The sequence below is a fragment of the Streptomyces sp. NPDC059534 genome (assembly GCF_042743475.1).
Lineage (GTDB): Bacteria > Actinomycetota > Actinomycetes > Streptomycetales > Streptomycetaceae > Streptomyces.
The window spans coordinates 57,041-170,956 of record NZ_JBHWAQ010000006.1; the positions used below are offsets into that span (position 1 = coordinate 57,041).

Consider the following 113,916-nt stretch of genomic DNA (forward strand, 5'->3'; position numbering starts at 1 on the left):
TTGGAGAGGTCGATGTAGAGACCGCGGGCCCAGGTGTCCTCCATGCAGACCTCGTGGCCGTGGAAGAGCCGCGAGTTGTCGAGGAAGACGGCCCCGGTGGCGGCGGCGGCCTTGCGCATGCCGCGTTCGAAGGCCGGGACGGCGGTGTTGCGGCCCCACTTGGTGTCGGAGTCGTAGCCCATGCCGCCGCAGATCAGCTTGCCGGGGAAGTTCGGGTTGTCGTTGAAGTCGGGGCCGATGGGGCTGGGGTAGCCCATGACGACGAGCTTGTAGTCGCCGTCGGCGTATCCGGCGTCGCTCATGACGGTCCTGAGGTCGCGGACCGTCTGCTCGACCTTCGGGACGAGTCCGTCGACGCGGGCCTGCCAGCCGGGGGCGTACTTGGGCTCGCAGGTGCCCTGGCTGAGCACGTAGCGCTGGACGCAGTCGGTCATGACGGGGCCGAACTGCAGGTCGTCGTTGGCTCCGGCGACGAGCAGGACCATCTTGATCCGGGTGTTGCGCGCCTTGATGGCGAGGTTGTCGCTCTGGACCAGTTCGTCGGCGTACTGCTTGGAGCCGCCGATCCGGATGTTGCCGGTGTAGGCGCCGGAGCAGGCCACGTTGAAGGTGAGGTCCGCGGGGATGCCCGTGCGGTGGATGGCGGCGTCGGGCGAGCGGTGGCACCAGTTGGTGGGACCGTTGGTGGGGGACTCGTAGCTGCCGACGCCCTCGCCGGAGATCTCGCTGTCGCCGAGCGAGATCAGGCCGGTCTTGCGCTGGGCGAGCGGGCGCTCGGCCGGGTCGCCGTAGATCCTGGTGGCCTCGGCGGCGCGGATCGACTCGAGCTCGGGCGGGAGCGGCACGGAGGCCGTCACCGCCGTGGTGCCGGTGCCGGCCGCGCCGGCGGGGGCGGCCGCGGTCATCGTGCCGAGTGCGGCGGCCGCCGCGGCGACGGCGGCGATGGGCCAGCGGAGTCTGTGCCTGGTGCGCGTCATTGCGCCTCCTGGAAGTGGGGTTACCCACGGTTTTTACTGGCCGGTACGCGTGTTGGGAATACATCGAACAAGACAAGTGCTCATCTTTTATAGGAGGTTGAGGAAATGAACGAGGCAGACGGCTACCGGATCGAACACGACTCCATGGGCGAGGTGCGGGTCCCCGCCCACGCCAAGTGGCGCGCCCAGACCCAGCGGGCGGTGGAGAACTTCCCGATCTCGGGGCAGCGCCTGGAGCGCGCCCACATCGAGGCACTGGCCCGGATCAAGGCCGCCGCCGCCACGGTCAACGCCCGGCTCGGGGTGATCGACGAGGACCGCGCCGAGGCCATCGTCTCGGCCGCAGCGGAGGTCGCCGAGGGGCGCTGGGACGAGCACTTCCCCGTGGACGTCTTCCAGACCGGCTCGGGCACCTCGTCCAACATGAACACCAACGAGGTCATCGCCACCCTCGCCACCGAACGACTCCCCGAGGGCCGCGAGGTCCACCCCAACGACCACGTGAACGCCTCGCAGTCGTCCAACGACGTCTTCCCGTCCTCGATCCACATCGCGGCCACCGGCGCCGTCACCCACGACCTGATCCCGGCCCTCGATCATCTGGCCGCCGCCCTGGAGCGAAAATCGGCCGAATTCGCGATGGTGGTGAAATCCGGCCGTACGCACCTGATGGACGCCACGCCGGTCACCCTCGGCCAGGAGTTCGGCGGCTACGCGGCCCAGGTCAGGTACGGCGCCGACCGGCTGCGCGGCGCGCTCCCCCGGCTCGCCGAACTCCCCCTCGGCGGTACGGCGGTGGGCACCGGCATCAACACCCCGGCCGGCTTCTCGGCCGCCGTCATCGCCGAGGTCGCCCGCGCGACCGGACTGCCGCTGACCGAGGCCCGCGACCACTTCGAGGCGCAGGGCGCCCGGGACGGCCTGGTCGAGACGTCCGGGCAGCTGCGCACCCTCGCCGTCTCGCTCACCAAGATCGCCAACGATCTGCGCTGGATGGCCAGCGGCCCGCGCACCGGACTCGCCGAGATCAACCTCCCCGACCTCCAGCCCGGCTCGTCGATCATGCCGGGCAAGGTGAACCCGGTGATCCCGGAGGCCGTCCTGATGGTCGCCGCGCAGGTGACCGGAAACGACACCACGGTCGCGGTGGCCGGCGCCGCCGGGAACTTCGAGCTCAACGTGATGCTGCCGGTGATGGCCAAGAACCTCCTGGAGTCCGTACGGCTGCTCGCCAACGCCTCCCGGCTCCTGGCGGACCGCACGGTCGACGGCATCACCGCCAACGCCGAGCGGGCCCGCGAGTACGCCGAGTCCTCGCCGTCGGTGGTCACCCCGCTGAACAAGTACATCGGGTACGAGGAGGCCGCCAAGGTGGCGAAGCGGTCCCTCGCCGAGCGGAGGACCATCCGCGAGGTGGTCCTCGAGTCCGGGTACGTCGAGCGGGGCGACCTCACCGTCGAACAGCTGGACGAGGCCCTCGACGTGCTGCGCATGACCTACCCGTAGCCCGCGTCACGGCTGACTCATCCGTGACCTGTACCGCAGCGGCCGTGGGAGCGCGCCCCTAAGATCTGCGCATGACAGGATCGGACGGCTCTCAGCACTGGGCGCCGGGGGAGCACATCCTCTGGCGCTACCGCGGCAACGGCACCGGAGACGTGCACATCTGCCGGCCGGTGACGGTCGTCCAGGACACACCCGAGCTGCTCGCGGTCTGGATGGCGCCCGGCACCGAATGCGTCCGCCCCGTCCTCGCCGACGGCACCCCGGTCCACGAGGAGCCGCTCGCCACCCGCTACACGGCCCCGCGCACCACGGAACGCTCGCGCTGGTTCGGCAGCGGGGTGCTGAAGCTGGCGCGGCCCGACGAACCGTGGTCGGTGTGGCTGTTCTGGGAGCGCGGCTGGCGCTTCCGCAGTTGGTACGTGAACCTGGAGGAGCCGCGGGTCCGCTGGTCCGGCGGCGTCGACTCCGAGGACCACTTCCTCGACATCTCCGTCTACCCCGACCACAGCTGGCTGTGGCGCGACGAGGACGAGTTCGCGCAGGCCCAGCGGTCCGGCCTGATGGGCCCGCAGCAGGCGGTGCGGGTGCGGGCCGCCGGGCAGCGGGCGGTGGAGCGGATCCAGGAGTGGGGCGCACCGTTCGCGGACGGCTGGGAGAACTGGCGGCCCGATCCGGCGTGGAAGGTTCCGGAGCTGCCGGCCGACTGGGACCGCACTCCGGCGCACACGGCACCGTGAGACCCTTGATGCGCCCCCGGGGTTCAAACGTAGGATCGTCCTCCGCACGGCAGAAGCGGATCGGGCACTCCGCCGGACCGACCTCACGGCACGTCAACGACTCAGTACGGCGCAGGACCTGACCACCAGTCATCCACGAGGGGGAGAGCAGTGCCGGACGTCTGCCCGGGTGTTCCGACCCCTGCCGTTGCCGCACTTCGCGGAACGTCCACATCCGCTGCATACGAGGGGTTTATCCCCGCCGAAGGCGCGGCATCGGCGAGAAGAGCGAGTGCATCGCACCACCGGCCCGGACGGACGGAACCCCACGCGTGACGGAGCATCCCACCTCCCACGAAGGCCGGCAGCCCCTGGCTGCCCGGCCGCAGGAACGCGCGCGCCCTCGCCAGGAGGCGGCGGCCGGCCTGCCCTCCGACGTGCCCGCCCAGCCGGGCGGACCGGCGGGCCGGGCGGTCCCCGCACCCGGTACGGACACGCCGACGGCACCCGGCCCGGCGGCGCCCGCCGGCAGCGGCGCCCCCGCGGGCGCCGGCTCGCCGGCCTCGCCCCACTCCCCCGGTTCGCCGGGCGGCCCCGGCGGCCCCGGTGCCGTGGCCGTCGCCGTGGCGGCGCAGCCGTCCGGCGGAGCCAGGAGCGGGGACACCTCCGCCCGGCGCGAGGGCGACCGGCTGCGGTTCGTCGGCGCCGCGACCCGGCGCATCGCCCGCGGCATCGACCTGGACGAGATCGTGCTCGGCCTGTGCCGGGCCACCGTGCCGACCTTCTCCGACGAGATCCTGGTCTATCTCCGCGACCCGCTGCCGGTGGGCGACGAGCGGCCGGTGGCGCCGTTCGTGCTGCGGCTGCGCCGCACGGACCGGCTGCGGTTAAGCGATCTGGAGGGCGAGGAGCTGGTGCTCGTACCCGATCCGGATCCGACCCCCGCGGCCGAACTCTGCGAGGTGCGGTCCGGCGGTGCGCTCGCCGAGGTGCTGCGCGGGGTGCGGCCGGTCTTCGGCGACTCCGCCGCCGCGAAGACGGCGCTGGGCGAGCTGCTCGGCCCCGACCATCCGCTGCCGGGCGGGCTGCGGGCGGTCCTCGCGCCGCTGCGCGGGCGGCGCCGGGTGATCGGCGCGGCCGTGTTCCTGCGCCGGCCCGAGCGGGCCGGCTTCGAGCCGAACGACCTGCTCGTCGCGGCGCAGCTGGCCACGCACACCGCGCTCGGCATCGACAAGGCCGTGCTGTACGGCCGTGAGGCGTACATCGCGGACGAGCTCCAGCGGACGATGCTGCCGGACTCGCTCCCGCAGCCGACCGGCGTGAAGCTGGCCTCGCGCTATCTGCCGGCGGCCGAGACGGCCCGGGTGGGCGGCGACTGGTACGACGCGATCCCGCTGCCCGGCAGCAGGGTGGCCCTGGTCGTCGGCGACGTCATGGGCCACTCCATGACCTCGGCGGCGATCATGGGCCAGCTGCGCACCACCGCGCAGACGCTGGCCGGCCTCGACCTGCCGCCCCAGGAGGTCCTGCACCACCTGGACGAGCAGGCGCAGCGGCTCGGCCAGGACCGGATGGCTACCTGCATGTACGCGGTGTACGACCCGGTCTCGCACCGGATCACGGTGGCCAACGCGGGCCATCCGCCGCCGATACTGCTCCACCTCGGCGGGCGTGCCGAGGTGCTGCGGGTGCCGCCCGGCGCCCCGATCGGGGTCGGCGGGGTCGACTTCGAGGCGGTGGAGCTGGACGCCCCGGCGGGTGCGACGCTGCTGCTGTACACGGACGGGCTGGTCGAGTCCCGGCTGCGGGACGTGTGGACCGGGATCGAGCAGCTGCGGGAGCGCCTCGCGGCGACCGCGCAGCTGACCGGACCGGATCACTCGCCGCCCCTGGAGGCGCTCTGCGACGACGTCCTGGACATGCTGGGTCCGGGCGACCGGGACGACGACATCGCGCTGCTCGCGGCCCGTTTCGACGGGATCGCGCCGAGCGACGTGGCGTACTGGTTCCTGGAGCCGGAGGACGCGGCGCCGGGGCGGGCCCGGCGGCTCGCCCGGCGGGCGCTGGCCCGCTGGGACCTGGAGGAGCTGACGGACTCGGTCGAGCTGCTGATCAGCGAGGTCGTGACGAACGCCGTGCGGTACGCGGAGCGGCCGGTGACGCTGCGGCTGCTGCGGACGGACGTGCTGCGCTGCGAGGTCGGCGACGACTCGCCTCAGCTGCCCCGGCAGCGGCGGGCGCGGGACACGGACGAGGGCGGCCGCGGTCTGTTCCTGGTGAACCGGCTGGCCCGGCGGTGGGGCGCGACGCGGCTCTCGGGCGGCAAGGTGGTCTGGTTCGAACTGGCCACCCGCACCTGAGCGTTCCGCCCCCGGCCGGGGGCGGGCGGGGCCCGGCGGCCCCTCGTGCAGCGGTGAAGGCCGGACCCCCGAGGGGGTCCGGCCTTCGTCGTACCGCTGTCGCCTACTGGCCCGGGCGGTTGCCGTCGCTGCCCTGGCCGGGGTCGATGCCGATGTCCGGCGGCTCGATCGACGGCGGCGGGGACGGTTCGTCGGTCGTCGGCTCCTCCGTGGGCTCCGGCGGCGAGGTGACGGGGGGCCGTGTCGACTGCGGCGGCGTGGTGGCCGTCGAGGTCGGCGGGGCCGTCGGGTCCGGGGAGGCCGTGGTCGGCTCCTCGGTGGGCTCCTCGGTCGGGGCGTCCGTGGTCGCGGTGGGGTCCGGCAGGGTGCCGTCCGGGGCCGCGCCGTCGGTCTCCAGGTCGAAGGAGGCGTCGGAGCCGCCGTTGAGGGCGCGCTCGGTGTAGTCGCCCCAGATCTCGGCGGGCGTGCGGCCGCCGTTGGCGCGGCCCTGGTTGATGGTGTCGGTGAGGGTGACCTGGTTGCCCTTGGCGTCCTCGCCGAAGAGGCCGACGGCGGTGACGAGTTCGGGGGTGTAGCCCACGAACCAGGCGGAACGGTTGTTCTCGGAGGTGCCGGTCTTGCCGGCGGCCTCGTAGTCGCCGGCGGCGCGGAAGCCGGAGCCGTTGCGTACGACGCCCGTCATGGCCTGGGTGGCGGTGTCGGCGGCCTCGCGGGAGATGACCTGTTCGCCGATGGCCTTCACCGGGTCGACCGTGCGGTCCCGGTGGGAGGCGGTCTTCACCAGGGTCGGGGTGACCTTCTCGCCGTGGTTGTCGAGAGTGGCGTAGGCGCCGGCCATGTCCATCGTCGAGGCGCCCATGGTGCCGAGGGAGATGGCGGGGCTCTCGGGGAAGTCCTTGCCGTCCTTCAGGCCGAGGGCGAGGGCGGTCTTCTTTGCCTTGGCCGGGGAGACGTCGACGATCATCTGGGCGTAGACCGAGTTGATCGAGCTGTTGGTGGCCTTCTGGACGGTGACCGGGCCGTAGTCGTCGTCGTCCTCGTTCTCGGGTGCGAACGGGATGTCGCTGCCGACGACCGGGCGGCGGCTGTTGCCGTCGTAGACCGTGCCGAGGCCGATCTGGCGTCCGTCCTGGGTGACCGCGTGGTTGTCGACGGCGGAGGCGAGGACGATCGGCTTGAAGGTCGAGGCGGGCTGGTAGTCGCGGCGGGTGGCGTTGGACGTCCAGTGCTCGGTGGCGCCGATGCCGCCGTACATCGCGACGACCGCGCCGGTCTTCGGGTCGACGGAGGTCGCGCCGGCCTGGACGGTGGCCTGCTTCTTGTCGCCCTTGCGGTCGAGCTTGGCCTCCAGCTGCTTGTCGACCGCCTTGACGAGGTCCTTCTGCTTCTTCTCGTCGATGTTGAGGGTGATCGTCCAGCCGCCGGCCTTGATGTCCTCCTCGCTGACGCCCTGGCGCATCAGCTCCTGGTTGGCGGCCTCGACGATGTAGCCGGTCTGGCCTTCCATGCCGGGGGCGGGCTTGGGCTTCTGCGGTACGGGGAACTTCATCCCGGCGCGCTCGGCGGGCGAGAGCCAGCCCTCGCCGACCATGTTGTCGAGGACGTAGTTCCAGCGGTCCTCGACGAGTTTGCGGCCGGTGGTGCTCGCGGAGGTCCAGTCGTACTGGTTGGGCGCCTGGAGCAGCGAGGCGAGGTAGGCGCCCTGGGCGGTGGTGAGCTGGGTGGCGTCGACGCCGTAGTACGAGCGGGCGGCGGCCTGGATGCCGTAGGAGCTGCGGCCGTAGTAGCTGGTGTTCATGTACCCGGCGAGGATCTCGCTCTTGGTCGACTTCCGGTCGACCTTGATGGCGATGACCATTTCCTTGAGCTTGCGCGTCGCGGTCTGGTCCTGGCTCAGGTAGTAGTTCTTGACGTACTGCTGGGTGATGGTCGAACCACCCTGCTTGCCCTTGCCGGTGAGCGTGGACCAGGCGGCGCGGGTGGTGCCCTTGATGTCGACGCCGTTGTCCCGGTAGAAGGACTTGTTCTCGGCGGCGACGAACGCCTTCTGGACCTTCTCGGGGATCTTCTCCAGGCCGACGATCTCGCGGTTGATCTCGCCGGTGCGGGCGAGGATCTTGCCGTTGGAGTACTTGTAGATGTTGCTCTGCATCGTCGCCTCGGCGTTGGCCGAGGGCACCGGGACCAGGAGGTAGACGACGTACAGGGCGCCCATGGCGAGCAGGCAGCACACGAAGAAGGTGCCCAGGAGCTTCTTCCAGGAGAAGAAGCGGCGTATGCCGCGTTTCTTCGCCTTGCTCTTGTCGGGTCGGCCCATGGGTCCTGTCGCTCCGCTCGTCGTGTGTGTCGGCGCCTCGGCGCCATGTCGTCCACGCCGGATCAGCTCAGCAAGCTAACACCGACGAGGCGGACAAAGGACAACCGATCACGCCTTTTCATGACGTGACAATCAGCACCTGTCCCCAGGGGAACCGACGCTCCTGCGGGCCGGATGGTTGCGCTGCCCGTACACACCAAAAAGCGGAGGAACTACCTCCGGGAAGCTGCCCGTCGGCTATACATGCCGCGTATACACCCGGTGTACAGTGATCGCCATGTCCATCGGTCACACCCTTCTGGGGCTCCTGGAGTCCGGACCGCGCCACGGCTACGACCTCAAGCGCGCCTTCGACGAGAAGTTCGGCCACGACCGGCCGCTCCACTACGGCCAGGTCTACTCGACCATGTCCAGGCTGCTGAAGAACGGCCTCGTCGTCGTCGACGGCATCGAGGCGGGCGGCGGCCCCGAGCGGAAGCGGTACGCCATCACCGACGCCGGCGTCACCGACGTCGCCCAGTGGCTCGCCACCGCGGAGAAGCCGGAGCCCTACCTCCAGTCGACGCTCTACACCAAGGTCGTCCTCGCCCTGCTCACCGGCCGCGGCGCCGCCGAGATCCTCGACACCCAGCGCGCCGAGCACCTGCGCCTGATGCGTGAACTCACCCGCCGCAAGAAGGACGGCGACCTCGCCGACCAGCTCATCTGCGACCACGCGCTCTTCCACCTGGAAGCCGACCTGCGCTGGCTGGAACTGACCGCCGCCCGCCTCGACCGGCTCGCCGAGGAGATCCGACGATGACCTCCACCCCCCTGCTCCGGGCCACCGGCCTCGACAAGGCATACGGACCGACCCCCGCACTCGCGGGCGCCGACTTCTCCCTCCGGGCCGGCGAGGTCGTCGCCGTCATGGGCCCCTCCGGCTCCGGCAAGTCCACCCTCCTGCACTGCCTGGCCGGCATCGTGCGCCCCGACGCGGGCACCATCACCTACGACGGGCGGGAGCTCACCGCGCTCTCCGACACCGCGCGCAGCTCCCTGCGCCGTACCGACTTCGGCTTCGTCTTCCAGTTCGGCCAGCTCGTCCCCGAGCTGACCTGCGCCGAGAACGTCGCCCTCCCGCTCCGCCTCAACGGCGAGAAGCGCAAGGCCGCCGAGGCCAGGGCCGTCGAGTGGATGGCCCGCCTGGAGGTCGACGACACCGCGGGCAAGCGCCCCGGCGAGATATCGGGCGGCCAGGGCCAGCGCGTCGCCGTCGCCCGCGCGCTCGTCACCTCCCCGCGGGTGATCTTCGCCGACGAACCGACCGGCGCCCTCGACTCCCTCAACGGCGAGCGGGTCATGCGGCTGCTCACCGACGCCTCCCGGGACACCGGCGCCGCCGTCGTCCTCGTCACCCACGAGGCCCGGGTCGCCGCCTACTCCGACCGCGAGATCGTCGTACGGGACGGGTCGGTACGGGACGCGGAGTGGGCCGCATGACGCTCCGCACCTGGGCCCGCGACCTGGCCCTCGGCGCCCGGTTCGCGGTCACCGGCGGCCGCACCGGCCTGCTCCGCACCCTGCTGACCGCGACCGGCGTCGGCTTCGGCGTGGCCCTGCTGCTGCTCGCCTCCTCGCTGCCGAACATGCTCTTCCAGCGGGAGGTGCGGGAATCGGTCCGCGCCGTCGACGCCGGCCGGCAGATCGACTCCCCCCGGCCGGACAGCTTCCTCCACCTCACCCGGAACACCACCTACCGGGACGACGTCGTCACCGGCCTGCTGCTGCGTCCCGAGGGCGACAAGCCCCCGGCCCCTCCGGGCACGACCGGCTTCCCCGCGCTCGGCGAGATGCTGGTCTCCCCCGCGCTCGGCGAGCTGCTCGACTCCCCCGAAGGCGCCCTGCTGAAGGAACGGCTCCCCTACAAGGTGGGCGGGACGATCGGGCAGGACGGGCTCATCGGCCCCGCCGAGCTGCGGTACGTCGCCCACGTCGGCTTCCTCGACACCGACAACTTCGACGGGCGCGGCACGCGGTACGGCTGGTCCGTGCCCGAGGAACCGATGAACGCGTTCCTGATCCTCCTCGTCGTCGTCGCCTGCGTCGTCCTGCTCCTGCCCGTGCTCGTCTTCATCGCGACCGCCGTCCGCTTCGGCGGCGAACAGCGCGACCGGCGTCTCGCGGCCCTCCGGCTCGTCGGCGCCGACACCGCCATGACCCGGCGGATCGCGGCCGGCGAGTCCCTCGCGGGCGCCCTGGTCGGCCTGCTGATCGGCCTCGGACTCTTCGCGGTGGCCCGGCAGTTCGCCGGGACCTTCACCCTCTGGGACGTCAACGCCTACCCCTCCGACGTCGTGCCGATGCCCACGCTCGCCACGCTCGCCCTCGTCGCCGTCCCGGTCTGCTCGGTCGTGGTCACCCTCTTCGCCCTGCGCGGGGTGGCGATCGAGCCGCTCGGCGTCGTCCGGATCTCGACCCCCCGCCGCCGGCGTCTGTGGTGGCGGCTGCTGCTCCTCGCGGCCGGCGTGGCCCTGCTCGTCCCGCTCATGGGCGAGGTCCGGGTGAACGAGACCGGCATCGACACCGTGGGCGTCGCGACCGGCACCACCCTCGCCCTGATCGGCCTGACCACGCTGCTGCCGTGGCTCGTCGAAGCCGGGGTGAAGCGGCTGCACGCCGGGCCGGTGGCCTGGCAGCTCGCCGTCCGCCGGCTCCAGCTGAGCAGCGGCACGGCGGCCCGCGCGGTCAGCGGCATCGTCGTCGCGGCGACCGGGGCGATCGCGCTCCAGATGCTCTTCCAGGCGATGGAGCACGACTTCACCGGCCCCACGGGCGAGGACGTCTCCCGCGCCCAGCTCGCGATCGGTGCCCACACCGGGTCCGCCGGCGAGGCCCGCGACATGATCGCCCGCTTCGAACGGACCAAGGGCGTCTCCGACGTGATCGGCATCGTCGAATCGCGGGCGTGGCGGCCCGGCCCCCTGAAGGGCGGCGAGGAGTTCGCCCCGACGGTCTCGCTCAGGGTCGGCGACTGCGCCTCCCTGAAGGAGTTCGCCACACTGCCCTCCTGCGCGGACGGCGACGTGTTCGTCTTCCTCGCGCACGGCGCGCAGGGCAACCCGGACGACTCGTTCGTCACCCGGGCGGCCCGGCCCGGCGCCGTGGTCGCCCTGCGCGACCCGCATCCGCACCCGAGCGCGCCGAAGCGCACCGAGGGCGGCCCGCTGCCGCAGTGGCGCATCCCCGCCGACGCCCGGGTCGTCGACTCCCGCCCCGACCCGACGGGCATGTACCAGTACGGCGTCCTCGCCACCCCGTCGGCGATCGACGCCGCCCGGCTCGACGATCCCGACGCGCTGGCCATGGTCCGGCTCGACCCGGCCGTGCCCGACGCCGCCGAGTTCGCCCGGAACACGGCGGAGGCCGTCGATCCGACGTCCTGGGTCCGCACGCTCAAGGACACCCAGCGCGACGCCGCGTTCAGCAGCGTCCGCACCGGCATCCTGGTCGGCTCCACCCTGACGATGCTCCTGGTGGCGGCCTCGCTCCTGGTCGCGACCCTGGAACAGCTCAGGGACCGCAAGCGGCTGCTCTCCTCGCTGGTCGCCTTCGGCACCCGGCGCTCCACCCTGAGCTGGTCGGTGCTGTGGCAGACGGCGGTGCCGATCGCCGTCGGTCTGGTCCTCGCCGTGGCGGGCGGCCTCGGCCTCGGGGTCGTCCTGCTGAGGATGGGCGGCCAGCAGGTCCAGGACTGGTGGGTCTTCCTGCCGGTCGTCGGGATCGGCCTCGGCCTCATCGCGACCGTGACGCTGCTCAGCATGCCGGTGCTCTGGCGCCTGATGCGGGCGGACGGCCTGCGCACGGAGTAACCCTCCGGGCGGATGTACGAGGGCGGGCGGCGGTTCCCGATACCGGGGGGCCTCGGGAACCGCCGCCCCGAACCCGTACCCGGCGGTCTCAGGCCGCCGCCCCGAACCCGTACCCGGCGGTCTCAGGCCGCCGCCCCGTATCCGTACCCGCTGGTCTCCGGCGGTCTCAGGAACCGCCGCCCAACACCCGTACCGGCAGCCCCGCCATGTCCTCGCGGAGCGCGTCGGCCAGCTGCCCGAACTCGGCGTGCCGGGCCGCGCCCGTCCGCATGGCGAGGGCGATCCGCCGCGAGGGCGCCGGTTCGGCGAAGAGCCCGGTCCACAGGGCGGTGTTGCGGGCGGTCTCGACCGTGACGGCGGTGCGCGGCAGCAGGGTCACCCCGAGTCCGCCGGCCACCAGCTGGACCAGGGTGGCGAGACCGGCGGCGGTGGTGGTGACCTCGGCGCCGCCCGTGCGCCCGGCCTCGCGGCAGATGTCGAGGGCCTGATCGCGCAGGCAGTGCCCCTCGTCGAGGAGCAGCAGGCGCAGCTCCTTCAGGGCCTCGCGCGGGATGTCCTCCCGCCCTGCCAACGGGTGTCCCTCCGGGGTGACGAGCACGAAGTCCTCGTCGAAGAGGGGGAGTTCGGTGACGCCGGGCACGCCGAGGGGGACGGCGAGCAGCAGCAGGTCGAGCCGCCCGGCGGCGAGCCCCTCCAGGAGCGAGGAGGTCTGCTCCTCGTGGACCTGGAGGTCGAGGTCCGGGTAGCGCCGGTGGACGAGCCGCAGGACGGTCGGCAGCAGGTACGGCGCCACGGTCGGGATCACCCCGAGCCGCAGCACCCCGGTGAACGGGGCCTGGGCCGCCTCCGCCTCCTCCATCAGTTCGGCCACCGCGTCGAGGACGACCTTCGCGCGCACCGCGAGCCGCTCCCCGGCGGGCGAGAGCAGCACCTTTCTCGTCGTACGCTCAAGGAGCTGGACACCGAGTGCCTCTTCGAGAGCCGAAACCGCGCCCGAGAGCGCGGGCTGGCTCATGCCGATGGCCGCCGCCGCATCGCGGAAGTGCAGATGCTCGGCGACCGCCGCAAACGCCCTGAGCTGCGAAAGGCTCGGCTGCTTGCCGCGGTGCGGACTGTGTGGGGTGCTGTACGGGGACGCCACTGATAACCACCTTCGATCAACACGAACCACTCTAGCTATTTCACTGATCAATGCACTCCGTGCCATGCTGAAGGCCGTCCAACCCCCATGGAAGACCTCAAAAGGGATCCTTCCTCCTTGCAAGGAGAGCGCGTGCTCACTGTCGGTGACAAGTTCCCCACCTACGACCTGACCGCCTGCGTGTCGCTGGAGAGCGGCAAGGAGTTCGAGCAGATCGACCACAAGTCCTACGAGGGCAAGTGGCGCGTGGTGTTCTTCTGGCCGAAGGACTTCACGTTCGTCTGCCCCACCGAGATCGCGGCCTTCGGCAAGCTGAACGACGAGTTCGCGGACCGCGACGCCCAGATCCTCGGCGTCTCCGGCGACTCCGAGTTCGTGCACCACGCCTGGCGCAAGGACCACGCCGACCTGCGTGACCTGCCCTTCCCGATGCTGGCCGACTCCAAGCACGAGCTCATGAGCGACTGCGGCGTCCAGGGCGCCGACGGCTTCGCCCAGCGCGCGGTCTTCATCGTGGACCCGAACAACGAGATCCAGTTCGTCATGGTGACCGCCGGCTCCGTCGGCCGTAACCCCAAGGAGGTCCTGCGGGTCCTCGACGCCCTGCAGACCGACGAGCTGTGCCCGTGCAACTGGAACAAGGGCGAGAACACCCTCGACGCCGCCGCGCTCCTGTCGGGCGAGTGATCTGAGATGGCTCTCGACGAACTCAAGTCCGCCATACCGGACTTCGCCAAGGACCTGAAGCTGAACCTCGGTTCGGTCATCGGCAACAGCGACCTCCCGCAGCAGCAGCTGTGGGGCACCGTCCTCGCCTGCGCGATCGCCTCGCGCTCGCCGAAGGTGCTCAAGGAGCTGGAGCCCGAGGCCCAGGCCAACCTGAAGCCCGAGGCGTACCAGGCCGCCAAGTCCGCCGCCGCGATCATGGCGATGAACAACGTCTTCTACCGGACCCGGCACCTGCTGTCGGACCCCGAGTACGGGACGCTGCGCGCCGGTCTGCGGATGAACGTCATCGGCAACCCTGGCGTCGAGAAGGTCGACTTCGAGCTCTGGTCGCTGGCCGTCTCCGCGATCAACGGCTGCGGCCAGTGCCTGGACTCGCACGAGCAGGTCCTGCGCCAGGCCGGTGTCGACCGCGCCACCATCCAGGAGGCCGTGAAGATCGCCGCGGTGATCCAGGCGGTCGGCGTCACGCTGGACGCGGAAGCGGTCCTCGCCGAGTAGGGCGTCACACCGTACGAACGAAGGGCCCCGGGGTTTGCGCCCCGGGGCCCTTCGTTCGTACCGGTCACCCGGTCACTTCCTGAGCGCCTCCAGGAGGGCGATCGCGTCCTGGGTCATCGGCACGTCGATCCCGGAGAGGTCGACCGGATGCTTGGACTCGATCACCCGCCCCTTGTCGTCGTAGGCGTCCTGCCGGTAGATCTGGAGCTCGATCTCCGCCTGGCCGTCGAGGACCCGGAGGGTGCCGCCCTCTTCGCCCCGGTCGTCGAAGAATGCCTGCTCGCCGACGCCGCCGACCGCCTGGAGGAGGCCGAACTGCCGGGCCCACGACTCGAACTCGGGCCCCGGGTCGATCACCTTGTGCAGGGTGTACGAGACCTGGAGGCTCTGCCCCGTCTCGGCCGGCCCGAAGGTGGCCGAGCACGACGAGGTGCTCACCTCCGGCTCGTTCAGGAAGGGGCCGACGCCGTCCTGGCTGCGCTTGCCCAGGACGGCGGTCAGCGCCTTGAGCTTCGCCACCTCGCAGAGGCCCTCGGCCGGCTTGTACCCGCCCAGGTCCGGCCCCGGGTCCTTCCGCTGGTCGTACGCGTAGAGCCCGCCGCCCCACACCGCCGACGCCAGCACCGCGCCGCCGACCGCCCACAGCCAGGGCCGGCCGGGTCGGGGCGGACGGGGCGGCGGGGTCTCGGTGAGCACCTCGGGTTCGTCGAACTCGACCCCGCCCACGAACTCCGGCTCCGATATCACGCGCCCTCCCCCTTGCCGACGAGCGAGCCCGGCGCCGGCGTCGGGGCCACCTCGAAGGCGGTCGCCCCCCGCGGCTCCGGCGTGCTGCGCAGGGCCTGCTCGGTGCTGTACGCCCGCAGATAGCCGACCACCGTGTTGGCGACGGCGACCAGCGGGACGGCGACGACGGCGCCGCCGATGCCGGCCGTCAGGCCGCCGGCCGCGACCGCGAGGACGACGGCGAGCGGGTGGACCCGTACCGCGCGGCCGAGGATGAAGGGCTGGAGGACGTGGCCCTCGATCTGCTGGACGGCGAGGACGACCACGAGCACCATCAGGGCGGTGAAGGGCCCGTTGGTGACGAGGGCGACGACGACCGCGAGGGCGCCGGACACGACGGCGCCGACCAGCGGGATGAAGGCGAAGAGGAAGATGAAGACGGCGAGCGGCACCGCCATCGGCACTTCGAGGAACCAGAGCCCCAGGCCGATGAAGACGGCGTCGATGAGGGCGACGAGGACCGTGCCCCGCACATAGGCGGTGAGGGTGCGCCAGGCGCGCGGGCCGGCGCCGGCGACGCCCGGCCGGGCCTGGGCGGGGACGAGCTTGAGCGTCCACTCCCACACCTTCTTCCCGTCGTAGAGCAGGAAGAGCGTCGAGAACATGGCGAGCAGGATGCCGGTGATCGCCTCGACGACGACGGTGACGCCCTGGAGTCCGGCCGAGGTGATCTGTTCGGCGTTGGCCCCGACGGTGTCGCTGAGGTTCTTGGCGATGTCGTTGATCTGCTGTTCGGTCACGTGGAAGGGGCTGTTGAGGAGCCCTCGCTTGAGCTCCTCGATGCCGTCCCTGACGCGGTCGGACAGGTTGTCGATGTTGTCCATGACCTGCCAGACCACGAACCAGCCGACCAGGCCCATCACGACGAAGCCGGAGACGGCGGTGACGGCGGTGGCGAGCCCGCGGGGCAGGCCCTTGCGGCGCAGCATGGCCACGGTGGGCTGGAGCAGGGCGGTGACGAGGAGCGCGGCGACGAAGGCGAGGACGACCAGCTGGACGGAGCTGATCACCTTCATCAGCACCCAGACGGTGCCGGCGAAGACGAGCAGCCGCCAGCTCGCCTCGGCCGCGACGCGCATGCCCCAGGGGATCGCGGCGACGGGGTCGGGCCGGGCGGCGACGGCCGGCGCGTACGAGGGGGGTGCGGGCACGGAGCGGCCCGGCTCCGCGGCGGCGCTCCCGGCCGCGGTCTCCGGCAGGGGCGGGGCGGTGTCGGGGTCGGTGTCGGGGTCGGGCGTCACGGGACCGGCCGCGCCGTTCGGGACGTGGTCGGGGGTCTCCCCCGGGGCCTCGTAGGGCGGACCGAGCGGACCGAGCGGATCGTCTCGTTCGGCCTCGGCCCTGCGCTCGTCGAGGCGTTCACCCATCCGGCTCAGGCTCTCGCCCAGCCTGTTCAGCCACCCTGGCACTCGCGACATCTCTTCCCTCTTCCCCCCGCCGGCTCTTCCCCGTACACGCTTCCCCGCTCGCTCCCCCGCGAGCCCATGGGGCCTTTGAACCTACACGGAAGAAGCCCCTCACCGTAGGACGGTGAGGGGCTCCCCGAGGTTGAGCGCGCGGGTACTAGTACCAGCGGTTGGCCTGCCAGAACGACCAGGCGCCGCAGGGGCTGCCGTAGCGTCCGTCCATGTAGCTGAGGCCCCACTTGATCTGCGTGGCGGGGTTGGTCTGCCAGTCGGCGCCGGCCGACGACATCTTCGTGCCCGGCAGGGCCTGCACCAGGCCGTAGGCGCCCGAAGAGGCGTTGGTCGCCCGGTAGTTCCAGCTGGACTCGTGGTCCACGATGTTGCTGAAGCACTGGAACTGCGAGGCGGGGATCATCTGGCGGGCGATCGCCTTGACCTCGGCCACGGTGTACGAGCCCTGGGCGGAGAAGGTCGAGGCGTCGCGGACGGAGTCGCGGCTGGCACGCTCGGCGGCCTCCTTGCGCTCCTTCTCGGCCTTGGCGGCCTTGTCCGCCGCCTCCTTCTTGACCTCGGCGTCCTTGGCGGCGCGCAGACGAGCCGCTTCCTCCGCGGACTTCTTCGCGGCCGAGTCGGCAGCGGCGGCCTGGACATCGGCCTGTTCCGAGAGGGACGCGACCTGTACCTGGGCCTGGTCGCCCGCGGGAATGTCCGCGAGCAGCGTGGTGTCGGCCGCGGTGGCCTCGAAGTTGTCGTCCGAGGACTGAACGGCGTTACCCGACGCAACGCCCACGACGGCGCCGACGGTGGTGACCGCAGTGGCCGAAGCCACCGCGAATCCCCGGACCGAGATCCGGCTCACACGGTTTCCTTCCAGCACGTCCGCACAGGTGACCACGCGGGCGAAATCGTGCCCCTTGCGCTGGTCTCCGACATACGAGGTCACAGAAGACACGGGCCCGTGGTGCTGTGGGCGGCATACGGCGGGCGACTGTTGAGTTGTGCGGTGCTGTGCGCACCCCTGAGGGTGCACGTGTGCCGTATGCGGGGCCTGACGGAAGCAAGACTTTGCCGGACGGCGACACCGCAAGGCAATTCCGTGTTGCGTGTGAAAGCTCACACCTCGGCAGAGGCAAGAGTTTTCGGAGTTACGGGAGACAGCGCGCCGCCGCCCGGCTAGGCTCCTGCGCCTTGCCGGGCGGCGTCAACTGCCGTACGCGTACAGACGCGTACGAAACGGGTCAAATCTGACCGTCCTCCAGCATCTCCGTCACGAGCGCGGCGATCTGGGAGCGCTCGGAGCGGGTGAGGGTGACGTGGGCGAAGAGCGGATGCCCCTTCAGCTTCTCGACCACGGCGACGACTCCGTCGTACCGGCCGACCCGGAGGTTGTCCCGCTGGGCGACGTCATGGGTCAGCACGACCCGCGAATTCGCCCCGATACGGGACAGAACGGTCAACAGGACGTTCCGCTCCAGGGACTGGGCCTCGTCCACGATGACGAACGCGTCGTGGAGGGAGCGGCCCCGGATGTGGGTGAGCGGCAGGACCTCCAGCATCCCGCGCCCCAGGACCTCCTCGATGACCTCACGGCTCGCGACCGAGGACAGCGTGTCGAACACCGCCTGGGCCCACGGGCTCATCTTCTCGGACTCGCTGCCGGGCAGGTACCCCAGCTCCTGGCCGCCGACCGCGTACAGCGGACGGAAGACCATCACCTTCTGGTGCTGCCGGCGCTCCAGGACCGCCTCCAGGCCCGCGCAGAGGGCCAGGGCGGACTTGCCGGTGCCGGCCCGGCCGCCCATGGAGATGATGCCGACGTCCGGGTCGAGGAGCAGATCGAGCGCGATCCGCTGCTCGGCGCTGCGGCCGTGCAGGCCGAACGCCTCCCGGTCGCCCCTGACGAGCCGTACGTTCCCCTCGGCCGTCACGCGGCCGAGCGCCTTGCCGCGCTCCGACTGGAGCACCAGGCCGGTGTGGACCGGGAGCTCGGCGGCCTCCGGCACGTACAGCGTGTTCTGCTCGAAGAGCAGGTCCACCTGCTCGCCGGAGAGCGCGAGCTCGGACATCCCGGTCCAGCCGTTGGCGTCCGTGATGGCGAGCTCGGCGCGGTACTCCTCGGCCAGGAGGCCCACCGAGGACGCCTTGATGCGCAGCGGCAGGTCCTTGGAGACGACCGTGACGTCGTACCCCTCGGCCTGGAGGTTGCGCGCGACGGCGAGGATCCGTGAGTCGTTGTCCCCCAACCTGTAGCCGGCGGGCAGGACGCCGGGGTCGGAATGGTTGAGTTCGACACGCAGGGTGCCGCCCAGCTCCCCGACGGGAAGCGGGGCGTCGAGGCGTCCGTACCGGACCCGGAAGTCGTCGAGCAGGCGCAGGGCCTGCCGGGCGAAGTAGCCGAGTTCGGGATGGTGCCGCTTGGCCTCCAGCTCCGTCACCACGACGATGGGGAGCACGACCTCGTGCTCCTCGAAGCGCGAGACGGCGTTGGGGTCGGCCAGCAGGACGCTGGTGTCGAGAACATAGGTGCGCCGGTCGGAAAGGCGGCGCTTCGTGCTGGTCACCACGGAAGGACAGACCCCCTCGGAAGACCCCTGTGAGGTCGGGGTGCGACGGAACCGGTGTCGCTGCGGAATGGGACCGGGCTCAGGCCGCGATGCGCGGGCCGAACCACGGCCCTCCGCTTCTCCCGTACGTGTCCCGCACGGTCGTCCTGGTGCAAGGGGCCTCCCGGGTGGCGGTCTCCGTGCCGCTCACTTCACCAGGGATATGCCCTCGATCCGGTGCTGCCATGCCATGGCATATGACGACGTGTTCGTGAACACGAGATGATCGATTCCGACCGGTTTCCGACCGGTTTCCGTCAGGTCCCGTAGCGGCGGTGACGGGCCGCGTAGTCGCGCAGCGCCCGCAGGAAGTCGACCTTGCGGAAGGCCGGCCAGTGGACCTCGCAGAAGTAGTACTCGGAATGGGCGCTCTGCCACAGCATGAATCCGGACAGCCGCTGCTCACCGCTCGTACGGATCACCAGGTCCGGGTCGGGCTGGCCGCGCGTGTACAGGTGCTCCGAGATGTGCTCGACGTCCACGATCTCGGCGAGCTCCTCGAAGCTCGTCCCCCGGTCCGCGTGCTCCAGGAGCAGCGAGCGGACCGCGTCCGCGATCTCCTGCCGGCCGCCGTAGCCCACGGCCACGTTCACGAGTATCCCGGTGTTGGCGTGGGTGGCCTGCTCGGCCTCCTTCAGCACCGACTGAGTACGGGCGGGCAGCAGGTCCATCGTGCCGACGTGGTTCACCCGCCAGCGTCCGTCGGCGGCCAGCGCGCGCACGGCGTTCTCGATGATCCCCAGCAGCGGGACGAGCTGCGCCTCGGGCCGGTTCAGGTTGTCCGTGGAGAGCATCCAGAGCGTCACGACCTCGACGTCCGTCTCGGCACACCAGCCGAGCAGCTCCTGGATCTTGTCCGCGCCCGCCTTGTGTCCCTGCTCGGGGGTCCCGCCGGACGCCTTCGCCCAGCGCCGGTTCCCGTCGAGGATGACCCCGATGTGCTTGGGCACCTGGGCATGGTCGAGGCGGCCTTCCACCCGGCGTGCGTAGAGCCCGTACACCAGGTCGCGCAGGTTCACTGTTCTCTACCCCTCCATGCACCGGCGGTCCGCCAGGCAGCGACGGTCCGCAAGCCGCCACACTACTGCGCACGGACGACGGGCTCCCAGCCCGGGACTGTCACAAGTCCGTGATAAGCAGTTATACGTGACTGATTCCCCCCTCTACCGCGCCTCCACGGACCGCTACGACGCCATGGAGTACCGCCGCTCGGGCCACAGCGGCCTCAAGCTCCCGGCCGTCTCCCTCGGCCTCTGGCACAACTTCGGCGACGACAAGGCCCTCGACACCCAGCGCGCGATCCTGCGCCGCGCCTTCGACCTCGGCGTCACCCACTTCGACCTCGCGAACAACTACGGGCCGCCGCCCGGCTCCGCCGAGCTCAACTTCGGCAAGCTCTTCGCCCAGGACTTCGCGCCCTACCGCGACGAGCTGATCGTCTCCACCAAGGCCGGCTACGAGATGCACCCCGGCCCGTACGGCGAGTGGGGCTCCCGCAAGTACCTGATGTCCTCGCTCGACGCCTCCCTGAAGCGGATGGGCCTCGACTACGTCGACATCTTCTACTCGCACCGCTTCGACCCGCACACCCCGCTGGAGGAGACGATGGGGGCCCTGGCCTCCGCCGTCCAGCAGGGCAAGGCGCTCTACGTCGGCGTCTCCTCGTACAACAGCGAGCAGACCGCCGAGGCCGCGCGGATCCTGCGGGAGATGGGCGTCCGGCCGCTCATCCACCAGCCGTCGTACTCGATGATCAACCGCTGGACCGAGGAGGACGGCCTCCTCGACACGCTGGAGGCGGCCGGCATGGGCTGCATCTCCTTCGTGCCGCTCGCCCAGGGGCTGCTCACCAACAAGTACCTGAAGGGCATCCCCGAGGGCTCGCGAGCCACCCAGGGCAAGTCCCTCGACCCGAACCTGCTCTCCGACGAGGTACTGCGACGCCTGCAGGGCCTCGCCGCCATCGCGGAGCGGCGCGGGCAGTCCCTGGCGCAGCTGGCGCTGTCGTGGGTGCTGCGCGACGAGCGGATGACCTCGGCGCTGATCGGCGCGTCCAGCGTCGCCCAGCTGGAGGAGAACGTCGCCGCCCTCGCGGCCCCGCCGCTGACCGCCGAGGAGCTCAAGGAGATCGACTCGTTCGCGGTCGACACCGCGGGCACGAACATCTGGGCCGGCCGGGGCTGACACCCCCGAGGGGCCCGGGAAAGAAAAACGGGCCGGTCCGTGGGGGGGATACGGACCGGCCCGAGGGGGGGTTTCCACCATAACCCTTCGCTAGTCGTCTTGCGCGCCACGTGCGGCGAACGAACGCCGCCGGATTCGCCGGATCCCAAGCGGGACAAGGGCTGTGGCGGCCCGTGGCGGGTTTGCGCCCCGGCGCGGCGGCGGAGTTCCGTCCCTCCCAAGAGGGACCGGCCGGGACGGGCCCGGCGTTGACGCGGCCCGGCCGGCCGGAGCCCCGCCTTCCGCCGACCGGACGCCGGACCCGCGGAGCGGCGGGATGCCGCGGACGGCGGCGGGGTTCCGGGACGGCGGCTGGGCCCCGGGGACGGCGGCTGGGCCCCGGGGACGGCGGCGCGGGCGCTCAGGGCAGCGCGGTGAACGATCCGAGGAGCAGACCGAGGAGCGCGCCCGCCAGCATGAACGGCCCGAACGGGATCGTCGAGGACCGCCCGGCCCGCCGCAGCGCGATCAGACCGAGGCCGTACACCGAGCCGAGCAGGAAGCCCGCGAAGGCACCGCTGAAGAGCACCCCCCAGCCGTACCAGCCGAGCGCGGCGCCCAGCGGGACCGCCAACTTCACGTCACCGAGCCCGAAACCGCCCGGATTGATCCGGTTCAGCACCAGATAGGACCCGCCCAGCGTCACCGCGCCCAGCAGCGCGAGCCGCCAGGACCCGGCCTCGTACGGCAGAAGCTCGGCCCCGCCCAACAGCAGCGGGACCGCGACGGCGAGCGGCAGCGTGAGCACGTCCGGCAGCCGCCGCACCCGCGCGTCCACACAGCCGAGGAGGACCGCGAAGGGCGCCACCAGCAGCCACACCACCAGCTCGGGCCGGGGCTGCCCGTCCGTGGCCGCCGCCAGCGCGGCACACGCCACCGCCGTCAGCAGCGGGGCGACCGGCGGCCCGCCCGTCGTCGCGCACTCCCGCCGCCCCGGCCCCCCGAGCCATCCGCGCGCGGGCCCCACCAGCGGGTGCCCGGCCGGACACCGGTCCCGCCACGGCTCCTCGGGCTCCACGGCCAGCCGGTACGCCGCCCGAGGCACGAACAGCCCGGCGGCGGCCCCCCACAGCGCGGCGACGGCGATCATCGACGTGTACACGGACCCGACCCTAGGGGTCCGTACGGCTACCGTTCCTGCTCATGGGGAAATGGAAGGACGGAACGGGGACGCTCGCCGCCCCGGACGCGCAGGACGTGTCGCTGGAGATCGCGGCCTCCTACCGGGCACGGCGGCGCGGGCTCCTCGGCCGCGACGGGGTCGCCGGGGCGATGCTCATCGTGCGGACGAACAGCGTGCACACCTTCGGCATGCGGTTCCCGATCGACGTCGCCCACCTCGACCGCTCGTTCACGGTCCTCTCCGTCGTCACGATGCGCCCGGGCCGGCTCGGCATGCTCCGGCCGCGCGGCCGGCACGTCCTGGAGGCGGAGGCGGGCGCCATGGCCGGATGGGGGCTGCGGCCGGGTGCACGCGTGCGCGTGGACGTCACGGCGGACCCGAGCCCAGCAGCGTGAAGGCGCCGTACACGGCGGAGGCGAGCGCCAGCCCCGCCAGCACCGGCAGGGCGGTACGGGACCTCAGGCGCGCGAGCGCCACGGCCGGCGGCAGCAACAACCCGAACGCGGGCATCATCAGACGCGGCCGGGAACCGAAGTACGCGGCGCCCACGAGGGACACGAAGACGACCCCGATCGTGTACACCAGCAGCGGCAACGGCTGCCTCTGCCGTACGCACAGGGCCACCAGCCGGCCGAGCAGCCCGAGCGCCGCGCACAGCCCCAGCGCCGCGGGCCACGGCAGGCCCGCGATGAACCGGGCGAGGGCGACACCCCCGTCGATCGAGTTCCCCCAGGCCGCCTGCACCTCGAAGTAGGCGGTCGCGCTCCCCTCCCGCACCCCGACGTACACGATGTAGCCGAGCCAGCCCAGCGGGGCCACCAGCACCCCGACCGCCATCGCCGGCGGCAGCCTCCGCTCCCGTACGACCGTCACCACCACCGTGATCCCCAGCGCCGCGATCAGCGCGGCGGCCGTCGGCCGGGTCAGCCCGGCCGCCGCGCACAGCACCCCGGCCAGGACCCACCGCCCGCGCAGCACCGCGTACAGCGACCACGCCGCGAGCGCCGTGAACAACGTCTCCGTGTACGCCATCGACTGCACGAACGCCGTCGGATACACCCCCCACAGCACCGCGAGCAGCACCCCCGCCCGCTCCCCGGCGACATGGGCACCACACCGGTAGATCCCCCAGGCCGCCGCCACCCCCGCACTCCACGCGACGATCAGCCCCGCCGTCGCCGCATCGACCGACAGCACCGCCGCCAGCCCCCGCTCCAACGCCGGGAACAGCGGAAAGAACGCCAGATCGGAGTGGACGTCGCCGTTCGGCAACCTCACCTCGTACCCGTAGCCATGCTCGGCAATCCGGACATACCAGACAGAGTCCCAGCGACCGCTGAGCCGGTGCATCCCGTCCTTGCCCTGCACACCGGCCACGACCGCCAGCACGGCGAGACCGATCAGACGGGTGGCGACATAGCCGCCGAGCGCGGCGGCCAGCGGAGTACGGGCATGGGTGAGCGGCGAGGGGCCGACGGGCAGCGAGGGGCGGGAAGGGCGGGGAAGGACGGACCGGGACATGGAAACGATTATCCCGGGCACCCGGAACGGCCCCCGGGCACCTCAGGAGCGGCGGACCGACACGACGGGCCGACGCGGCGGAACCGGGTGACGGGGACGGGTGACGGACCGGGTCAGCCCAGTGGCCTTATCCGGCCGAATTTCGCGGCCATGACAGGGCCGAGCTGCTGCACGATCCCGTGCCCCGGCTCCTGCGGGGAGGGCAGGTCACCGAGGAAGGACGTGACGATGACCTCGTCGATGCCGACGACCCCACGGCAGATCTGCTCCTCGAGGAAGTCGAGCGTGCGGCGCCAGTCGGCCGCGGCCGGGGACTCGCCCAGGAACGAACGGACCGTGTCCTGCACGACGTCCCAGAAGAACACGTGCGGCTGCACACCGCCCTGATGGAACACATGGACCTCGTAGGCGTCCCGGAACTCGGGGATCCGCGTGACGAGATCACTGACCAACTGCACACTCGGAGCCGCACCCGGCGTCTCGCTCGGACTCGTCGTCATCTGTCCAGAATGCTCCCGCTCAGCGCATGCGTCCCGCCACTTTTGCGCTTTCCTGACGACGTCTTTCGACGGGTTTTCCACAGGGGGTGCGAAGTGTCCCTCTTCCGTGGATCGTTGCGCGTATGTACGAGTTGGCGATCCTCGCCAGAGGCGGGATCCTCCTGACGGCCCGGGCCGTCGCGACCGGCTGGCCCCCCGGCCGGCTGGCCGCCCGCCTGCGCCGCGACGGCTGGCAGCGCATCTGCCGGGGCGCCTGGGCCGCCCCCGGCAAAGAGGTCGACTGGCGCGTCCACGCCGCCGCCCTCCAGCACCTCCGCCCGGACCTCGTCTGCAGCCACGGAACCGCCGCACACCTCCACCGCATCGAACAGCTCGGCACCGACGGCCCCCCGGACCTCCTCCACTTCACGGCCCCGCCCCCGGCCAGGCCGACCCGCGACCACCGCCTGCGCCTCCACACCACCACCCACCTCACCGACCGCGACCACACGACCCGCCGAGGGCTCCGCACGACCACCCCCGCACGCACCGTCGCCGACCTCATACGGAGCTCCCGCACCCGCGAGGAAGCCGTCGTCACCGCCGACTCCGCACTCGCGTCACGCGCCGTCGACGGCGTCCGGCGCGGCGCCCTCCTCCGGTACGACGACCTCGCCGCCGAACTCACCACCCGCCGCCCCGGCTCGACCCGCGCCCGCGCCTGGCTCCCCTGGGCAGAACCCTCCTCCGGCTCCCCCGCCGAAACCGTCGCCCGGCTCCGCATACGAGACGCCGGCCTCATCCCCGAATCCCAGCCGACCCTCCACACCCCCGACGGACGCCCCCTCCGCCCCGACTTCCTCTTCCGCCCCGCCGGCCTCGCCGTCGAAATCGAGGGCTACGCCTTCCACGGCACCCGCCGCGCCCACGAACGCGACATCGCCCGCTTCAACGCCCTCCAGTCCTGCCCCGACATCCGCCGCGTCCTCCGCTTCACCGCCACGGAGGTCTTCCACCACCCGCACCGCATGACCACCACGATCCTCGCGGCGCTGGCCGCCCTGTCGCGCTAGGGCGCCGTGCCCGAACCCGAACCCGAACCCGAGCCCGTGGTCCGGGGGAAGGAGATCTCCACCCGCCGGTTCTTCTTCCGCCCCTCCTCCGACCCGTTGTCCGCGATCGGATAGTCCTCGCTGTACCCCCGGATATCGAACGTCGTCCCCGGGTCCAGACTCCGCGCCAACACCTGCTGCACCGCCACCGCCCGCTGCTTCGACAGCTTCAACCCGTGCTCGTACGTCCCCAGGTTGTCCGTGAACCCGAACACCCTGACCCGCCCCGACCCCATCCTGTTGATCTCCGCCGCGATCGCGAAGATCCGAGCGGTGGCGGCGGGCGACAACTTCGCACTGTTCTTCGGGAACAACACCTCCGCCTGCAGCGCGAACGTCACATCCACATTCGTGTCCTGCCGCCGCTGCTCCCCGCCCTCCTCCTCCACGATCTGCTTGATGTCCAGAACCTTCGCAGGCGCGAGCGTCGCACCGTCGGGCAGCATCAACCCCGGCGCGTTCGCGTCAATCACCGGCAACGGCCCCGCACTCCCCGCCGACCCCGGCGGATCATCCGCATACGCGGCCGGCACAACCACCGGCCACCACGCCACGGAAGCGAGCGCCAGCGCGGCGATACGGCGTTTCGTCGTCGTCATGGCGTCGCCTCAGGAGAGTTTGAGGGTGGCGGGTTCGAACGTGGGCAACTGGAAGGAGACTTCGGCGGTGGACGCGGGGGGTGCGGGGAATTGCATGAAGACGTCGACCGAATCGCCGCCAGATACGACACCAAGACCCGTTGTGGTCAGAGGCCGCCCATCCGTGTCCCGCAGAACGTAGTAACGCTTCTTGCCGATGGGGTCAACAAGCGTGGCGCCACCCAACGATGTGCCGTGCTTGACCACTTCCGTCTCGTCGCCACTTGTCTGGGGGGGCACAGCGTGGCTCGACTCTGAGGAGTTCCGCAGAAGTCCCTTGATCGTAAGAAACCCACCTGCGTCTCGTTCAACCGAGTTGATGGCAAGCTCAAGCCCCTTACGCCCCTTGAGAACCGCCACGACCTCCGCCGGTTCCTCAGAACTTGGCTGCGCGCTCCCCGGTTGAGTCTTCGCAGGCGCAGTGGTGGTCGTGCCGGGCTTATCCGCCCTCGGCTTCTCCTCGGCTCCACAACCGGTCACGAGGAGGGCCGCCGAAGCGAAGGCGACGACAGCCACCGCTCTCCGGCGATTCAATGAGTCCCGCACGTTCATCTACCGCTCTTCCTTAGAAGTCGTCGCCGGTCATTCGGACAACTGGACGGCGAAGAGGTCGACAGCGTCCGGGAGGCTCGGGTTCTCCGGATCGATGTCCCAAGATTCACCGTCACACACGAGACCTTCGATTGGGGCTTCCTCCTCTGCCCCATCGGATGGCGTCGGATCGGGCGTGGGCTCCGTGGGGGGAGCGGATGCCGTGAACGTGCAGCGGGGCTCGATCACCGCTTCAGCAGAAGCAGTTGCGTGCCGTGGCTCCGAGCCCGTCGTCCGTACCGTCACACCGAATCCCGCGACACCCGCAGAGAGAGGCACGCAGCCCCTACCCGACAACTCTGCCTCGTTCCGGGCCGCGAACACGGCCGCTTGCCAGCACGCCGAAGAGTCGACGTACGCCTCGCCTCGCACGAACCTGTCCCACTGCGCGGGGTCGAGGATCACAGCGAGCCATCCTTCGCGCAGTTGCTCGCGTGCGTCCTGAGCCGCTGCGAGCGCTGCGGCGTCGGCAGCCGTCTGGGCGCCATTGCGAGTGGAAGCCGCCTGTCCCACGGCAAAATAGACGAAGGCCAGGAACAAGAGGCCCGCGATCGCGGCGATGTAGACGGGAAACGCCTGCCCGGAGTCCCCTGACCCTCTCCGCGCTACTCGCCAGTCAACTCGGCAATCTTCTCCGCGATCGCACCCTTGATCGACTGACCGAGATCCGTGCCGGTGATCGCCACCACGATCGCCACCACCACCACGATGATCCCCAGGTACTCCACCGCCGTCTGGCCGCGGTCCTTCGGTTGGGTGCGGCTGGTCAGATGGAGCTTGGCTTTGGTGAGGGCTTTTAGCATCGCGTCGTTCATCGTGGTCCCCTCCGCGTTGAGACGCCTGCGTGTGGATCATTGGGTGGGCCGGGTGGCCGGGTGGGAGGGGTGGGTCGCGGTGGGTTGACGGGTGTCGGCGCCCGGGGCGAACGGGTCCATCACTTGCACCTCCCTCACACTCAGTCCGCACTGTGGCACATGGTGTTGTGCGGGCGAAGGGGTTTCGGCGGAATATGTCAGTGGGCGGACGGTTCACTCGCCGGTGACGGAGCCGAAGTCGGTGCCGGTGCCGAGGAAGAGGCCGGCGCCGAGGAGGATCATGGTGGCGGGGACCATGAGGGTGGTGATGACCATGGTGGCCTTGGGGACGGCTTTGGCGGCTTTGCGGCGGGCGTTCTGGGCGTCGGTGCGGCGCATGTCGTTGGCGATCTGGATGAGGGTGTCGACGATGGGGGCGCCGAGTTCCTCGCCTTGTTGGAGGGCGGTGACGAACTGGGCGACCTGTTCGGAGTCGTTGCGGCGGCGGAGTTCGTCGAATGCCTGACGGCGGCTGACGCCCATGTCCATCTGGCGGAGGGTGATGCGGAGTTCGTCGGCCCAGGGGCCTTCGTACTTCTCGGCGACGCGTTCGAGGGCCTGGCGGAAGCCGAGGCCGGCGGAGACGACGACGGCGAGGACGTCGAGGAAGTCGGGGAGGGTGCGTTCGATCTGGTCCTTGCGGATGCGGACGGCGGACCAGATGCCGACCTCGGTCCAGAACGCGCCGAAGGCGAGGAGGAGCAGGGCGACGAGGTACGAGCCCTTGCTGATCATCAGCAGGCCGCCGAGGGCGCCGAGGAAGCCGTAGACGGCGCGGCGTGCCCCGTAGCGGTCGATGGTGAGTCCGCCGGGGTTGCCGGCGAGGTCGATGCGGCGGCGGACGGCGTTGACGCGTTTGGGGCCCATGAGGCGGAGGACGGCGGGTGACCAGCGCATGCCGAGGCGGTCGACGGCGGAGTCGACGGCGCCGGTGCGGGTGGCGCCGACTTCGAGGGCGAGTTTGAGGTCGTCGGGGAGGCGGGCGTCGGCGCGGTAGAGGCGCAGGCCGTAGCAGGCACCGGCGACGGAGAGGCCGGCGAGGAGGGCGAGGAGGAGGTCCACGGCGGCCGTTCCTATACGTCGATCTTCGAGAAGCGGCGGATGACGGCGAAGCCGACCACGTACAGGGCGAAGGCGGCGACGACGGCGAACTGTCCGATGCCCGAGCCGGTCATGCGGTCGAGGGCGCCCGGCTGCATGTTGTCGATGAGGAGAAGGGAGCCGACGCCGATGACGGGTACGGCGTACGCGGTCATGCTGACCTGGGAGAGCTGGGTGCGGACCTCGCGCCGGGTCTCCTTGCGTTCCTCCAGGGTCTCGGTGAGGTTGCGCAGGGAGGAGACGACGGTGCCGCCGGCGCGGTTGGCGAGGACGAGGGTGGTGACGAGGACGACGAGTTCGCGGGAGGGGAGGCGTTCGGCGAGTTCGCCGAGGGCGTCGTCGAGGGAGGTGCCGACGGCCAACTGCTGGGCGACTTTCTCCAGTTCGTCGCCTGCGGGGGCCTCCATCTCGTCGGCGGCGAGGCTGAGGGCCATCCGCAGGGCGAGTCCGGCCTGGGTGGCGTTGGCCAGGATGCGGGAGAGTTCGGGGAGTTGGTTGATGAACTTCTCGATGCGTTTCTGGCGCTGCCAGTTGAGGTAGCCGAGGGCGACCCAGATGCCGAGGAGTCCGCAGATCGGGCCGAAGAACGGGGAGAGCGCGGCCTGTCCGACGGTCCAGAGGACGGCCACGGTCACCGCGAGGGCCACGGTGAACTCGCCGGGGGTGATGTCGAGGCCGGTCGCGGCGATCCGGAGTTCCAGTTTCCGGCCGAGGGCGGTCCGGCGGACGCGCCGGTCGACGCCCCGGAAGCGGCGTCGGCGGCGGCCCGCGGCCTCGGGCTCGCCCGTCTCGTCGAACCGGGCGACGAGTGCGGCGTGGCGGCGGGCGCCGCTCGCGTACAGCTGGACGCCGGTGATGCCGAGGGCGCAGGCGAGCAGCGTCACGCCCGCGGTGAGCCAGAAGGGGTCGGTCATCACTGCGCCTCTCGGGTGGCGTGACGGGCGTCGGTCATCGCTGCGCCCACTCGGGTGGCGTGACGGGCGTCGGTCATCGCTGCGCCCACTCGGGTGGCGTGACGGGCGTCGGTCATCATTCCGCCTCTCGGGTGGCCAGGTGGGCGTCGGTGGCGGCGACGCCGAACGCCTGCGGGATGGGTTGTCCGGCCATGTAGAGGCGTTCGGCGACGCGGCGGGGCAGCGGGTGGTAGGTGAATCGTCCGTACACCCGTCCGTCGGCGGCGAGCGGCTGGGCCTGGAAGCGGCAGACGGTGGCGAGGAGGAACCGTTCGCGTCCGTGGGAGGCGAGGACGGAGATCTCGGTGATGCGGCGGGTGCCGTCGGGGTGCCGGGTGAGCTGGACGAGGACGTCGACGGCGCTGTTGATCTGGTCGCGGAGCGCCTCGAACGGCACCTTGACCTCGGACATCGAGGCCAGGGTCTGGAGGCGCATGAGGGCGTCCTCGGCGGAGTTGGCGTGGACGGTGGCGAGGGAGCCGTCGTGGCCGGTGGACATGGCCTGGAGCATGTCGAGGGTCTCGCCGCCGCGGACCTCTCCGACGATGATCCGGTCGGGGCGCATGCGCAGGGAGTTGCGGACGAGGTCGCGGATGGAGATGGCGCCGCGGCCCTCGATGTTCGGCGGGCGGGCCTCCAGGCGGATGACGTGGGACTGCTGGAGCTGGAGTTCGGCCGAGTCCTCGATGGTGATGATCCGCTCGCCGTCCGGGACGAGGCCGGAGAGGGCGTTGAGGAGGGTGGTCTTCCCGGTGCCGGTGGCGCCGGAGACGATCAGGTTGAACTTGGCCTGGACGAGTCCGGAGAGCAGGAGCAGCATCTGCTCGTCGAGGGAGCCGAGGCCGATCATCTCGTGGAGCGTGTACGCGCGGGGGAAGCGGCGGATGGTGAGGGTCGCCCCGGTGAGGGAGAGCGGCGGGATGATGACGTTGACGCGCTCGCCGGAGGGGAGCCGGGCGTCGACCATCGGGTTGGACTCGTCGACGCGCCGGTTGACGGTGGAGACGATGCGCTCGATGGTCTGCATCAGCTGCTCGTGGGAGGCGAAGCGGAGCGGGAGGAGTTCGACGCGTCCGCCGCGTTCGATGAAGATCTGGTCGGGGCCGTTGACCATGATCTCGGTGATGGAGGCGTCTTCGAGGAGCGGTTCGAGCACGCCGAGCCCGAGGGCCTCGTCGACGACGCGGCGGATCAGCTGGGCGCGTTCGGCGGTGGAGAGCACCGGGCCCTCGCGGCTGATGATGTGGCCGAGGACGCGCTCCAGGCGGGCGCGCCGTTCGGCGGCCGCGAGCGCGGACATCTCGGTGAGGTCGATCTCCTCCAGGAGCTTGGCGCGGAAGGACGCGACGAGGTGGCCGTCCTCCCGGGCGGCGGCGCCTCCGCCCTTCTCCTCGGGGGCGTTGATCCGGGCGCGCAGGCTCATGGCCGGCCCTCCTGGGTCGTCTCGGTCAGGGGCATGGTGGCGGTCTTCGTGACGTCGCCGAAGCTCCAGAAGGGCACGACGGAGGGGATGCGGACGGTGACGGTGGCGACGGCCTCGCCGCCGCCCTCGGTGACGGAGACGGAGGTGGCCCAGTCGGCGGCCGCGCGGCCCACGGTCTCCGGGTCGGGCCCGTCCTCGGTGTCGCTGCTCGCCGCTCTCGCCGCCGCGCGGGCCGCCGTGCCCGCCTGCTGGGCGGCGTACGCGGCGACGCCGAGCTGGAACCCGGCGAGTCCGACGAGCAGCAGGATGGGCAGGAAGCCGAGGTACTCGATGGCTGCCTGGCCCCGGTCGCGCCGCCCCGGGCGCGGGTCGCCGTTCACGGCCGCATGCCCTCCTCGTCCACGGCGGCGGCCTTCGCCTTCACCGGGAAGAGTCCGCCCACGCCGGGGAAGAGCACGGGAACCCGGATCGTGACGACCGCGGTGACCATGCCTCCGCCTCGGGAGCAGGCCGGCTCCGCGCCGCTCTTCCAGGCTCCGTCGAGGTGGCGGAGGGCGGCTTCGGAGCAGTCGTCGCCGACGGCCGCCGCGCGGGCGGCCTCGTCCGCCGCGTTCCCGGCGAGGGTGTACGTGTAGCCGACCAGGACGACCTGCCAGAGCAGGGCGAGGGTGAGCAGGATCAGCGGCACCATGCCGAGGAACTCGACCGCCACCTGCCCTCTGTCGTCGTCCCGGATCGCGGCCATGGGTCAGCGTCCTCCGGTGCGGCGGCGCAGGCCGAGGGAGCCCCGGTCGCCGGCGCGGGCGAGCTGCTTTCCGGGCTTGCCGGGGGCTTCGGCGGCCGGGGCGCCGGCCAGGCCGAGTTCGCCGGCGAGGGCCCAGAGGGCCTGCTTGACGGTCGACTTGGCGTCGAGTTCGTGGAGGCGGCCGGCGTCGACGACGGCCTGGAGTTCCTTGAAGTGGGCGGGGACGGCGACGCCCGCGATGCGGGTGCCGGTGATCTTCTGGACGAGGGGTGGCTGGATCTCGGTGGAGCGGTGGTGGCGGTTGACGAGGGTGACGGTCTCCTCGGCCTTGCGGACCTGGAGGCGTTCCCACATGCGGACGGTCCGTTTGGCGGCGCGGACGGCGACGACGTCGGGGGTGGTGACGAGGAGGGCGGTGTCGGCCATCTCGATGGCGGCGGCGTTGGCGCTGTTGAGCTGGGAGCCGCAGTCGACGACGACGACCTCGTGCCGGCCGCGCAGGGCGCTGACGATCTGGCGGGCGGCGCGGTCGGTGACCTCCTCGCCGCGTTCGCCCTCGGCCGGGGCGAGGAGCAGGGAGAGGCCGGTCTCGTGGACGAACACGGCGTCCTGGAGGACGCGGGGCGAGATGTCGGCGATGGTGGCGAGGTCGGCGACGGAGCGCCGGAACTGGACGTCGAGGTAGGAGGCGATGTCGCCGCTCTGGAGGTCCATGTCGACGAGGGCGACGCTGCGTCCGGCGGCGCGGGCGGCGAGGGCGAGGTGGACGGCGGTGACGGTGGTGCCGACGCCGCCCTTCGCGCCGCTGACGGTGACGACGGTGCCGCCGGGGCCGGTGGGCCGGTCGGCCCCGGTGCCGAGGTGGCGGCGGACGCCGGTGGACCACTGGGCGGCGGCCTGGACGCGGCTGGCGAGTTCCTCGTATCCCAGCGGGAGGGTGACGAGGCCGCGGGCGCCGGAGTCCATGGCGGCGGAGAAGAGGACGGGGCTGGCGTCGGCGGTGATGAGGACGGTGCCGACGGCGGGGAAGCGGAGGGCGACCTCGCGGACGAGTTCGAGCGCGGGGACGGGGCCGATCCGTTCGTGGACGAGGACGACCTCGGGGAGTTCGTCGAGGGAGACGGCGGCGAGGCGGGCGAGGGCGTCGACGAGTTGGGTGGAGTCGGTGACCGGCGGGGCGGGTTCGGCGTCGGGCAGCTGGCTGAGCAGCGTCATGACGGACCGGGCCGCGTCGGGGTCGCCGACGGCCGGCAGGATCCTGGTGCTCATACCGGCCTCACTTGTCCTTGTCGAGCGTGTAGGTGCGGTCGCGCTGGTCGGCGGGGGCTCCGCCGGTGGAGGGGGCGACGAGGGCGAGGCGTACGTGCTCGGCGAAGGACTCCGCGTAGGCGACGCGCTGGGTGTCGAGCGTGGAGAGGGCGAAGCTGATGGGGACGGCCTCGGCGCCGCCGGTGCGGGTGGTGTTGCCGGAGCGTTCGCCGATGGGGGTGAGCTTGCCGACGTCGAGGACGCGGGCGCCCGCGACGATCATCCGGGACTGGGACGGGTCGCCCTTCTTCTCGCCGGCGAAGGTGGCGTAGATGTTGACCGTGGCTCCGGCGGTGATCTTGCCGGCCACGCCGGTGGCGGCGTCGATCATGATCGCGATCTCCTGCTGGCCGGGCTGGAGCACCGGCCGGTCGACGATCATGTCCTCCTGGAGGAGTGATCCGGCCTTGAGTTCGGTGACGGCGATCTTGCCCTGGATGCGGCGCAGGTCGGTGATCGCGGTCGGGGAGAGCCAGCGCTTCGGCATGGTGATCTTCTCGAACTGGCTCGCGTTCAGGGTGGTGTAGGGCTTCACGTTCTTCGTGATCCGGTACGCGGTGGTCTCCGGGCCGACCTTCGAGTTCACGTCGCTGATGACGGCGAGCACGCCGGCGAACGCGCCGAGCGCGCACAGGACGGACAGCAGCAGCAGGATGACGCCGCGGCGCTGGCGGGAGTTCATGACCGTACTACCTCGATCGGAGACGTGGGTCCGGACGGACGGGGCTGGCGGGCGGGGGGTCGTACGGGCCGGGATGCCGTACAGGGCTGACGGACGGGCGGCCGTACGGGCCGGGTGCCGCCGGCGGACGGGGCCGGTCGGCGGTGGGCCGTGCGGGGTGTCGCGCCGGGGCGGACGGGGCGGCCGGGGCGGTTCACGGCAGGGCGCGGGTCGTGTGCGGGGCGGGGGCCGTGTGCGGGGAGGGGCCGAGCGCTCTGGTGGGGTGGTCGCCCGCCCCGAGGGCTTCGGACTGCGGGCCCGCGGGGCCCGGCTGCGGGGCGATCGGCCCCAGGCCCGCGGGGTACGTGCCGGCGGGCCCCGGGGCTCCGGGCTGCGGCCCCGCTCCCAGGGCGCGGGCCTCCTGCCGGCCGGTGAGCGCGCCGGGGCCGCGGCCTGCCGGGGCGGCCGCGCGGAGCGTCGGTTCGGGCGGGGCGGGTGGGGCGAGGGGGGCGGCGCAGAAGCCGCAGCGGTCGCCGATGAGGTCCATGCCGCACCAGTGGCAGGTCTCGCGCCGTACGGAGGAGACGAGTTGGTAGAGCACGGGGAGATCGGGCAGGTAGGCGGCGAACTCGACGAGCTTGGCGGTGCCCCACCAGCCGGGTGAGGAGTCGGGCAGCGGGGCCTCCTGGACGGGCCCGCCGATCCGCCACCGGGGGGCGAGGGTGGTGGTGGGCCAGTCGGTCTGGAGCTGGCCGCGGGCGAGGAGGAGTTCGGTGGTGAACTCGGGTCCGGCGAGGGGGGTCTCGCCGTTGCCGAGGCGCACGATCTGCGGGGTGGGTCCGGCGAGGACGGCGAAGTGGGCGCCGGGCAGCCAGCCCTTGAGGTGGGAGCCGAGGCTGACGGGGACGCGGTCGAGGCGTGCGACGGAGCCGAGGACGGCGCCGGCGTAGATGTAGTGGGCGAGGAGCCGGGCGGCGGAGGCGAGGACTCCGGGGCTGAAGTCGCAGCCCGCGAGCTGGCGCAGCTGGCGGACGAGTACGGCCGTGCCGAGGGGCGGCAGGTCCGTCCTGACCAGGGCGATCCGATCGCTTTCAAGGAGTCCGCGGACGGCGAGGAGGCGGCGCTCGACGGCGGCGGGGGCGGCGGTGGGGCAGACGACGACCACGTGCCCGTAGCGGGCGAGGAGTTGCTGCATGTCGGCGACGGAGGCGTCGAGCGGGCGGCCCTCGGGCGGGGGGAGGACGGCGGCGTTCGGGGTCCCGGGATCGGTCGGCGGCAGCACCAGGTCGGCGCCGGTGACCGCGATGGCTGTCGGCACGTCTGGCTCCCCCGTCCCCTCCGGCCTCCGTCGCACCGGGGGCCTCGGATCACTTACCGCGTTCACGGCATCACCGCAGGGTGCGACCGCCTCTGCACCTTATCCACGTCCCCCGGGGTGGTGAACACACAATCCGCCAAGCCGACTCCATAAATTCGGGCCGGTCCCGGGCCCGCCGGCCCGTCCCGCGCCCGTCCCACCCGCGCGTTTCCGCTCCGCGCGTCCTCCTCCCCCGAACACCGGTCATTGCCAGAGGTCTTGACAACACGATTGGTCTGGACCAGCTTGTTCCGACAGCGGTGGCCACCGTCGAAACCCCCTACCTCCCTCGTACCCCCGTACGAGCCCCTCCGTACGACGACGTACGGCACCTCCACATCCCCAACTCCCCCACCGGAGGATGCACGTGGACCGCACCACCACCCGACCGCACGGCCGTCGATGGCTCGGCGGAGCCCTCGCGCTCGCCGTCGGCTCCGGGCTCGTCCTCGTCGGCGGAGCCGGCACCGCGCAGGCGGCGGACGTCAACGTCGCCAAGAACGCCGGGTTCGAGAACGGCCTCGCCAACTGGACCTGCTCCGCCGGAAGCGGCGCCGCCGTCTCCTCCCCGGTCCGCACCGGCGCCGGCGCCCTCAAGGCCACCCCGGCCGGACTCGACAACGCCAAGTGCGTGCAGACCGTGGCCGTCAAGCCCAACTCGACGTACACGCTGAGCGCCTGGGTCCAGGGCGGCTACGCCTACCTCGGCGCGAACAACACCGGGACCGGCACCGGCACCGTCTCCACCTGGACGCCCGACAGCCCCTCGTGGAAGCAGCTGACCACGACGTTCACCACCGGGGCGAGCACCACCTCGGTCGAGATCTACACCCACGGCTGGTACGGCACCTCCCCCTACCTCGTGGACGACGTGAGCGTCTACGGCCCCGACGGCGGCGGCGGCCAGGACCCCGACCCGGTCGTCCCGGCCACCCCGGCCGGCCTCGCCGCCGGCACGGCCACCTCGTCCAGCGTCCCCCTGAGCTGGAGCGCGGTCTCCGGCGCCACCGGCTACAAGGTCTACCGCGACGGCGCCAACCCCCAGACGGTGACCGGCACGTCCACCACCGTCACCGGGCTCACCGCCGACACCGCGTACCAGTTCCAGGTCTCCGCGACGAACACGGCGGGCGAGTCCGCCAAGTCCACCGCCGTGACCGCGCGCACCTCCAAGGCCACCGACCCGGGCCCCGGCCCGGCCGTGCCCAAGCACGCCGTCACCGGCTACTGGCAGAACTTCGACAACGGCGCCGCCAAGCAGAAGCTGCGGGACGTCCAGGCGGCGTACGACATCATCGCCGTCTCCTTCGCGGACTCCACCACCACGCCCGGCCAGATCACCTTCACCCTCGACCCGGCCGTCGGCTACACCTCGGTCGCCGACTTCAAGGCCGACATCGCGGCCAAGAAGGCGGCCGGCAAGTCCGTGATCATCTCCGTCGGCGGCGAGAAGGGCAACGTCACGATCAACAGTGACGCCAGCGCCACCGCCTTCGCCGACAGCGCGTACGCCCTGATGCAGGAGTACGGCTTCAACGGCGTCGACATCGACCTCGAGCACGGCATCAACTCCACCTACCTCTCCAAGGCGCTGCACCAGCTGTCCGCCAAGGCGGGGTCGGGCCTGGTCCTGACGATGGCCCCGCAGACCATCGACATGCAGTCCACCGGCACGGAGTACTTCAAGGCCGCGCTCGCCGTGAAGGACATCCTCACGGTCGTCAACACCCAGTACTACAACAGCGGTTCGATGCTCGGCTGCGACGGCAAGGTCTACAGCCAGGGCTCGGTGGACTTCCTCACCGCGCTCGCCTGCATCCAGATCCAGGGCGGCCTCTCCCCGTCGCAGGTCGGCCTCGGCGTCCCCGCCTCCACCCGGGGCGCGGGCAGCGGCTACGTCGACCCCCAGGTCGTCAAGAACGCCCTCGACTGCCTCACCAAGCTCACCGGCTGCGGCACCTACAAGCCCGCCCAGGCATGGCCGACCCTGCGCGGCGCCATGACCTGGTCGACCAACTGGGACGCCACCGCCGGCAACGCCTGGTCGAACGCGGTGGGCCCGCACGTCCACAACCTGCCGTAACCCCGGCGGAACCGCGGCTGTCGTCACGGCACCGGCACCACTCAGCCGTGACGACAGCATCGCCACACTCGCCGTCACGGCACCCACGCGCCGCGCCGCCGCTCCCCCGGCGGCGCGGCGCCGTTCCCGCTCTCGCTCCCGTTCCCGCTCTCGCGTACGCGGTCAGCGGGGCGGCAGGTAGTGGGCCAGGACCGCCCCGAGCCGGGCGGCCCACTCGTCGATCCGGACGGCGCGGCGCCCGTCGAGCTCGCAGGTGTACGTGCCGCCGCCCGCGCGCAGCGACACGGCGATGCGCAGTCCCCGGCCGCGCCGGGTCGGCCAGTACTCCACACCCACGATCTCCGTCCAGGCGAACTCCGCCTCCTCGCCGAACAGCTGGAGGTGCACCCCTCCGCCGTCGACGACGATCCCGGACACCCGGTCCGCGGCCACGAACTCCGGCGCGGGCTGCGGCGGAAGCGAAGGCGGCGGCGGCGCCCAGCCCGGCCCCGCTACGGGCGCCGGCGGCGCGACCGCGGCCTGCGGGGGCACAGGGAACACCGGCGCGTCGACGACGGGAGCCGGCTGCGACACGCCGGGCCACGGGGGTACGGGGGTCACGGGCGCGTCGACGGCGGGAGCCGCAACCGCGGGGGGCCCGGCCTGCGGGGGCACGGGGGTCACCGGGGTGTCGACCGCGGGTACGGGAGTCGCGGGCGTGTGGACGACGGGTGCGGGAGTCGCCGGAGTGTCGACGGTGGGTACGGGAGTCGCGGGCGTGTGGACGGCGCGCGCGGGACTCGCGGGCGTGTCGACGGTGGGTACGGGACTCGCCGGCGTGTCGACGACGGTGGCCAGCCACTGGCGGGGGTCGGGGGTGGTCGGGGCGCGTCCGTTCTCGCCCAGGGCGTCCAGGATCTCGTCGGGGGTGGGCCGTTCGGACGGGTCCTTGGCGAGGCAGCGCGCCACGAGGTCGTGGAGGGACGCGGGCACGGTGCCGAGGTCGGGGGCCTCGTGCACGGAGCGGTACATGAGCCCCATCGGCGTACCGTCGCCGAACGGGCGCCCGCCGGTCGCGGCGACGAGGACGGCGCCGAGGGCGAAGACGTCGGCGGCTCCCGTCACCTCCTCGCCGAGCGCCTGCTCGGGAGCGAGGTAGCCGGGGGTGCCGAAGGCGGATCCGGTGGCGGTGAGCCGGGTCGACTCCAGGGCGCGGGCGATGCCGAAGTCGAGGACGCGGGGCCCGTCGGGGGCCATCACGATGTTGCCGGGCTTGAGGTCGCGGTGGACGAGCCCGCAGGCGTGGATGGCCTCCAGGGCCTCCGCGAGCGCGGCGCCGAGCGAGCGCAGCCGGTCCTCCGGCATCGGGCCCTCGGCGGTGACGAGCGCGGCGAGGGTGGGGCCGGGGATGTAGGCGGTGGCGAGCCAGGGCGCCTCGGCGTCGGGGTCGGCGTCGACGACCTGCGCGGTGTGGAAGCCGCCGACCTGACGGGCGGCCGCGACCTCGGCGCGGAAGCGGGCGCGGAAGGACGGGTCGGAGGCGAGTTCCGGCCGTGCGACCTTGACGGCGACGGCACGCCCGCCGCGCGATCGCGCCAGATAGACGGTGCCCATGCCGCCTTCGCCTAGCTTGTGCTCGATGACGTATCTACCGATGAGGGTCCCCACGCGGGACAGTATGGCCGAACTCGCCATCTTGACCGGTCCATGACATAGCCCCACCATGTGCCCGGACACCCGCACGAGTTTGTCGCACTCCCCCACACTCCCCACCCAGGAGACACCATGCGACGTCCCACCCGCGGAAGAAGGTCCGCCACTCTCGCGGCCCTCGTGGCGCTCGCCCTCGCGGCGCCCCTCTCCGCCCTCGCGACACCCGCCGGGGCCGACCCGGCGCCGACCGCCGCCCGTATCGCCTCGGGGGCCGAAGAGGTGATCCGGCAGTACGAGGTCGCCGGACCCTCCACCCCGGCCGCCCGCACCGCGCTCACCGCCACCGGCGTCTCGATCGACGAGGTCGACGCCCGCTCGGTCGTCGTCAGCGCCAACACCGCGCAGCTGGCGAACCTCAAGGCCCTCGGCTACAAGCCGATCGCGCTCCCCGGACCGCCGAACCGCAACACCGAGGGCGCCAATACGGCGGGCCCGCTCGACTTCCCCTCCGCCGACGCCAGGTACCACAACTACGCGGAAGCGAACGCGGAGATCGACCAGCGCCTCGCCGCGTACCCCTCCATCATGCGCAAGCAGGTCATCGGAAAGTCCTACCAGGGCCGGGACATCGTCGCCATCAAGATCAGCGACAACGTCGCCACCGACGAGAACGAGCCCGAGGTCCTCTTCACCCACCACCAGCACGCCCGCGAGCACCTCACCGTCGAGATGGCCCTCTACCTGCTGCGCGAACTCGGCGCGGGCTACGGCACCGACACCCGCATCACCAACGCCGTCAACGGCCGCGAGATCTGGATCGTCCCGGACCTCAACCCCGACGGCGGCGAGTACGACATCGCCTCCGGCTCCTACCGCAGCTGGCGCAAGAACCGGCAGCCCAACTCCGGCTCCTCCTACATCGGCACCGACACCAACCGGAACTGGAACTACAAGTGGGGCTGCTGCGGCGGCTCCTCCGGCACCAAGAGCTCCGAGACCTACCGCGGCACCGCCCCCGAGTCCGCCCCCGAGGTGAAGGTCGTCGCCGACTTCGTCCGCTCCCGTGTGGTCGGCGGCAAGCAGCAGATCACCGCCGCCATCGACTTCCACACCTACAGCGAACTCGTCCTCTGGCCCTTCGGCTGGACCACCGCCAACACCACCACCGGCATGACCCAGGACGACCGCGACGCCTTCGCCACCATCGGCGGCCGCATGGCCACCAGCAACGGCTACACCCCCGAGCAGTCCAGCGACCTCTACATCACCGACGGCTCCATCGACGACTACCTCTGGGGCTCCCAGCGCATCTTCGCCTACACCTTCGAGATGTACCCCACCTCCTCCTCCGGCGGCGGCTTCTACCCCCCCGACGAGGTCATCGAACGCGAAACCTCCCGCAACCGCGACGCCGTCCTCCAACTCCTCGAAAACGCCGACTGCATGTACCGCTCCATCGGCAAACAGTCCCAGTACTGCGCAGCCTGACCCCCTGAACGACAACCGGGGCCGGCGGGAGAGAACTCCCACCGGCCCCGGCTTCGTCGCAAACCTACGGAGATACCTCTACACGCACTCCGTACCGTTCCGCGAGATCTTCGGCAAGTTCACTTCCTGCGACTCTCGGAACGCCTCTTCGCCACCACGGTTCAGTATCCGTGCCGATCTGCAGGCCCGGAGCCAGCGCTTCCCGAAACGTCTGGTCGATCCCGGCGATCGACTTCCTCGCTCCGTCCACTTCAGCGGCATCTCCTTCGGCATCCCCGAAGACAACCTGCAGGAGATCACGGATACCCAGATCGTTGTCGTACTCATAGATCCCGAATCCGTACCCCGCCGCGCATTGCTTCACGAGTTCACGCCACGACATCAACGCCTCGGTGAAAGTGACGGGGCGGACCCATCCAAGGACTACCGCTTCGGCTGAGAACCAACTACGGAATCGTGACTCTTCCTCCACCCTGCACCGCCTTACCCACTTCGTTAGCCCAGTACTGGGCCCCTGTATCGGGCGCGAAGAATGTCTTTATCGTTCCCGTCGCCGTCTTGCTTCCAAAGTAGTTATTCGTGGGATCGTAACGCAGTATCTCGCCGTTCCCTCTGACGACTTCCTTGATTCCAGGCTTTGCGCAGCCACAGAGAAGCGACCTGGCACCCGTCAGATAGCCGGATTGGTCTTGGAATCCCGGCATGTCGCCAATTCCGCTCGGCTTCCCCACGCCATTGACGTGCTTCTGGTAGTGCCCACTCTCCAACGCATCGTTCGCGAAGTTGCAGTTATGGACCAGGAGCGGCGTCGACCCTGCCAGCACATAGTAGGCGTGGATGTCCTTGATCGTGAGGTCGTGCGTGCGCTGCTGCTTCGTGTAGTGGCTGAGGGCCTTGATCTGGACGTGGGTGCCGGCGCTGGTGCGGAGCCACTGCCCTGTCTGGAGTTCGCCGGCCTCGATCCATTCGCCGAGAGCGGGGACCCAGAAGGGGTGGGTGTCGGTGGCGACGATGCGGGCCGGGCCGGAGTCGGTCTCGACGTCGATGTTGGTGAACTGCTTGTCGTACTCGGTCGTGAAGACCTCGAGGACGGGCTTCTTCTCGTTCTTGCCGGTCTCGACGTCGGTGGTGAGGACGACATCGCCGAGCTGGACGTCCTCGATGTTCTTGGTGGAGCCGTCCGCCATGAGCACCTGCGTGCCGGGGAGGAAGGAGTGGCAGCCGATGAGCGCCTTGCCGAGACCTACCGTCGCCACGCTGGTGGCCGCACCCCATACGGCGGCTTCTCCCTGGCCGGCCAACTGTCCGCTGAGGCTGTGGTCCGCACCCGGATCGAGTGCGTTGTTGACGGCCGCTCCGGCGGCCGCGGCCACGGCTCCGCACCCTGCGACGGCGGCGAAGCCGACGCCTCCGGTGACGAAGCCTGCGGATACCGCTGCCGAACCACAGGCGATGCCGGCGACGAGTTCGGTGCCGAAGCTGACTATCTCGCGGTGTTCGACAAGGAAGTCACCGGTGGAGTCCCAGGCGTCGCACAGGAAGCCGGCCCAGCCGCAGTCGTTCCCACCGCCCTTGTTGCCACCCTTGTTACCGCCCTTGTTACCGCCCTTGTTCCCGCCCTTGTTGCCGCCCTTGTTGCCGCCCTTGTTGCCGTCCTTGTTACCGCCGTTCGTGCCCTTCTTGTCGTTGTTGGTGCTCCGGTTACCGTCGAGGTTCGCGGTGCCGTCGTTGTTCCAGTCGTCGGGGTAGCAGGCGCCACCTGAGGCACCGCACACCTCCATGAGACCGGTGGGGTCGGAGGAGGTGATGGGCGTGTTGCTGGCGTAGCTGTACCCGTTGAGGGCTTGGGGCAGATCGAGGCTCAGGATCGGGTCGACGCTGATGAACTGACCGAGGTTGGGGTCGTATTCGCGGGCGCCGATGTGGGTGAGGCCGGTGGTGGTGTCGATGTCGCCGCCGACGAAGCCCTTCTGGCCGGGCCAGAAGGCGGGGGCGGCGCCGCGCTGTCCGCCGTAGGGGAGGGTCTTGCGGCGGTTGAAGGTGAGGGTCGTCGCGCTGAAGGAGAGGGTGTTGGTGTTGTGGTGGTCGGCGACGAGGAGGCGGACCTTGCCGTCGCTGCTGGTGCGGATCGCGGAGCCGCCGGGGACCGAGTAGTAGCGGGTGCCGTTCTTGATGCTGGCGGCAGGGACCGTGTCGCTCTTGCGGATCAGCTCGAGTTCCTGGCCACCGGGCAGGTAGAGCGTGGTGTTGGCCGGCTCCCGCTTGACGATCCGGGTGCCCTCGGCGTCATAGAGGAAGGACGTCGCGCCGCCGGAGATCGTGGAGGTGGCGAGCTTGCCTTCCGCGTTCCAGACCAGGTCCTGGACCGGGCCGTTGCCTGCCGGAGTCTTCTTCTCCAGGTTGCCGGTGTTGTCGTACGCGTACGCGTCGGTCCCGGTCACTCCACCGCTCGCCGTCACCGAGCGGACGGCGTGCGGCTGGGCCGCGCCGGTGGTGGTCGGGTAGCTGTAGGTGCGGGTGGTGTTCGCCGTGATGGGACCGGCCTTGTGGAGGGTCTCGGTCTTGCGCTGGCCGGTGTCGGTGAAGGTCCAGGACGTCCAGTACGGGTCGACCGTGCCCAGGTTCGGGGTGCCGGTCCCGTTGACGGGCTTGGTCGCACACGCGTCCCCGGAGGTCCACGCCTCGGCCAGACGTCGCGCCCAGTCATAGCCGAAGCACTGCTGGTCGACGACGGTGCCGTCGGTCTGCGCGTCCCGGATGGTGGTGATGTTCCCGGCCGGGTCATAGCTGTACGTGATGTTCGACGGCGTCGCCGGACCGGTCGCCTCGCGATCGACCTGGTTCTTGATCAGGCGGCGGGTGGACGTCTCGTAGCTGAGCGTCTGAGTGACGAGCTTGCCGATGTTGCCGAGCTGCGCCTGGGCGAGCTCGCCGAAGGGCGTGTAGCCGGCGCCGCGCAGGTATGCCTGGTTGAGGGTGCCGTCGACGATGCCGAGCATGTCCCGGGAGCCGTAGTGGTTCGTGACGGTCTCGGCGGGCAGTGCGGTGGTCGCGTTGGTGTTGGAGGTGGAGTACGCGGTCGTGGCCGGAAGGCCGCTGACCGGTGTGGCGGTCGTCGCGACGGTGTAGGTGCCGGCGAGCAGCTCCTCACCGGTCACCAATGGGACGGTCACCTTGGTGCCGGTCGCCCGGCCCGCCGTGTCGTAACCGGTGACCTCACTCTTGTACTCGGCGTTCGCCGTGATCGAGGAGTCGAAACGGGACGAGGACGCGGGCATGCCCTTGCCGCCGGTCGCCGTGTCGTACGTCCACGTCGCCAGCTTCGTACCGGTCACCGACCCCGTACGCAGGCTGGTCTTACGCCCCAGCTCGTCATAGGTGGTGGCCAGGGTGCCGCGCGGGTCGGTGACCGTGTCGGCGCGGCCGTCGGTGTCGTAGTGGGTGGTGCTCTCGCCCTTGTCGGGGTCCTTCATCGTCACCTGGCGACCGCGGAGGTCGTAGGTGTACTCCCACGAGTTACGGCCCGAGGGGTCCGTGATCGACGCGAGCAGACCCGCGTCGTTGTAGGTGCGGACGATCTTCTCGTACTGGGTCGCGGCCGCGCCGATGAGCGGGTTGCGGTCCTTGTACTGACGCTGCTCGACCGGGCGGCCGCGCACGTCGGTCAGGCTCAGGGTGGCGGTGCCGCCGGCCGGCGGGACGACCGCGGACCAGTAGTCGCCGTAGGTGGTGCTGGTGCGCCACTTCTCCACGTTCAGCGAGAGCTGGATGCTCGCGGTCGTCCGGCCCTGGCCGTCGTACTGCGTCTCGACGGCCTGCGGGATCTGGCTCGGGGTGACCACGAGCATGGCCGTCGTCGACACCGCGGTGCTGTTGTGGAACGGCGCGTTCGTCAGGTACGCCCGGCCGTGGCTGTCGTAGAAGGTGTCGCTGACGACACGGCCCACGACGCCGATGGCGTCGGACTGGGTCTGCCGGGGCCGCAGCAGCGAGTCGAAGAACGCCGTCGACGTGCCCCACAGGCCGTCCTCGTACAGCTTCTTGCTGACAACGGTCGAGGGAACGGTGCCGGACAGGTTGTAGGTGAACGTCGCGTTCGGGTCCAGCGTCTTCGCCCGGCCCGTGCTCCAGCCCTTGGTGAGGCGGCCGAGCGCGTCGTACTCGCTCGTCGCGGTCCGGTTGTTGGCGTCGGTCGTGGTGAGAGCCAGGCCGCGCAGGCCGTCGTACGTGGTCGAGGTGGTGTGGTTCCTGACGTTGGCGACCGTCACCTTCGTCGGCTGTGCGCCGGCGTCGGGTTCGTAGGTGGTCGTGACCGGCTGGCCGTCCTGGCCCTTGACCGTCGCCGCGCGACCGTAGTCGTCGTACGTGGTCTGGGAGACCGTCTCCCAGCCGGCACCGCCCTGCGCGCTGCCCACCGATGCCTGCTCGGTCTTCGTCACGTTGGCGCCGTTGGGAGCCGGGGCCGCGCCGAGCGGCTTGCCGTCGTAGTAGCTCCGCGAGCGGCTGGTGACGTTGTCCCCGAAGGTCCTGCACCCGCCCTGGCTGGTGGTGACGACCTCGCTCGGGTACTTGATGAGCCAGTTGGTGGTGTCCGGCGTGACGTAGCTGGTGCAGGCGCTCCTGGCCTCCGCCATACCGGCGCCGTCGTCGGTCTCGCTGAGTACGAGGCCGTAGGTGGTGTCGTAGTCGCGGGTCGTGGTCAGGGTGCGCCAGGTGGTGCCGTCGTCGAGGAGGGTGCTCGCCTTCTCCGTCAGGGTGCCGGAGAGGTAGGAGTTCTTCGAAGGACGGGTGGGTGCGGGGTCGTTGGGCTTGTCGGGGTCGGTGATGCCCTTGACGGTCTGGGTGGCCGTCGCGGTGGACTCCCAGGGGGTGTAGGTCGTCTTGGAGACGATCTTCCCGCCCGTGCCGTCCTTGTCGTACGTGGCGCTGGACGCGACGCGTCCGGCGAAGTCGTTGCGGTCGGCGACGCCGTTGATGGAGAGGCCCGGGCGCGGGCTGTCGTCGGCGAGGGTGTCGCCGGCCATGCCGAGGTAGTACGTCTTCTCGGTCTTCACCCGGTTCGTCGAACCGACGTACGTGCGCACGGTGCCGTAGCCGCGGAAGTCGTTCCACGTGCGGTTCTTGTCGAGGGTGAACTCGCCCGTGTCACGGCGATAGTTGGGTCCGTTGGCGTATTCGTACGTCGTCACCTTCGACGGCGAACCGCTGCCGGCGGTGGTGTCGTTCTCGTCGATCCGGGTGACCAGGTACTTGTGGAACCAGTCCTTGACCGGCTCGACGTACCCGTCCGGGGTCCACCAGGACGGGTAGCAGCGCTTGTTGTTCATGTCCGCCGCTGCGGGAAGCGTCGTCGGCGTGCACTCCTTGGCGCTGTACGTGACGACGGTCTGGCCGCCGGTCTCGTTCGTCACGGCGGTGATCCGCTTGCGGTTCAGGGCCGGGCGACCCTCGGCCGCGTCCACACGGTTGGCCATCAGCTCACCGGAGAACACCGTCTTCGGCAGCGTGATGTCGGCGAGCGCGCCCGCCTTGCCGGTGCGCTGCACCGAGTCCAGCCACAACGCGGGCGTCGAGGTGTCACCCGTCGCCGGGAAGGACTGGGCCAGTGCCCAGGTGTCCACCGGCTGCATCGTCGTACCGGCGAGGGCGAAGGTGTTGATGCTGGTCAGACGCTGCTTGGTCCAGAACGACGGCGACGCCTGGAGGCACTGGGTGCCGGAGGTGCAGTCGAGGTCGACGGGGGTGTCGGGCCAGTTGGTGGCGTTGGCCTCGGTGAAGGCGCAGTCCGTGGCCGTGCATCGCGGTGCAGTGGTGAAGGTGACCCGACCGGCCGGGTTCGGCTCCGAGTACACCTCGCCGACGCGCAGGCCGTAGTCGATCCGGTTCAGGTACCCGCCACGGGTGTATGCCGTGGGGGCGTCGATCTTGTTGTTCTGCGCGTAGTAGCCCTGCTCCTTGGTGTAGTAGAGGGCCATCGCGTTGCCGTGCGGGTCGACGACGTAGTCCAGGTTCCAGCGCCAGCCCTGCTGCTCCGCCGAGGAGGCGTAGTCGGTGCCGTTGCCCTGCTCACCGCTGTGGTTGCCGTACACCGGGAGCGAGAAGACGGAGTTGGTCTCGGTCTTGCCTGCCGCCCAGCCCGGGAGGTGGTTCTTGCCGAACCAGTACTGGGTGCCGTCGAGGGTGGTCACCCTCCAGTACTCGGAGTCCTCGTCACCGGAGTTGTTGGGAGCGGTGTCGTAGATCCGCTCGATGCGCGAGCCGTCGTCCCCCTGGAGCTTCCAGGTCTGCTTGGTCGCGTCCCAGACGAGGGAGTTGGAGGAGCCGTTCAGCGACAGCGTCGCGTTCTCGGACTTCCAGCACATGTCGCTCGTCTTGGCGGTGTTGTTGCCGCCCTGCTTGTCGTTCTCACAGGAGGCGTAGGAGCGCTCGATGTAGCCGGGCGAGTACTCCCAGCCCTCACCGATCCACGAGGACTGGTTGTTCGTGGAGGCCGTACGCCCGTCGATGGAGGAGGAGTTGTACGACAGCTCCACCTTCGGTACGAGCCCGCCGGGGACCGCCGGGACCCCGAGGGGAACGCTCCACCCGAACCCGCCCGAGTTCCCGCCCGCCGACCACGAGCCCGACGGCGACAGCGACGTCGCCTTGAACGAACCGTCGGCGCCCTCAGCGCCGGCGGTCGCGGCCAGGAGCGTGGCACCCGACCCGCCCGCCGCCGACGCCGCGGAGGTCTTGGCGAGGGAGCTGGAGCCCGGGGTGGCGACGGTGGCGCTCAGGGTGCTGCCGGCGGTGTTGTTCTCCGTCGCCAGAGGGGTCTGCTTGCGGCACTCGGCCTTCGCGGGCGTCGTCAGCGCACAGGCGGGGAGGGTGACCAGCCGCAGGCGCGAGGCCCAGCCCGCCCCGAAGGCGCCACGGATGGAGGCGTAGTCGACCTCGACGTCGAGACGGCCGGAGGAGGCCGCGTCGGAACGGAGGGACAGAAGGAGACCCTCGACACCGGCCTTGCGGGCGGTGGCACGGTCCTTGACCGAGACCTCCACACGGCGTGAGGCAGCGGCGGAGGGGGCGCTCCTCGCGGTCGCGTTCCCGGTCGCGGCGGACGAGGACGAGCGGAGCCGGACGGGCACACCGGCGACCGTCGCGTCCTGGAGCGCGCCGGAGCGCAGGGTCACCTCGCGAGAAGCGGCACCCGGCCAGGTGACGGGAGGCGCCTGCCAGGACGGGGAGGGCGCGGGCCGCTTGCGCAGACCGGCCGGGAAGAAGTCGGTTCCGTCGACCGACTGGGTCTTCGGTGCGGACGGCGGGCCTGGTACGTCCTGGCGCGCGGCCCATGAGGGCGCGGACAGGAGGGAGATGCTGAGACCGGCGGCGAGAAGGCCGACGATTCCTGTTTGGGCATGCCTTTTCATTGGCGCGTCAGAGCGCCCGAAAAAAGGCATGGCAAAGCCATGACTCGACCACACCGAAATCCCCACCCCGACATGTAAGTGAACCCACTTGAGCAGGCTCACCCAACACGGGGACATATTCCGTTGGCAAGGAAAAGCGAGGAAACAGGGTCGGGATCTGTCAGGTCCGCGTGGCCAGGGTGTGACGTCTGGCCACAAGCATGACCAACCACTCAACCAGGGGTTTTGTGAACGATCATGGGGCATATCCTCACCCGTGGCGGGCCCTCCGCACTCCGGAGAGGGACATTCCGCTTTGATTCGGGATGCCCACGGGAGGCCATGGGTGCTCAATCGCGCCACGAAAGGGCTTTACCGATGAGCCATCTGTCGGGATAGAGTCCGGCGCCAGGAGGGACCAGAATTCCGTTATCACTGAAAAGTCAGCTGAGTCCTCCGGAAAGGCATTCCAGAGCATGAGCACGAAGAGACCCGGACGCGGCCGCGGAGCAGTCGCTCTGGCGATAGCCGCGTCCATGGCCCTGCCCCTCTCGGCTGTCCTGCCCGGCAGTGCGGCCTTCGCCCTCTCGGGGGCCGGGGCGACCGCGGTCCAGGGAGCGGAGGACGCGGCGGCGCCGGGAGCGCGGTTCGAGAAGGCGGCCTTCGCGGAGGCCAAGCGGACCGGGAAGAGGGTGGAGATCCTCGACCGCAGGGAGGAGACGGCCGAGTACTTCGCCAACCCGGACGGCTCGACGACCCGCCGCAGCTACGGTGAGCCCAAGTGGACGCGTTCCACAGGGCGTTGGCAGCTCGTCGACGCACGGCTCGTGAAGCGGGCGGACGGTTCCGTGGCGCCGGCCGCGTCCTCGTTCCCCATCGCGTTCTCCGGTGGTGGCAGCCAGCCGCTGGCGATGATGGTGAAGCAGGGCAAGAAGCTCGCCCTGACCTGGCCGACCGCGCTGCCGGCCCCGGTCGTCGAGGGTGACACGGCCACGTACGCCTCGGTGCTCCCGGGTGTGGACCTGAAGCTGATCGCCGAGGTGGACGGCTTCGCCCAGCACCTCGTCGTGAACAACGCCGAGGCCGCGGCCAACCCCGCCCTGCGCAGCATCAGGATGGGCGTCCAGGCGCAGGGCGTCACGCTCACCGAGGGCGCGGGCGGCAAGCTCGTGGCCAAGGACAAGAACGGCGAGACCGTCTTCAGCGCCCCCGGGCCGAAGATGTGGGAGCAGCCGAAGTCCGGTCCGGAGGAGAAGCGGAACGCCGCGAAGACGAAGTCCACGTCGGCTTCCAAGGCGCCTTCGGCCGCCGACGCCGCTCCGGCGGCCGTGCAGCCAGACAGCGCCCCGGTCGCCGCGGACGTCTCGGGTGACACGCTGACGCTCACCCCGGACGCGAAGCTGCTGTCGTCGGCCGACCAGTTCCCGCTGGTCATCGACCCGATCTTCAACGGTGGCTTCCGCGAGAAGTGGGCGGTCGTCTACGAGGCGACGCCGAACGCCGCCTACCCCAACGGGGAGGGCTGGAACTCGTCGACGCCCGCCGACGAGCCGCGGGTCGGCTACAACGGCGACGGCAACACCCGCTCGTTCTTCGCCATGAACACGGACGGGCTGGGCGGCGCGACCATCCTCGACGCGACGTTCGCCGTCGTCCAGACGCACACCTGGACCTGCACCGTGGCCGACGCGGGCGCCACCGAGCTGTGGTCCGCGGGCGGCATCGCCAACACCCCGACCTGGGCCAACCAGGGTCCCTACTGGGGCAGCAAGCTCGACTCCGACTCCTTCGCCGGCGGCAACGACACCTTCTGCCCCGGAGACCTCGGCCACGACTTCAAGAGCGCGGCGCTGACGGACTTCGTCCAGCAGGCCGCCAACGGCAGCTGGGGCACCACGGTCTTCGGTCTCCGGACCCCGACCCTGGGCAACACGAACACCTTCAAGAGGTTCCGCAACAACCCGGTCCTCGAGGTCACGTTCAACTACAAGCCGGTCGTCGACAGCCACGCGGCCTACGAGGGCTCCTGGGTCGCGTCCGGTGACGGCAACAAGCTCGTCCCCTGCGGTACGGCCATCGGCAACAGCGGTATCGCGCTGACCGCGAAGGTCCGGGACCCGGACGGCGGCAACGTCGACGCCATCTTCTCGGTCAAGAACTCCAGCGGCACGGCGATTTCCTTCACGCCGAACACCCACTGGAAGCGGGTCACCAGCGGCCAGACGGCCTCGGTGACCATGCCCGCGAGGAACCTGCCGAACGGCACGTACACCTGGTCGGTCTACGCGGCGGACTACGAGGCCACCGGCAGCGCCTCGGCCCCGACCGCGTCCTGCTCCTTCACCGTCGACCGCGTCGGCCCGAACCTTCCGGTCTCCGTCTTCGACGTGTCGGACGGCACCGCGGCGGGCCAGGCGACGGACAAGTACCAGGCCCGCAAGCCCGTCCAGCTCAAGTTCACCAACACCGTCTCCGACGTGGCCGGTTACTGCTGGGCGATGGACCACTTCGTGTCCGTCTCCAGCACTCGCTGCGCCAACGGCACCTGGGTCAACGCGGGTACGGACGCCGCCAACAGCGCGACCGTCACGGTCACGCCGTCCGGCTACCCGTCGAGCACCCTGTACGTCGTCGCGTACGACGCCGCGGGGAACCACTCGCCGGTCGACGGCGGCGACGAGACCGTGGTGCTGTCCACGGAGAAGTCGGAGTTCGTCTACGACGCCGGCGTCACCCCGGTCACGCCGGGCACGTACCCGCAGGACCGCCGCGGCGACCTGAACGGTGACGGCTTCGCCGACTTCGTCGCCACCAACCCCGACGGCGAGCTGCTGACCTACAAGGGCACCGGCACGCTGACCTCGATGTCGGCTTCCATGAAGGTGGGCACCGGCGGCTGGGGCGGCGCGCTCATCGGCCACCGCGGCGACCTCCAGGGCTTCGGCAGCCCGACGGCCACGCCGGACGGCTACGAGGACTTCCTCGTCCGCCTGTCGGACAACCGGCTCTACCTGTACCCGGGCAACGGCCTCGGCTCCCCGTGGGTCTACGCCCGCCAGGAGCTCGCCCACCCGTCCCAGGCGGACTGGAAGGGCCTGCGGCAGATCGTGATGCCGGGCAACATCGACGGCAAGGCCGGCAACGACCTCATCACCGTCGAGTGCGTCTGGGAAGGCTCCACCTGTGCCAACGCCGAGCTGCTGCTCTACAGCGGCCGTGCGATCGCGGGCGGCGGCCAGGACCAGACCGACCCGTTCGACTTCGCCCACCCGGTCGTCATCGGCACCGGCGGCTGGCGGGACTTCACGAACCTCGCGATGGACGACCTGAACGGCGACGGCGTCGGCGACATCGTCGGCCGCTACCCCGGTGACGGGAAGCTCTACCTCTACCCGGGCTGCCTCAACAAGCCCGAGTGCCCGACCGGCTACAAGCTGGGCACGCGTTCGATCTACGGCACCGGCGGCTGGAACGCCCGTCCGTACCTCACCTCCCCCGGCAACATCCAGGGCACCGTGAAGAGCACCTCGGTCACGGTGAACGACGAGGGCACGAACAAGACGTACAACTTCAAGCAGTTCGTCCCCACGCCGGGCGAGGAGTACGGCGACTGGTGGGCCACCACCACCGCCGACCCCGACACCCCCGTCGACTACGTGGACGGGTCGGGCAACTGGACGAGCAGGCTCTGCCCCACCGGCTGCCTCCTCACCTACCCCGGCGGCCCGACGAGCGGGCGCTCGCCGCAGCTCGCCGGCAACGCCGGCTGGTCCAACCTGATCACCGGCATCTTCTAAGGCCGGGCGACACCGGACCGGTACCGCACCGGACCGGTACCGCACCGAACACGAGCGGGCCGCCCCTTCGAGGGGCGGCCCGCTCCGTCGTGTCCTGGCAAGGGGGCCGGATCAGTCGAGGACGGCGAGGGCGTCGATCTCGATGAGGAGGCCGGCCGGGAGGCCGACGTAGACGGTGGTGCGGGCCGAGGCGGGGGCCTTGAGGTTCTGGTCCTCGAAGTACTGGTTGTAGATCGCGTTCATCTCGGCGAAGTGGTCCACGTCGGTGAGGTAGACGCGCATCATCATGACGTCGTCCCAGCTCGCGCCGCCCTCTTCGAGGATCGCCTTGACGTTGGCGAAGGTCTGGAGGGTCTGCTCGCGCAGGGTCGGGCCGGCGACGGTCGGGGCCTGGCCCTCGACGGCGGGGAGGAAGCCGACCTGGCCGGCGACCTGGAGGATGTTGCCCTTGCGCACGCCGTGCGAGAACTTCGCGGGCGGGGCGGTGTGGGTGGCGGGGGTGATCGCGGTCTTCTCGGTCATGCGGTCGGTTCCTCTGCTTCCTTCGTCGGGGCGGTGCCGGAGTACTCGCGGCTGATGGCGTCCGCGGTGCGGCGCACCTGCGGGAGGAGGGAGAGGAGTTCCTCGGCCGTGACGACGACGTTGGGCGCCGAGACCGACATCGCGGCGACGACCCGCCCGTCGGCGCCGCGGATGGGCGCGCCGACGCAGTTGATGGACTCCTCGTGGCCGCCGAGGTCGGTGGCCCACCCCTGTTCGCGTACGGCCGCCAGCTCCTTGAGGAAGGCGGCGGCGTTCGGCGTCGAACGGGGGGTGTACGGGGGGTAGTCGAGCTTGGCGGCGACGGCGCGGCGCTCGGCCTCGGGGAGGTCGGCGAGGAGCAGTTTGGCGACGGCCGCGACGGTGATCGCGACGGGCCTGCCGATGCGCGAGTACATGCGGACCGGGTAGCGGCTCTCGACCTTGTCGATGTAGAGGACCTCGCCCTCCTCGTACACGGCGAGGTGGACGGTGTGCCCGATGCGTTCGTTGAGGGCGGCGAGGTAGGGGTGGGCGATCTCGCGGATGTCGAGGTTCTCGACGGCTTCCTGGGCGAGGGCGAACAGCCGGGCGCCGAGCCGGTAGCGCTGGTCCTGCTGCCGGTGGACGAGGCCGTGCTCGTGGAGGGTGCGCAGCAGGCGCAGGGCGGTGGACTTGTGGACGCCGAGCCGTTCGGCGACCTGCCCGAGGTCGGCGGGGCCCTGGGCGAGCAGCGGCAGGATGCTGAGCGCCCGGTCGACGGTCTGGCTCATGGCGTACGTACCTCCTGGTCGTCCCCCGTGCGGCCGGGGACCTGTCGGTCGTCCCCCGTCCCGCCGGGGACCTCCTGGTCGTCCCCCGTCCAGCCGGGGCCGAGGTGAAGTGTCCCCCAGGCGGCGGTGTCGAGTGCGGCCAGCCGGTCGGCGTGGGCGCGGCGGGGTGGCCGTGCCAGGTCGCCGGGGACGGTGAGGGCGGCGGCGGCCATGAGGTGGCCGTGCCGGAGCCGGGTCGGCAGGGGGAGGTCGCGGAGGGTGGCGGAGAGGAAGCCGGCGGCGAAGGCGTCGCCGGCGCCGACGGTGGAGACGACGTCGACGCGGGGCGGGCGTTCGAGGTGGCCGACGCCGTCGGCGTCCTCGATGTCCGCGAAGGACTCGGGGCGACGGTCGACGACGTAGGCGCCGCCCCTGCCGAGCTTGAGGACGACGGTCGCGGGGCCGTCGATGAGTTCGGTGACGGCCCCGGTGCCCTTCAGGCCCCACAGCGCCTTGGCCTCGTCGGCGCCGACGAAGACGAGGTCGGCGCGGCGGGCGAGTTCGAGGAGGACGTCGGGGGCGCTGCCGTCGCGCCACAGGCCGGGCCGGTGGTTGACGTCGAAGGAGACGAGGGGGCGGCCGGGGCGGGGGGCGGTGAGGTCCCACATGAGGGCCAGGCAGTCCTCGGAGAGGGCGGCGGTGATGCCGGTGAGGTGGAGGATCCGCGCGTCGGCGACGGAGGCGTACGGGACGGTGGCGGGCGACATGGCCGAGGCGGCGGAGCCGGCGCGGTAGTAGGCGACCTCGTGGGCGGCGGTGGCCCGGTCCTCGTCGGTGCGGAAGTAGACGCCGGTCGGCCGGTGCGGGTCGCGGCCGACGGCGGTGACGTCGACGCCGTAGGCGCCGACGGCCTCGACGAGGTGGTCGCCGAAGCCGTCGCGGCCGACGCGGCTGACCCATCGGGTGCGGTGTCCGGCGGCGGCGAGGGCGCAGGCGACGTTGGACTCGGCGCCGCCGATCGCGCGGGCGAAGGAGGGGACGTCGGCGAGGCGGCCCGGCCGGGAGGGAAGGAAGGTCACCATGGACTCGCCGAGGCAGACGAGGTCGGGAGACGCGGAAGGCGCAGGAGACGCGGCAGACGGGGCGGACGCGGGAGCGGGTGTGGTGGGCGTGGCCGGGGTGGCGTCCGGGGGCGCGTGTCCGCTCACTCTCGGGCTCCCTGAGACTCCTGCGGGTCCATTGACCCGGCCTTGGCCCGGATGTTAGACAGCCATGAGCAATATGCGCAATGCGCGTTGCACATTCCGCAACGCCCACGATGAGGAGGCCCCATGCCCGACCTGGCGAACGAGCGCGTCGACGACCGCTTCAAGGGTCTGCCCCCGGACGCCGAGGGCCTGACCGTGGGCGAGCTCGCCGCCCAGCGGCGCAACCTCTTCACCGGCGGCTTCACCACCCCCGTCCTCGCGCTGTCCGCCGAGCGGGTCGAGCACAACCTGCGCCTCCTTGAGGTCTACGCGGAGCGCCACGGCCTCGCCTTCGCCCCGCACGGCAAGACGTCCATGGCCCCGCAGCTCTTCGACCGGCAGATCGAGCACGGCGCGTGGGGCATCACCGCCGCCGTGCCCCACCAGGCCCGCGTCTACCGCACGCACGGCGTCGCGCGGATCTTCCTCGCCAACGAGCTGGTGGACGCCGTCGCACTGCGCTGGCTCGCCGCCGAGCTCGACGCCGACCCGGACTTCCGCTTCCTCTGCTACGTCGACTCCGTGCGCGGTGTCGAGCTGATGGACGAGGCCCTGCGCGCGGCCGGCGCCGGCCGCCCGGTGGACGTCGTCGTCGAGCTGGGCGCCGGCGACGAGGCCCGTACCGGAGTGCGGACGGAGGCCGAGTGCGCCGCCGTCGCCGACGCGGTCGCCGCGACCGCCACCCTCCGGCTGGTCGGTGTCGCCGGGTACGAGGGCGAGGTGCCGCAGGCCACGCCCGAGCGGGTCGACGCCTGGCTGCGCCGGCTGACGGCGCTGGCGGTCGAGTTCGACAAGGCGGGCAGGTTCTCGGCCGACGCGGGCGAGATCGTCGTCAGCGCGGGCGGCAGCGCCTGGTTCGACGCGGTCGCCGAGGTCTTCGCCGAGCTGCCCGAACTCTCCCTGCCGACGCTGAGGTTGCTGCGCTCGGGCGCGTACGTCTCGCACGACGACGGCCAGTACCGCAAGCTGACGCCGTTCAACCGGATTCCGGAGGAGGGCGCGCTCCAGCCGGCGTTCAGGCTGTGGTCGCAGGTCGTGTCCCGGCCCACCGCGGAGCAGGCGTTCACCAACGCGGGCAAGCGCGACGCCGCGCACGACCTGCACCTGCCCGAGGCGCAGGTGGTCCGCTCCGCCCGTACCGGCGCGGTCCGTCCCGCCGACGGGGTCACCGTCACCGGCCTCTCCGACCAGCACGCCTGGCTCCGTACGTCCGCGGAGGCGGACGTGGAGGTCGGCGACTGGGTGGGCATGGGCCTGTCGCACCCCTGCACCTCCTTCGACAAGTGGCAGCTCATCCCGCTCGTCGAGGCGGACGGCACGGTCGTCGACTACATCCGCACCTACTTCTAGGAGCCGGGAGCCCACCCATGGAACTCGTCATCCGTGACGCGGAGGTCGTCGACGGCAGCGGCGGCCCCTCCTACCGGGCCGACGTGGCGATCGAGGGCGGCCGGATCGCCTCGATCGTCAAGGAGGGCGCCGCCGCCGGCTGCCAGCGCCCCACCGGCCGCCGCGTCCTGGACGCCGAGGGCCTCGCCCTCTCCCCCGGCTTCGTCGACATGCACGCCCACAGCGACCTCGCGCTGCTCCGCGACCCGGACCACAGCGCGAAGGCCGCGCAGGGCGTGACCCTCGAAGTCCTGGGCCAGGACGGGCTGTCGTACGCGCCGGTCGACGACCGCACGCTCGCGGAGGTGCGCCGGGCCATCACCGGCTGGAACGGCGACGGGTCCGACGTCGACCTCGACTGGCGCACGGTCGGCGAGTACCTGGACCGTCTCGACGGCGCCCACGGCGGCCGGGGCATCGCCGTCAACGCGGCCTATCTCGTCCCCCAGGGGACGGTCCGGATGTACGCGATGGGCTGGGAGGACCGCCCGGCGACCGGGGCCGAGCTGGACCGCATGCGCCGGCTCGTCGCCGAGGGCATGGCGCAGGGCGCGGTCGGCATGTCCTCCGGCCTCACCTACACCCCCGGCATGTACGCGCCGGACGCCGAGCTGACCGAGCTGTGCCGGGTCGTGGCCGGGTACGGCGGCTACTACTGCCCGCACCACCGCTCGTACGGCGCCGGGGCGCTCCGGGCGTACGAGGAGATGATCGCGCTCACCCGGGAGGCGGGCTGTCCGCTCCACCTGGCCCACGCCACCATGAACTTCGGCGTCAACGAGGGCCGGGCCCCCGAGCTGCTGGCCCTCCTCGACGAGGCGCTCGCGGCGGGCGCGGACATCAGCCTCGACACCTACCCGTACACGCCGGGCTGTACGACGCTGGTCGCCGTCCTGCCCGGTTGGGCGAGCGAGGGCGGCCCGGAGGCGGTCCTCGCGCGGCTGCGCGACGACGCGACGGCGGAACGGATCAGGCACCACCTGGAGGAGCTCGGTTCGGACGGCTGCCACGGCGTCCCGGTGGAGTGGGACACCATCGAGATCTCCGGCGTCTCGGACCCGGCGCTGGCCGGGTTCACGGGCCGCCGCGTCGACGGCTGGGAGACCGCCCGCCGGCTTCTGACGGAGGACCGGCTCGGCACCACGATCCTCCAGCACGTCGGCCACGAGGAGAACGTGCGGGCGATCATGCGCCACCGGGTCCACACCGGCGGCTCCGACGGCATCCTCCAGGGGCTCAAGCCCCACCCGCGCGCGTACGGCACGTTCCCGGAGTACCTCGGCCGGTACGTCCGCGACCTGGGCGTCCTCTCGCTGGAGGAGTGCGTCGCCCACCTCACCTCGCGCCCCGCCGCCCGCCTGCGCCTCCCCGACCGGGGCCTGGTCCGCGAGGGCCACGTCGCCGACCTCGTCCTCTTCGACCCCGCGACCGTCGCGGCGGGCTCCACCTACGACGCCCCCCGCACGCTGCCGACGGGCATCCCCCACGTCCTGATCGACGGCAGGTTCGTCATCGAGGACGGCCGGCGCACGGACGTCCTGGCGGGGAGGTCGATCCGGAGGACGCCCACCGCCTGACCTGCGGGGCACGGCCCTAGGCCGTGTCCGGCGTAGGGGCAGGCGTCGTGGGGCAGACGGGAATGTGGCGACAGGCCCTAGCGGGACAGCTGTTCGCGTACCCAGGCGGGGTCGGGGTTCACATGGGCCCGGCCCGCCACGACGACGGTCGGCACCGTCTCGTCCCCGCCCGTGGCCTCGCGCACCGCGGCCGCCCCCGCCGGGTCGCGCCAGATGTCGACCCAGTGCGCCCGCCGGCCGCGCGCGCCCAGCCGGAAGCGCAGGCGCAGGCAGTACGCGCAGCCCGGCCGCCAGTAGACGACCGGACGGCCGTCGGCCTCGGCGCGGCGCCGGGCCTCCGCCGCCCCGGTCGACCTCGGGAAGGCCAGGGGCGAGGTGGCGGCCGCGAGCAGCACGAACAGCAGCAGCAGGGCCACGGCCCCGACGGGGCTGCCCCCGGCGGCCCGGCCGGCCGCGAGGAGCGCGCCGCAGAGCAGCATCAGCACCGGCAGGATCCACACACGTGTCATGGTGCCGGAGGCTATCGGGACCGGGCGTCCTCCCGGGAGGGGTGTCCGGCCGCCGGTGCGGCGCCGGGCCACGCCTCCCGCCGCAGCCACACCAGACCGAGCGCGAGCACGCCGACCGCCAGGACGAAGCCGTACCAGGGGGTGTGGCCCGAGGGCGCCGTCTCGTACACGAGCGCCGCAGAGAGGACCGCCAGGAGCTGCCCCGCCCGGCTGTGCCAGGCGACCGCCGCGACGACGACCGTCCCCCACAGCAGGTACCAGGGCTGCACCATCGGCGAGAGCACGACCAGGGCGACCAGCGACAGGCCGAGCCCGAGGACCGGGTCGATCCGCCCCCGCCAGGCCCGCCACGCGAGCGCCGCGATGATCGCGAGGGCCGCGAGGAGGCCCAGCTTCTGCACGGCGCCCTTGACCGGGTCGGGGTCGTCGGCGAGGAGTGTGCCGAGGGCGAGCCCGAGGTCGCTGGTGAGGGAGAGCGGGGTGTGGATGGCGCCGGCGACGCTCTGGGTGCCGAGCCAGCCGAACCCGGTCCCCGCCGCGAGGGTCGCCCCGGCGGCCACGCCGCCCGCGACGAGCCCCGGCAGGACCAGCCCCTTCACGACACCGCGTACGCCCCCGTCGCGGCGGGCGACCATCACACCGATGAACAGCAGCGCGACCGCCGCCGGGGACTTCACCATCATGGCGAGGCCGACGAGCACGCACCCGAGCACCCAGCGCCCGCGCACGGCCAGCAGGACCCCGCTCAGCATCAGCCCGATCATCAGGCCGTCGTTGTGCAGGCCGCCGACGACGTGGATCAGGAGCAGCGGGTTGAGCGCGGCCAGCCACAGCGCCCCGGCCGGACCGCCGGGGCCGCCGCCGAGGCCGCGGACGGCCCAGACGACCAGCGCGAGCGCGGCGAGGGCGATCAGCCGCGTCCCGAGGACGGCGGGCACGATCGCCCCGCCGGTCAGCCCGACCACGGCCTCGGCGAGCAGGAGGAAGACCGGTCCGTACGGCGCGGGGGTGTCCGTCCAGTTCCCTCCGACGCTCGCCGCCGCCTCCGCGCCGAGGTCGCCGGGGGCGAGGACGGACGGCCCGGCGCCGTAGACGTCGTGGCCTTCGAGGACCATCCCGCCCTGGGCGATGTAGCTGTACACGTCCGCGCTGTGCAGCGGCGGGGCCAGCAGCAGCGGCGCGGCCCAGCAGACGAGGGTCGCGAGCACCCCGTCCCGTACGCCCCGGGCGAGGAGGACGCCGTACCGCCACCAGGCGGCGACCAGCAGGGTCAGGCCCAGATACGCGAGGACGGCGCCGGCCGTGGCGAGCGCGGTGCCGCGCGGCTGCCACAGCGGCTCGCCGCCCGAAACCGGGAGCGCGCCCGCCGTGTACCCGCCGACGGCGACGGCGAGCGACCCGGCCGCACCCAGCCACCGGCATCCGGAGGCACTGAAAACCCACATGACGCGCCAACCTATCCCGCCGCGCGGGGTACCCCTATTTCCGGCCGCCGGAGACCCCCGGCGGGCGACCCGCGACCGCTACAGCTACCGCTGCGGCTGCGGCTGCGGCTACCGCTGCCGCTTGACCAGCCCCCGGCCGCGCCCCGGGTGCTGGGTGGCGGAGTCGGCGGCCTCGTCGCCGGTGCCGGTCGTGGGGGTGCCGTCGGCCGGGGTGGTGGCGGCGGGGGCCGGCGGGTTCCCGGACGGAGCAGCGGTCTGCCCCGGGGTGCGCGGGGCGGCGGAGGGGGTGAGGGCCGGCGCGGCGGGTCGCGTGGACGCGGTGGCGGCGGGTTCGGCGTCCGGGGCGGAGGGGTCGCCCTGGATGAGCGCGGGCGGCCCGCCGGGGCCGCCGTCGGCCGGGGAGCCGCCACGGGGGCCGGAGCCGCCGGAGAACAGCGCGGCGCCCAGCCCGAGGAGGCCGACACCCCCGGCGGCGATCAGCCAGACGGGTCCGCGCCCCCGGCGTGCGGGTGCGTGGCGGCGGCGGCCGCGTCGGGGTCCGGCGGCTCCGGGGTCGTGCTGGCTCATGGGCCCGAATTGTAGGGAGCACGACAGTGTCGATGCGATCCGGGTCACATCCGGGCCCGTGCCGGGTGTCCGACGTGTCCCAAAACACGAGGCGTCCCGGCCGACCCCGCCGTAAGCTCTCGGCATGCAGGTGATCCAGTCCACGAAGCTCGCCAACGTCTGTTACGAAATCCGGGGTCCGGTGCTCGAAGAGGCGATGCGGCTTGAGGCCGCGGGTCATCGCATCCTCAAGCTCAACACGGGCAACCCGGCCGCGTTCGGTTTCGAGTGTCCGCCCGCCATCCTCGAGGACGTGCTGCGGAACCTCTCGGAGGCGCACGGCTACGGCGACGCCAAGGGACTGCTGTCGGCCCGCCGGGCGGTGATGAGCCACTACGAGACCAAGGGCATCCCGCTCTCCGTCGAGGACATCTACCTCGGCAACGGCGTCTCCGAGCTGATCCAGATGGCGATGCAGGCGCTCCTCGACGACGGCGACGAGGTCCTCGTCCCGGCCCCGGACTATCCGCTGTGGACGGCCTCGGTGTCGCTCGCCGGCGGTACGGCCGTGCACTACCGCTGCGACGAGCAGGCGGACTGGATGCCGGACCTCGCGGACATCGAGCGGAAGATCACCGACCGCACCAAGGCGATCGTGATCATCAACCCGAACAACCCGACGGGCGCGGTCTACGACGACGAGATGCTCCGCTCCCTGACGGAGATCGCCCGCCGGCACAACCTGGTCGTCTGCTCGGACGAGATCTACGACAAGATCCTCTACGACGGTGCCACGCACACGCCGACCGCCGCGATCGCCCCCGACCTCCTCTGCCTCACCTTCAACGGGATGAGCAAGAACTACCGGGTCGCGGGCTTCCGCTCCGGCTGGCTGGCGGTCTGCGGACCGAAGCACCACGCGACCTCGTACATCGAGGGCCTGACGATCCTCGCGAACATGCGCCTCTGCGCGAACATGCCGGCGCAGCACGCGGTGGCCGCCGCGCTCCAGGGCCGGCAGTCGATCGAGGACCTGGTGCTGCCGGGCGGGCGGCTGCTCGAACAGCGGAACACGGCGTACGAGCTGCTGACGCAGATCCCGGGCGTGACGTGCGTGAAGCCGAAGGGCGCGCTGTACCTCTTCCCGCGCCTCGACCCGAACGTCTACAAGATCAAGGACGACCGGCAGATGGTCCTGGACCTGCTGCGGGCCGAGAAGATCATGGTCGTGCACGGGACGGGCTTCAACTGGCACGAGCCGGACCACTTCCGGATCGTGACGCTGCCGGCGGCGGCCGACCTGGCGGACGCGGTGACCCGGATCGGCCGGTTCCTGGACGGTTACAGCCAGCCGTAGCGACCAGCAGTCGGACAACGCTCAACTTTAGATCAAATCTAAGCTAGGATGGATCCCGAGCAATCAGGAGGCCATCCCATGTACGAACCGATCCGCACCAAGTCGGTCCACCGGATGGCCGACGACGACCACGCGTATCCGCACCGCTCCCGCGAGGAGGAGCTGGACATCCAGCTCGCCGGACACCTCTCCGCCCTGCTCGCCGTCACCGACGAGCTCGGCGACACGGAGGCCGGGGAGCTCATCGCCCGGCAGGTGGCGCGGCTGCGCGGCGCGCCGCCCGCGCGGCACGCGGGCCTGAGCGGCTCGCCCGCGCAGGACCTGCACCGCAGGGCGCACGCCCTCGCGGGCCGCGCGCTGGTCGTCGCCGCCTCCCGGGCCGACACGGCCGCCGCGATCCTCGCCGCCGGGCGCATGGACGCGCACACCGCGGCACTGACTGGGGAAACCCTGGTCGCCGCCCCCTGACGGCCCCGGTCCGCGCGGCACGAACCGCGCGGACCGGGCGCCACCCACAACCCTTCGCCTGCCCCTGACCCGGGCATCACCCGAAACCGCCCGACGGGCCCTCAAGGCGTCGGCGGAGGCCATCCGAGACCGTCCGGGCAGACCTCAAGGCGTCGGCAGAGGCCACCCGAGACCGTCCGGGCGCAGACCCTCAGGGCGTCGCGGTCGCCACCGGTTCGGTCGACGCGAAGTCGGCGTCGTAGACGACACACACCGGCTCGCCCCGCTCGTACGCCTCGCCGCCCACGGCCCTCGCACGGCCGGTCGCCCCGACCGCCAGGTCCTCGACGACCCCGGTCGCCCGGCCGACACTCCGCTCCCGCTCGTCCTGGAACTCCACGGTCACCGTGTACGTGCCCCGGCGGGCCGCCTGGCTGGTGACCGACAGCTCCGCCACCGGCCGCTTGGACACCGGGTCGAGACCGCACCGCGCCACCGTCACGTCGTCGGACGGGAACCGCAGGTCCTTGTGGTTCTCCCCGACCGCGTAGATGTACGCGACGATGCCGCCGACCGGCAGCAGCACGACGAGCGCCCCCGCCACCGACAGCAAGACGATCACCCAGCGCGGCATCACGACTCCCCCTGCCCGAAGCGGCTCACGGTACACGCCGCTCCTGTTCGGTACTGGGATCGGCACTTCACCCGCCGTCCACCCAACTCCCCCTGGAATGTGGGTTTCCGCGAGCACGCTGCCCGCGTGAGACGCATCCTGGGAATCGTCCTGGCCGTCCTGCTCCTGGGCGGCGTGGCCGCCGTCCTCGTGACGGGCGGCGACAAGGACACGGGCACGGCAACGAAGACCGTGCGAGGAGTCATCGGGTCGGAGAAGGCGGAGTTCTTCGCCGACCCGCAGGTGGTGAAGGCCCTGGCCGACAAGGGCTTCACCGTGGGCACCGAGACCTCCGGGTCCTGGGACATGGAGGAACTGCCCCTCGGGGGATACGACTTCGCCTTCCCGTCCTCCAAGGGTCCGGCGGACGAGCTGCGCGCGAAGGCGAAGGACAAGGCGAAGGCGGCCCCGCTGCGGCCCTTCTACTCGCCGCTCGTCGTCGTCGCGCACAGCACCGCCGCCCGGGTCCTCGCCGACAACGGCCTGGCGACCCTGGGCCCGCGCGGGACGAGCGGCACCCTGAAGATGGACGCCTATCTGGCCGCGGCCCGCGGCGACCGGACCTGGCAGCAGCTCAAGGGGTCGGCCTCCCACGCCGAACTGAGCGGCACCCTCTTCATCACCTCGACCGACCCGCTCGCCTCCAGCTCCGGCGCCCTGTACCTCGCCGCCACGAGCTATGTCGCCGACGGCGGACGGGTCGCGGGCGACAAGGCCGCCGTCACCCGCACGGCCCCGCTGCTGCGCAAGCTGATCCAGGTGCAGGGCGCCCAGCAGACCGGATCCGACGCGCCGTTCCGGGACTTCATCAGCGGCGTCGGCAACCCGCTGGTCCTCGTGTACGAGTCCCAGGTCGCCGCGCAGCTGCTGGCCGGCCATCCCATGGGCGACCTCGTCGTCCTCTACCCGGACACCACGGTCAACAGCGACCACACGCTCGTGCCGCTGACCGAGAACGGCCGGGCGCTCGGCGAACTCCTCTCCACCGACCCCGAGTTGCGCAAGCTCGCGGTCCGCCACGGCTTCCGGCCGCAGGGCGCGGCGAGCGAGTTCACCACCGCCACCGCCGGCCACACCGCCTACCTCAACCAGACGCTGAGCGGAGTCCGCCAGGCGCCCGTGCCCACCGGCAAGGTGCTGCACGAGATGGCGCTGCGGGCCCGCGACCAGGGGGACACCGCATGACCACGCCCGACGATCCGAGAAGAACGATGTCCCTGACCCCGCCCGGGCAGGACGCCCCGCTCGTCCTCACGCCACCCGAGCCCGTGCCGGTCGTCCGCGCCGAGCAGGCGTCCGGCCTCGTGCCGCTCGACGAGTCCGTGCGTACGGAGATGTCCCGCCGGGCCGTCGAGTACGTCGGGTCGCTGTCGGGACTCGACCCGCGCTCGCCCGAGTTCGCGGGCCGCATCGGCGAGATCGCGGCGCTCGGCGCGGGCGAGATGCGCTCCGCCGCCCAGCAGTCCAACCGGATGCTGGACCGCACGGTCCGCTCGCTCGGCCAGGGCGGCGGTGACGCGCAGGCCCGGGTCGGCACCTCGCTCGTCGAACTCCGGCGCACCGTCGAGGACCTGGACCCCCGGGACACCCCCGGGAAGGGAGCGCGGCGCCTGCTCGCCCGGCTGCCCGGCGGGAACAGGTTCCGCGACCACGTCGCCAAGTACGCCTCCTCGCAGTCCGCCCTGAACCGGATCGTGGGCTCGCTCCGCGGCGGCCAGGACGAACTGCGCCGCGACAACGCCGCGCTGCAGACCGAGCGGGCCCGGCTGTGGGAGACCATGGGCAAGCTCCAGGAGTACGCGGTGCTCACCGAGGCCCTCGACGGGGCCGTGGAGGAACGCATCGCGGGCACGCCGGACCCGGCCCAGGCGGACGCGCTGCGCGCCGACGTCCTCTTCCCGGTCCGGCAGAAGCACCAGGACCTGCTCACCCAGCTCGCCGTCTGCGCCCAGGGGTACCTGGCGATGGACGTGGTCCGCCGGAACAACGACGAGCTGATCAAGGGCGTGGACCGGGCGGCGACGACCACCCTGTCGGCCCTGCGGATCGCGGTGATGCTCGCCTCCGCGCTCGAGAACCAGCGGAAGGTCACCGAGCAGGTGAACGTGCTGCGCTCGACGACCGAGGACCTGATCCGGGGCAACGCCGAGATGCTGGCGACCCAGGCCGGCGAGATCCAGCGGATCGCGGCGGACCCGGCGGTGGGCGCCGAGACGCTCCGTACGGCCTTCCAGCAGATCTACCGGACGCTCGACGCGATCGACACGTACAAGGTCCAGGCGACCGAGTCGATGGCGGCGACGGTGGAGTCGCTGACCGCCGAACTCCAGCAGGCGAGCGCCCACTTGGACCGAAGCCGCCGCACGGGCGCGCTGGAGGGTGGCGGCCCCGCATGACGACGTACACCCGTCCTTCCCGCACCCGCGCCCACGGCCACACCCCCACCCGCCCCCGCTTCCTCGCCCGGACGATCGCCGCCCTCGCCCTCGCCCTCCTCGTGACGGCGACCGGCAGCTCCTGTTCGACCCCCGACAACAGCACGGTCGGCGGTCAGGGCGATCCCGTCGACCGGCACGGCCAGGACTTCGCGCCGGGCACCCTGCGGGTCCTCGCCTCCTCCGAACTGGCCGACATGGCGCCGGTGCTCGAAGAGGCCCGCAAGGCGACCGGGATCACCGTCCGGCCCACCTACGCGGGCACCCTGGACGCCGTCGAGCGGATCGCGTCCGGCGCGGCGGACAAGTCCTTCGACGCGGTCTGGCTGTCCTCCAACGACTACCTCCGGCTCCGCCCGGACACCGCCGGGAGGATCACCGGCGAGACGCCGATCATGACCTCGCCGGTGGCCCTCGGCGTGCGGCCCGCCGCCGTGGCGCGGCTCGGCTGGGACCCGGCGAAGGTCACCTGGTCGCAGCTGCACAGGGCGGTCGCCGACGGGAAGCTGACGTACGGGATGACCGACCCGATGCGCTCCAACTCCGGCTTCTCCGCGCTCGTCTCGGTCGCCTCGGGCCTGTCCGGGGCCCAGGCGGCCCTGACCGGGCAGGACGTCACCAAGGTCACGCCCCGGCTGAAGGAGTTCTTCGCGGGCCAGAAGCTGACCTCGGGCTCCTCCGGCTGGCTGGCCACCGCGTACGCCCGCCGCACCGACGTCGACGCACTGGTCAACTACGAGTCCGTACTGCTGTCCTCGCCCGGGAAGCTGACCGTGATCCGGCCGTCCGACGGGGTCGTGACCGCGGACTACCCGCTCACGCTGCTGACCTCCGCCCGCCCCGAGGCGAAGGAGGCGGCCGGCCGCCTCACCACCTATCTGCGCACTCCGGCCGCCCAGCGGCGGATCACGGAGACGACCCTGCGCCGCCCGGTGGTCGCGGGGGTGGAGCCGGCGGCCGCGCTCGCCCGTGACCAGCGGCGCGAGCTGCCGTTCCCCGGCAGCCGGGCCGTCGCCGACGGCCTCCTGGACGCGTACGACAACTCCCTGCGCCGGCCCTCCCGCACGGTGTACGTCCTGGACACCTCCGGCTCCATGAGCGGCGAGCGGCTCGACCGGCTGAAGACGGCGCTGGCCGAGCTGACGAGCGACTTCCGGGACCGGGAGGAGGTCACCCTGATGCCGTTCGGCTCCTCGGTGAAGCGGGGCGAGGTCCGTACGCACACCGTCGACCCGGCCTCGCCGAAGGCGGCGCTCGACGCCATCCGGTCGGACGCCCTGGCCCTCTCGGCCTCCGGGGGCACGGCGATCTACTCCAGCCTCCAGGAGGCGTACCGGTCGCTGGGCAGGGCCCCCGGCGACACGTTCACCTCGGTCGTCCTCATGACGGACGGCGAGAACACCGACGGCGACCCGGCCTCCGCCTTCGACACCTTCTACCGCTCCCTCCCCGCCGCGCAGCAGCGCACCCCGGTCTTCCCGATCCTGTTCGGCGACTCCGACCGCGGCGAGCTGGGCCATGTCGCCGACCTGACGGGCGGGAAGCTGTTCGACGCCACCAAGGGGTCGCTGGACGGCGCCTTCGAGGAGATCCGTGGCTACCAGTAACCGCGTCCTGCGGTACGCCGAGTCCCGCAAGAACCTGACGGGCTGCGCCTGCGGCCTCGCCGGTCTCGTGCTCGCCCTCACGGGTGCGGCGGGCCCGCTGTGGCCCGTCGTGGTCGCGGCCCTGTACGGGGCGGGGGCGCTGATCGCGCCGCCCGAGCGCCCGGACACCCCGGACTTCCCGAGCGCGGACGAGCAACTGGAAGCCCTGCGGGACGACTTCGCGACCCTGCGCGGCTATCTGGCCGAGGTGGAGCTGCCGTCGGCCGCACGGGACCGGGTCGCCGAACTGGAGGACCTCCTGGAGGCCCTCCTGGCGCCGGGCTGGGTGAGCGACCCGGAGCAGCTCCACGTCCTGGCGCGTGCGGTGCGCCAGGACGTCCCGGAGGCCGTCGACACCTTCGTACGGACCCGGTGGTGGTCCCGCGTCGCCCCGGGCACGGAGCCGCCGGAGCGGCACCTGGAGCGCCAGCTGTCCGCGCTGCGCGACGAGGCGTCGGCGATCGCGGACGAGCTGCACGAGGCGGAGGCGCTGCGGCAGCGGACGCACACGCGCTACCTGGAGGAGAGAGGGCGCTGACCGGTACGGAACCAAGATCGATTATGTTCCGCGCATGACATTTCCACAGCGTCCCACGTCCCGCCGTACCGTCCTGACGGCCTTCGCCGCAGCCGCCACGGCGGGCGCCCCCGTCCTCGGCCAGCTCGCCGCCGCCGCCCCGGCCGCCGCCGCCACGGCCGTGGGCCCGGTCGAGCCGGAGGAGTACCTGACGAACACCGCCCTGTACAAGGACCCGAAGCTCGTCGAGGGCACCTCGTACGGCCGCCGGTGGCGCCGTCACGCCTGGACCGACTCCAAGCTGAGCGAGAAGGCCGACTACCCGCGCACCGCGATCCTCGCCCTGCACGGCGGCGGCATCGAGATCGGCACGAGCGAGCTCGCCCTGGGCATCGCCGGCTACGACCCGGGCAACATCGCACCGCTCGACAAGCCGCTCTCCCTGCCCACGTACGACTACTTCCTGTTCGAGGGCCTGCTCTCCACCGGCAACAAGGCGCTGCACGTCACGTCGAGGAACTGCGACGACCACATCGCCCTGTCCCTCGCCGGGAGCCACCTCAACGTCCTGTCGCTGCACGGCTGCCAGTACGACCAGCTGGGCATGCCCGAGCCCCTGATCTGGCCGCCGAGCAACGACCCCCGTCTCGCCGTCGTCGGCGGTCTCAACGCCGAGTTCCGCGCGGCGCTGGTGTACGAGATCGGCAAGGCGGGTTTCCCGGTGGTCGACGCCTTCGACCCCACGTACGTCGCCCGCCTCGCGAACTTCAACGGCAGCCACGTCACCAACCCGTGCAACCTCACGATGCTCGGCAAGGGTGCCCAGATCGAGATGACCACGGAGCTGCGCCAGAGCCTCTTCGGCAACTACTCGACCCGCGGCGACCGCGCGACGAGCTGGAAGGAGTCGAACGGCCAGTTCGAGGCGTTCCGTGACGCCTGCCGCCGCGCGATCGCGACCGTCGAGGCCGGCCAGCCGATCCTCTAGGCCCCCGGGCCCGGACATGCGCCGGCCCCCGGAGCCTGAGGGGGCTCCGGGGGCCGGATGCGTCGTGATGGGCCGTCGTGACCCCACTGGTCAGGGCGGTGTTTCGGGGCAACCCACCACGAGTTTCAGGGGGGACTAGCCCAGGCGCTCCACGAGCGCGTTGTACTGGTCCCACAGCTCCTTCGGCGTGTGGTCGCCGAAGGTGTTCAGGTGGTCGGGGACGAGGGCGGCCTCTTCGCGCCACACGTCACGGTCGACCTTGAGGAGGAACTCCAGGTCCTCGGCCGGCAGGTCCAGGCCCTCGGTGTCCAGGGACTCCGGGGTCGGCAGGATGCCGATCGGGGTCTCGACGCCCTCGGCCTTGCCGTCGAGGCGCTCGACGATCCACTTCAGGACGCGGCTGTTCTCGCCGAAGCCGGGCCAGACGAACTTGCCCGCGTCGTTCTTGCGGAACCAGTTCACGTAGTAGATCTTCGGCAGCTTCGCGGCGTCCGCCGTCGCGCCCACCTTGACCCAGTGGGCCATGTAGTCGCCCATGTTGTAGCCGCAGAACGGCAGCATGGCGAACGGGTCGCGGCGCAGCTCGCCGACCTTGCCCTCGGCGGCGGCGGTCTTCTCGGAGGCGACGTTCGCGCCGAGGAAGACGCCGTGGTTCCAGTCGAAGGACTCGGTGACCAACGGGACGGCGGAGGCGCGGCGGCCGCCGAAGAGGATCGCCGAGATCGGCACGCCCTTCGGGTCCTCCCACTCCGGCGCGATGATCGGGCACTGCCCGGCCGGGACGGTGAAGCGGGCGTTCGGGTGGGCGGCCGGCGTCTCGGAGTCCGGCGTCCAGTCGTTGCCCTTCCAGTCCGTGAGGTGCTTGGGCAGCTCTTCGGTCATGCCCTCCCACCACACGTCGCCGTCGTCCGTGAGGGCGACGTTGGTGAAGACGGAGTTGCCCCACATGGTCTTCATGGCGTTGGCGTTGGTGTGCTCGCCGGTGCCGGGCGCGACGCCGAAGAAACCGGCCTCGGGGTTGATCGCGTAGAGGCGGCCGTCCTCGCCGAAGCGCATCCAGGCGATGTCGTCGCCGATGGTCTCGACGGTCCAGCCGGAGATCGTCGGCTCCAGCATGGCCAGGTTGGTCTTGCCGCAGGCCGACGGGAACGCGGCGGCGACGTACTTCGCCTCGCCCTGCGGCGGGGTCAGCTTGAGGATCAGCATGTGCTCGGCGAGCCAGCCCTCGTCACGCGCCATGACGGAGGCGATGCGGAGCGCGTAGCACTTCTTGCCGAGCAGGGCGTTGCCGCCGTAGCCCGAGCCGTACGACCAGATCTCGCGGCTCTCGGGGAAGTGCGAGATGTACTTGGTGGAGTTGCAGGGCCACGGCACGTCCTCCTGGCCCTCCTCCAGGGGGGCGCCGAGGGTGTGGACGGCCTTGACGAAGAAGCCGTCGGTGCCGAGCTCGTCGAGGACGGCCTGGCCCATGCGGGTCATGGTGCGCATGGAGACGGCGACGTACGCGGAGTCGGTGATCTCGACGCCGATGGCGGAGAGCGGGGAGCCGACGGGGCCCATGCAGAAGGGCACGACGTACATGGTGCGGCCGCGCATGGAGCCGCGGAAGATGCCCTCGGAGCCCGCGAAGAGCTCCTTCATCTCGGCCGGGGCCTTCCAGTGGTTGGTCGGGCCCGCGTCCTCCTCCTTCTCGGAGCAGATGAAGGTCCGGTCCTCGACGCGCGCGACGTCGGTCGGGTCGGAGGCCGCGTAGTACGAGTTCGGCCGCTTGACCGGGTCGAGCTTCGTGAAGGTCCCCTTGGCGACGAGCTCCTCGCACAGGCGCTCGTACTCGGCCTCGGACCCGTCGCACCAGACGATGTCGTCCGGCTGGGTGATCTCGGCGATCTCGTTCACCCAGGAGACGAGCTCCTGGTGCTGGGTGGGGACGGTGGTGGGAGCCGCGTTGTCGCGCGCCACGATTGCTCCTTGTTGAGGGGTTTTTTAGATGTATGCCCCGTGGGGGCCGCGACCCGGATGCTTCGTAGCTGCTCATCCGGTGCCGACCGCACTCATTTGATCATCCGATGGATCCGCCCATATGTCCAGGGGGGTGCACACGTGAGCATCGCCACTCGTATCCGGGACCTACGGGGGCGTAGGTACGATTCCTTTCCATGACTGCAGCCACGCCGGAAGTGACCCCGATCGAGCACCCGACGTCGCTCCCGACGAAGCCCCGGCTCAGAGGCTGGCTGCACGCGGGCATGTTCCCCGCCGTGATCGTCGCGGGCCTCGTCCTCGTCGCCCTCTCCGACTCGCCCCGCGCCCGCATCGCCTGCGGGATCTACGTCCTCACCGCCTGCCTGCTCTTCGGCATCAGCGCGCTCTACCACCGCGGCAACTGGGGCCCGCGCGGCGAGGCCGTGCTCCGGCGCCTCGACCACGCCAACATCTTCCTGATCATCGCGGGCACCTACACCCCGCTCACCCTGCTGCTGCTCCCGGACTCCACCGCGAAGCCGCTCATGTGGGCGGTCTGGGCGGCGGCGACCGCCGGCATCGCCTTCCGCGTCTTCTGGGTCGGCGCCCCCCGCTGGCTGTACACGCCCTGCTACATCGCGATGGGCTGGGCCGCCGTCTTCTTCCTCCCCGACTTCATGCGCGCGGGCGGCATCGCCGTCCTCGTCCTCGTCATCGTCGGCGGACTGCTCTACAGCGCGGGCGGGGTCATCTACGGCATGAAGCGCCCGAACCCGTCCCCGCGCTGGTTCGGCTTCCACGAGGTCTTCCACTCGCTGACGCTCGCGGCCTTCATCGTCCACTACGTCGGCATCTCACTGGTCGCCTACCAGCACTCCTGACCTGGGAGAATGGCGTCCATGGCCGCCGAACCCACCCCGCCCCCGAGCCTGCGCGAACGCAAGAAGGCCAAGACCCGCGCGGCGATCCGGAAGGCCACCTACCGGCTCGCCGCCGAGCAGGGCTGGGACGCCGCCACCACCGACCGGATCGCCGAGGCCGCCGAGGTCTCCCCCTCCACCGTCGTGCGCTACTTCCCGGTCCGCGAGGACATCCTCCTCACCGACGAGAACGACGCGTACCTGGAGGCCAGGCTGCGCGCCCGACCCGCCGGCGAGGAGCCCCTCGAATCCCTCCGCGCCGTCGTCCTCGAAGCCGTCCGCACCGCCCTCGCCGAAGAGCCCGAGGAGACGCTGCTGCGCGCCCGGCTGATGGCGGAGATCCCCTCCGTCCGCGCCCGGCTCACCGAGACCACCGCCGCCACCGGCCGCCGGCTGGCCCGCGCGATCGCCGACCGGACCGGCCGGGACGCCCTCGACCTGGAGGTACGCATCTTCACGGCGGCGGCCCTCGGGGCGCTGCGCGAGGCGACCGTCCACTGGGCCGAGAACGGCCACGCCGACGACCTGCCCCGGCTCCTCGACCGGGCGGTCGACACCCTCAGGAACGGCCTGACGGCGCCCCCAGCGCGCCCCTGACGATCCGCGCCGACTCGGGGTTGTCCGCACAGCCCCACACACCGTGCGGGCAGTAGTCGGTGACCGTCTGGTAGACCGGCCGGTGCGCCGCGAACCAGTCGAGCATCCCCCGGACGTACACGGGGTTGTCCCCGTTCCGGAAGAGCCCCCACTCCGGGTACGACACCGGCTTCCCGTGCGCCGCCGCGAACCGCACGTGGTGGTCGAGCCCGTACTCCTCGGTCACCTGCTCCTCGAAGGACAGCCCCGCCGGCTGGTCGTAGGCGTCCATGCCGATGATGTCGACGACGTCGTCACCGGGGTAGCAGCGCGGCCACGCGACCGCGTCCGTACCCCGGCTCGGGGTGAAGTCGAACCGGAACCGCTGCCCCGGCACCCCTCGCAGCACCCCGACCACCCGCCGCCAGTACGCCTTCCAGGTCGTCGGGTCGGGACCGCAGCGATGGCTGTAGGTGGTGCCGTTCATCTCCCAGCCCAGGACCAGGACCGCGTCCCCCAGACCGTGCTCCACGAGCCGCTCCCCCAGGACCCGGAAGTGCGCGTCGAAGCCGCCCGCGGCGCCGCGCCGCAGTCCCGTCCGCACCTCGGCGTCCGGCAGCCCCGCCTCGCTGCGGTCGAGCAGCGGCACGTTCAGCACGAAGAGCCGCCCGGGCCGCTCCGCCTTCCAGCGCGCCCAGGGCCCGAAGAGCGCCGGATGCCCCTCGATGTTGGACCAGCGGTCGCCCGGCAGATACGTGTGACCGACGCTCAGCGCGTCACCGCCGAGCCATGCCTGCACCGCGGCGATCCGCCGCACCCCGGCCTCGTCGGAGCCGGTGAAGAACCCCGACGGCACCCCCGGCAGCCGTTGCGTCTCCGGCACGGCCCGGCCGCCGGTGTGCCGCCCGCCCGGCGCGAGCCGGTCGTACGGCAGCAGGAGCACGACAAGGGCCGCGAGCAGCACGGTCAGTGCGGCCCGCGGCCAGGAGAGGAGGGGTTTCACGTCAGCTCGTCCAGAAGTCCCACCACCGGGTCAGGATCAGCATCCCGATGATCCCGATGTGCAGGACGGGCGGGGCGAAGGCGAACTCGCCGAAGAAGGTCCGCAGCCCGGCCGGGGCCGGCAGGACGCCGCTGCAGACGTTCTGTGCGGTGACGTACCAGAACATGACGATGGTGGCGACCCACGCCAGGCAGCACCAGAGACACAGCGCGTTGATCTCGTACAGCGACTGGTGCATCAGCCAGGTGCAGAAGCCGACGCCGAACAGCATCCCGGCGTTGAGCCCGAGCCACAGCCAGCCCCGGTAGCGGGCCCCGGCGAGCAGCCCCGCGCCGACGGCGACGACGACGGCGTACGTGACGAGGCCGAGCATCGGGTTGGGGAAGCCGAAGACCCCCGCCTGCTCGCTCTTCATGACGCTGCCGCAGGAGACGACGGGGTTCAGGCTGCACCCGGGCTGGAAGCCGGGGTCCTCCAGGAGCTTGAACTTGTCGATCGTGATCACCCAGCCGGCCAGCACGCCCGCCGCCCCGGTGATCATCAGCATCCAGGCGAAGGCCCGGCTCGCGCCGTGCACCGCCCCGCCGGTCTCCGGCGGAGCCTCCTCCTGCCGCTGCCCGAGCACTCCGCCCCGTACGTTCACCGTCGCCATGACGCGAACCCCTTCCCGCTCAGCCCTGGAGGCGGCGGACCGGCATCAGGACGTGGGCGCTGTCCGCGAGCATCTCCTCGTCGGAGACGAAGGCACGCAGCCGCGCCTCGTCGACCGGCTGCCCGGGAACCGCCTCGGCCCAGGGGCGGACGGAGCAGATGAGGTAGACCTGTCCGCGCTCGCGGGCGGCCTCCTGCCACTCGGCCGGCACCGGGCACTGCACCTTCAGGAACGGCAGGTTGAGGACGGCCGACCCGCCCTCGACGAGCAGCGTGGCGTTGATCCCGGCGTCCCTCTCCAGATCGAAGAGCCGGTCGCCGACGGAGAGGCCCATCGACTCCAGGGCCGCCCGCATGGCCTGCTGACCGGCCTCCGGCCCGTCCCGGCCGTCGCCGAGCGAGTACGCCATGAGGAACGGCGTGCCGACCGCGTCGGCGGAGGGCTCGCTGGACCACGGGATCACCGTGAGAGTTCCCAGCGGAGAGGCGCTGCGCGCCGAGGAAACGACGTTGGAAGTGGTCATGAAACCGGATGCTAATGCTCCAACCACCCTTTCCCCGCGCCGTTTTCACTCGAACGGCCGACATTCACGCCGCTGGCATTTCCGCCGCAACGAACCCGGGTTTTCATCGTTGTGCCCTGAGGGCATTAGCCGACCACGAGGAGATCACTCATGATCGTCCCGCGCCGCGTCGCACTGCGGTCCCTCTTCGCTCTGGCCGTCACCGCTTTCACGGGCGGCGCCCTCGGCCGTATCGCGGCCCGCCCGCCGTCGGGTGACCCCCGCGACCCGCACGCCTTCGACGAGATGTACGGAGGCCGCCGCCTGCTCGGCTTCACCGGCCCGGACGGCGGGCCGGTGGCGCTCGTCGACGGCCGGCCGCTGCACCTGATGCGCTGCGCCGACGGCGGTTACGTCACCCCGATCGACCACTACGAGTCCTGCCCGACGCCCCTGGCGGCCACCCGTGCGGCCGTGGACGAGCTGGGCACGGCCCCGCTCTCCCGGCTCGCCGGCGCCCACGGCGTCCACACCGACCCGACGGGAGGGAGCCCGCGTGGTGTACACGCGTAAGAACCAGCGCGATCTGACCGGTGCCGAGCGCCGGAAGTTCGTCGCCGCCGTTCTGGAGCTCAAGCGCAAGGGCACGTACGACGAGTTCGTCCGCACCCACATCGACTACTACTCGGCGGACGGGGAGGGCAAGCTCAGGGTCGCCCACATGGCGCCGAGCTTCCTGCCCTGGCACCGCCGGTTCCTGCTGGAGTTCGAGAAGGCCCTGCGCCGGGTCGACCCGACGGTCTCCGTCCCGTACTGGGACTGGACCCGGGACAACAGCCCGGCCTCGTCGATCTGGGGCGAGGACTTCATGGGCGGCAACGGCCGCCGCGCCGACCTCCAGGTGATGACCGGCCCCTTCGCCCAGTCCGGCGGGCGGTGGAACATCACCTACGCCATGACCGAGACCCGCTTCCTGACCAGGGACTTCGGCCGCCCCCGCGACCCGATCGCGCTCCCGACCCAGGCCCAGCTGGACGAGGTGATGCGGGAGCGGGTGTACGACGTGGCGCCCTGGAACTCGACGAGCACCTCCGGCTTCCGCAACCGCCTGGAGGGCTGGGCGCCGGGCAAGGGAAACGAGCGGTTCCGCGTCCACAACCGGGTGCACCGCTGGGTCGGCGGGCTGATGCTCGGCGGCGGCTCCGTGAACGACCCGGTCTTCTGGCTGCACCACTCCTTCGTCGACCTGGTCTGGTCGCGGTGGCAGCAGCGCAACCCCGGCGCCGCCTATCTGCCGGCGGAGCCGCCGCCGCTGGGCGACGCCCAGTACCGCAAGGTCGCCGCCCGGCACCAGCCGATGGCGCCCTGGGGCGTGACCCCGGCGGAGATGTTCGACCACAGCCGCGTCTACCGCTACGTGTGAGCCGCACGCACGTGTCCCCCCGGCCCGCTGGGCCGGGGGGACACGTGTGTGGAGCGGGGGGATCAGCCGCCGTAGCCGCCGTCACCGTGGCCGTGGCCGTGGCCGCCGTCGGCGTTGATGCAGGTGTTGCCGAACGCCGGGTTCAGCAGACCGATGACGTTGACGGTGTTGCCGCACACGTTGACCGGGACGTGCACCGGGACCTGGACGACGTTGCCGGAGGCGACACCGGGCGAGTGGGCGGCGACGGCCTCGGCGCCCGAGTCGGCGACGGCCAGGCCGGCTCCGCTGAGGGCAACGGCACCCGTGCCGGCGAGAACAGCGGCAGCCTTCGCGATGCGAGACATCAAGAACTCCTTGGACGTGGAAAGCGACCGCAGGAATCACGGCCGTCTTTCCCGTTCAACGCCGATCTCCCTGCCGGGTCACGGCCATTGCGCCGAACGGGATGAGGAAATGCGAAAAGAATGGCCCGCGGGCCGAGACACCGTCCGCCGCCGGATACGACGGGACGGCCTCGGTCCGCGGGCCGCGGCCATGCGACAAGCCTCTTCATGCAACGACCGAGAACCCCTGGGGTGGCGGGGAAGAATCGTGTCTTCACCCGCGCGGGGGGGTGCACCGGCCTCAGTGCGTGGTCGGCGCCAGACCCAGCTGGGGGTCGAGGGCTCCGCTCAGCATCGGGGTGAGCAGCCCCACCGAAGGCTTCGTCAGCTCCGGCAGACCGCCGAGTCCGTTGCCCCGCGGGGCCTCCAGCGGGTTGCCGACGATCGCCCCGGGCGTGGCCGCCTTCATCTCCGAGTGCGGGCTGCTGACCAGCGCGCGACCGGGCTCGCTGTCCCTGAGGACCTCGGGCAGCGGCGCGTCGACGACGGTGCCCGGCAGGGTGCCGGCGAGCGGAACGCTGGGCAGCGTGACGTCCGGCAGCGCTCCGATGCCCTTCTGGAAACCGGTGGGCGCACCGGGCATCGGGACGGGAACGCCGGTCGCCACGGTCGGCGCGTCCATCGGCAGGACCGGCTCGAGGCCCTGGAGCGGGACGAGCACCGGCGCCTCGACGGCGGCGGCGGGAGAGGCCAGGGCGGCGGAGGCGAGTGCGGTCATGAGAAGTCCCATGCCCGCGTGAGAACGCAGAGTCATGTGCGGTGAACGAGGCCCTTGGCCGAAACGTGGCGGGAGTAACCCATGTGCAGCAACGCGCTGGGCCCTCACCGGTGAAGGCGAGGGCCCGGGTTGACGCGTGGCGGGCCGCCGGGATCAGTGGCGGCGGCTGATCCGCCCACCGCGGAGGTACAGAACACCGCCGCCGATGATCAGCGCGGCGCTGATCGCGGCCGCGCCCATGAGCGCGGGGTCGCCACCGGTGTCGGGGAGCTCAGGAGGCCCGGTGGGCGGGGTTGTCGGCGGATGCGTCGGGGGGTGTGTCGTCGGGTGCGTGGTCGTCGGCGGGTGCGTGGTCGTCGGCGGATGTGTCGGCGGGTGCGTAGTCGTCGGCGGATGCGTCGGCGGATGCGTGGTCGCCGGAGGGGTCGTCGGCGGATGCGTAGTCGTCGGCGGATGCGTCGGCGGATGCGTGGTCGCCGGAGGGGTCGTCGGCGGATGCGTAGTCGTCGGCGGATGCGTCGGCGGATGCATGGTCGCCGGAGGGGTCGTCGGCGGGTGCGTCGGCGGATGCGTGGGGGGGTGCGTGGGCGGATGGGTCGGCGGGTGCGTGGGCGGGTGGGTCGGCGGGTGCGTTGGGGGGTGCGTGGGCGGATGGGTCGGCGGGTGGGTCGGTTCGTCGCCGTAGCCGCCGGGCTCGTCCGCCTGGGCGCAGAGGTCGCCGACGGCCGCCTCGACGAAGCCGCCGAGATCCACGCCCTGGCCGCAGACGTCCGCCGGCAGGGGGGCTTGGGCATGGCCGGCGGTGGCGGGGCCCGACCCGTCGCCCGTGCCCGCGTGGGAACCCGCGGCAAGGGCGAATCCGCCGCTCAACGACAGAATGCCGGTCGCTGCCGCCGCGGTGAGTACTTTCCTGCTGATGATGGACCGCATACCGCTCTTCCTCTGGAGAAAGGGAGAGACCGGCGAGGATCCCCCCTCGCTCCGTCCGGCCTGATCCACGCCGACGCTCGCGTGGAACTGGCCAGAGGGTATGGGTCGGCCCACCGCACACTGCGGGGGCCACACGGCAGCTGATCAGAAAATCATTCGATCAGCCGACCGTGAGGAACGGCGACTCGAAAGCGGCCGCAAATGCCCTTCGGGACAGAGATGCTGATGTGACGTCAGCCGCCGAGCGGGAGCCCACCGGGGACCGGGAGGCCGCCGAGCAGCGGGGCGCCCTTGGTGGTCTGGTTCAGCTGGGTGGCGGCGTCCGTGACGCTCTTGACCGGGGAGCCGTCCGTGGTGCTGCTCAGCACGTCCGTCTTCAGCCCATTGGCGGCGATCGCTTCGAGTCCACCGTTCAGGCTGGTGGGGGTCATCGCCTCCGCGGCCATGGCGGGCGCAGCGGCACCCAGCGCCATCAGCGAACCGGCGACAACCGCGGCGACCTTGGTGGGCTTCATGGAATGAATCCTTCCTCTGCACTTTCAAGTCACGTTCCGTACAGGGTTCTTGGCCGAATCCTGTACATCGTTCTGCTTCTGTAACGAGGAGTGCGCTCCCCGGAAACTCCGGGAGGAGGGATTTCTCGACACTGCACCCGATCGATGCGGACCGGTGCTATTTGCCGATCGCACACGTCTGTGCCGGTCCGGCGGACGCCGGACCGGCACAGACGCGCGGGTGACTACCGGACGGGCAGCGGGGGCTTGACCGGCAGGTCGGGCACGCCGACCGGCGGCTTCACCGGCGGGTCGACGGGCAGCTGTGGCGGGTCGACAGGCAGCTGCGGCGGATCCACCGGGAGCTCGGGCGCGGTGACCGGAAGTGCCGGCAGGGCGGGCAGTCCGGCCAGGTCCGGCGCGGGCAGGCCACTGCCGAGCACGGTGGCGACGGCCAGGTTGACCAGCGACGTCAGGGTCGCGGTGACCTGCGGCACGACTCCGGCGGCGTCACCGGAGGTGACGGCGGCGAGCAGTCCCGCGACCGCCTTCTCGACCGTGGCGAGGGCGTCGCCCACGACATCCGCCGGGGCCGCCTTCGCGGCCTTCGCCCCGGCCGCGACGGGCAGGCTCACAGGCGGCTTCACGGGCAGGCCCACCGGCGTCTCCACCGCGGGCGGGGTGACCGGGAGTTCCGGAGCCGGCGGGGTGACGGGGAGATCGGGCGCGGGGGTGTCCGGCAGCGGGGCCGGTGCGGCCTCCTTGGCCTGGTCGACGGCGGCCGCGATCTTGGTCTTGAGGGCGTCGGCGTCGGCCGCGGGGAGCCGGCCGGAGTCGGCCTTGAGGGCGGCGGTGACGAGTTCGGTCACGGGAGTCGTCACGGACCCCAGTTCTCCGAGCGCCTCGGCCTGGGTCAGCAGGGCGGCGGCTTCGGGGAGGGGTGCGCGGGCGGCCCGGTCGGCCGCGGTGGACGGATGGTGCTCGCCGGCGACGGCGGGTCCCGCCGCGCCGAGGGTGAGGACGGCGGATATCGCCAGGGCGGTGATGCGGGGTGTAGCGAGGGGACGCATATGTGTTCCTTTTCCTTATGCGTCGGACAACTGCTCTCTCACGGTGCCTGCGGGTATAGCCCTCCGCAACCGCGGAACTACTGAGCGCCACGCATCCGTTCGGGTGAATCCGTCCCTCGCGCCTGCCCCCCGAAGGGGCGTACGCCGTTGCACCGGACGGAGCACGACGGTGCGGCCGAACGAGTACCGACCCCATGACGACAAGGAAAAAGCCGGTGCGCCCACCCCGTCGAGGGGTGGGCGCACCGGCTGCGGAAGGACCGACCCGCCGTGCGAGATCAGCGGTTGATGCAGGCGTTGCCGAAGGCGGGGTTCAGCGCACCGATGACGTTGACGGTGTTGCCGCAGAGGTTGATCGGAATGTTGATCGGGACCAGGACGGCGTTGCCGGAGCCGACACCGGGGGACTTCACGGCCGCGGCCTCGGCGCCCGCGTCGGCGGTGGCGGCACCGGCGGCACCGGCGACAGCGGCAGCGGCACCCACGGTCAGGACAACGGCCTTGGCGATACGGGACATGGGGAAGTGCTCCTCGATCGAAATTCAACGCGGACTGCGCGGACTGTTCGGCCCGGCTCCCTCAACAACGCTCCCGGTTTTCATCGGTTGCTCTCCCGAACGGGTGACGTTCAACCGATCTTTGGGCCATATGAGGGCCGTTGGAGCTACAGGCCGTGGAATGGCGCAACACGCTCAACGAGGAACCTGCCACCTGGATACGGGAGTTAGTGTTTCCAGGCATCTAATGCTTACTATCGCCCCGCGTCGGGGTTATAACGTTCCCGAACGTTGCTTCCGGGCCGGCCGCGCGTTCACCCATTTCGTGCGGACGACACCTTCCTCCCGCCCGGCCTTCTCGGGTCTTCCCTCTCTTCTCTCATCAAAGCGGAGAACCTGTATGCGGAATTCTTCGATTCTCGCCGTGCGTCGCAGCGCGCTGTGCGCCCTGTCCTGTGCGGCGCTGGCCGCCGCCCTGCCGGCCGCCTCCGCCGCCGCTCCCAAGCCCCGGGAGGCGGCCCGCGTCCCCTTCGCCGCGCGCTACGAGGCCGTGCAGCACGGTGGGGTCGTGCGCGCCGCCAACTCCTCGACGAAGGGCGCGAAGGGCACCGAGTCGGTGAACAGCGGCGCCACGATCACGTACGTCGACGTGGACCGCGATCCCAACACGTACAACTCCAGCCGCGCCGAACTCCCCGTGCCCGCGGGCGCGCGGGTCAGCTGGGCCCGTCTCTACTGGGGCGGCAACCTGCGGGTGGGCGAGCAGAAGCCGGCCAAGGACAACGGCCGGGTGCTGATCGCCGAGCCCGGCGGGGCGTACAAGGCGCTGCTCGCCGACTCCCTGATCGGCCACCGCACGGCGGACGGCGCCGATGCCTTCCAGGCGTCGGCCGACGTCACCGATCTGGTCCGCCGGTCCCGGCCGGGGCAGTGGACCGTCGCCCAGGTCAACGTCGCCAAGGGCCGGTCGGCGGTGGGCGGCTGGGGCGGCTGGACGCTCGTCGCCGCGTACGAGAAGGCATCGGAACCGCTGCGCCGGATCGCTGTCTGGGACGGTTTCGAAACGATCGGTCCGCGCCGCGGCGAGCTCCGCGTCCCGGTCGACGGACGCCGTTTCCCCAAGGGCACCCGCGGCCGGCTCGGAGTGATCGCCTATGACGGCGACCGCGGTACTTCCGGGGATTACCTGGCGGTGGATACGAGCCGCTCGAAGAGGACGCGGCTCTCCGATTCCGCCAATTCCGCGAACGACGTCATGAACTCCAGCATCACCGAATTCGGCACCGGTCGTACGGTCCGCTTCCCCGATCGTACGAACACCCTGGGGTACGACTCCGACGTCTTCGATCTGGGGGGTGCGCTGCGCGAGGGGGGCGACCGTGTCGAGGTCCGGTTCGGCAGCCGGAAGGACACCGTCTGGCTCGGTGCGCTTTTCTTCCAGGCGGACGTCCGGCGCTGACGTGCTGCCTCCACGAGAAACGGAATCCGCGCCCGTCGCGGTCCTGCACGCGGTCCAGCCAGGCGACGGCGGGGTCGCCCGTGTCGTCGTCGACCTGGTCCGCGCCCAGCGCGCCGCCGGCCTGCGGGTCGCGGTCGCCTGCCCGCCCGGCACCCCCCTGTCCGCGGCCGTCCGCGCCGAGGGCGCCGACACCCACGACTGGCGGGCCGGCCGGGACCCCGGTCCCCGGCTGGTCCGCGAGACGAGGGAGCTGGCCCGGCTGATCCGCGCCGTCCGGCCCGGGCTCGTCCACGCGCACAGCGCCAAGGCCGGGCTGTGCGCCCGACTGGCCCTGCGGGGAAGGGTTCCGACGGTGTATCAGCCGCACGCCTGGTCGTTCGAGGCGGTCGAGGGGACCACCGCCGCGCTCGCCCGCCGCTGGGAACGGTTCGGCGCCCGCTGGGCGGACCGGATCGTCTGCGTGAGCGAGGCCGAGCGGCGTACCGGCGAGGCGGCCGGGGTGGTGGCGGACTGGTCGGTGATCCACAACGGTGTGGACGTGGCCAGGTTCGCGACCGACGGACCGCCCGGGAACCCCGCGCCCACGGTCGTCTGCGTGGGCCGGCTCTGCCGCCAGAAGGGGCAGGACGTGCTGCTCGCCGCCTGGCCCGCCGTCCTCGCCGAGGTGCCCACGGCCCGGCTCGTCCTGGTCGGCGACGGCCCCGACGACGAACGCCTGCGCGCCGCCGCCGGCCCCTCGGTGCGGTTCACCGGGGCCGTCGAGGACACCGCCCCCTGGTACCGGGCCGCGGACGTGGTCGTCCTGCCGTCCCGCTGGGAGGGCATGGCGCTCGCGCCCCTGGAGGCCATGGCGACCGGCCGGCCGGTCGTCGTCAGCGACGTGGACGGCGCCCGCGAGAGCCTGCCGCCCGCCCACGCACCCGAGTGCCTGGTCCCGCCCGAGGACCCGGCCGCGCTCGCCACCGCTCTGGGCCGCCTCCTCGGCCGGCCCGAGCTGCGGCACCGCCTGGGCCGCGAGGCCCATGAACACGTACTCAGCAGATTCGATGTCCGGCGCACCGGCGCGGCCGTCGCGGACGTCTACCGCGAGCTGGCCGGAGTGCGGGGGGCCGAGCACAGAGAGCCGATTGCGCAGTGACCACGGAAAGTACCAGCGTTCCCTCCTCGCCGGGCCCCTGGCCCACGGCGGGCCACACCTTCGGCCTCGCCTCCCTGGCGCCGCGCCGCGACACGACCGGGCGGCTGGCCCGGCCGCGCCACCGCCGGGTCCGGCCGCGGTCCGACGGCGCGGCGACGCTCGTCGCCGTCGACGGCCTGGCCGTCCTCGCCGCGTCCGTCCTCCTGGGCGCGACGCACCAGGACGTCCGGCTGCTGCTGCCGGTCGCGGCGCTCGTCCTGCTTCTCGACGGCCGCGCGGGGCTCTACCGGCCCGCCGCGCACGTCCGGGCCCTCGACGAGCTGCCCGCGCTCGCCTCCCGCGCCGGGGTCGTCTGGTGTCTGGCCGCGGCCGGCGTCGCCGCGTACTCCCCGGCGCTCGCGATCGGACCGCTGCGGCTCACCGCCGCGTACGGCACGCATGTCGCCGTCGTGTGTCTGGTCCGCGCCCTGCTGATGGCCCGGCGGCGGCGGTACGCGCGCGCCCATCCCCGGTCGGCGCTCGTCGTCGGCGGTACGAAGGCCGCGCGCCGCTTCGCCGCGGCGGTCGCCCAGCATCCCGAGTACGGGGTGCGGGCGGTCGGCATCGTCGGCGTGCCGGAGCAGGGCGGTGCTCGGCCGGCCGGGGAGATCGGGATTCCGGTGCTCACCACGACCGAGGAGATCCACCGGGCCGTCATCCAGAACACCGTGCGCGACGCGCTGTTCCTCGACGACGACCCCGGTCTGATGACGCTCTTCCAGCACTACGGCTGCACCACCTGGCGGATCGGCGGCCGGCACCAGGACGGGCCGATGGGCGAGCACCTGTGGGGGCACGCCTGGCACCGGGTCGCCCCGCCGGACGAGCGGCGCGGACCGTCCGCGAAGCGGGCCCTCGACATCGCGCTCGCCGCCCCCGCGCTGGCGCTCGCCCTTCCGGTGCTGCTGCTGTGCGCGCTCGCCGTGCGTCTCTCGGACGGTCCCGGGGTCCTCTTCCGGCAGGAGCGGGTGGGCCAGCACGGCCGTCACTTCACCCTCCTGAAGTTCCGTACGCTGCGGCCCTCCGACGACACCGAGTCGGCGACCCGCTGGAACGTGGCGGGCGACCGGCGGATGAGCGCGGCGGGCGGCTTCCTGCGCAAGAGCTCGCTCGATGAGCTGCCGCAGCTGTGGAACGTGCTGCGCGGGGACATGAGCCTGGTCGGGCCGCGACCCGAACGCCCGTATTTCGTCGCCCAGTTCAGCAAGATCCACGTCGGTTACGCGGCCCGGCACCGGATGCCGGTGGGGCTGACCGGTCTGGCGCAGGTGCACGGTCTGCGCGGCGACACCTCGATCGAGGACCGCTGCCGCTTCGACAACCACTACATCGACCACTGGTCGCTCTGGCAGGACGTCTGCATCCTGCTGCGCACGGCGGCCGGGCTCGTCCGACCGACAGGGAGCTGAGGATGGCCACGGCCGTGACGGTGGCGTCGGTCGACGCGGACCGACGGAAGCCGGACGCGCGGGAAGCCGACGTACGGGAGTGGGTCCGCAGGGCCGTCGCGCTGTCCCCGGTGCTCGCCGTGATCGCGCTGCTGCTCGTCCCGGGCGGCGGCGGGGCGCAGGGCGGCACCGGCGGCACGGGGACGGTCGCGGACGCGGCCTCCGGTCTCCTGGTGCTGATCTGCCTGGTCCGGGTGCTGCGCGGCGGGGCACGACCGCTGACCCGGGCGGCGGCCGTCGTCCTCGGTCTGCCGGTCTTCGGTATCTGTCTGGCCGCGATCACCTCGAACGACCCGGCGGCGAGCCTGCCGGGCGTCGCCCGCTACGTGCAGATCTTCGTCCTGGTGCCGGCGGCCGTGCTCCTGATGATCCGCGACCGGCGGGACTTCGCCGTGGTCGCCTGGGGCCTGGTCGGGTTCGCGCTGCTCCAGGGCGCGGTCGGGGTCGCGCAGTACCTGACGGGTACCGGCGCCTCGTACCAGGGCGAGGACATCCGGGCCGTCGGCACGTTCGGGGCGACCGACGTGATGGGCATGGCGACGGTGGTGGCGTACGGGCTCGTGGTCGTCACGGGGATCGCGCTCGGCAGCGGTCCGGGCCGGACCCGGACGGCGGCGCTGGTCTGCGTGGGGCTCCTCTTCGTGCCGCTGGTGCTGTCGTTCAGCCGGGGCGCGTGGATCGCGACCGTGCTCGCCTGCGGGATCCAGCTGCTTCTCGCGGGGCCCCGGCGGGCGGCCCGGGTGGCGCTCGCGGCGGGCGCGCTCGGGGTGGTCCTCGTCGGCGGTCTGGGCATCGGCTCGGAGATGGTGAAGGAGCGGGTCACCAGCATCACGCAGGTGGCGGCCGCGCCCGACCAGTCGGTGACCGACCGTTACACGATGTGGGCGGCGGCCGGGCGGATGTGGCGGGCGGAGCCGGTCACCGGCGTCGGCCTCAAGGGCTTCCCCGCGTACCGCGACTCCAACGCCTCCCTGGCGCTCTCCTCCGGCAGCGACACGGCGGGCGCGGGCGCCGCCTTCGCGCGCCAGCCGCTGCTGTCGCCGCACAACATGTACCTGCTGGTGCTGAGCGAGCAGGGCCTCGTGGGACTGCTCGCCCTGGCCGGCAGCTGGGTGGCGCTGCTCGTCGGCGCGCTGCGCCGGCGGCGCCTGGGCGCGGACTGCGCGCTGATCGCGACGGGCCTGCTCGCCTGGCAGCTCATCGACTTCTTCTACGCGGACATCGGCGGCCCGTCGACCGTCCTGATGTCGGTCGTGCTGGGCCTGGCGGCCTGGTGGGCGCTGGCGGAGGTGAGGCGTGCGTGACCCGTGGGCGGGTGAACCGGAACCCACGGACACGCCGTGGCCCGACGGACCGCGCCCCGCGCCCCGGCCTCCCTGCGGCGCACCGCTGACCGACCCCTGGCCGACCGCGCCTCCGGGCCCCACGGACTCCCCGTGGGCCCCGGAGGCCGCGCTGCTGCCGGGGCCCGTCCCGATGGCCCCCGGCCCGTCGCTCGCCACGGCGACGGCGGGCCACTCCGCGGGCGGCCCCGGACGGGCCGGCGGAGAGGGCCGCACCGTCACCGCCGGACACGGGATGCCCGGCGGTGGCGTACTCGGCTCTTCCGGCGGTGGCGTACTCGGGATGCCCGGCGGTGCCGTGTCCAGGCCGTCCGGTGGGTCCGTGCCGGGGGCGCCCGGTGGTGCGGCGTGTCCGCCCGGCGGTCGCCCGGGGGGGCGCACCGGTGGGCTCGCCGGGGCGCGGCGCGTGGCCGTGCGCGGTGTGCCGGGAGGCGTGGCGCCGGCGAGCGGTGTGCCGGGAAGCGTCGCGCAGGGGGGCGTTGCGCCGGGAAGCGGTGTGCCGGGAAGCGGGGCCGCGCCGGCGAGGCCCACGGGGCGGCGGGCGCACGCGCGGCCGCGGCGGCCGGTCGCCGCGGCCGACCGGACGCAGGGGCGCGGGTTCCTGGCGAAGGCCGCGGCGGTGACCGCCGCGCTCACCGCGCTCGGGGCGCTGCTCGGACTCGTACGGGACCAGATCCTGGCCGGGTACTTCGGGGCGGGGGCCGAGACCGACGCGTTCCTGGTGGCGTGGACGGTGCCGGAGTTCGCCTCGACGCTGCTCATCGAGGACGCGATGGCGCTGATCCTGGTGCCGGCCTTCTCCCGTGCGCTGGCCCGCCGTTCGGGGAGCCTGTTCGGCGATCCGGTGCGGGCGCTCGTGCGCGGCACGCTGCCGCGGCTCACCCTCGGCGTCGGGGGCGGCGCCGTCGTCCTCGTCGTGGCCGCGCCGCTGCTGGTGTCGGCCCTCGCGCCGGGGCTGCCCGATCCGGGGCTCGCGATCGACTGCACGCGGCTCACCGCGACGTGCGTGCTGTCCTTCGCGCTGGTCGGGTACTGCTCCGCCGCGCTGCGCGCGCACGGCTGCTTCGTGCCCCCGGCCACCATCTACGTGGCGTACAACATCGGCATCATCGGCACGATCCTGCTGCTCCGCGAGCCGTGGGGGGTGCGCTCCGCCGCCGCCGGGGTCGCGGTCGGCGGCGTCCTGATGGTCCTCGTGCAGGCGCCGTCGCTCGTCCGTGAGCTGCGGAACAGGCCCGTGCCGGCGCGGGAGCCGGAATCACTCACGGCCGGCGGCCCGGTCGAGGGGCGGATCGTGCTCCTCGGGCTGATCGCGCCCGTCGTCGCGTTCTCGCTGTGCCGCCAGTCGCAGACCCTGATCGAGCGGTTCCTCGCCTCTCCGCTGCCCGCCGGCGCCATCTCGCATCTGAACTACGCGCAGAAGGTCGCCCAGATGCCGATGATCCTGTCCCTGATGCTGTGCACGGTCAGCTTCCCGGTGGTGGCCCGCGCGCTGGCGGCGGGCGACGGCGAGGCGGCCCGCCGCCGGGTCGAGCGGGATCTGCTGCTGGCGGCGGTCGTGGTGCTCGTCGGCACCTCGACGGTGATCGCCGCCGCCCCCCGCATCGTCGAACTTCTCTTCGAACGGGGTGAGTTCGGCCCCTCCGACACCACCGCCACCGCCGCCGTCATGCGGGTCTACGCACTCGGCCTGCTCGGCCAGACGACGGTCGGCACCCTCGTCCGCTGCTACTTCTCCGCCGCCCGCCCGCTCTGGTACCCGGCCGCCGCCATGGCCGCGGGCCTCGCCACGACCGCCACCGCCGGTGTTCCCGGCGCCCACTACTGGGGAGCGGTCGGCATCGCCGCCGCGAACGCCCTCGGCATCACCCTCACGGCCGTCCTGCTGCTGCGCGGCGCCCACCGGCAGGCCGTCCCCGTCCGGGCCGACCGGCTCGGCGAAGGTCTCCTCCGGCTCGCCACCGCAGCCGCGTGGGCCACCGGCGCCGGCTGGCTCTGCCAGCTCGCGATCGGCCCCGCCGCCCTCGCCGTCGCCGTCGCCTTCCTGGTCGTCTGCGGCGTCTTCCTGCTCTTCGTCGCCTGCGCCGCCAAGGCGCCCGAGATTCCGCCCCTGCCCCGCTCCGCCTCCCGGAGGACCCCCCATGCCCGCCGCCACCGCGCTGCGCCGTCTGCTGCCGAAGCCGCCCCTGTGGGTGAAACCGCCCCTGTGGGTGGCGATGTACCACTCGATCACGGACACCGCTGACGACCCGTACCGGGTGACCGTCTCCCCCGTACGCTTCGCCCGGCAGCTGCACTGGCTGGGCGACCGCGGGCTGCGCGGGGTGTCGGTGCGGGAGCTGCTCGCCGCCACCGCCGCGGGGCGCGCGAAGGGCCTGGTGGGCCTCACCTTCGACGACGGGTACGCGGACTTCCTCGACTCGGCGCTGCCGCTGCTGCGCCGGCACGGCTTCACGGCGACGGTGTTCGTCCTGCCGGGCCGGCTCGGCGGCGAGAACGCCTGGGACACCGCCGGGCCGCGCAGGTCGCTGCTGACCGAGGACGAGATCCTGCGGATCGCCGGGGCCGGCATGGAGATCGGCTCCCACGGCCTGACGCACGTCCCGCTCACCGAGGCCGCCGACGAGACGCTCGCCGCCGAGACCCGGCGGAGCCGCGAGCTCCTGGAGGAGATGACCGGCGCACCGGTCGACGGCTTCTGCTACCCGTACGGGAAGGTCGACCCGCGCACGATCCACGCCGTGCGCAAGGCCGGCTACCGCTACGCCTGCGCGATCGACCCGGGCCCGCACACCAGCGCGTACGCCCTGCCCCGCGTCCACATCGGCGAGGACGACACCCCCTGGCGGCTCACCGCCAAGCGCGTCCTGCACCCGCTGCGCCGCCGCCACCCCGCCGATCTGGTCCCCGCCCCGCTCGGCCCGGCCGCGGTCGGTGCGCCGTGAGGGTCCTGCACGTCATCACCGGGCTCGGGATCGGCGGCGCCGAGCAGCAGCTGCGGCTGCTGCTCCGCCATCTCCCGGTCAGCAGCGGGGTGGTCACCCTCACCAACCCCGGCGCGGTCGCCGCGGGCATCGAGGCGGACGGCACGCCCGTCACCCATCTGGGCATGACCGGGAACCGCGACCTCGGCGCGCTCCCCCGGCTCGCCCGGATCGTCCGGCAGGGCCGCTACGACCTCGTGCACACCCACCTCTACCGGGCGTGCGTGTACGGCAGGACGGCGGCCCGGCTCGCCGGGGTGCGGCGGGTCATCGCCACCGAGCACTCGCTCGGCGAGACCCAGATCGAGGGCCGGCCGCTCTCCGCCGGTACCCGCGCGCTGTACCTGGCGTCCGAGCGGCTCGGCACCTCCACGGTCGCGGTCTCGCCCAGCGTCGCCCGCCGGCTCGCCGACTGGGGCGTGGACCCGTCGCGTATCCGGGTGGTGCCCAACGGCATCGAGACGGACCGCTTCACCTTCGACGCGCACGCCCGACGCCGCACCCGGGAGGCCCTCGGCATCCCCGGGGACGCCTACGTCGTGGGCGGGGTGGGGCGGCTCGCGCCGGGGAAGCGGTTCGACCGGCTGGTGCGGGCGGTGGCGTCGGTGCCGGAGGCCCGGCTGCTGCTCGTCGGCGAGGGCGACCGGCGCGAGGAGCTGCTGGGGGTGGCCCGCGCGTGCGGGGCCGCGGACCGGGTGCTGCTCGCCGGGGCCTGCGAGGACCCGCCGACCGCCGCCGCGCAGGGGCCCTCGCTGCCCGAGCTGCTCGCCGCGATGGACGTCTTCGTGTCCACCTCCCCCGACGAGACCTTCGGGCTCGCCGTCGTCGAGGCGCTCGCCGCCGGTCTGCCCGCGCTGTACGTGGCCTGCCCGGCGATCGACGACCTGCCTCCGGACGCGGCACCGGGCGCGCGCCGGATCGGCGAGTCCGTGCCCGAGCTGATCTCCGCGCTGTGCGGCATCCGGGACGCCCGGCTCGCCCGGCTCCCCGCGCCGGCGGCCGCCCGGCACTACGACATCGCGCACAGCGCCCGGCAGTTGATGTCCCTCTACGACCAGTCCGTCCACGGCACCCCCTCCCCCGCGAAGTGAGAGAGCCCGCATCATGAAGAACACCCCACCCCGCGCCTTCCTCCCCGCCGGCCTGCGCTCCCCCGGCCGCTGGGCGGTCCTGCCCGCCGCCGTCCTCGCCGGGGCCGCGCTCGGCGGCGGCTACGGCGCCCTCAAGGCCCCGCAGTACGCGGCGACCAGCTACGTCATCGTCGTACCGGCCGAGAAGTCCGACCCGGCGGCGGCGCTCGGTTTCGCCCAGGCGTACGGGCGGGTCGCCACGGACATCGCGGTGACCGGAGACGCCCAGGTGTGGGCGGGGGTCACCGCCGACACCCTGCGCAGGAGCGTGCAGGCCGCGACCTCCCCGGACGCCCCGATGATCTCGATCACCGCCCGCTCCGAACGGCCCGCGAAGGCGGTGTCCATGGCCGACGGCGTGGCCCGCGCGCTCGTCCTCAACAGCAGCCATGTGGCGGGCAGCACCGGGGTCAAGGTCGTGCAGTTCTCCCGCGCCACCAAGCCCGTCGCCCCGGTCTCGCCGTCCGCGCCGCTCTCCGCGCTCGTCGGCGGCTGTGCGGGCGGCCTGCTCGGCGGCCTGGTCCTCCTGGTCCGCCCGAAGCGGTCCGGTGCCCGCGGCGAGGCCCGCCACTCCCGGCAGGCAGCCGCCCCGGCCGCGTCCGCCGCGGTGCCCGCCCCGGCGGCCGCCACGCACCAGCCGGAGGCGGTGTGACCCCGAGAACCCTGCGGACCGAGGTCTGCCGTGACGAGGAGGGCTTCGGGCGCCTCGCGGCCGAGTGGACGGCGCTGTACGGCCGGTGTTCCTCCGCGACGCCCTTCCAGTCCCACTCCTGGCTGTACTCCTGGTGGCTCTCGTACGGCCGTCCCGGCGCGCTGCGGGTGGTGCTCGTCCGAGGGGACGACGGCGAACTCGTGGCCGCCGCCCCCCTGATGCGGGCCCGCGGGCCGCTGCCGGTCCTCACCCAGCTCGGCGGCACCATCACCGACTTCACGGACGTCCTCCTCGACGACGACCGTCCCGAGGCGGTCCCGGCCCTGGCCCGGGGGCTCGCCCGGGCCGCCCGCGGCGCGGTCATCGACCTGCGGGAGGTGCGGCCCGGGGCGGCCAGCGAGCAGGTCTTCGCCCACTGGCGCGGCCCGCGCCGGCGGCTGCCGGACTCGCTCTGCCTGGAGCTGCCCGCCGTCCCCATGGAGGGGCTGCTCGAACGGATCCCCTCCGGGAAGGCCCAGCGGGTCCGCGCCAAGCTGCGCAAGCTCGACGCGCTCGGCATCGACGCGCACATCGTCACCGGGGAGGAGGTCCCGGCCGCCCTCGACCGGCTCCTGACGCTCCACCGGCTCCAGTGGCAGGGGCGTGGCGTGACCGCCGAGCACACCAGCCGGCGGTTCGCCCAGCACCTCACCCGGGCCGTCCGGCCCATGGTCGAACGCGGCGACGCGATGGTCACCGAGTTCCGGCTCGCCGGCGACGTGGTGGCCGCCGACCTGACCCTCATGTCCCCCCGGCTCGCCGGCGGCTACCTGTACGGCGCCGACCCGGCCCTGCGCGCCCGCAAGGTCGACGTCGCCACCATGCTCCTCCGGCACGGGGCCCGCGAGACCAGCGCCGGCGGCCGCGCCACGCTCAGCATGCTGCGGGGCAGCGAGTCCTACAAACAGCACTGGCGCCCCGAGCCCGTCCGCAACCGCCGCCTGCTCCTCACCGCACGCGGTACGGCTCCGCTGCTCTGGCTGCGCGCGGGCGCCGCCGACGCCCGGCGCTGGGCGGCCGCCCAGGCCCGTGAACGCGCCTGGGTAGGGCGGGCCCTCGACCGCCTCCCGGGCCGCACGCCGCCCGGCGGCGGCGGATGAACTCCGCCACCACCGTGAGCCTCCGGCACCGGCCGGTCAGAAGGGCCAGACCCCCTTCAGCTCGTCCTTCCAGTCCAGGTCGGCCTCGTCCTTCCACGAGCCCTTCGGCACACAGACCGGCCCGCCGATCCAGCTCTCCACCCACGACCCGAGATTCACGGTCCAACAGTCGGGCTTGGGCTCGGGCTTGGGTTCCGGCTTGGGTTCCGGCTTCGGCTCAGGCTTCGGCTCGGGCTTGGGCTCGGGCTTCGGCTCAGGCTTGGGTTCCGGCTTGGGTTCCGGCTTGGGCTCCGGCTTGGGCTCAGGCTTCGGCTCAGGCTTCGGCTCAGGCTTGGGCTCGGGCTTCGGTTCCGGCTTCGGCTCAGGCTTGGGCTCAGGCTTGGGCTCAGGCTTCGGCTCGGGCTTCGGCTCAGGCTTGGGTTCCGGCTTCGGCTCAGGCTTCGGCTCAGGCTTGGGCTCAGGCTTCGGCTCAGGCTTGGGCTCGGGCTTCGGCTCAGGCTTCGGCTCAGGCTTCGGCTCAGGAACCGTCGGGTCGGTCGGGTCGACCGGGTCCGTCGGATCCGTCGGGTCCACCGGATCGGTGGGCCCGGTGGGATCGGTCGGATCCACCGGGTCCGTCGGGTCCGTCGGCTGGGTCGGGTCCGTCGGCTGGGTCGGGAGTTCGGGTTCCGTGCCGTACAGCATCTGCCGGAAGACCAGGGACGACTGGGGGTTGTCGTCGCACTGCCAGACGCCGTGCGGACAGTAGTCCGTGATCGTGTGATAGAGCGGCTTGTGCTGCTTCATCCATTCGAGCATGCGCCGCATGTACGTGGGATTGTCGCCGTTCCGGAAGAGCCCCCATTCGGGGTAGGAGATCTGCTTTCCGTGCTCGGCGGCGAAATCGACTTGTTTCTGGAGCCCGTACGGCTCGCTGACGTGCTGGTCGAAACTCATTCCCGGCGGCTGGTCGTAGGAGTCCATGCCGATGATGTCGACGACGTCGTCGCCCGGGTAGCACTCGGTCCACGGAATGGCGTCGCGGCCGCGGCTCGGGTTGAAGTCGAAGCGGAACTTCTGGCCGGGCACGGAACGCATCGCGGTGACGATGCGGTTCCAGTACTTCTTCCACGCGGTGGGGTCGGGCGCGCACCGGTGGGTGTAGGTGGTGCCGTTCATCTCCCAGCCGAGGACGATGACGGTGTCGGTCGCGTCGAGTCCGACGAGGCGTTCGGCGAGGGTCTTGAAGTGGTGGTCGTAGTAGCCGGCGGCGCCGAGCTGGAGCTGGCGGCGGACCTCGTGGTCGGAGACGCCGGCCTCGTTCCGTTCCAGCATGGGCACGTTGAGGACGAAGAGGCGGTCGGTCTCCTCGTTGCGCCAGTCGGCCCAGGCGTCGAGGAAGCCGGGGGGCCCCTCGATGCTCCGCCACTGCTCGCCGGGGAGGTAGGTGTGGCCGACGCGCAGCTCGTGGCCCCCGAGCCACCGCTCCAGCTGCCCGATGCGGGCGACCCCGAGTGCGCCCGATTCGAGGAAGGCGCCCATGGCGCCGCCGAGCGTCGGTCCGGGGTCTTTCGTCGTGGCGGTGTCGGCGGCGTGGGCGGGGGACGAGAGGACGACTGAGCCCGACGCGAGGAGGCCGGCGGTGAACACCCCCAGCCACGCTCTCGCTGTTCTTCGGCGTGCAGCTGCCATGGCCGCTCCTTAGCGTCGATCGCCTTTTTGATGATCCGTCAATCCGATGCTCCGAAAGTATTCCTAATGAGCCGACCGTGAACTCGGCTTCCCTCTGATCAGTAGTCCATTAGAGGATTTCATCGCCCAGTTGGGGCACCCGAGAGGAAGGGCATGCCCGTGCCGAGTTTTGACACCCGTGTCCCCACCGTCCTGGTGCGGCTCGACCGGAACCCCTTCCATCACGGCACCCTCGGTGCCGCGCGCTCGCTGGGACGGGCGGGAATTCCGGTGCACGCCGTCGTCGAATCGAGCACCAGTCCGGTCGCCCGTTCCCGCTATCTCCGCTCGGCCCGCGCGCGCCCCGAAGCGGCCTCGGGCGCCGAGCTGGCCGCGCTGCTGACCCGGATCGCCGACGAGATCACCGACGATCCGTCACATCCCGTGCTGCCGGTGCCGCTGGACGACGTGAGCGCGCTCGCCCTGGCCCGTCACCGCCCCGAGCTCGCCCCGCGCTTCCTGCTGCCCGAGCAGACCGAGGAACAGCTGCTGCGGGTCGCGGACAAGGCGGCGCTCGCCGAGACCTGCGCGGCCCTCGGCCTGCCCCATCCGCGGACCGAACTCCCCACCGGCGCCGACGAGGCCGCCGCCATGGCGTGGGCCCTGGGGCTGCCGGTGGTCGCCAAGTGGAGCCGGCCGTGGCTGCTGCCGGCCGGCCGCGGTCTGCGCAGCACCTCGATCGTGCGGTCCCTCACGGAGGTGCGGGAGCTGTACGGCCGCACCTCGGAGGCCGGCAGCCGGCTGCTGCTCCAGGAGCTCCTGCCGGCGGGCCGGGACCTGGACTGGTTCTTCCACGGGTACGTGGACTCCGCGGGCCTCTGCGCGACGGGGGCGACCGGCCGCAAGGAGCGCTCCTGGCCGGACGGGGCGGGTCTCACCGCCGTGGGCCGCTGGACCGTGAACCCGGACGTGGACCGGACGGCCCGCGCGCTGTTCGACGCACTGGGCTACCGGGGCGTGTGCGACCTGGACTTCCGGCTCGACCGGGCGACCGGCGCGTACCACCTCCTCGACTTCAACCCCCGGCCCGGCGCGCAGTTCCGGCTCTTCGCCGACCCGGCCGGCCTGGACGTGGTGCGGGCGCTCCACCTGGACCTCACCGGGCGTCAGGTGCCGCCGCACTCGCCCGCGTACGGCCGCCGGTTCCTGGTCGAGAACTACGCGGCGCTCTCGCTGCTGGCCTCGCCGCGCCGCCGGTACGCGGCCGAGCCGGGGGCCACGCGGCAGCGGACCGAGTACGCCTGGTGCGCGGCCGACGACCCGGGGCCCGCGCTCGCCATGGGCCGCGCCTGGTTCGCCCACCTGCTGCGCCGGGGGCTGACCGTGCTCCGCCGGAGGTTCGGGGCGGGGCGGGCGGGCCCACCGCGCACCTCCTCGGCCCCACCGGCCCGCAGCTCGGCCCACCAGCTCACCCCCCGATGAAGGCGGAAGGCACGATGTCGAAGTCGTCGAACCCGATGTACGACCTGGTGGTCGTCGGGGCCGGACCCTACGGCCTGTCCGTGGCCGCGCACGCGGCGGCCCGCGGACTGAACCTGCGGACCTTCGGCCGCTCGATGGAGTCCTGGCACGCCATGCCCTCGGGCATGTTCCTGAAGTCGGAGCCCTGGGCGTCCCATCTCTCCGATCCGGCGGGCGCGTACGGACTCGACGCGTACGCCGCGACCCGGGGCGTCCCCGCCGCCCACGGGGTGCCGCTGCCGGTCGGTTTCTTCGCCGCGTACGGCGACTGGTTCGCCCGGCAGGCCGTGCCCGTGCTCGACGAGCGCCTGATCGCGTCCGTGGCGCCGGGCGCGGAGGGGTTCGAGCTGCGGACGGAGGACGGCGAGGCGCTCCGCGCCCGGACGGTGGCGCTCGCCGTCGGCGTCCTGCCGTTCACGGAGATCCCCGGGCCGCTGCGCGGACTCCCCCGCCGGTACGTCACCCACTCCAGCCACCACGGCGAGCTCGACGGCTTCGCCGGCCGGGACGTCACCGTCGTCGGGGCGGGCCAGGCCGCCCTGGAGACCGCCGCGCTCCTCACCGCACAGGGCACCACCGTCCGGATCGTCGCCCGCGCGGACCGGCTGTGCTGGAACGCCGTGCCCCCGGCCCTCGACCGCGCCCTGTGGCCCGCGCTGCGCGCACCGCACACGGGACTCGGCTGCGGCTGGAGGAACAAGCTGTACGCCGACACCCCCGGTGTCTTCCGGCGCCTGCCGGCCGCCACCCGCGAGCGGATCTTCGACTCGGCGCTCGGCCCGGCGGGCGCCTGGTGGCTCCGCGAGCGTTTCGCCGCGGTCGGGGACGTCCGCCTGGGGCAGCGGATCACCTCGGCGGCGGTGACCGGTGACGAGCGGCTGCGGCTGGAGGTGGCGGGACCGGGCGGGGCGACGGTCCTGGAGACCGACCACGTCATCGCGGCCACCGGTTTCACGCCGGGCCTGGACCGGGCCGGTGTGCTCTCCCCCGTGCTGCGCGGCGCGCTGCGCACGGTCGGGGCATGCGGCGCGCCGGAGGTCGGCGGCCTCTTCGAGTCCTCGTGGCCGGGCCTCTTCCTCGCCGGGCTGCTGACGGCCCCGTCGTACGGCCCGTCGATGCGGTTCGTCCTCGGCGCCGAGTACACGGCGGGGCGCCTGGTGAAGGGGGTGCGGCGGCGGTTGCGGGCCGGTGGCCCCGGCGGGACGGTGGGGCGGCCCCGCACGGGCGGGAAGGCTTCCGTGACGGCATAGCGGAGGGCCGGCCCCGGGGAACGGATGCTCTCCGGGGCCGGCCCTGATACCCGCGGTTCGCCGGTACTCAGAAGTTGATGCAGGTGTTGCCGGCGGCCGGGTTCAGCGCGCCGATGACGTTCACGCTGTTGCCGCAGACGTTGATCGGGATGTGGATCGGGACCTGGACGACGTTGCCGGACAGGACGCCCGGCGAACCGACCGCCAGACCGTGCGCGTCCGCGTCCGCGAAGGCCGGCGACGCCGCACCCATGGCCATGACGATTCCGGCGATGACGGCCGCAGCCTTCTTACAGTTCATTTCGTCTGGATCCTTTCCTCGGCGGAATATATTTCCGCAGCACACAAGACAACGAACACGCCTCGAAAAGGAAACCGAAACGGCGGTGGAGTTTCCGCTTTCACTCCATTGCCCGCACGAAACAAGGCCGGAGGGAACGCCTACTTCCCCGCCGGCCCTGTCGTGCGCGATACGGCTCAGCCGTTGTAGGCGCCGTTCCCGGAGAGGACCGGGATGTCCTCGACGATGTGCGACAGCGGCTCGTCACCCTTGGCCTGGGTGGAGTTCTCGGCGCACTGCTGGTTCTGCGGGGAGGACAGGACGTTGACGTCCTGGACCGCGACCGGGACGAGGATGCCGACGAGCGAGCCGACGTTGCCCTTGACCGGGGCGCCGAGGCAGAGCTTGTTCAGCGAGCCCTGGACGGCCGAGAACTGCGGGCTCGCGTCACCGACGGTCTTGGAGTTGCCGAACGACTGGTGCGCGCCGTTGCCCGAGAGCGAAGTCGTGCCGCCGTCGTCGGCGATGGCGAGCGCCGGGGAGGCCGCCGCAGCAGAAGCGCCGACAACAGAGGCCGTCACAGCCGCAGCCGCCATAATCTTCTTGATCACGGTGATTCCGTTCCTGTTCCCACCAATCGACCTGATTGATGCGACGGGATCAACTGCGCGCGGTGGCTTTGGTTCCGGCGCTTCACCCGTTCGACTGGAGCCCCGTTTCGCGCTGCCGAGTGCGCTCCGCCAAGGGGGTGACACAGCGGAACCCTTGCGTCCGAGGTCAGTTGATCAGGCCGCTCCCTGCACGGAGCAGGTTCTAGAAGGGAACTCCCGTGATCAAGAAGGTTATGGCCACCGCGGCCGCAGCCGTCTCCATCGTCGGCGCCACCGCCGCCGTGGCCTCCCCTGCGCTCGCCATCGCCAACGACGGCGGCACCACGTCGCTGTCGGGCAACGGCGCCCACCAGGAGTACGGCAACTCCGCCACCTACGGCAACATGAGCCCCCAGTTCGCGCTGGTCCAGGGCTCGCTGAACAAGCCGTGCATCGGCCTGCCGGCCAAGGTCAACGCCGGTTCGCTCATCGGCGCCATCCCGATCGCCGTCCAGGACATCAACGTCCTGTCGTCCCCGCAGAACCAGCAGTGCACCGAGAACTCCACCCAGGCCAAGGGTGACGAGGCCCTCTCGCACATCCTGGACGACATCCCGGTCCTGTCGGGCAACGGCGTCGGCAACAACTGACGTTCCGCCTCCACGCGACGACGTTCACACGTCAGGGGCCGCCCTCCGGGGCGGCCCCTTTCGTGCTGCTACCAGGTCGGCCAGACCGGCGCGGCCATCAGTCGTTCCCACTCGCGGTCCGGCATCCCCGGCACCGTGCGCCCCGCCTGCACCCACTGCGCCACCAGTTCCGAATACACCGGAAAGGGCGTGCGGTCGGGGGGTGGGGGTTCGCTCACATATCGGCTCTTCGGAATGAAGGCCATCCGTTCCCATTTCCCGGGATCCGGCGCCATCCTCGCTCCTTCCGCTGCGACTCCCGCATCATTCCACAGGCACCGCAGGAGAGTGATTCGACCTGTTCATTTCGCGTCGCGTACCTGTGTGCGAGCAGCCTCGAATTAGCGTGCGGGCATGAAATTCCCGCGTTCCCGGCGGCTCCGCCGCGCGCTGCTCGCCTCGGCGGCGTTCACCGCGCTCGCCGCCCTCGCCCCCGGCGCGCTCGCCGCCGCTCCGTCCGACCTCCCCTCCCCCGAACAGGGGCTGAATCTCCTGGTGGTCGGCGTCGACAGCCGCACGGGGGTCACCGAGGAGGAGAAGGAGCGCTTCCGGCTCGGCGGGCAGGAGTGCGACTGCACCGACGTGATCATGCTGGTGCACGTCTCGGCGGAGAACGACCGGATCAGCGTCGTGAGCCTGCCGCGCGACTCGTTCACCACCCTTCCCGACCAGCACCGCGACCGGCGGACCGGGAAGCTGCACGCCGCTCACCCCGCGAAGATCAACAACGCCTGGGCGGAGGGTGGTTCGGCGTTCACGGTGGAGACCGTCGAGTCGATGACCGGGCTGCCCGTCCACCGGTACCTGGAGATCGACTTCCGGCGCTTCATGGACACCGTCGACCGCCTCGACGGCGGAGTGGCGGTCTGCACGGCGGAGCCGCTCAAGGACCCGGTCACCGGCATCGACCTGCAGCCCGGCACCAAGCGGGTCGGCGGCGGTGAGGCGCTGCAGTACGTGCGCTCGCGGCGGGCCGACGGGCAGATGGACTTCGGGCGGATCCAGAAGCAGCAGAAGTTCGTGGTGAACACCCTGGAGCGGCTGCGCGACGGCGTCCTGGGCGACCCGGCGGCGCTGGAGGCGTTCGCGGCGACGCTGCGCGGACGGGCGGCGACCGAACGGGGGATCTCGACGGCGGAACTGCTGGCGCTGGCCGCCCGCCTGAAGGACCTGCCGCCGGACCGCATGGAGTTCTCGACGGTGCCCGTGCGCGGTTTCCACCCGGACATCGCGGGGGTCGGGTCCACCCTCGCCTGGGACGAGGAGGGCGCGGCGGAGGTCTTCGGGCGGCTGCGCGAGGACCGGCCGCTGCCGGAGGCCGGGGCCGTGGCGCCGAGCGAGATCCCGGTGGGCGAGTACCGCCCCACACCGGGGTCCTCGCTCATCTGCCCGTAGTCCGTCCGGTGGACTTGCCGGAACCTCCGGGCTTCTGACCAGTTGATCAGCGCGGCTCGGTACTCAGCGAGCCAGTATCCGAAAGGTCCTCAACGATGAAGAAGCTCTTGGCGACGGCTGCTGTGGCCGCGTCCGTTCTCGGCGCGACGGCGGCGGGTGCCGGTCAGGCGCTCGCGATCGCCGACGACGGCGGCACCACCTCGCTGTCGGGCAACGGCGCCCACCAGGAGTTCGGCAACTCCTCCACGCACGGTGACATGAGCCCGCAGTTCGCGCTCGTCCAGGGCTCCCTGAACAAGCCCTGCGTCGGCCTCCCGGCCAAGGTCAACGCCGGTTCGCTGATCGGCCTGATCCCGATCGCGGTCCAGGACGTCAACGTCCTGTCCTCCCCGCAGAACCAGCAGTGCACCGAGAACTCCACCCAGGCCAAGGGTGACGAGCCGCTCTCGCACATCCTCAGCGACATCCCCGTGCTGTCCGGCAACGGCGCCGGCAACAGCTGAGCGACGTCGCTCGGCAACGGTGCGGCCCCGCCGCCCCTCCTCGGAGGGGAGGCGGGGCCGCACCCGTTCCGCGCCGGGCTCAGAGCGCGCGGCGCAGGGCGTCCGGGTCGGTGACGGGGGCGTCGCAGGTGAAGTGACGGCAGACGTACGCGGCGGGTCGTCCGGCGACCGCCGGACGGTCCTTCAGGAGCGGGAACTCCTCGCTGTCGGGGGTGCCGGCCGCGAGGACCGCGCCGGGAGCGGTGGCCAGGAGCGCGGTACGGCGCAGCTCCCGGAACGCCTCGTCGCCGGGGTCGCCGACGACGGCGATCTCCCGGGGCCCGTCGAGGAGGGCCTCGGCGACGGCGAGGCCCCAGCCGATGAAGCGGGGCGCGCGCGGGCCGAGGGCCTTGACGACGCCGAGCGCTCCTTCGGCGGCGGCGCGGTGGGCGTCGGAGCCGGTGTGGGCGGCGTACGACAGCAGCGCCCCGGCGGCCGCGGTCCAGCCCGAGGGGGCCGCGTTGTCGGTGGGGTCCTGGGGGCGACGGATCAGCGGTTCGGCGTCGTGGGCCGTGTCGTACAGGGCGCCGCCCTCGCTGGTGAAGCGGTCGAGGACGAGGTCGAGGAGGAAGCCGGCGAACTCCAGCCAGGCGCCTTCGCCGGTGACGGCGGCGAGGGCGAGGAATCCCTCGGCGACGTCGGCGTAGTCCTCCAGGACTCCGGCGTTGGTGCCGGCCCGGCCGTCCTTGGAGGTGCGGGTGAGCCGGGCCTGCTCGTCCATGTGGACCCGGACGAGCAGGTCGGCGGCCTCGGTGGCGCGCTCGACGAGGTCGGGGCGGTCGAAGAGGGCGCCGGTCTCGGCGAGTGCGGCGATCGCGAGGCCGTTCCAGGCGGCGACGACCTTGTCGTCGCGGCCGGGGCGGGCGCGCTCCTCGCGGGCGGCGAGGAGCCGGGCGGCGATCGAGGCGATGCGTTCGGCGTCGGCCACTCCCGCGTCCTGCGGGAGCTGGAGGACGGAGCTGCCGTGCTCGAAGGTGCCGTCCTCGGTGACGCCGTAGTGGGCGGCGGCGAGGGCGGCGTCCTCGGCGCCGAGGACCTCGGCGAGCTGCTCGGGGGTCCACGCGTAGTAGGCGCCCTCGACGTGCCGGCCGGTGCCGTCGTCGCTGTCGGCGTCGAGGGCCGAGGCGAACCCGCCTTCGGGGGTGCGGAGTTCGCGGACGAGGAAGTCGGCCGTCTCCAGGGCGACCCGGCGGGCCAGGTCGCTCCCGGTGGCCCTCCACAGGTGGGCGTACACCCGGCAGAGCAGGGCGTTGTCGTAGAGCATCTTCTCGAAGTGGGGGACGACCCAGGCGCGGTCGACGGCGTAGCGGGCGAAGCCGCCGCCGAGCTGGTCGTAGATGCCGCCGCGGGCCATCGCCTCGCAGGTGTCGGCGGCCATCTGGAGGGCGCCCTCGGAGCCCGTACGGGCGTGGTGGCGGAGCAGGAACTCCAGGACCATCGACGGCGGGAACTTGGGGGCGCCGCCGAAGCCACCGCGGGTCGCGTCGTACTCGCGGGTGAGGCCGAGGAGGGCCTGCGCGAGCTCCTCCTCGCCGGGGACGCCGTCGCCGCCGTACGCCAGGGAGCGGCCCGCGAGGTCCTTGACGATCCGCTCGGCGACCTCGCCGACCTCCTCGCGGCGGCCGGTCCAGGCGTCCCGGACGCCCTCCAGCACCTCGGGGAAGGAGGGCATGCCGTGGCGGGGCTCGGGCGGGAAGTACGTACCGAAGTAGAAGGGGGCGGCGTCCGGGGTGAGGAAGACGGTCATCGGCCAGCCGCCCTGTCCGGTGGCGGCCTGGACGGCCTCCATGTACACGGCGTCGACGTCGGGGCGTTCCTCGCGGTCGACCTTCACGGCGACGAAGTGCTCGTTGACCAGGGCGGCGGTGGCGTCGTCCTCGAAGGACTCGTGCGCCATGACGTGACACCAGTGGCAGGAGCTGTACCCGACGCTGAGCAGGACGGGGACGTCGCGGCGACGGGCCTCTTCGAAGGCCCCGGCCGACCACGGCCACCAGTCGACCGGGTTGTCGGCGTGCTGCAGGAGGTACGGGGAGGTCTCATGGGCCAGTCGGTTCGGCATGGGCCCATCCTGCCGCAGCCGTCTCCTCGTTTCTCCGCTCTCTCGCGCCGACGCGCGCCGCGCAGCACACTGGGCCCCGGACGACTCGGGGCCGGTTTCGCCGGCGCGCGCGGAGGGGGACGCAGATGCGGGAGAGTCATCGGGCCGTGGTGGAGCGGCTGTTGGAGCGGATCGTGGCGGAGGAGATACGGGGCTCCGCCGGCCGGGCCGACGCGCTGCCGCCCGCCGAGGCGCTGCTCGCGCGGGGCCGGGCGGCGCTGGATTCGATGACGGCGGGCGCGGAGGAGGAGTACGCGGTCTTCCTCGCGGCCCTGGAGAGCCGGGAGGCAGGGACGGCGTCAGGGCGGGCGCGGTGGGCGGACCGTCTCACCGGGCCCGGGGCGGCCGGTCCGGCGCTGGTCGCCGGGGTCGCCGCGGTGGCGGCCGTCGGGGCGGACCTGGCGCTGGGCACGGCGGCGGGGACGGCGTTCGGCGCGGGCGCGGTGGTGGCGGTGGCCGGTGCCGCGGCGACCGTGCTCAGGGTGACGGCGGGGCCGCCGCCGGCCGTCGACCGGTCTTCGGCGGCGCTCGACGGGTTGCGGGAGTCGTGGCTGTCGGCCCTGGAGAAGCGGGGGGTGCGGCCGTTCCTGGAGGGGCAGCGTACGTCCCCCGCGTCGGGTGGTGCGGTGGTGCTGCCGCGGCAGGGACGGGGCGGCGGGCTGCGGGGTGCGGACCGGAGTGCGGCGGCCCGGCAGCGCAGCGTCCTGGAGCGGTCGTTCGGCCATCTGCCGGACCCGGGTGGGCTGTTCGCGGGGCGGCGGGAGGAACTGGCGCGGATCACGCGGTGGGTTCAGGCGGGGCGGGCGTCGGCGGCGACCCGGCCGACGGTGGTGCTGCTGCACGGCGAGCCGGGGTCGGGCCGGACGGCGCTCGCGGTGCGGGCGGCGCACGCGCTGCGGGACCAGTTCCGCGGGGCGTGCGTGGTGGACCTGCGGGGCGCCGCCACCGGCGAGCGGCCGGTGTCGACCCGGGAGGCGCTGCTGCACCTGCTGAACCGGCTGGGCGCTCCGCGCGACCGGCTGCTGTTCCGGGAGGGCTCGACGGCTGACCAACAGGTGGGGCGGCTCGCGGAGTTGTACCAGCGGCAGCTGACGGGGGTGCCGGTGACGGTGATCCTGGACGACGCCGTGGACGCGGCCCAGGTGCGGGCCCTGCTGCCGGAGCGCTCGGACAGCCTGGTCCTGGTGACCTGCCGGGAGCCCCTGGACCTGGGCGCGGAGCTGCCGGCCGACGTGCACGCGCTGCCGGTGGCGGCGCTGGACGCGGCCGGGGCGGAGGATCTGCTGCGGGCGGCGGCGGAGACGCCCGACCCGGGACCGTACGACGCGGCCGCGTCCGAGCGGATCCGCGAGCTGTGCGGCGGGCTCCCGCTGGCGCTGCGGGCGGCGGGCTCCCTGCTGGGCCGGCGCCCCATGGACGAGGTGGCGGAGGCGCTCGGCCGTCCCGGCCGGGACGGCGGTCCCGTCGAGCGCGCCCTGTCCGTGCGGTACGCCGTCGGTCTCGGCGACGACGCCCGGCGGCTGCTGCGGCGGCTCGCGCTGGCCGGGCGGGCCTCGCTGGGGGCGGCGGCGGCCGCCGCGCTGCTCGGCGGGGACGGGGCCGAGGGGGCGCGGCTGCTGCGGGAGCTGGCCGACGCGGGGCTCATCGACCATGTGCGCGGGGAGCGGTACCGGCTGCACGACGCCGTGCGCGGCTTCGCGGCGGTCCGGCTCCTGGAAGAGGAGGACACGGCGGAGATCGCGGCGGCGCAGGAGCGGCTGATCCGGAACTACGCGGAGCTCGCCGACGCGGTGATCCGGATGGTCGACGGGAAGATGTCGACCCGCGCGGACCGCTTCGACGGGCACGGTTTCGGCTCCCTGGAGGCGGCCCTGAGCTGGCTCGACGAGGAGACCAGCTTCATCACGGCGGCGCTGCGGCACGCGGACGGCGTCGACCAGCAGACGGTCCTGGACCTGCTGGGCGCGCTCTGCGACCACTGCCTGCTGCGCGGCGACCTCTACCGGCTCGGCGAGATCAACGAGCTCACGGAGTCCATCGGGCAGGGGCAGCTGTCCCGCTCGGTGCAGTGGCGGACCGGTATCGCGGCCCGGCAGCTCGGCGAGCTCGACAAGGCGCGGACGACGCTGACCTCGGTCGTCTCGCTCTATCAGGAGGCCCGCCAGGACCCGGGGGCGGCACTGGCGCTCTGCTCGCTCGGCATCACCCTGCACCACCAGGGCCGGCTCGGGGAGGCGGCGGCCCGGCTGCGGGAGGCCCTGGTGCTCCAGGAGCCGGAGGCGCTGGCGGCCGACCGGGGGTGGACGCTGCACGCGCTGGCCGCCGTGGAGCGGGACCGGGGGAAGCTGGCGGAGGCCGGGGCGCTGCTCGACCGGTCGCTGGCGCTGCACCGGGAGCACGAGTCCCTGCACGGCGAGGCGTGGGCGCACTTCCACCGGGGCCAGGTGCTGCTGCTGCGGGGCGACGTGCCGGGCGCGGTGGGCGAGCTGCGGGGCGCCCTGGACGACTACGGGCGCATCCACGACGGGCGCGGCGAGGCGTGGGCGCTGACCCAGCTCGCCCGGACCCGGCTCGCCGCCGGGGACGCGGAGCCGGCGGTGGAGGGGCTGCGCGGGGCGCTCGCCCGTCACCGTGAGCAGGAGGACGCGCGGGGCGAGGCGTGGACGCTGTACCACCTGGGGCACGCCCTGGAGGAGCGCGGCGACCGCGACGAGGCGGTGCGGGAGCTGGGCCGGGCCCGGACGATGTTCTCCCGGATGCGGGACGTGTACGGCCTGGCGAGCGCGAGGCACCACTCGGGGCGGGTCACCCGGGACCAGCTCGCGGCCCGTACCGGGGGTCTGCGGAACTCGGGGTTCGCCCGGCAGCTGCTGGTGGACGCGCGGGCGGACTTCCACCGGATCGGGGTGGCCCACGGGGAGGGCTGGACCTGCCTGGAGCTCGCGATCATCGACGCGGGCAACGGGCGGGTGCCGCAGGCGCTGGGGCTGTGCGACGAGGCGCGGGGCCTGTTCGCCTCGTACGGCGACCTGCGGGGCGCCGACTGGGCCCGCTTCCTGCGCTGCACCCTGCTCCCCCACGCGGCTCCGGGCGCGCCGGAGCCGGGGACGGCGTCCGCCCGTGAGGAGCTCGCCGCGCTGGCGGCGGACCGGCACCCGGCGCGGGACCCGCGGCTCGACGACTGCGTCGAGGCGTACGCGGTCGTCCTGGACCGGGGCGTTCCCGCCTCGGCGCCCTGGCGGGCCTGGGACCTGGGCATGGTGCCGAACCGGCACGCCCGGGAGGTGCTGGGGGTGCCGGAGGCGTAGACGCGGGCCGCCCCCTGTCCCGTACCGGCGGGGTACGGGACAGGGGGCGGGGCCGTTACTTGGCGGAGGCGCCGGCCTGTGCGGCCGGGGTGTCCGGGCCGGCGGCGGGGTCGGGGGCCTCCTCGAAGGAGACCCGGCCCATGTGCCGGTTCATCGACTTCATCAGCATCCAGACCGCCAGGGCCAGGACCGCGAAGACGACGAAGCCGAGGACGCCGGGGGTCACCTTGTTCTTGTCCAGCTCTTCGGCTGCGAAGGGGACAAGCTGGGTCAGTGCCAGGTGTGCGCTCATGTCAGGCATTGTCGCGGATGCCCGCGAAGAGATCTTCCTCGGGGAGGGAGGTCGGGACCAGCGCCTTGCTGAGCTCGTACTCCTCCGTCGGCCAGACCTCCTTCTGGATGTCCATCGGGACCCGGAACCAGCCGCCGTCGGGGTCGATCTGGGTGCGGTGGGCGATCAGGGCCTTGTCGCGGGTCTCGAAGAAGTCGGCGCACGGCACGAACGTGGTCAGCGTCCGGGGCTTGCGCTCGAACTCCTTCCAGCGCTCCAGCCACTCCCCGTAGGGGGACTCCAGGTCGCGGGCGATGAGCGCCTCGTGCAGGGCGGTGGTGCGGGGCAGGTTGAAGCCCTGGTTGTAGTAGAGCTTCAGGGGCTGCCAGACCGGGCCGAACTCGGCCTCGGGGAACTTCTCGGTGTCGGCCGCGCCGTCGAAGGCCACCATCGTGATCTTGTGGGTCATGATGTGGTCGGGGTGCGGGTAGCCGCCGTTCTCGTCGTAGGTCGTGACGACCTGCGGACGGAAGGAGCGGATCTGCCGGACCAGCGCGCCGGCGGCGGTGTCCACGTCCTCCAGCGCGAAGCAGCCCTCCGGCAGCGGGGGCAGCGGGTCGCCCTCGGGCAGACCCGAGTCGACGAAGCCCAGCCACTCCTGGGAGACGCCGAGGATCTCGCGGGCCTCGTCCATCTCCTTGCGGCGGACTTCGTGGATGTTCTCCTCGATGTAGGGGTCACCCTGAAGCTGGGGGTTCAGGACCGAGCCGCGCTCGCCGCCCGTGCACGTCACCACGATGACGTCCACCCCCTCGGACACGTACTTGGCCATCGTGGCCGCACCCTTGCTCGACTCGTCGTCGGGGTGGGCGTGAACGGCCATCAGTCGCAGCTGCTCAGTCAAGACTCGATCCTCAGTGATTCGACGCGGAGCCAGGTCTCTATAGTGACGGAATCGGGGGAGTGAAAATTCCGCCACCCCCGGCTTGGAGAGGATCGACCATGAGCGCGGTGCGAGAGCAGCTGCCCGAAGGGCGCTACGGGCGCTCCGCGGACGAGCGGGCCGACCGCAAGCTCAGGATCACCGGCGCGGTGCTCGGCGTCCTCTTCCTCGGCCTGATGGGCTGGTTCGGCTGGCACTACGTCGTCGACAGCAAGATCAGCGCCGAGATGATCAAGTTCGACGTGGTGAGCGACACCGAGGTCCAGGTCCACCTGGAGGTCCGCAAGGACGAGGGTGTCAAGGGCGTCTGCACGCTGCGCTCCCGCGCGGAGGACGGTGCCGAGGTGGCCCGCAAGGACGTCCGGATCGACGACCCCGCCACCCGGGTCGACAGCGTCTTCTCGCTCCGCACCACCGCCCGCGCGACCAGCGCGGAGCTGATCGGGTGTACGGCACCGTAGCGGTGGGTAGGGACCGGGTGACGAGTCCCGGCGGGTCACCACGGTGACCTGGGGTGACGCCATCCTGATGGTTTATGTCCTCCCGCTTTTCGCCACTCATTGTTAGGCTCGTACTTTCGCCCACCCGGGACGCCATGCATTCCGTGTAGGGCGATGCTTTGTATTCCCAGTACCTACGAGGAGCACCTGTGACCCAGACCAGCGACAACGTCACCTGGCTCACCCAGGAGGCGTACAACAAGCTCAAGGACGAGCTTGAGTACCTGTCTGGTCCCGCGCGTACCGAGATCACCGTCAAGATCGCCGCGGCACGCGAAGAGGGCGACCTGCGCGAGAACGGCGGGTACCACGCGGCCAAGGAGGAGCAGGGCAAGCAGGAGCTCCGCATCCGCCAGCTGACCCAGCTGCTCCAGCACGCCAAGGTCGGCGAGGCGCCGGCGGACGACGGCGTCGTCGAGCCCGGCATGGTCGTCACGATCGCCTTCGACGGCGACGAGAACGACACGATGACCTTCCTGCTCGCCTCCCGCGAGTACGCGAGCGACGTCATCGAGACCTACTCGCCGCAGTCGCCGCTCGGCGTCGGCGTCAACGGCAAGAAGGCCGGTGACGACGCGCAGTACGAGCTGCCGAACGGCAAGAAGGCCACGGTGAAGATCCTCGGCGCCAAGCCGTACACCGGCTGAGCCGCACTCCTTGAGCGAAGGGCCGGCCCCCCGAGGGGGCCGGCCCTTCGTCCTGCGCGCACATGTCATGATGCGGCCTGACGTCACGTCACACACGTCTGCATGGGGGGATGGACGAGGTGTTCGGAGCGCTGCGCGAGGACGCGCCACGACAGATCGGACCGTACGAGGTACTCGCCCGGCTCGGCGCCGGCGGCATGGGCGAGGTGTTCCTCGGACGGGACCCGGAAGCGGACGGTCCCGCACCGGGCTGCCCCGAGCCGGGTGGCCCCGCGCCGGACCGTCCCGCGCCGGGTGCCTCCGACGGGCCCGCGCGCACCACGTTCGTCGCCGTGAAGACCGTCCGCCGGGACGTCGCCGGCGACCCGGCCTTCCGGGACCGCTTCCGGCGCGAGATCAGGGTCGCCGGGCTCGTCGACAGCCGGTACGCGGCGGCGCCCGTCGGCGGTGACGCCGACGCGGAGGTGCCCTGGCTGGCCACCGCGTACGTCCCCGGGCCCAGCCTCTCCCAGGCCGTGCGGCGCGGCGGCCCGCTGCCCGTCGCCACCGTGCGGGCGCTCGGCGCGGACGTCGCCCGGGCCCTCGCCGACCTGCACCGGGCCGGGGTCCTGCACCGGGACCTCAAGCCCGGCAACGTCATGCTCTCCGTCGACGGCCCCCGCCTCATCGACTTCGGCATCGCCCGCAGCAACACCGCCACCACCATGACCGCGACCGGTCTGATGGTCGGCACGCCCTCCTTCATGTCACCCGAGCACGTGGCCGGGGCCCGGCACGTGACCGCCGCCTCCGACGTCTTCTGCCTCGGCTCGCTCCTCTGCCACGCGGCGACCGGCGAGGACCCCTTCGGTGACGGGCCGCTCGCCGCCGTCCTCTACCGCGTCTCGCAGGCCGAGGCCGACCTGAGCCGGGTGCCGGAGGACCTCCGGGAGGTCGTCGCCGCCTGCCTGGCCCTGGACCCGGCGGCCCGGCCCGCGCCGGAGCGGCTCGCCGAGCTGCTCGTGCCCGGCGCGGCACCGAAGGTCTTCCCGTGGCCGGAGGGCGTACGCGACCACATCGGCGAGTACGGCCGGGAGCTCGCCCAGCTGGTGGCCTCGGGCGGGCCGCTCCTGGAGGTGGCGCCCGCCTCCGGCCCGGTGGTCACCCCGGCCTTCCCCGGCCTGCACTCCGTGCCGACGCTGGCGCCGGTCGCCCGGCCGGACACACCGGCCGGCCCGCCCCGCCGGCGCCGGGTCCTCGCCGCCGTGCTGGCCCTCGCCGTCGTGGCCGGCGGCGTCGGCGCGTACCTCCTGTGGCCGGAGCCGGGGAAGCCGCAGGCCCCGGCGAAGGCCGCGCCGCCCGCCGCTCCCCGGGTGCCGGGGGTCGACGACCGGGGGCTCGCCGACGCCTCCGGGGTCGTCCCGCAGAACGCGGCCCAGCGGCCGGCCGGCTGGAAGTCCTGGACGGCGAAGCTGACCGCGCCCGCGTTCGGCTGCTCGGCCGGGGAGAAGGTGCTGGTCTGCCGGACGACGGACGGACGGTACGAGGCGCTGGACCCGGCGAGCGGGAAGAAACTGTGGGACGTCGCGCGACCCGCGGACACGCCGGGCGAGACGTACTCCAGCCCCAAGGGCTTCCCGTTCCCCGCCGGGGGCGCCACCCGTCCCACGGTCCACGAGGGCAGTGTGGTCCTCGTCGCCGGGGGCTCCCTCCAGGTGCGTGACGCGCGCACCGGCGCGGTGCGGTGGGAGAAGCCGGCACAGGGGCCGCAGGGTTACTGGGACACCCGGCCCGTGGTCGCGGACGGGATCGTCTTCGCGGCGACGGAGGTCGCGCAGGACGTGGACTGGGTGCGGGCCGCCCTGACGGCGTTCTCCCTGACCGACGGACGACAGCTCTGGTCGAAGGAGCTCACCAACGGGACCACCTCCTTCGCCGACCGCCGGGCGTACGAGCCGGTGGCCTACGCGCGGGGAGTCGTCTACGCCCTCAGCCAGGGCGGGCTCGTGTCGTACGACGGCAGGAAGGGCACCCAGCTCGGACAAGTCGAGCCGGACGCCAAGGCGTGCGAGACCCTCAAGGTGCTGGGCACGTCGGCATACTGCGCCGGAGACGGGTTCGGCGTCGACACCGACACCTCGCTGCACCTGCTCGACGCCCGCACCCTCGCCCCGAAGGCGTCGGTGCCGGGCGGGCTCGGCAAGGCGGCGCCCACGGCGGTCGGCCCGCACACCGTCGTGACCTGGGACAAGGGGCTGCGGGTCCTCGACCCGCGGACCGGCGCGACACTCGCCTCCTACCCGCTCACGGCGGCCCCGGCCGGCCTGGCCCAGAGCTGGTCCGATCCGCTGCTCGCGGGCGACCGGGTCGTGTACGCCGACTACTCCTCGCTGTACTCGGTGCGGCTCGGCACCGACGGAAAGCCGGGCGGCCTCAAGGTCACGCCGGTGCCGGGGGCGCCTGGGCCGCGCGCCGAGGAAGAGGACTACGACCCGAACTTCGGCGAGTTCGTCTTCAAGCAGATCCGGCAGCCGGAGGTCCTGCCGGTCGGCGGGATCGCGTACGTCGTCTTCGACAAGGGCGTCGTCGCCTCCGTCGCGCTCCCCGCCGAGAAGGAGTAGTTCCGTGCTGGAAGCCCTGCCCCCGGGCCGGCCCCCGCGTCTCGTCGGCCCCTACCGGCTGCTCGCCCGGATCGGCGCGGGCGGGATGGGCGAGGTGCACCTCGCCTGCCGGGCGGACGAGCCGACGGCCGATCCGTACCGGATGGTCGCGGTGAAGACCGTGCGCGAGGACCTGGAGGTCGACGGGGACTTCCGGACCCGGTTCCGGCGGGAGATCGCGGCGGCGCGGACGGTGGACGGGCCGGGGGTGGCGCGGCTCGTGGACGCGGACGCCGACGCGCCGTCGCCGTGGCTGGCGACGGAGTACGTGCCGGGGCCGTCGCTCGCGGAGGCCGTCGTACGGTCCGGGGCGCTGCCCGTCGCGGCCGTCCGGGCCCTCGGAGTCGCGCTCGCCGGGGCCCTGGCGGACGTGCACGGCGTACAGGTGCTGCACCGGGACCTCAAGCCGGCGAACGTGCTGCTCGGCGCCGCCGGGCCGAAGCTGATCGACTTCGGCATCGCCCACGCCTTCGAGGCGACGGCGCTGACGTCGACCGGTCTCGTGGTCGGCTCGCCGGGGTTCATGTCGCCGGAGCACCTGGTGGGGAGCCGGGCGGTGGTGCCCGCCTCCGACGTGTTCTGCCTGGGCGCGGTGCTGGCGTTCGCGGCGAGCGGCCGAGGGCCGTTCCACGACGACGAGATGGCCGCCGTGATCTACCGGATCAGCCGGGCGGACGCCGAACTGGCCGGGGTTCCGGAGGAGCTGCGACCGGTACTGGAGCACTGCCTGCGGCTCGACCCGGCCGGGCGGCCGTCGGCGGCCGAACTGGTGTCGCTGCTCGGGGGCGGGGACGCTCCCGAGGTCTTCCCCTGGCCGGGCGGGGTGCTGTCCCTGCTCGCCGAGTACGGGGAGGCCGCCCGGGGCGTCGGGGAGGCGGCGGCGTCCGGTGCGGGCGTGGCCGATCTGCCGACGCTCGGCCCGGTCGTGCCGTACTCCCCCACCGCGATGACGGACCGGCCGGTGGTCCCGGCCGCCGCCCCCGTCCGGCGCCGCCCGTGGGGCGCGGTCGTGGCGGCCGCGGTGGCGGTCGCCGTGGTGGCGACCGTGGGCGTGGTGCTGCTGAACCGGACGGACGGGGAGGGCGGCGCGTCCGCGGGCGGGGCCACCGGGTCACCGCCGGGCAGCGGCGCCGGCCCCGGCGCCTCGGCCCCCGCCACGCTGAGCCGGGTCGTCCTGCCGTACGGCTCCGAGGGCCGCACCAACGACTTCGGCAAGGCCGGCACGGACCGGGCGTACCGTCCGGCGGGCTGGTCGCCCTGGACGACCGGGGTCGAGCAGGGCGTCGGGGCCTGCGCCCTCTCCCCCCGGGTGCTGGTCTGCCCCGGGAACGGCGGCGCGGTCACCGGCCTCGCCGCGGCGGACGGCAAGGAGCTCTGGAAGGTGCCGGGCCGGGGCGAGGGGCTGCGCAGCGGGCCGCAGTACCCGGCGGTCGTCGGCGACACGGCCTACGTGACGGGGCCGGACGGGGTGGTCGCCTACGGGGTCCTGGACGGCGGGGAGCGGAGGCGGATCGCGGCACCCGGCCGCGACTGGGCGGTGAAGGGCACCGACCTCCTCGACGGGGTCCTGTACTCCACGTACGTCGACCTGCGCGACGAGCGGACGGGGCTCGTCACCGCGGTGCGGCTCCGTGACGGGAAGGAGCTGTGGCGGTCGAGGCTCGACGCCCTGCCCGAGCAGCCGGTCGTGGCGGCGGGGCGGGTCCTGGTGCCGCTCGGTGTCGTGCCGGTGGCGCTGGACGCCCGTACCGGCAAGGAGGTGGCGCGCGGCACGGAGGGCTGCCGGCGGTTCACCGTGCACGAGAAGAGCGGCAGCGTGCTCTGCACGGGCACGACGGACGGGTCCGTCACGGTGCTCGACGCGACGACGCTGAAGCGGAAGCGGTCCTTCGGTTCCGCCGTGACGGCGGGGCCCGCCGTGAACGCGGACGGCCTGGTCGCGGTGGCGAGCGGCCAGACCGTGAGCGCCTACGACCTGGAGAGCGGCGAGCGGCGCTGGTCGCTGCTGCCCACCGTCCTGGACGGCACCCTGCGGACGGTGTACTTCGCGGGGGACCGCGTGATCGCGGTCAACAGGAGCGAGGTCTTCTCGCTGCCCGCCGCGGGCCCCTCCGACGACGACGACTACGAGCGCTTCGAGGCCAACTTCCCGGACGACTTCCGCGCGGAGGCGCCCGCGGAGGCGGTGGCCGCCGGAGGGGTCGCCTTCCTCTCCCTCCCCGACGGCCTCGTCCTCTCGGGCTACCTCCCCTGACCCGCCGGGCCGGGGAAGGGCCGGGTCACACCGTCGCCGAGCGGTACTTCCGTACCGACAGGGAGCGGAAGAGCCCGACGATCAGCACCGAATAGAGGATCGACGCCCAGACCGGGTGCTGCATCGGCCAGGCGTCGGACTGGACGACGCCCGGGTTGCCGAAGAGTTCGCGGCACGCCTGGACGGTCGCGCTGAACGGGTTCCATTCGGCGATCGGGCGGATCCAGGCGGCCATCATGCTCGGGTCGACGAAGGCGTTGGACACGAACGTGACCGGGAAGAGCCAGATCAGGCCGCCGGAGGTGGCCGCCTCCGGGGTGCGGACCGACAGGCCGATGAGGGCGCCGATCCAGGAGAAGGCGTAGCCGAGGAGGAGGAGCAGGGCGAAGGCGGCGAGGGCCTTGGGGATGCCGTTGTGGATGCGCCAGCCGACCATCAGGCCCACGATGGCGAGGACGACGACGGTCAGCGCGGTCTGGACGAGGTCGGCGAGGGTGCGGCCGGTGAGGACGGCGCCCCGGGCCATCGGCAGCGAGCGGAAGCGGTCGACGAGGCCCTTGTGCATGTCGTCGGCGATGCCCGCGCCCGCTCCGGCGGTGGCGAAGGTGACGGTCTGGGCGAAGATGCCGGCCATCAGGAACTCGCGGTAGACCGCCGGGTCCGTGTCGCCGCCGACGCTCATCGAGCCGCCGAAGACGAAGCTGAAGAGCACCACGAACATCACGGGCTGGATGAGCCCGAAGATGACCATCTCCGGGATGCGGGTCATCCGGATCAGGTTCCGCTTGGTGACGACCAGCGAGTCGTTGATCGACTGGACGATGCCTCCGCGCGGCTTCCGGTCACCGGAGACGGTGTCGGTCAGGGAGGTCACGATGCCTTCTCCTTCCGGTCCTTGCGGTCCTTCCGGCTCCTGCCGGCGGCGACCGCCACGCCGTTCTCCTCTTCCTCCCGCTCGGCCGCGTGGCCGGTGAGGTAGATGAAGACGTCGTCGAGGGTGGGGCGGCGCAGCCCGATGTCGTCGATCTCGACGCCGACGGCGTCCAGGTCTCGGATGACCTCGGCGAGCAGCTTGGCACCGCCGGTGACGGGGACGGTGAGCCTGCGGGTGTGGTTCTCGACGGAGACCTCGCCGTGGCCGGTGCCCGCGACGCCGTAGCGGGCGAGGACGTCCCGGGCGCCGGGGATCATCTCCGGTTCCTGGACGACGACCTCGACGCGTTCACCGCCGGTCTGCGCCTTGAGCTGGTCGGCGGTGCCGCGGGCGATGACCTTGCCGTGGTCGACGACGCAGATGTCGTGGGCGAGGTGGTCGGCCTCCTCCAGGTACTGGGTGGTGAGGAGCAGGGTCGTACCGCCCGCGACGAGCTCCTTGATGACGTCCCAGAGCTCCTGCCGGTTACGGGGGTCGAGTCCGGTGGTCGGCTCGTCCATGAACATGACCGGCGGGGCGACGACGAGGGCCGCCGCGAGGTCGAGGCGGCGGCGCATGCCGCCGGAGTACGTCTTGGCGGGGCGGTCGGCGGCGTCGGCGAGGTGGAACCGGTCGAGGAGTTCACCGGCCCGCACCTTCGCGGCCCTCGCCCTCATCTGGTAGAGCTCCCCCACCATCTGGAGGTTCTCGCGGCCGGTGAGGTATTCGTCGACCGCGGCGAACTGGCCGGAGAGGCCGATCGAGCGGCGGACCTCGTCGGGGTGCTCGAGGACGTCGATCCCGGCGACGAGGGCCCGTCCGCTGTCGGGCTGGAGCAGGGTGGTCAGGACGCGCACGGTGGTGGTCTTTCCCGCGCCGTTCGGGCCGAGCAGGCCCAGGACGGTGCCCTCGGGTACGTCGAGGTCCACGCCGTCCAGTGCTCGTACGTCGCCGAAGGTCTTCACCAGACCCTCGGCGTAGATCGCGCCTGGCATAGGAATACTCCCGGGGAGATTCGGGCGTTTCCGTCCGATCCTAGGCGCGGGGGGCGGCCCTCGCCCAGTGAATTGGTGACCGGGATCACATGACCACCGGTCAGCCGAGGACCGTGTACCCCGCGTCCCGCAGCGCCTCCTCGACCTCCCGGCAGTGCTCCGGGCCCTTGGTCTCCAGGTGCAGCTCGACCTCGGCCTCGGTCAGGCCGAGGCGCGGATCGGTCCGCACGTGGCCGACGTCCAGGACGTTCGCGTCGACCACCGTCAGGACGGCGAGCAGGGTCGCGAGGGCGCCCGGCCGGTCCGTGACGCGCAGCCGCAGGCTCAGGTAGCGGCCCCCGGCCGCCATGCCGTGCCGCAGGATGCGCTGGAGGAGCAGCGGATCGACGTTGCCGCCGGACAGGACCGCGACGACCGGCCCCTGGAAGGACCCGGGGTCGGCGAGCAGGGCCGCGACCGGGCTGGCGCCCGCCGGTTCGACGACCAGCTTCGCCCGCTCCAGGCAGAGCAGGAGCGCGGAGGAGAGGGCGTCCTCGGAGACCGTGCGGACCTCGTCGACGTACTCCTGGATGAGCGCGAACGGCACGTCGCCCGGCCGTCCGACCTTGATGCCGTCCGCCATCGTCGCCGGCGACTCGATCACCACCGGATGCCCGGCCGCCAGCGAGGGCGGATAGGCGGCCGCGCCCTCCGCCTGGACGCCGATCACCTTCACGTCCGGGCGCAGCGACTTCACGGCGAGCCCGATGCCGGCCGCCAGACCGCCGCCGCCGATGCCGACGAGGATCGTGCGGACCTCGGGGCACTGCTCCAGGATCTCCAGGCCGACCGTGCCCTGGCCGGCGATGACGTCGGGATGGTCGAAGGGGTGGATGAAGACCGCGCCGGTCTCCCGCGCGTACTGCTCCGCCGCGGCGAGCGTCTCGTCGACGACATGGCCGTGCATCCGGACGTCGGCGCCGTACTCCCGGGTCGCCGCGATCTTCGGCAGCGGGGCGCCGACCGGCATGAAGACGGTCGCGCGCACGCCCAGCAGCTTCGAGGCGAGCGCGACGCCCTGCGCGTGGTTGCCCGCCGAGGCGGCGACGACCCCGGCCGCCCGCTCCTCGGGGCGCAGGCAGGCGATCCGCACGTACGCCCCGCGCAGCTTGAAGGAGCCGGTCCGCTGGAGGTTCTCGCACTTGAGCTGGACCGGGGCCCCGACCAGGGAGGACAGATGGCGGCTGCCCTCCATCGCGGTCACCCGGGCCACCCCGGACAGCATCTTCTGCGCCCCCCGCACGTCGTCCAGCATGAGGTGGTGCAAGGGGTCTCGCGTACGGAAGCTCATGACAGCAAGTCTCGCAGCTCACGGCCCTGGTGGCCGCCCGGCGGACAGGTGCCGAAGCGGGTTTGCGCAGCCCCGGTACGGACCCCGTCGGGGCCGCGTACTCTGTCCCCCACCAACCGACCACCCCCGCACGAGAGAGACCCACAGCCATGCCCACATCTCAGGACATGACGACTGAGTTCGACCCCGGTCTCCTCGACGCCCTCCAGCACCAGGTGG

Annotated in this window: 99 protein-coding genes and 1 pseudogene (2 of these 100 only partly in view); 47 read left to right on the plus strand and 53 right to left on the minus strand. The window is 72.3% G+C overall.

The features are described 5' to 3' along the window. Window positions 1-977, minus strand: partial view of a ricin-type beta-trefoil lectin domain protein gene (locus tag ACFVZH_RS09455; protein ID WP_384894980.1) — the 5' portion only. Its footprint begins 553 nt before the window's first position; 977 of the gene's 1,530 nt are visible here — the first part of the coding sequence; it begins with the start codon at window positions 975-977; the stop codon falls past the left edge of the window. 105 nt (window positions 978-1,082) lie between these two features. On the opposite strand from ACFVZH_RS09455, the gene ACFVZH_RS09460 reads away from it, so the two are divergent. From ACFVZH_RS09460 to ACFVZH_RS09470, 3 genes are all read left to right on the plus strand, one after another. Continuing rightward, window positions 1,083-2,483 carry a class II fumarate hydratase gene (locus tag ACFVZH_RS09460; protein ID WP_384894982.1) on the plus strand — a complete coding sequence of 467 codons (1,401 nt, stop codon included), beginning with the start codon at window positions 1,083-1,085 and terminating at the stop codon, window positions 2,481-2,483. Window positions 2,484-2,554: 71 nt separating this feature from the next. Continuing rightward, complete coding sequence (locus ACFVZH_RS09465; RefSeq protein ID WP_384894984.1) at window positions 2,555-3,220, plus strand: DUF402 domain-containing protein; 666 nt, start codon at window positions 2,555-2,557, stop codon at window positions 3,218-3,220. A gap of 311 nt (window positions 3,221-3,531) precedes the next feature. Further along, the gene (locus ACFVZH_RS09470) at window positions 3,532-5,559 is read left to right on the plus strand and encodes a SpoIIE family protein phosphatase (protein ID WP_384894986.1); all 2,028 of its coding nucleotides are present in this window, start codon (window positions 3,532-3,534) and stop codon (window positions 5,557-5,559) included. A gap of 103 nt (window positions 5,560-5,662) precedes the next feature. Here the strand turns inward: ACFVZH_RS09470 and ACFVZH_RS09475 are convergent, their stop codons facing one another. Continuing rightward, window positions 5,663-7,876 (minus strand): transglycosylase domain-containing protein, encoded by a 2,214-nt coding sequence (locus ACFVZH_RS09475; protein ID WP_384894988.1) that lies wholly within the window; start codon window positions 7,874-7,876, stop codon window positions 5,663-5,665. 277 nt (window positions 7,877-8,153) lie between these two features. Between ACFVZH_RS09475 and ACFVZH_RS09480 the strand changes: the two genes are divergently transcribed. From ACFVZH_RS09480 to ACFVZH_RS09490, 3 genes are read left to right on the plus strand one after another with little or no spacing between them, the layout of a single operon-like run. Continuing rightward, the gene (locus ACFVZH_RS09480; RefSeq protein ID WP_384894990.1) at window positions 8,154-8,678 is read left to right on the plus strand and encodes a PadR family transcriptional regulator; all 525 of its coding nucleotides are present in this window, start codon (window positions 8,154-8,156) and stop codon (window positions 8,676-8,678) included. After that, window positions 8,675-9,358, plus strand: coding sequence for an ABC transporter ATP-binding protein (locus ACFVZH_RS09485; protein ID WP_384894992.1), 684 nt, complete (start codon window positions 8,675-8,677; stop codon window positions 9,356-9,358). The genes ACFVZH_RS09480 and ACFVZH_RS09485 overlap by 4 nt, the downstream gene beginning before the upstream one ends. Further along, on the plus strand, window positions 9,355-11,727 hold the full coding sequence (locus tag ACFVZH_RS09490; RefSeq protein ID WP_384894994.1) for an FtsX-like permease family protein: 2,373 nt from the start codon (window positions 9,355-9,357) through the stop codon (window positions 11,725-11,727). The genes ACFVZH_RS09485 and ACFVZH_RS09490 overlap by 4 nt, the downstream gene beginning before the upstream one ends. Window positions 11,728-11,893: 166 nt before the next feature. On the opposite strand, the gene ACFVZH_RS09495 is transcribed toward ACFVZH_RS09490, so the two are convergent. Next, the gene (locus tag ACFVZH_RS09495; protein ID WP_384894996.1) at window positions 11,894-12,868 is read right to left on the minus strand and encodes a hydrogen peroxide-inducible genes activator; all 975 of its coding nucleotides are present in this window, start codon (window positions 12,866-12,868) and stop codon (window positions 11,894-11,896) included. 132 nt (window positions 12,869-13,000) lie between these two features. Between ACFVZH_RS09495 and ACFVZH_RS09500 the strand changes: the two genes are divergently transcribed. Together ACFVZH_RS09500 and ACFVZH_RS09505 are read left to right on the plus strand one after the other, a co-directional pair. Beyond that, window positions 13,001-13,555 carry a peroxiredoxin gene (locus tag ACFVZH_RS09500; RefSeq protein WP_384894998.1) on the plus strand — a complete coding sequence of 185 codons (555 nt, stop codon included), beginning with the start codon at window positions 13,001-13,003 and terminating at the stop codon, window positions 13,553-13,555. Window positions 13,556-13,561: 6 nt separating this feature from the next. Beyond that, on the plus strand, window positions 13,562-14,095 hold the full coding sequence (locus ACFVZH_RS09505; protein WP_017239860.1) for an alkyl hydroperoxide reductase: 534 nt from the start codon (window positions 13,562-13,564) through the stop codon (window positions 14,093-14,095). Between the two features lie 72 nt (window positions 14,096-14,167). Here the strand turns inward: ACFVZH_RS09505 and ACFVZH_RS09510 are convergent, their stop codons facing one another. From ACFVZH_RS09510 to ACFVZH_RS09530, 5 genes are all read right to left on the minus strand, one after another. Beyond that, entirely contained in the window at window positions 14,168-14,842 is a 675-nt protein-coding gene (locus ACFVZH_RS09510) for a hypothetical protein (protein WP_384895000.1), read from the minus strand. Next, on the minus strand, window positions 14,839-16,299 hold the full coding sequence (locus ACFVZH_RS09515) for an AI-2E family transporter (protein WP_384895002.1): 1,461 nt from the start codon (window positions 16,297-16,299) through the stop codon (window positions 14,839-14,841). The genes ACFVZH_RS09510 and ACFVZH_RS09515 overlap by 4 nt, the downstream gene beginning before the upstream one ends. 145 nt (window positions 16,300-16,444) lie before the next feature. Beyond that, window positions 16,445-17,146 (minus strand): transglycosylase SLT domain-containing protein, encoded by a 702-nt coding sequence (locus ACFVZH_RS09520; RefSeq protein ID WP_384895004.1) that lies wholly within the window; start codon window positions 17,144-17,146, stop codon window positions 16,445-16,447. A 379-nt stretch (window positions 17,147-17,525) separates the two neighbouring features. Then, complete coding sequence (locus ACFVZH_RS09525; RefSeq protein WP_384895005.1) at window positions 17,526-18,851, minus strand: PhoH family protein; 1,326 nt, start codon at window positions 18,849-18,851, stop codon at window positions 17,526-17,528. A gap of 296 nt (window positions 18,852-19,147) precedes the next feature. After that, window positions 19,148-19,909: an isoprenyl transferase gene (locus tag ACFVZH_RS09530; RefSeq protein ID WP_384895007.1), complete on the minus strand. Its 762-nt coding sequence runs from the start codon at window positions 19,907-19,909 to the stop codon at window positions 19,148-19,150. Window positions 19,910-20,036: 127 nt separating this feature from the next. On the opposite strand from ACFVZH_RS09530, the gene mgrA reads away from it, so the two are divergent. Then, the gene (gene mgrA, locus ACFVZH_RS09535) at window positions 20,037-21,074 is read left to right on the plus strand and encodes an L-glyceraldehyde 3-phosphate reductase (protein WP_384895009.1); all 1,038 of its coding nucleotides are present in this window, start codon (window positions 20,037-20,039) and stop codon (window positions 21,072-21,074) included. A gap of 400 nt (window positions 21,075-21,474) precedes the next feature. On the opposite strand, the gene ACFVZH_RS09540 is transcribed toward mgrA, so the two are convergent. Next, on the minus strand, window positions 21,475-22,215 hold the full coding sequence (locus tag ACFVZH_RS09540; RefSeq protein WP_384895011.1) for a prepilin peptidase: 741 nt from the start codon (window positions 22,213-22,215) through the stop codon (window positions 21,475-21,477). 41 nt (window positions 22,216-22,256) lie between these two features. Between ACFVZH_RS09540 and ACFVZH_RS09545 the strand changes: the two genes are divergently transcribed. Continuing rightward, window positions 22,257-22,631, plus strand: a complete 375-nt coding sequence (locus ACFVZH_RS09545) for a DUF192 domain-containing protein (protein WP_384895013.1) — start codon at window positions 22,257-22,259, stop codon at window positions 22,629-22,631. Here the strand turns inward: ACFVZH_RS09545 and ACFVZH_RS09550 are convergent. Together ACFVZH_RS09550 and ACFVZH_RS09555 are read right to left on the minus strand one after the other, a co-directional pair. Next, on the minus strand, window positions 22,603-23,757 hold the full coding sequence (locus ACFVZH_RS09550; RefSeq protein ID WP_384895015.1) for a hypothetical protein: 1,155 nt from the start codon (window positions 23,755-23,757) through the stop codon (window positions 22,603-22,605). The genes ACFVZH_RS09545 and ACFVZH_RS09550 overlap by 29 nt on opposite strands. A 113-nt stretch (window positions 23,758-23,870) precedes the next feature. Beyond that, window positions 23,871-24,257, minus strand: a complete 387-nt coding sequence (locus ACFVZH_RS09555) for a hypothetical protein (protein ID WP_384895017.1) — start codon at window positions 24,255-24,257, stop codon at window positions 23,871-23,873. Between the two features lie 122 nt (window positions 24,258-24,379). Between ACFVZH_RS09555 and ACFVZH_RS09560 the strand changes: the two genes are divergently transcribed. Beyond that, window positions 24,380-25,309: a hypothetical protein gene (locus ACFVZH_RS09560; RefSeq protein ID WP_384895019.1), complete on the plus strand. Its 930-nt coding sequence runs from the start codon at window positions 24,380-24,382 to the stop codon at window positions 25,307-25,309. Here ACFVZH_RS09560 and ACFVZH_RS09565 read toward each other — a convergent pair. The 13 genes and pseudogenes from ACFVZH_RS09565 to ACFVZH_RS09625 form a co-directional block, all read right to left on the minus strand. Beyond that, the gene (locus ACFVZH_RS09565; RefSeq protein WP_384895021.1) at window positions 25,306-25,947 is read right to left on the minus strand and encodes an OmpA family protein; all 642 of its coding nucleotides are present in this window, start codon (window positions 25,945-25,947) and stop codon (window positions 25,306-25,308) included. The genes ACFVZH_RS09560 and ACFVZH_RS09565 overlap by 4 nt on opposite strands. A 9-nt stretch (window positions 25,948-25,956) precedes the next feature. Then, window positions 25,957-26,538 carry a hypothetical protein gene (locus ACFVZH_RS09570; protein ID WP_384895023.1) on the minus strand — a complete coding sequence of 194 codons (582 nt, stop codon included), beginning with the start codon at window positions 26,536-26,538 and terminating at the stop codon, window positions 25,957-25,959. A gap of 30 nt (window positions 26,539-26,568) precedes the next feature. Beyond that, window positions 26,569-26,982: a hypothetical protein gene (locus tag ACFVZH_RS09575; protein WP_384895444.1), complete on the minus strand. Its 414-nt coding sequence runs from the start codon at window positions 26,980-26,982 to the stop codon at window positions 26,569-26,571. Between the two features lie 45 nt (window positions 26,983-27,027). Next, window positions 27,028-27,147 (minus strand): annotated as a pseudogene (locus tag ACFVZH_RS09580) (pilus assembly protein TadG-related protein); the annotation flags it as partial. Window positions 27,148-27,182: 35 nt separating this feature from the next. Continuing rightward, window positions 27,183-27,392 (minus strand): Flp family type IVb pilin, encoded by a 210-nt coding sequence (locus tag ACFVZH_RS09585; RefSeq protein WP_384895025.1) that lies wholly within the window; start codon window positions 27,390-27,392, stop codon window positions 27,183-27,185. A gap of 213 nt (window positions 27,393-27,605) precedes the next feature. Continuing rightward, the gene (locus ACFVZH_RS09590; RefSeq protein ID WP_384895027.1) at window positions 27,606-28,493 is read right to left on the minus strand and encodes a DUF5936 domain-containing protein; all 888 of its coding nucleotides are present in this window, start codon (window positions 28,491-28,493) and stop codon (window positions 27,606-27,608) included. Window positions 28,494-28,504: 11 nt separating this feature from the next. Next, window positions 28,505-29,446 carry a type II secretion system F family protein gene (locus ACFVZH_RS09595; protein WP_384895028.1) on the minus strand — a complete coding sequence of 314 codons (942 nt, stop codon included), beginning with the start codon at window positions 29,444-29,446 and terminating at the stop codon, window positions 28,505-28,507. 115 nt (window positions 29,447-29,561) lie between these two features. Next, complete coding sequence (locus ACFVZH_RS09600; RefSeq protein WP_384895030.1) at window positions 29,562-30,908, minus strand: CpaF family protein; 1,347 nt, start codon at window positions 30,906-30,908, stop codon at window positions 29,562-29,564. After that, entirely contained in the window at window positions 30,905-31,288 is a 384-nt protein-coding gene (locus ACFVZH_RS09605) for a TadE/TadG family type IV pilus assembly protein (RefSeq protein WP_384895032.1), read from the minus strand. Before ACFVZH_RS09605 ends, ACFVZH_RS09600 begins: the two co-directional genes overlap by 4 nt. After that, a complete protein-coding gene (locus tag ACFVZH_RS09610; RefSeq protein ID WP_384895033.1) occupies window positions 31,285-31,653 on the minus strand; it encodes a TadE/TadG family type IV pilus assembly protein in 369 nt (122 codons plus the stop codon). The genes ACFVZH_RS09605 and ACFVZH_RS09610 overlap by 4 nt, the downstream gene beginning before the upstream one ends. A gap of 3 nt (window positions 31,654-31,656) precedes the next feature. Further along, entirely contained in the window at window positions 31,657-32,922 is a 1,266-nt protein-coding gene (locus ACFVZH_RS09615) for a CpaE family protein (RefSeq protein WP_384895035.1), read from the minus strand. 7 nt (window positions 32,923-32,929) lie between these two features. Then, window positions 32,930-33,643 (minus strand): Flp pilus assembly protein CpaB, encoded by a 714-nt coding sequence (gene cpaB / locus ACFVZH_RS09620; protein WP_384895037.1) that lies wholly within the window; start codon window positions 33,641-33,643, stop codon window positions 32,930-32,932. Window positions 33,644-33,836: 193 nt separating this feature from the next. Further along, window positions 33,837-34,940, minus strand: coding sequence for a hypothetical protein (locus tag ACFVZH_RS09625; protein WP_384895039.1), 1,104 nt, complete (start codon window positions 34,938-34,940; stop codon window positions 33,837-33,839). Between the two features lie 400 nt (window positions 34,941-35,340). On the opposite strand from ACFVZH_RS09625, the gene ACFVZH_RS09630 reads away from it, so the two are divergent. Then, complete coding sequence (locus tag ACFVZH_RS09630; RefSeq protein ID WP_384895041.1) at window positions 35,341-37,062, plus strand: chitinase; 1,722 nt, start codon at window positions 35,341-35,343, stop codon at window positions 37,060-37,062. A gap of 162 nt (window positions 37,063-37,224) precedes the next feature. Here the strand turns inward: ACFVZH_RS09630 and ACFVZH_RS09635 are convergent, their stop codons facing one another. Continuing rightward, window positions 37,225-38,709 (minus strand): protein kinase, encoded by a 1,485-nt coding sequence (locus ACFVZH_RS09635; RefSeq protein WP_384895043.1) that lies wholly within the window; start codon window positions 38,707-38,709, stop codon window positions 37,225-37,227. A 117-nt stretch (window positions 38,710-38,826) separates the two neighbouring features. Here ACFVZH_RS09635 and ACFVZH_RS09640 point away from each other — a divergent pair, with 117 nt between their 5' ends. Beyond that, complete coding sequence (locus tag ACFVZH_RS09640) at window positions 38,827-40,182, plus strand: M14 family metallopeptidase (protein WP_384895045.1); 1,356 nt, start codon at window positions 38,827-38,829, stop codon at window positions 40,180-40,182. 64 nt (window positions 40,183-40,246) lie between these two features. Here the strand turns inward: ACFVZH_RS09640 and ACFVZH_RS09645 are convergent, their stop codons facing one another. Together ACFVZH_RS09645 and ACFVZH_RS09650 are read right to left on the minus strand one after the other, a co-directional pair. Further along, the gene (locus tag ACFVZH_RS09645) at window positions 40,247-40,654 is read right to left on the minus strand and encodes a hypothetical protein (RefSeq protein WP_384895047.1); all 408 of its coding nucleotides are present in this window, start codon (window positions 40,652-40,654) and stop codon (window positions 40,247-40,249) included. Next, window positions 40,629-47,591, minus strand: a complete 6,963-nt coding sequence (locus ACFVZH_RS09650) for a polymorphic toxin-type HINT domain-containing protein (protein ID WP_384895049.1) — start codon at window positions 47,589-47,591, stop codon at window positions 40,629-40,631. The genes ACFVZH_RS09645 and ACFVZH_RS09650 overlap by 26 nt, the downstream gene beginning before the upstream one ends. Window positions 47,592-48,046: 455 nt before the next feature. Here ACFVZH_RS09650 and ACFVZH_RS09655 point away from each other — a divergent pair, with 455 nt between their 5' ends. Further along, on the plus strand, window positions 48,047-51,367 hold the full coding sequence (locus ACFVZH_RS09655) for a hypothetical protein (RefSeq protein ID WP_384895051.1): 3,321 nt from the start codon (window positions 48,047-48,049) through the stop codon (window positions 51,365-51,367). 111 nt (window positions 51,368-51,478) lie between these two features. Here the strand turns inward: ACFVZH_RS09655 and ACFVZH_RS09660 are convergent, their stop codons facing one another. Genes ACFVZH_RS09660 through ACFVZH_RS09670 form a run of 3 tightly spaced genes read right to left on the minus strand, consistent with a single transcriptional unit; the run spans window position 51,479 to window position 53,720 of the window. Further along, on the minus strand, window positions 51,479-51,889 hold the full coding sequence (locus ACFVZH_RS09660; RefSeq protein WP_384895053.1) for a RidA family protein: 411 nt from the start codon (window positions 51,887-51,889) through the stop codon (window positions 51,479-51,481). Next, a complete protein-coding gene (locus ACFVZH_RS09665; protein ID WP_384895055.1) occupies window positions 51,886-52,659 on the minus strand; it encodes an IclR family transcriptional regulator in 774 nt (257 codons plus the stop codon). Before ACFVZH_RS09665 ends, ACFVZH_RS09660 begins: the two co-directional genes overlap by 4 nt. Continuing rightward, on the minus strand, window positions 52,656-53,720 hold the full coding sequence (locus ACFVZH_RS09670) for a sugar kinase (RefSeq protein ID WP_384895427.1): 1,065 nt from the start codon (window positions 53,718-53,720) through the stop codon (window positions 52,656-52,658). Before ACFVZH_RS09670 ends, ACFVZH_RS09665 begins: the two co-directional genes overlap by 4 nt. Before the next feature lie 249 nt (window positions 53,721-53,969). Here ACFVZH_RS09670 and ACFVZH_RS09675 point away from each other — a divergent pair, with 249 nt between their 5' ends. Both ACFVZH_RS09675 and ACFVZH_RS09680 read left to right on the plus strand, forming a co-directional pair. Continuing rightward, window positions 53,970-55,235 (plus strand): alanine racemase, encoded by a 1,266-nt coding sequence (locus ACFVZH_RS09675; RefSeq protein ID WP_384895056.1) that lies wholly within the window; start codon window positions 53,970-53,972, stop codon window positions 55,233-55,235. A 17-nt stretch (window positions 55,236-55,252) separates the two neighbouring features. Then, complete coding sequence (locus ACFVZH_RS09680; RefSeq protein WP_384895058.1) at window positions 55,253-56,851, plus strand: amidohydrolase family protein; 1,599 nt, start codon at window positions 55,253-55,255, stop codon at window positions 56,849-56,851. Window positions 56,852-56,928: 77 nt separating this feature from the next. Here ACFVZH_RS09680 and ACFVZH_RS09685 read toward each other — a convergent pair whose 3' ends face one another. The 3 genes from ACFVZH_RS09685 to ACFVZH_RS09695 form a co-directional block, all read right to left on the minus strand. Then, a complete protein-coding gene (locus ACFVZH_RS09685; RefSeq protein WP_384895059.1) occupies window positions 56,929-57,360 on the minus strand; it encodes a glutaredoxin domain-containing protein in 432 nt (143 codons plus the stop codon). Between the two features lie 11 nt (window positions 57,361-57,371). Further along, a complete protein-coding gene (gene mptB, locus ACFVZH_RS09690) occupies window positions 57,372-58,805 on the minus strand; it encodes a polyprenol phosphomannose-dependent alpha 1,6 mannosyltransferase MptB (RefSeq protein ID WP_384895061.1) in 1,434 nt (477 codons plus the stop codon). A 108-nt stretch (window positions 58,806-58,913) separates the two neighbouring features. After that, entirely contained in the window at window positions 58,914-59,372 is a 459-nt protein-coding gene (locus ACFVZH_RS09695) for a hypothetical protein (RefSeq protein WP_384895063.1), read from the minus strand. 124 nt (window positions 59,373-59,496) lie between these two features. On the opposite strand from ACFVZH_RS09695, the gene ACFVZH_RS09700 reads away from it, so the two are divergent. Both ACFVZH_RS09700 and ACFVZH_RS09705 read left to right on the plus strand, forming a co-directional pair. Beyond that, window positions 59,497-60,708, plus strand: a complete 1,212-nt coding sequence (locus tag ACFVZH_RS09700) for a pyridoxal phosphate-dependent aminotransferase (RefSeq protein ID WP_384895065.1) — start codon at window positions 59,497-59,499, stop codon at window positions 60,706-60,708. A gap of 78 nt (window positions 60,709-60,786) precedes the next feature. Continuing rightward, window positions 60,787-61,176, plus strand: a complete 390-nt coding sequence (locus tag ACFVZH_RS09705; protein WP_384895067.1) for a hypothetical protein — start codon at window positions 60,787-60,789, stop codon at window positions 61,174-61,176. 190 nt (window positions 61,177-61,366) lie between these two features. Here the strand turns inward: ACFVZH_RS09705 and ACFVZH_RS09710 are convergent, their stop codons facing one another. After that, window positions 61,367-61,789, minus strand: a complete 423-nt coding sequence (locus tag ACFVZH_RS09710) for a hypothetical protein (RefSeq protein WP_384895069.1) — start codon at window positions 61,787-61,789, stop codon at window positions 61,367-61,369. Between the two features lie 99 nt (window positions 61,790-61,888). Here ACFVZH_RS09710 and ACFVZH_RS09715 point away from each other — a divergent pair, with 99 nt between their 5' ends. The 5 genes from ACFVZH_RS09715 to ACFVZH_RS09735 are packed head-to-tail and all read left to right on the plus strand — an operon-like array spanning window position 61,889 to window position 67,414. Then, window positions 61,889-63,013 (plus strand): hypothetical protein, encoded by a 1,125-nt coding sequence (locus ACFVZH_RS09715; RefSeq protein ID WP_384895071.1) that lies wholly within the window; start codon window positions 61,889-61,891, stop codon window positions 63,011-63,013. Then, entirely contained in the window at window positions 63,010-64,224 is a 1,215-nt protein-coding gene (locus tag ACFVZH_RS09720; protein ID WP_384895073.1) for a toxic anion resistance protein, read from the plus strand. Before ACFVZH_RS09715 ends, ACFVZH_RS09720 begins: the two co-directional genes overlap by 4 nt. After that, complete coding sequence (locus tag ACFVZH_RS09725) at window positions 64,221-65,870, plus strand: substrate-binding domain-containing protein (RefSeq protein ID WP_384895075.1); 1,650 nt, start codon at window positions 64,221-64,223, stop codon at window positions 65,868-65,870. Before ACFVZH_RS09720 ends, ACFVZH_RS09725 begins: the two co-directional genes overlap by 4 nt. Continuing rightward, entirely contained in the window at window positions 65,857-66,447 is a 591-nt protein-coding gene (locus ACFVZH_RS09730; protein ID WP_384895077.1) for a hypothetical protein, read from the plus strand. Before ACFVZH_RS09725 ends, ACFVZH_RS09730 begins: the two co-directional genes overlap by 14 nt. A gap of 34 nt (window positions 66,448-66,481) precedes the next feature. Further along, the gene (locus ACFVZH_RS09735; protein ID WP_384895079.1) at window positions 66,482-67,414 is read left to right on the plus strand and encodes a poly-gamma-glutamate hydrolase family protein; all 933 of its coding nucleotides are present in this window, start codon (window positions 66,482-66,484) and stop codon (window positions 67,412-67,414) included. 135 nt (window positions 67,415-67,549) lie between these two features. On the opposite strand, the gene ACFVZH_RS09740 is transcribed toward ACFVZH_RS09735, so the two are convergent. After that, window positions 67,550-69,373, minus strand: a complete 1,824-nt coding sequence (locus ACFVZH_RS09740) for a phosphoenolpyruvate carboxykinase (GTP) (protein WP_384895081.1) — start codon at window positions 69,371-69,373, stop codon at window positions 67,550-67,552. A gap of 197 nt (window positions 69,374-69,570) precedes the next feature. Here ACFVZH_RS09740 and ACFVZH_RS09745 point away from each other — a divergent pair, with 197 nt between their 5' ends. Both ACFVZH_RS09745 and ACFVZH_RS09750 read left to right on the plus strand, forming a co-directional pair. After that, window positions 69,571-70,257, plus strand: coding sequence for a hemolysin III family protein (locus ACFVZH_RS09745; RefSeq protein WP_384895083.1), 687 nt, complete (start codon window positions 69,571-69,573; stop codon window positions 70,255-70,257). A gap of 18 nt (window positions 70,258-70,275) precedes the next feature. Beyond that, the gene (locus ACFVZH_RS09750) at window positions 70,276-70,893 is read left to right on the plus strand and encodes a TetR/AcrR family transcriptional regulator (protein WP_384895085.1); all 618 of its coding nucleotides are present in this window, start codon (window positions 70,276-70,278) and stop codon (window positions 70,891-70,893) included. Here the strand turns inward: ACFVZH_RS09750 and ACFVZH_RS09755 are convergent. From ACFVZH_RS09755 to ACFVZH_RS09765, 3 genes are read right to left on the minus strand one after another with little or no spacing between them, the layout of a single operon-like run. After that, window positions 70,856-71,875: a glycoside hydrolase family 26 protein gene (locus ACFVZH_RS09755; RefSeq protein ID WP_384895087.1), complete on the minus strand. Its 1,020-nt coding sequence runs from the start codon at window positions 71,873-71,875 to the stop codon at window positions 70,856-70,858. The two genes, ACFVZH_RS09750 and ACFVZH_RS09755, sit on opposite strands and share 38 nt — an antisense overlap. A 1-nt stretch (window position 71,876) precedes the next feature. Next, window positions 71,877-72,527 (minus strand): vitamin K epoxide reductase family protein, encoded by a 651-nt coding sequence (locus ACFVZH_RS09760; protein ID WP_384895089.1) that lies wholly within the window; start codon window positions 72,525-72,527, stop codon window positions 71,877-71,879. Between the two features lie 19 nt (window positions 72,528-72,546). Continuing rightward, window positions 72,547-73,050 (minus strand): DUF5949 family protein, encoded by a 504-nt coding sequence (locus ACFVZH_RS09765; protein WP_384895091.1) that lies wholly within the window; start codon window positions 73,048-73,050, stop codon window positions 72,547-72,549. A gap of 150 nt (window positions 73,051-73,200) precedes the next feature. Here ACFVZH_RS09765 and ACFVZH_RS09770 point away from each other — a divergent pair, with 150 nt between their 5' ends. Together ACFVZH_RS09770 and ACFVZH_RS09775 are read left to right on the plus strand one after the other, a co-directional pair. Continuing rightward, window positions 73,201-73,602, plus strand: coding sequence for a tyrosinase family oxidase copper chaperone (locus ACFVZH_RS09770; RefSeq protein ID WP_384895093.1), 402 nt, complete (start codon window positions 73,201-73,203; stop codon window positions 73,600-73,602). After that, window positions 73,586-74,452, plus strand: a complete 867-nt coding sequence (locus tag ACFVZH_RS09775) for a tyrosinase family protein (protein WP_384895095.1) — start codon at window positions 73,586-73,588, stop codon at window positions 74,450-74,452. Before ACFVZH_RS09770 ends, ACFVZH_RS09775 begins: the two co-directional genes overlap by 17 nt. 62 nt (window positions 74,453-74,514) lie before the next feature. Here ACFVZH_RS09775 and ACFVZH_RS09780 read toward each other — a convergent pair whose 3' ends face one another. The 5 genes from ACFVZH_RS09780 to ACFVZH_RS09800 all read right to left on the minus strand — a co-directional run bounded on the left by ACFVZH_RS09780 (window position 74,515) and on the right by ACFVZH_RS09800 (window position 78,568). After that, a complete protein-coding gene (locus ACFVZH_RS09780) occupies window positions 74,515-74,799 on the minus strand; it encodes a chaplin (RefSeq protein WP_384895097.1) in 285 nt (94 codons plus the stop codon). A 280-nt stretch (window positions 74,800-75,079) separates the two neighbouring features. Next, window positions 75,080-75,556 carry a hypothetical protein gene (locus ACFVZH_RS09785; RefSeq protein ID WP_384895099.1) on the minus strand — a complete coding sequence of 159 codons (477 nt, stop codon included), beginning with the start codon at window positions 75,554-75,556 and terminating at the stop codon, window positions 75,080-75,082. A 1,163-nt stretch (window positions 75,557-76,719) separates the two neighbouring features. Further along, window positions 76,720-77,001 carry a hypothetical protein gene (locus ACFVZH_RS09790; RefSeq protein WP_384895101.1) on the minus strand — a complete coding sequence of 94 codons (282 nt, stop codon included), beginning with the start codon at window positions 76,999-77,001 and terminating at the stop codon, window positions 76,720-76,722. Window positions 77,002-77,225: 224 nt separating this feature from the next. After that, the gene (locus ACFVZH_RS09795) at window positions 77,226-78,050 is read right to left on the minus strand and encodes a hypothetical protein (RefSeq protein ID WP_384895103.1); all 825 of its coding nucleotides are present in this window, start codon (window positions 78,048-78,050) and stop codon (window positions 77,226-77,228) included. A 278-nt stretch (window positions 78,051-78,328) separates the two neighbouring features. Beyond that, the gene (locus ACFVZH_RS09800; RefSeq protein ID WP_384895105.1) at window positions 78,329-78,568 is read right to left on the minus strand and encodes a chaplin; all 240 of its coding nucleotides are present in this window, start codon (window positions 78,566-78,568) and stop codon (window positions 78,329-78,331) included. 379 nt (window positions 78,569-78,947) lie between these two features. Between ACFVZH_RS09800 and ACFVZH_RS09805 the strand changes: the two genes are divergently transcribed. The 9 genes from ACFVZH_RS09805 to ACFVZH_RS09845 all read left to right on the plus strand — a co-directional run bounded on the left by ACFVZH_RS09805 (window position 78,948) and on the right by ACFVZH_RS09845 (window position 89,879). Next, window positions 78,948-80,006 carry a DUF3344 domain-containing protein gene (locus ACFVZH_RS09805; protein WP_384895107.1) on the plus strand — a complete coding sequence of 353 codons (1,059 nt, stop codon included), beginning with the start codon at window positions 78,948-78,950 and terminating at the stop codon, window positions 80,004-80,006. 1 nt (window position 80,007) lies between these two features. Next, a complete protein-coding gene (locus ACFVZH_RS09810; RefSeq protein WP_384895109.1) occupies window positions 80,008-81,144 on the plus strand; it encodes a glycosyltransferase family 4 protein in 1,137 nt (378 codons plus the stop codon). Next, the gene (locus tag ACFVZH_RS09815) at window positions 81,141-82,592 is read left to right on the plus strand and encodes a sugar transferase (protein ID WP_384895110.1); all 1,452 of its coding nucleotides are present in this window, start codon (window positions 81,141-81,143) and stop codon (window positions 82,590-82,592) included. The genes ACFVZH_RS09810 and ACFVZH_RS09815 overlap by 4 nt, the downstream gene beginning before the upstream one ends. Window positions 82,593-82,594: 2 nt before the next feature. Further along, a complete protein-coding gene (locus tag ACFVZH_RS09820) occupies window positions 82,595-83,935 on the plus strand; it encodes an O-antigen ligase family protein (protein WP_384895112.1) in 1,341 nt (446 codons plus the stop codon). 535 nt (window positions 83,936-84,470) lie between these two features. Further along, window positions 84,471-86,219 carry a lipid II flippase MurJ gene (locus ACFVZH_RS09825; RefSeq protein ID WP_384895114.1) on the plus strand — a complete coding sequence of 583 codons (1,749 nt, stop codon included), beginning with the start codon at window positions 84,471-84,473 and terminating at the stop codon, window positions 86,217-86,219. Beyond that, window positions 86,116-86,919 carry a polysaccharide deacetylase family protein gene (locus tag ACFVZH_RS09830; RefSeq protein WP_384895116.1) on the plus strand — a complete coding sequence of 268 codons (804 nt, stop codon included), beginning with the start codon at window positions 86,116-86,118 and terminating at the stop codon, window positions 86,917-86,919. The genes ACFVZH_RS09825 and ACFVZH_RS09830 overlap by 104 nt, the downstream gene beginning before the upstream one ends. Continuing rightward, window positions 86,916-88,049 (plus strand): glycosyltransferase, encoded by a 1,134-nt coding sequence (locus ACFVZH_RS09835; protein ID WP_384895118.1) that lies wholly within the window; start codon window positions 86,916-86,918, stop codon window positions 88,047-88,049. The genes ACFVZH_RS09830 and ACFVZH_RS09835 overlap by 4 nt, the downstream gene beginning before the upstream one ends. Before the next feature lie 13 nt (window positions 88,050-88,062). Further along, window positions 88,063-88,740 (plus strand): lipopolysaccharide biosynthesis protein, encoded by a 678-nt coding sequence (locus ACFVZH_RS09840; protein WP_384895120.1) that lies wholly within the window; start codon window positions 88,063-88,065, stop codon window positions 88,738-88,740. Next, window positions 88,737-89,879 (plus strand): GNAT family N-acetyltransferase, encoded by a 1,143-nt coding sequence (locus ACFVZH_RS09845; protein WP_384895122.1) that lies wholly within the window; start codon window positions 88,737-88,739, stop codon window positions 89,877-89,879. Before ACFVZH_RS09840 ends, ACFVZH_RS09845 begins: the two co-directional genes overlap by 4 nt. Window positions 89,880-89,915: 36 nt before the next feature. Here the strand turns inward: ACFVZH_RS09845 and ACFVZH_RS09850 are convergent, their stop codons facing one another. Beyond that, the gene (locus ACFVZH_RS09850) at window positions 89,916-91,550 is read right to left on the minus strand and encodes a glycosyl hydrolase (RefSeq protein ID WP_384895124.1); all 1,635 of its coding nucleotides are present in this window, start codon (window positions 91,548-91,550) and stop codon (window positions 89,916-89,918) included. Window positions 91,551-91,709: 159 nt separating this feature from the next. Between ACFVZH_RS09850 and ACFVZH_RS09855 the strand changes: the two genes are divergently transcribed. Then, a complete protein-coding gene (locus ACFVZH_RS09855) occupies window positions 91,710-93,011 on the plus strand; it encodes an ATP-grasp domain-containing protein (RefSeq protein ID WP_384895126.1) in 1,302 nt (433 codons plus the stop codon). A 35-nt stretch (window positions 93,012-93,046) separates the two neighbouring features. Beyond that, the gene (locus tag ACFVZH_RS09860; RefSeq protein ID WP_384895429.1) at window positions 93,047-94,300 is read left to right on the plus strand and encodes an FAD-dependent oxidoreductase; all 1,254 of its coding nucleotides are present in this window, start codon (window positions 93,047-93,049) and stop codon (window positions 94,298-94,300) included. A 67-nt stretch (window positions 94,301-94,367) separates the two neighbouring features. On the opposite strand, the gene ACFVZH_RS09865 is transcribed toward ACFVZH_RS09860, so the two are convergent. After that, window positions 94,368-94,601, minus strand: a complete 234-nt coding sequence (locus ACFVZH_RS09865) for a chaplin (RefSeq protein WP_384895128.1) — start codon at window positions 94,599-94,601, stop codon at window positions 94,368-94,370. Between the two features lie 176 nt (window positions 94,602-94,777). Then, window positions 94,778-95,191: a rodlin gene (locus ACFVZH_RS09870; protein WP_384895130.1), complete on the minus strand. Its 414-nt coding sequence runs from the start codon at window positions 95,189-95,191 to the stop codon at window positions 94,778-94,780. Between the two features lie 218 nt (window positions 95,192-95,409). Between ACFVZH_RS09870 and ACFVZH_RS09875 the strand changes: the two genes are divergently transcribed. Further along, entirely contained in the window at window positions 95,410-95,820 is a 411-nt protein-coding gene (locus tag ACFVZH_RS09875; protein WP_189510009.1) for a rodlin, read from the plus strand. Between the two features lie 68 nt (window positions 95,821-95,888). Here ACFVZH_RS09875 and ACFVZH_RS09880 read toward each other — a convergent pair whose 3' ends face one another. Next, entirely contained in the window at window positions 95,889-96,095 is a 207-nt protein-coding gene (locus ACFVZH_RS09880; protein WP_384895132.1) for a hypothetical protein, read from the minus strand. A gap of 118 nt (window positions 96,096-96,213) precedes the next feature. Between ACFVZH_RS09880 and ACFVZH_RS09885 the strand changes: the two genes are divergently transcribed. Together ACFVZH_RS09885 and ACFVZH_RS09890 are read left to right on the plus strand one after the other, a co-directional pair. Then, entirely contained in the window at window positions 96,214-97,254 is a 1,041-nt protein-coding gene (locus tag ACFVZH_RS09885; RefSeq protein ID WP_384895134.1) for an LCP family protein, read from the plus strand. A 95-nt stretch (window positions 97,255-97,349) separates the two neighbouring features. Further along, window positions 97,350-97,757 (plus strand): rodlin, encoded by a 408-nt coding sequence (locus ACFVZH_RS09890; protein WP_376482981.1) that lies wholly within the window; start codon window positions 97,350-97,352, stop codon window positions 97,755-97,757. 79 nt (window positions 97,758-97,836) lie between these two features. Here ACFVZH_RS09890 and ACFVZH_RS09895 read toward each other — a convergent pair whose 3' ends face one another. Beyond that, window positions 97,837-99,858: a thioredoxin domain-containing protein gene (locus ACFVZH_RS09895; protein WP_384895137.1), complete on the minus strand. Its 2,022-nt coding sequence runs from the start codon at window positions 99,856-99,858 to the stop codon at window positions 97,837-97,839. A 125-nt stretch (window positions 99,859-99,983) separates the two neighbouring features. On the opposite strand from ACFVZH_RS09895, the gene ACFVZH_RS09900 reads away from it, so the two are divergent. Beyond that, window positions 99,984-103,205, plus strand: coding sequence for a tetratricopeptide repeat protein (locus ACFVZH_RS09900; RefSeq protein WP_384895139.1), 3,222 nt, complete (start codon window positions 99,984-99,986; stop codon window positions 103,203-103,205). A gap of 55 nt (window positions 103,206-103,260) precedes the next feature. Here the strand turns inward: ACFVZH_RS09900 and ACFVZH_RS09905 are convergent, their stop codons facing one another. Continuing rightward, window positions 103,261-103,506 carry a hypothetical protein gene (locus ACFVZH_RS09905; RefSeq protein WP_384895141.1) on the minus strand — a complete coding sequence of 82 codons (246 nt, stop codon included), beginning with the start codon at window positions 103,504-103,506 and terminating at the stop codon, window positions 103,261-103,263. Further along, complete coding sequence (mca, locus tag ACFVZH_RS09910; protein ID WP_384895143.1) at window positions 103,499-104,380, minus strand: mycothiol conjugate amidase Mca; 882 nt, start codon at window positions 104,378-104,380, stop codon at window positions 103,499-103,501. The genes ACFVZH_RS09905 and mca overlap by 8 nt, the downstream gene beginning before the upstream one ends. A 98-nt stretch (window positions 104,381-104,478) precedes the next feature. Between mca and ACFVZH_RS09915 the strand changes: the two genes are divergently transcribed. From ACFVZH_RS09915 to ACFVZH_RS09930, 4 genes are all read left to right on the plus strand, one after another. Continuing rightward, window positions 104,479-104,880, plus strand: a complete 402-nt coding sequence (locus ACFVZH_RS09915; RefSeq protein ID WP_384895145.1) for a DUF4307 domain-containing protein — start codon at window positions 104,479-104,481, stop codon at window positions 104,878-104,880. A 188-nt stretch (window positions 104,881-105,068) separates the two neighbouring features. Continuing rightward, on the plus strand, window positions 105,069-105,566 hold the full coding sequence (greA, locus tag ACFVZH_RS09920; RefSeq protein ID WP_384895147.1) for a transcription elongation factor GreA: 498 nt from the start codon (window positions 105,069-105,071) through the stop codon (window positions 105,564-105,566). Between the two features lie 110 nt (window positions 105,567-105,676). After that, window positions 105,677-108,166 (plus strand): PQQ-binding-like beta-propeller repeat protein, encoded by a 2,490-nt coding sequence (locus tag ACFVZH_RS09925; protein WP_384895149.1) that lies wholly within the window; start codon window positions 105,677-105,679, stop codon window positions 108,164-108,166. Window positions 108,167-108,170: 4 nt separating this feature from the next. After that, window positions 108,171-110,459: a protein kinase gene (locus tag ACFVZH_RS09930; RefSeq protein ID WP_384895150.1), complete on the plus strand. Its 2,289-nt coding sequence runs from the start codon at window positions 108,171-108,173 to the stop codon at window positions 110,457-110,459. A 25-nt stretch (window positions 110,460-110,484) separates the two neighbouring features. Here ACFVZH_RS09930 and ACFVZH_RS09935 read toward each other — a convergent pair whose 3' ends face one another. The 3 genes from ACFVZH_RS09935 to ilvA form a co-directional block, all read right to left on the minus strand. After that, complete coding sequence (locus tag ACFVZH_RS09935; protein WP_384895152.1) at window positions 110,485-111,333, minus strand: ABC transporter permease; 849 nt, start codon at window positions 111,331-111,333, stop codon at window positions 110,485-110,487. Then, window positions 111,330-112,367 (minus strand): ATP-binding cassette domain-containing protein, encoded by a 1,038-nt coding sequence (locus ACFVZH_RS09940; RefSeq protein WP_384895154.1) that lies wholly within the window; start codon window positions 112,365-112,367, stop codon window positions 111,330-111,332. The genes ACFVZH_RS09935 and ACFVZH_RS09940 overlap by 4 nt, the downstream gene beginning before the upstream one ends. Before the next feature lie 100 nt (window positions 112,368-112,467). Beyond that, the gene (gene ilvA / locus ACFVZH_RS09945) at window positions 112,468-113,697 is read right to left on the minus strand and encodes a threonine ammonia-lyase (protein ID WP_384895156.1); all 1,230 of its coding nucleotides are present in this window, start codon (window positions 113,695-113,697) and stop codon (window positions 112,468-112,470) included. A 149-nt stretch (window positions 113,698-113,846) separates the two neighbouring features. On the opposite strand from ilvA, the gene ACFVZH_RS09950 reads away from it, so the two are divergent. Next, a protein-coding gene (locus ACFVZH_RS09950; RefSeq protein WP_384895158.1) for a MarR family winged helix-turn-helix transcriptional regulator crosses the window boundary here: on the plus strand, window positions 113,847-113,916 show its 5' end (the start). The gene runs 482 nt beyond the window's last position; only the first 70 of its 552 coding nucleotides appear in the window; its start codon is at window positions 113,847-113,849; its stop codon lies off the right edge, out of view.

Bases quoted from the DNA above. Each gene is read 5' to 3' on its own strand.
- ACFVZH_RS09460 (WP_384894982.1), top strand. From the start codon at position 1,083: ATGAACGAGGCAGACGGCTACCGGATCGAACACGACTCCATGGGCGAG.
- ACFVZH_RS09465 (WP_384894984.1), top strand. From the start codon at position 2,555: ATGACAGGATCGGACGGCTCTCAGCACTGGGCGCCGGGGGAGCACATC.
- ACFVZH_RS09475 (WP_384894988.1), bottom strand. From the start codon at position 7,876: ATGGGCCGACCCGACAAGAGCAAGGCGAAGAAACGCGGCATACGCCGC.
- ACFVZH_RS09480 (WP_384894990.1), top strand. From the start codon at position 8,154: ATGTCCATCGGTCACACCCTTCTGGGGCTCCTGGAGTCCGGACCGCGC.
- ACFVZH_RS09485 (WP_384894992.1), top strand. From the start codon at position 8,675: ATGACCTCCACCCCCCTGCTCCGGGCCACCGGCCTCGACAAGGCATAC.
- ACFVZH_RS09490 (WP_384894994.1), top strand. From the start codon at position 9,355: ATGACGCTCCGCACCTGGGCCCGCGACCTGGCCCTCGGCGCCCGGTTC.
- ACFVZH_RS09505 (WP_017239860.1), top strand. From the start codon at position 13,562: ATGGCTCTCGACGAACTCAAGTCCGCCATACCGGACTTCGCCAAGGAC.
- ACFVZH_RS09515 (WP_384895002.1), bottom strand. From the start codon at position 16,299: ATGTCGCGAGTGCCAGGGTGGCTGAACAGGCTGGGCGAGAGCCTGAGC.
- ACFVZH_RS09545 (WP_384895013.1), top strand. From the start codon at position 22,257: ATGGGGAAATGGAAGGACGGAACGGGGACGCTCGCCGCCCCGGACGCG.
- ACFVZH_RS09550 (WP_384895015.1), bottom strand. From the start codon at position 23,757: ATGTCCCGGTCCGTCCTTCCCCGCCCTTCCCGCCCCTCGCTGCCCGTC.
- ACFVZH_RS09555 (WP_384895017.1), bottom strand. From the start codon at position 24,257: ATGACGACGAGTCCGAGCGAGACGCCGGGTGCGGCTCCGAGTGTGCAG.
- ACFVZH_RS09560 (WP_384895019.1), top strand. From the start codon at position 24,380: ATGTACGAGTTGGCGATCCTCGCCAGAGGCGGGATCCTCCTGACGGCC.
- ACFVZH_RS09565 (WP_384895021.1), bottom strand. From the start codon at position 25,947: ATGACGACGACGAAACGCCGTATCGCCGCGCTGGCGCTCGCTTCCGTG.
- ACFVZH_RS09570 (WP_384895023.1), bottom strand. From the start codon at position 26,538: ATGAACGTGCGGGACTCATTGAATCGCCGGAGAGCGGTGGCTGTCGTC.
- ACFVZH_RS09585 (WP_384895025.1), bottom strand. From the start codon at position 27,392: ATGAACGACGCGATGCTAAAAGCCCTCACCAAAGCCAAGCTCCATCTG.
- ACFVZH_RS09595 (WP_384895028.1), bottom strand. From the start codon at position 29,446: ATGACCGACCCCTTCTGGCTCACCGCGGGCGTGACGCTGCTCGCCTGC.
- ACFVZH_RS09600 (WP_384895030.1), bottom strand. From the start codon at position 30,908: ATGAGCCTGCGCGCCCGGATCAACGCCCCCGAGGAGAAGGGCGGAGGC.
- ACFVZH_RS09610 (WP_384895033.1), bottom strand. From the start codon at position 31,653: ATGGCCGCGATCCGGGACGACGACAGAGGGCAGGTGGCGGTCGAGTTC.
- ACFVZH_RS09615 (WP_384895035.1), bottom strand. From the start codon at position 32,922: ATGAGCACCAGGATCCTGCCGGCCGTCGGCGACCCCGACGCGGCCCGG.
- cpaB (WP_384895037.1), bottom strand. From the start codon at position 33,643: ATGAACTCCCGCCAGCGCCGCGGCGTCATCCTGCTGCTGCTGTCCGTC.
- ACFVZH_RS09630 (WP_384895041.1), top strand. From the start codon at position 35,341: ATGCACGTGGACCGCACCACCACCCGACCGCACGGCCGTCGATGGCTC.
- ACFVZH_RS09640 (WP_384895045.1), top strand. From the start codon at position 38,827: ATGCGACGTCCCACCCGCGGAAGAAGGTCCGCCACTCTCGCGGCCCTC.
- ACFVZH_RS09650 (WP_384895049.1), bottom strand. From the start codon at position 47,591: ATGAAAAGGCATGCCCAAACAGGAATCGTCGGCCTTCTCGCCGCCGGT.
- ACFVZH_RS09655 (WP_384895051.1), top strand. From the start codon at position 48,047: ATGAGCACGAAGAGACCCGGACGCGGCCGCGGAGCAGTCGCTCTGGCG.
- ACFVZH_RS09660 (WP_384895053.1), bottom strand. From the start codon at position 51,889: ATGACCGAGAAGACCGCGATCACCCCCGCCACCCACACCGCCCCGCCC.
- ACFVZH_RS09665 (WP_384895055.1), bottom strand. From the start codon at position 52,659: ATGAGCCAGACCGTCGACCGGGCGCTCAGCATCCTGCCGCTGCTCGCC.
- ACFVZH_RS09670 (WP_384895427.1), bottom strand. From the start codon at position 53,720: ATGGTGACCTTCCTTCCCTCCCGGCCGGGCCGCCTCGCCGACGTCCCC.
- ACFVZH_RS09675 (WP_384895056.1), top strand. From the start codon at position 53,970: ATGCCCGACCTGGCGAACGAGCGCGTCGACGACCGCTTCAAGGGTCTG.
- ACFVZH_RS09680 (WP_384895058.1), top strand. From the start codon at position 55,253: ATGGAACTCGTCATCCGTGACGCGGAGGTCGTCGACGGCAGCGGCGGC.
- ACFVZH_RS09685 (WP_384895059.1), bottom strand. From the start codon at position 57,360: ATGACACGTGTGTGGATCCTGCCGGTGCTGATGCTGCTCTGCGGCGCG.
- mptB (WP_384895061.1), bottom strand. From the start codon at position 58,805: ATGTGGGTTTTCAGTGCCTCCGGATGCCGGTGGCTGGGTGCGGCCGGG.
- ACFVZH_RS09695 (WP_384895063.1), bottom strand. From the start codon at position 59,372: ATGAGCCAGCACGACCCCGGAGCCGCCGGACCCCGACGCGGCCGCCGC.
- ACFVZH_RS09700 (WP_384895065.1), top strand. From the start codon at position 59,497: ATGCAGGTGATCCAGTCCACGAAGCTCGCCAACGTCTGTTACGAAATC.
- ACFVZH_RS09705 (WP_384895067.1), top strand. From the start codon at position 60,787: ATGTACGAACCGATCCGCACCAAGTCGGTCCACCGGATGGCCGACGAC.
- ACFVZH_RS09710 (WP_384895069.1), bottom strand. From the start codon at position 61,789: ATGCCGCGCTGGGTGATCGTCTTGCTGTCGGTGGCGGGGGCGCTCGTC.
- ACFVZH_RS09720 (WP_384895073.1), top strand. From the start codon at position 63,010: ATGACCACGCCCGACGATCCGAGAAGAACGATGTCCCTGACCCCGCCC.
- ACFVZH_RS09725 (WP_384895075.1), top strand. From the start codon at position 64,221: ATGACGACGTACACCCGTCCTTCCCGCACCCGCGCCCACGGCCACACC.
- ACFVZH_RS09735 (WP_384895079.1), top strand. From the start codon at position 66,482: ATGACATTTCCACAGCGTCCCACGTCCCGCCGTACCGTCCTGACGGCC.
- ACFVZH_RS09745 (WP_384895083.1), top strand. From the start codon at position 69,571: ATGACTGCAGCCACGCCGGAAGTGACCCCGATCGAGCACCCGACGTCG.
- ACFVZH_RS09750 (WP_384895085.1), top strand. From the start codon at position 70,276: ATGGCCGCCGAACCCACCCCGCCCCCGAGCCTGCGCGAACGCAAGAAG.
- ACFVZH_RS09760 (WP_384895089.1), bottom strand. From the start codon at position 72,527: ATGGCGACGGTGAACGTACGGGGCGGAGTGCTCGGGCAGCGGCAGGAG.
- ACFVZH_RS09765 (WP_384895091.1), bottom strand. From the start codon at position 73,050: ATGACCACTTCCAACGTCGTTTCCTCGGCGCGCAGCGCCTCTCCGCTG.
- ACFVZH_RS09770 (WP_384895093.1), top strand. From the start codon at position 73,201: ATGATCGTCCCGCGCCGCGTCGCACTGCGGTCCCTCTTCGCTCTGGCC.
- ACFVZH_RS09780 (WP_384895097.1), bottom strand. From the start codon at position 74,799: ATGTCTCGCATCGCGAAGGCTGCCGCTGTTCTCGCCGGCACGGGTGCC.
- ACFVZH_RS09785 (WP_384895099.1), bottom strand. From the start codon at position 75,556: ATGACCGCACTCGCCTCCGCCGCCCTGGCCTCTCCCGCCGCCGCCGTC.
- ACFVZH_RS09790 (WP_384895101.1), bottom strand. From the start codon at position 77,001: ATGAAGCCCACCAAGGTCGCCGCGGTTGTCGCCGGTTCGCTGATGGCG.
- ACFVZH_RS09795 (WP_384895103.1), bottom strand. From the start codon at position 78,050: ATGCGTCCCCTCGCTACACCCCGCATCACCGCCCTGGCGATATCCGCC.
- ACFVZH_RS09800 (WP_384895105.1), bottom strand. From the start codon at position 78,568: ATGTCCCGTATCGCCAAGGCCGTTGTCCTGACCGTGGGTGCCGCTGCC.
- ACFVZH_RS09805 (WP_384895107.1), top strand. From the start codon at position 78,948: ATGCGGAATTCTTCGATTCTCGCCGTGCGTCGCAGCGCGCTGTGCGCC.
- ACFVZH_RS09820 (WP_384895112.1), top strand. From the start codon at position 82,595: ATGGCCACGGCCGTGACGGTGGCGTCGGTCGACGCGGACCGACGGAAG.
- ACFVZH_RS09830 (WP_384895116.1), top strand. From the start codon at position 86,116: ATGCCCGCCGCCACCGCGCTGCGCCGTCTGCTGCCGAAGCCGCCCCTG.
- ACFVZH_RS09840 (WP_384895120.1), top strand. From the start codon at position 88,063: ATGAAGAACACCCCACCCCGCGCCTTCCTCCCCGCCGGCCTGCGCTCC.
- ACFVZH_RS09850 (WP_384895124.1), bottom strand. From the start codon at position 91,550: ATGGCAGCTGCACGCCGAAGAACAGCGAGAGCGTGGCTGGGGGTGTTC.
- ACFVZH_RS09860 (WP_384895429.1), top strand. From the start codon at position 93,047: ATGTACGACCTGGTGGTCGTCGGGGCCGGACCCTACGGCCTGTCCGTG.
- ACFVZH_RS09865 (WP_384895128.1), bottom strand. From the start codon at position 94,601: ATGAACTGTAAGAAGGCTGCGGCCGTCATCGCCGGAATCGTCATGGCC.
- ACFVZH_RS09880 (WP_384895132.1), bottom strand. From the start codon at position 96,095: ATGGCGCCGGATCCCGGGAAATGGGAACGGATGGCCTTCATTCCGAAG.
- ACFVZH_RS09885 (WP_384895134.1), top strand. From the start codon at position 96,214: ATGAAATTCCCGCGTTCCCGGCGGCTCCGCCGCGCGCTGCTCGCCTCG.
- ACFVZH_RS09890 (WP_376482981.1), top strand. From the start codon at position 97,350: ATGAAGAAGCTCTTGGCGACGGCTGCTGTGGCCGCGTCCGTTCTCGGC.
- ACFVZH_RS09895 (WP_384895137.1), bottom strand. From the start codon at position 99,858: ATGCCGAACCGACTGGCCCATGAGACCTCCCCGTACCTCCTGCAGCAC.
- ACFVZH_RS09900 (WP_384895139.1), top strand. From the start codon at position 99,984: ATGCGGGAGAGTCATCGGGCCGTGGTGGAGCGGCTGTTGGAGCGGATC.
- ACFVZH_RS09905 (WP_384895141.1), bottom strand. From the start codon at position 103,506: ATGCCTGACATGAGCGCACACCTGGCACTGACCCAGCTTGTCCCCTTC.
- ACFVZH_RS09915 (WP_384895145.1), top strand. From the start codon at position 104,479: ATGAGCGCGGTGCGAGAGCAGCTGCCCGAAGGGCGCTACGGGCGCTCC.
- ACFVZH_RS09925 (WP_384895149.1), top strand. From the start codon at position 105,677: ATGGACGAGGTGTTCGGAGCGCTGCGCGAGGACGCGCCACGACAGATC.
- ACFVZH_RS09940 (WP_384895154.1), bottom strand. From the start codon at position 112,367: ATGCCAGGCGCGATCTACGCCGAGGGTCTGGTGAAGACCTTCGGCGAC.
- ilvA (WP_384895156.1), bottom strand. From the start codon at position 113,697: ATGAGCTTCCGTACGCGAGACCCCTTGCACCACCTCATGCTGGACGAC.